General features: G+C 68.4%; 96 protein-coding genes (1 of these 96 running past the window's edge). 53 read left to right on the forward strand and 43 right to left on the reverse strand.

The features are described 5' to 3' along the window. Window positions 1-563: 563 nt before the first annotated feature. From ACIBG5_RS24565 to ACIBG5_RS24575, 3 genes are read right to left on the reverse strand one after another with little or no spacing between them, the layout of a single operon-like run. Window positions 564-1,868, reverse strand: coding sequence for a four-carbon acid sugar kinase family protein (locus tag ACIBG5_RS24565; RefSeq protein ID WP_396393802.1), 1,305 nt, complete (start codon window positions 1,866-1,868; stop codon window positions 564-566). Further along, complete coding sequence (locus ACIBG5_RS24570) at window positions 1,861-3,144, reverse strand: RuBisCO large subunit C-terminal-like domain-containing protein (protein ID WP_396393803.1); 1,284 nt, start codon at window positions 3,142-3,144, stop codon at window positions 1,861-1,863. The genes ACIBG5_RS24565 and ACIBG5_RS24570 overlap by 8 nt, the downstream gene beginning before the upstream one ends. After that, the gene (locus tag ACIBG5_RS24575; RefSeq protein ID WP_396393804.1) at window positions 3,141-4,142 is read right to left on the reverse strand and encodes a zinc-binding dehydrogenase; all 1,002 of its coding nucleotides are present in this window, start codon (window positions 4,140-4,142) and stop codon (window positions 3,141-3,143) included. Before ACIBG5_RS24575 ends, ACIBG5_RS24570 begins: the two co-directional genes overlap by 4 nt. A 123-nt stretch (window positions 4,143-4,265) precedes the next feature. On the opposite strand from ACIBG5_RS24575, the gene ACIBG5_RS24580 reads away from it, so the two are divergent. Then, complete coding sequence (locus tag ACIBG5_RS24580) at window positions 4,266-6,014, forward strand: hypothetical protein (RefSeq protein WP_396393805.1); 1,749 nt, start codon at window positions 4,266-4,268, stop codon at window positions 6,012-6,014. Next, the gene (locus ACIBG5_RS24585) at window positions 6,011-8,680 is read left to right on the forward strand and encodes a glycoside hydrolase family 78 protein (protein ID WP_396393806.1); all 2,670 of its coding nucleotides are present in this window, start codon (window positions 6,011-6,013) and stop codon (window positions 8,678-8,680) included. Before ACIBG5_RS24580 ends, ACIBG5_RS24585 begins: the two co-directional genes overlap by 4 nt. Here the strand turns inward: ACIBG5_RS24585 and ACIBG5_RS24590 are convergent. Continuing rightward, window positions 8,664-9,683 (reverse strand): LacI family DNA-binding transcriptional regulator, encoded by a 1,020-nt coding sequence (locus tag ACIBG5_RS24590; RefSeq protein ID WP_396393807.1) that lies wholly within the window; start codon window positions 9,681-9,683, stop codon window positions 8,664-8,666. The genes ACIBG5_RS24585 and ACIBG5_RS24590 overlap by 17 nt on opposite strands. A 190-nt stretch (window positions 9,684-9,873) precedes the next feature. On the opposite strand from ACIBG5_RS24590, the gene ACIBG5_RS24595 reads away from it, so the two are divergent. Together ACIBG5_RS24595 and ACIBG5_RS24600 are read left to right on the forward strand one after the other, a co-directional pair. Next, entirely contained in the window at window positions 9,874-12,324 is a 2,451-nt protein-coding gene (locus ACIBG5_RS24595; protein WP_396393808.1) for a pectinesterase family protein, read from the forward strand. Window positions 12,325-12,330: 6 nt separating this feature from the next. Then, window positions 12,331-13,557 carry a hypothetical protein gene (locus ACIBG5_RS24600; protein WP_396393809.1) on the forward strand — a complete coding sequence of 409 codons (1,227 nt, stop codon included), beginning with the start codon at window positions 12,331-12,333 and terminating at the stop codon, window positions 13,555-13,557. A 108-nt stretch (window positions 13,558-13,665) separates the two neighbouring features. Here ACIBG5_RS24600 and ACIBG5_RS24605 read toward each other — a convergent pair whose 3' ends face one another. The 3 genes from ACIBG5_RS24605 to ACIBG5_RS24615 are packed head-to-tail and all read right to left on the reverse strand — an operon-like array spanning window position 13,666 to window position 17,767. Then, window positions 13,666-14,952: a glycoside hydrolase family 28 protein gene (locus ACIBG5_RS24605; RefSeq protein ID WP_396393810.1), complete on the reverse strand. Its 1,287-nt coding sequence runs from the start codon at window positions 14,950-14,952 to the stop codon at window positions 13,666-13,668. Then, entirely contained in the window at window positions 14,949-16,364 is a 1,416-nt protein-coding gene (locus ACIBG5_RS24610) for a glycoside hydrolase family 28 protein (RefSeq protein WP_396393811.1), read from the reverse strand. The genes ACIBG5_RS24605 and ACIBG5_RS24610 overlap by 4 nt, the downstream gene beginning before the upstream one ends. Before the next feature lie 11 nt (window positions 16,365-16,375). Beyond that, complete coding sequence (locus ACIBG5_RS24615) at window positions 16,376-17,767, reverse strand: glycoside hydrolase family 28 protein (RefSeq protein ID WP_396393812.1); 1,392 nt, start codon at window positions 17,765-17,767, stop codon at window positions 16,376-16,378. A 185-nt stretch (window positions 17,768-17,952) separates the two neighbouring features. On the opposite strand from ACIBG5_RS24615, the gene ACIBG5_RS24620 reads away from it, so the two are divergent. From ACIBG5_RS24620 to ACIBG5_RS24640, 5 genes are all read left to right on the forward strand, one after another. Beyond that, window positions 17,953-19,353: a glycoside hydrolase family 28 protein gene (locus tag ACIBG5_RS24620; protein ID WP_396393813.1), complete on the forward strand. Its 1,401-nt coding sequence runs from the start codon at window positions 17,953-17,955 to the stop codon at window positions 19,351-19,353. Between the two features lie 34 nt (window positions 19,354-19,387). After that, window positions 19,388-20,395 carry a LacI family DNA-binding transcriptional regulator gene (locus tag ACIBG5_RS24625; protein ID WP_396393814.1) on the forward strand — a complete coding sequence of 336 codons (1,008 nt, stop codon included), beginning with the start codon at window positions 19,388-19,390 and terminating at the stop codon, window positions 20,393-20,395. 99 nt (window positions 20,396-20,494) lie between these two features. Next, window positions 20,495-22,618: a beta-galactosidase gene (locus ACIBG5_RS24630; RefSeq protein ID WP_396393815.1), complete on the forward strand. Its 2,124-nt coding sequence runs from the start codon at window positions 20,495-20,497 to the stop codon at window positions 22,616-22,618. Between the two features lie 77 nt (window positions 22,619-22,695). Then, the gene (locus tag ACIBG5_RS24635) at window positions 22,696-25,671 is read left to right on the forward strand and encodes a glycoside hydrolase family 2 TIM barrel-domain containing protein (protein WP_396393816.1); all 2,976 of its coding nucleotides are present in this window, start codon (window positions 22,696-22,698) and stop codon (window positions 25,669-25,671) included. Window positions 25,672-25,812: 141 nt separating this feature from the next. Next, window positions 25,813-26,862 (forward strand): TRM11 family SAM-dependent methyltransferase, encoded by a 1,050-nt coding sequence (locus tag ACIBG5_RS24640; protein ID WP_396393817.1) that lies wholly within the window; start codon window positions 25,813-25,815, stop codon window positions 26,860-26,862. On the opposite strand, the gene ACIBG5_RS24645 is transcribed toward ACIBG5_RS24640, so the two are convergent. The 4 genes from ACIBG5_RS24645 to ACIBG5_RS24660 are packed head-to-tail and all read right to left on the reverse strand — an operon-like array spanning window position 26,849 to window position 33,994. Next, window positions 26,849-29,605 carry a glycosyl hydrolase family 95 catalytic domain-containing protein gene (locus ACIBG5_RS24645; protein ID WP_396393818.1) on the reverse strand — a complete coding sequence of 919 codons (2,757 nt, stop codon included), beginning with the start codon at window positions 29,603-29,605 and terminating at the stop codon, window positions 26,849-26,851. The genes ACIBG5_RS24640 and ACIBG5_RS24645 overlap by 14 nt on opposite strands. A 30-nt stretch (window positions 29,606-29,635) precedes the next feature. Continuing rightward, window positions 29,636-32,065: a glycosyl hydrolase family 95 catalytic domain-containing protein gene (locus tag ACIBG5_RS24650; RefSeq protein WP_396393819.1), complete on the reverse strand. Its 2,430-nt coding sequence runs from the start codon at window positions 32,063-32,065 to the stop codon at window positions 29,636-29,638. After that, window positions 32,062-32,883 (reverse strand): amidohydrolase family protein, encoded by an 822-nt coding sequence (locus tag ACIBG5_RS24655; protein ID WP_396393820.1) that lies wholly within the window; start codon window positions 32,881-32,883, stop codon window positions 32,062-32,064. Before ACIBG5_RS24655 ends, ACIBG5_RS24650 begins: the two co-directional genes overlap by 4 nt. After that, window positions 32,876-33,994, reverse strand: coding sequence for an FCD domain-containing protein (locus tag ACIBG5_RS24660; RefSeq protein WP_396393821.1), 1,119 nt, complete (start codon window positions 33,992-33,994; stop codon window positions 32,876-32,878). Before ACIBG5_RS24660 ends, ACIBG5_RS24655 begins: the two co-directional genes overlap by 8 nt. A 178-nt stretch (window positions 33,995-34,172) precedes the next feature. On the opposite strand from ACIBG5_RS24660, the gene ACIBG5_RS24665 reads away from it, so the two are divergent. From ACIBG5_RS24665 to ACIBG5_RS24740, 16 genes are all read left to right on the forward strand, one after another. Continuing rightward, complete coding sequence (locus ACIBG5_RS24665) at window positions 34,173-35,441, forward strand: ABC transporter substrate-binding protein (RefSeq protein WP_396393822.1); 1,269 nt, start codon at window positions 34,173-34,175, stop codon at window positions 35,439-35,441. Continuing rightward, window positions 35,438-36,307, forward strand: coding sequence for a carbohydrate ABC transporter permease (locus tag ACIBG5_RS24670; protein WP_396393823.1), 870 nt, complete (start codon window positions 35,438-35,440; stop codon window positions 36,305-36,307). The genes ACIBG5_RS24665 and ACIBG5_RS24670 overlap by 4 nt, the downstream gene beginning before the upstream one ends. Next, window positions 36,304-37,182, forward strand: coding sequence for a carbohydrate ABC transporter permease (locus ACIBG5_RS24675; RefSeq protein ID WP_396393824.1), 879 nt, complete (start codon window positions 36,304-36,306; stop codon window positions 37,180-37,182). The genes ACIBG5_RS24670 and ACIBG5_RS24675 overlap by 4 nt, the downstream gene beginning before the upstream one ends. Continuing rightward, window positions 37,179-39,095 (forward strand): hypothetical protein, encoded by a 1,917-nt coding sequence (locus tag ACIBG5_RS24680; protein ID WP_396393825.1) that lies wholly within the window; start codon window positions 37,179-37,181, stop codon window positions 39,093-39,095. The genes ACIBG5_RS24675 and ACIBG5_RS24680 overlap by 4 nt, the downstream gene beginning before the upstream one ends. Before the next feature lie 8 nt (window positions 39,096-39,103). Next, window positions 39,104-39,898 (forward strand): hypothetical protein, encoded by a 795-nt coding sequence (locus tag ACIBG5_RS24685; RefSeq protein WP_360440206.1) that lies wholly within the window; start codon window positions 39,104-39,106, stop codon window positions 39,896-39,898. Window positions 39,899-39,924: 26 nt separating this feature from the next. Next, window positions 39,925-41,784 carry a right-handed parallel beta-helix repeat-containing protein gene (locus ACIBG5_RS24690; RefSeq protein ID WP_396393826.1) on the forward strand — a complete coding sequence of 620 codons (1,860 nt, stop codon included), beginning with the start codon at window positions 39,925-39,927 and terminating at the stop codon, window positions 41,782-41,784. A 6-nt stretch (window positions 41,785-41,790) separates the two neighbouring features. Next, window positions 41,791-43,656, forward strand: a complete 1,866-nt coding sequence (locus tag ACIBG5_RS24695) for a right-handed parallel beta-helix repeat-containing protein (RefSeq protein ID WP_396393827.1) — start codon at window positions 41,791-41,793, stop codon at window positions 43,654-43,656. A 5-nt stretch (window positions 43,657-43,661) separates the two neighbouring features. Then, a complete protein-coding gene (locus ACIBG5_RS24700) occupies window positions 43,662-45,488 on the forward strand; it encodes a right-handed parallel beta-helix repeat-containing protein (protein WP_396393828.1) in 1,827 nt (608 codons plus the stop codon). A 16-nt stretch (window positions 45,489-45,504) separates the two neighbouring features. Next, window positions 45,505-46,251, forward strand: a complete 747-nt coding sequence (locus tag ACIBG5_RS24705; RefSeq protein WP_396393829.1) for an SDR family NAD(P)-dependent oxidoreductase — start codon at window positions 45,505-45,507, stop codon at window positions 46,249-46,251. Next, window positions 46,248-47,435: a CaiB/BaiF CoA transferase family protein gene (locus ACIBG5_RS24710; RefSeq protein ID WP_396393830.1), complete on the forward strand. Its 1,188-nt coding sequence runs from the start codon at window positions 46,248-46,250 to the stop codon at window positions 47,433-47,435. Before ACIBG5_RS24705 ends, ACIBG5_RS24710 begins: the two co-directional genes overlap by 4 nt. Further along, window positions 47,432-48,526 carry a hypothetical protein gene (locus ACIBG5_RS24715; protein WP_396393831.1) on the forward strand — a complete coding sequence of 365 codons (1,095 nt, stop codon included), beginning with the start codon at window positions 47,432-47,434 and terminating at the stop codon, window positions 48,524-48,526. Before ACIBG5_RS24710 ends, ACIBG5_RS24715 begins: the two co-directional genes overlap by 4 nt. After that, window positions 48,519-49,292, forward strand: a complete 774-nt coding sequence (locus ACIBG5_RS24720) for an enoyl-CoA hydratase/isomerase family protein (protein ID WP_396393832.1) — start codon at window positions 48,519-48,521, stop codon at window positions 49,290-49,292. Before ACIBG5_RS24715 ends, ACIBG5_RS24720 begins: the two co-directional genes overlap by 8 nt. Before the next feature lie 3 nt (window positions 49,293-49,295). Then, window positions 49,296-50,234 carry an MBL fold metallo-hydrolase gene (locus tag ACIBG5_RS24725; RefSeq protein ID WP_396393833.1) on the forward strand — a complete coding sequence of 313 codons (939 nt, stop codon included), beginning with the start codon at window positions 49,296-49,298 and terminating at the stop codon, window positions 50,232-50,234. Between the two features lie 227 nt (window positions 50,235-50,461). Next, a complete protein-coding gene (locus ACIBG5_RS24730) occupies window positions 50,462-51,463 on the forward strand; it encodes an ABC transporter permease subunit (protein WP_360440233.1) in 1,002 nt (333 codons plus the stop codon). Further along, a complete protein-coding gene (locus tag ACIBG5_RS24735; protein ID WP_360440236.1) occupies window positions 51,460-52,386 on the forward strand; it encodes a carbohydrate ABC transporter permease in 927 nt (308 codons plus the stop codon). Before ACIBG5_RS24730 ends, ACIBG5_RS24735 begins: the two co-directional genes overlap by 4 nt. 2 nt (window positions 52,387-52,388) lie before the next feature. Beyond that, window positions 52,389-54,020 carry an extracellular solute-binding protein gene (locus tag ACIBG5_RS24740; protein ID WP_396393834.1) on the forward strand — a complete coding sequence of 544 codons (1,632 nt, stop codon included), beginning with the start codon at window positions 52,389-52,391 and terminating at the stop codon, window positions 54,018-54,020. Between the two features lie 47 nt (window positions 54,021-54,067). Here ACIBG5_RS24740 and ACIBG5_RS24745 read toward each other — a convergent pair whose 3' ends face one another. Beyond that, window positions 54,068-55,294, reverse strand: coding sequence for an SGNH/GDSL hydrolase family protein (locus ACIBG5_RS24745; protein ID WP_396393835.1), 1,227 nt, complete (start codon window positions 55,292-55,294; stop codon window positions 54,068-54,070). Between the two features lie 113 nt (window positions 55,295-55,407). Here ACIBG5_RS24745 and ACIBG5_RS24750 point away from each other — a divergent pair, with 113 nt between their 5' ends. Next, on the forward strand, window positions 55,408-57,909 hold the full coding sequence (locus tag ACIBG5_RS24750; protein WP_396393836.1) for a DEAD/DEAH box helicase: 2,502 nt from the start codon (window positions 55,408-55,410) through the stop codon (window positions 57,907-57,909). On the opposite strand, the gene ACIBG5_RS24755 is transcribed toward ACIBG5_RS24750, so the two are convergent. After that, the gene (locus tag ACIBG5_RS24755; RefSeq protein WP_396393837.1) at window positions 57,896-59,161 is read right to left on the reverse strand and encodes an MFS transporter; all 1,266 of its coding nucleotides are present in this window, start codon (window positions 59,159-59,161) and stop codon (window positions 57,896-57,898) included. The genes ACIBG5_RS24750 and ACIBG5_RS24755 overlap by 14 nt on opposite strands. A 19-nt stretch (window positions 59,162-59,180) precedes the next feature. On the opposite strand from ACIBG5_RS24755, the gene ACIBG5_RS24760 reads away from it, so the two are divergent. Then, complete coding sequence (locus ACIBG5_RS24760) at window positions 59,181-59,732, forward strand: CGNR zinc finger domain-containing protein (RefSeq protein ID WP_396393838.1); 552 nt, start codon at window positions 59,181-59,183, stop codon at window positions 59,730-59,732. A 259-nt stretch (window positions 59,733-59,991) separates the two neighbouring features. Here ACIBG5_RS24760 and fabV read toward each other — a convergent pair whose 3' ends face one another. Together fabV and murA are read right to left on the reverse strand one after the other, a co-directional pair. Beyond that, on the reverse strand, window positions 59,992-61,161 hold the full coding sequence (gene fabV / locus ACIBG5_RS24765) for an enoyl-[acyl-carrier-protein] reductase FabV (RefSeq protein WP_396393839.1): 1,170 nt from the start codon (window positions 61,159-61,161) through the stop codon (window positions 59,992-59,994). Between the two features lie 70 nt (window positions 61,162-61,231). Further along, window positions 61,232-62,518, reverse strand: coding sequence for a UDP-N-acetylglucosamine 1-carboxyvinyltransferase (murA, locus tag ACIBG5_RS24770; RefSeq protein ID WP_396393840.1), 1,287 nt, complete (start codon window positions 62,516-62,518; stop codon window positions 61,232-61,234). Window positions 62,519-62,567: 49 nt separating this feature from the next. Here murA and ACIBG5_RS24775 point away from each other — a divergent pair, with 49 nt between their 5' ends. Next, a complete protein-coding gene (locus ACIBG5_RS24775; protein WP_396393841.1) occupies window positions 62,568-63,152 on the forward strand; it encodes a cob(I)yrinic acid a,c-diamide adenosyltransferase in 585 nt (194 codons plus the stop codon). A gap of 3 nt (window positions 63,153-63,155) precedes the next feature. Here ACIBG5_RS24775 and sppA read toward each other — a convergent pair whose 3' ends face one another. The 4 genes from sppA to ACIBG5_RS24795 form a co-directional block, all read right to left on the reverse strand. Then, a complete protein-coding gene (gene sppA / locus ACIBG5_RS24780) occupies window positions 63,156-64,808 on the reverse strand; it encodes a signal peptide peptidase SppA (RefSeq protein WP_396393842.1) in 1,653 nt (550 codons plus the stop codon). 204 nt (window positions 64,809-65,012) lie between these two features. Continuing rightward, window positions 65,013-66,125 (reverse strand): CU044_5270 family protein, encoded by a 1,113-nt coding sequence (locus tag ACIBG5_RS24785; RefSeq protein ID WP_396393843.1) that lies wholly within the window; start codon window positions 66,123-66,125, stop codon window positions 65,013-65,015. Further along, window positions 66,125-66,754 (reverse strand): RNA polymerase sigma factor, encoded by a 630-nt coding sequence (locus ACIBG5_RS24790; protein WP_396393844.1) that lies wholly within the window; start codon window positions 66,752-66,754, stop codon window positions 66,125-66,127. Before ACIBG5_RS24790 ends, ACIBG5_RS24785 begins: the two co-directional genes overlap by 1 nt. 152 nt (window positions 66,755-66,906) lie before the next feature. Further along, window positions 66,907-67,239, reverse strand: coding sequence for a hypothetical protein (locus ACIBG5_RS24795; protein ID WP_396393845.1), 333 nt, complete (start codon window positions 67,237-67,239; stop codon window positions 66,907-66,909). Between the two features lie 133 nt (window positions 67,240-67,372). On the opposite strand from ACIBG5_RS24795, the gene ACIBG5_RS24800 reads away from it, so the two are divergent. From ACIBG5_RS24800 to ACIBG5_RS24815, 4 genes are all read left to right on the forward strand, one after another. Further along, window positions 67,373-67,687, forward strand: a complete 315-nt coding sequence (locus ACIBG5_RS24800) for an STAS domain-containing protein (RefSeq protein ID WP_360440276.1) — start codon at window positions 67,373-67,375, stop codon at window positions 67,685-67,687. Window positions 67,688-67,762: 75 nt separating this feature from the next. After that, complete coding sequence (locus ACIBG5_RS24805; RefSeq protein WP_396393846.1) at window positions 67,763-69,742, forward strand: protein meaA; 1,980 nt, start codon at window positions 67,763-67,765, stop codon at window positions 69,740-69,742. 18 nt (window positions 69,743-69,760) lie between these two features. Next, window positions 69,761-70,585 (forward strand): aldo/keto reductase, encoded by an 825-nt coding sequence (locus tag ACIBG5_RS24810; RefSeq protein ID WP_396393847.1) that lies wholly within the window; start codon window positions 69,761-69,763, stop codon window positions 70,583-70,585. Window positions 70,586-70,594: 9 nt separating this feature from the next. Then, complete coding sequence (locus ACIBG5_RS24815) at window positions 70,595-71,413, forward strand: M55 family metallopeptidase (protein ID WP_396394164.1); 819 nt, start codon at window positions 70,595-70,597, stop codon at window positions 71,411-71,413. A gap of 242 nt (window positions 71,414-71,655) precedes the next feature. Here the strand turns inward: ACIBG5_RS24815 and ACIBG5_RS24820 are convergent, their stop codons facing one another. Further along, window positions 71,656-72,144, reverse strand: a complete 489-nt coding sequence (locus ACIBG5_RS24820) for a pyridoxamine 5'-phosphate oxidase family protein (RefSeq protein WP_396393848.1) — start codon at window positions 72,142-72,144, stop codon at window positions 71,656-71,658. Between the two features lie 85 nt (window positions 72,145-72,229). Here ACIBG5_RS24820 and ACIBG5_RS24825 point away from each other — a divergent pair, with 85 nt between their 5' ends. Beyond that, window positions 72,230-74,113 carry a hypothetical protein gene (locus tag ACIBG5_RS24825; RefSeq protein WP_396393849.1) on the forward strand — a complete coding sequence of 628 codons (1,884 nt, stop codon included), beginning with the start codon at window positions 72,230-72,232 and terminating at the stop codon, window positions 74,111-74,113. Here ACIBG5_RS24825 and ACIBG5_RS24830 read toward each other — a convergent pair. Further along, window positions 74,102-74,809, reverse strand: a complete 708-nt coding sequence (locus tag ACIBG5_RS24830; RefSeq protein WP_396393850.1) for an isocitrate lyase/phosphoenolpyruvate mutase family protein — start codon at window positions 74,807-74,809, stop codon at window positions 74,102-74,104. The two genes, ACIBG5_RS24825 and ACIBG5_RS24830, sit on opposite strands and share 12 nt — an antisense overlap. An 8-nt stretch (window positions 74,810-74,817) precedes the next feature. Beyond that, window positions 74,818-75,279 (reverse strand): carboxymuconolactone decarboxylase family protein, encoded by a 462-nt coding sequence (locus tag ACIBG5_RS24835; RefSeq protein WP_360440300.1) that lies wholly within the window; start codon window positions 75,277-75,279, stop codon window positions 74,818-74,820. 223 nt (window positions 75,280-75,502) lie between these two features. Between ACIBG5_RS24835 and ACIBG5_RS24840 the strand changes: the two genes are divergently transcribed. The 3 genes from ACIBG5_RS24840 to ACIBG5_RS24850 all read left to right on the forward strand — a co-directional run bounded on the left by ACIBG5_RS24840 (window position 75,503) and on the right by ACIBG5_RS24850 (window position 79,348). Next, a complete protein-coding gene (locus ACIBG5_RS24840; protein WP_396393851.1) occupies window positions 75,503-75,877 on the forward strand; it encodes a hypothetical protein in 375 nt (124 codons plus the stop codon). A gap of 37 nt (window positions 75,878-75,914) precedes the next feature. Continuing rightward, window positions 75,915-76,271, forward strand: a complete 357-nt coding sequence (locus ACIBG5_RS24845) for a hypothetical protein (RefSeq protein ID WP_396393852.1) — start codon at window positions 75,915-75,917, stop codon at window positions 76,269-76,271. A gap of 89 nt (window positions 76,272-76,360) precedes the next feature. Further along, window positions 76,361-79,348, forward strand: coding sequence for an AAA family ATPase (locus tag ACIBG5_RS24850; RefSeq protein ID WP_396393853.1), 2,988 nt, complete (start codon window positions 76,361-76,363; stop codon window positions 79,346-79,348). On the opposite strand, the gene ACIBG5_RS24855 is transcribed toward ACIBG5_RS24850, so the two are convergent. The 3 genes from ACIBG5_RS24855 to ACIBG5_RS24865 are packed head-to-tail and all read right to left on the reverse strand — an operon-like array spanning window position 79,345 to window position 82,717. Then, entirely contained in the window at window positions 79,345-80,130 is a 786-nt protein-coding gene (locus ACIBG5_RS24855; RefSeq protein ID WP_396393854.1) for a SagB/ThcOx family dehydrogenase, read from the reverse strand. The genes ACIBG5_RS24850 and ACIBG5_RS24855 overlap by 4 nt on opposite strands. A gap of 11 nt (window positions 80,131-80,141) precedes the next feature. After that, window positions 80,142-82,397: a TOMM precursor leader peptide-binding protein gene (locus ACIBG5_RS24860; protein WP_396393855.1), complete on the reverse strand. Its 2,256-nt coding sequence runs from the start codon at window positions 82,395-82,397 to the stop codon at window positions 80,142-80,144. Continuing rightward, window positions 82,394-82,717, reverse strand: coding sequence for a hypothetical protein (locus ACIBG5_RS24865; protein WP_396393856.1), 324 nt, complete (start codon window positions 82,715-82,717; stop codon window positions 82,394-82,396). Before ACIBG5_RS24865 ends, ACIBG5_RS24860 begins: the two co-directional genes overlap by 4 nt. A 141-nt stretch (window positions 82,718-82,858) precedes the next feature. On the opposite strand from ACIBG5_RS24865, the gene ACIBG5_RS24870 reads away from it, so the two are divergent. Continuing rightward, window positions 82,859-84,235, forward strand: coding sequence for a PLP-dependent aminotransferase family protein (locus tag ACIBG5_RS24870; RefSeq protein ID WP_396393857.1), 1,377 nt, complete (start codon window positions 82,859-82,861; stop codon window positions 84,233-84,235). On the opposite strand, the gene mmuM is transcribed toward ACIBG5_RS24870, so the two are convergent. From mmuM to nucS, 12 genes are all read right to left on the reverse strand, one after another. Then, complete coding sequence (gene mmuM, locus ACIBG5_RS24875; RefSeq protein ID WP_396393858.1) at window positions 84,224-85,102, reverse strand: homocysteine S-methyltransferase; 879 nt, start codon at window positions 85,100-85,102, stop codon at window positions 84,224-84,226. The genes ACIBG5_RS24870 and mmuM overlap by 12 nt on opposite strands. Then, complete coding sequence (locus tag ACIBG5_RS24880) at window positions 85,086-86,009, reverse strand: FAD-dependent oxidoreductase (RefSeq protein WP_396393859.1); 924 nt, start codon at window positions 86,007-86,009, stop codon at window positions 85,086-85,088. The genes mmuM and ACIBG5_RS24880 overlap by 17 nt, the downstream gene beginning before the upstream one ends. A gap of 52 nt (window positions 86,010-86,061) precedes the next feature. Then, window positions 86,062-87,156 (reverse strand): esterase-like activity of phytase family protein, encoded by a 1,095-nt coding sequence (locus ACIBG5_RS24885; RefSeq protein WP_396393860.1) that lies wholly within the window; start codon window positions 87,154-87,156, stop codon window positions 86,062-86,064. Window positions 87,157-87,221: 65 nt separating this feature from the next. Continuing rightward, window positions 87,222-88,541 (reverse strand): enolase C-terminal domain-like protein, encoded by a 1,320-nt coding sequence (locus tag ACIBG5_RS24890; protein ID WP_396393861.1) that lies wholly within the window; start codon window positions 88,539-88,541, stop codon window positions 87,222-87,224. After that, window positions 88,538-89,443 carry a 5-dehydro-4-deoxyglucarate dehydratase gene (gene kdgD, locus ACIBG5_RS24895; protein ID WP_396393862.1) on the reverse strand — a complete coding sequence of 302 codons (906 nt, stop codon included), beginning with the start codon at window positions 89,441-89,443 and terminating at the stop codon, window positions 88,538-88,540. The genes ACIBG5_RS24890 and kdgD overlap by 4 nt, the downstream gene beginning before the upstream one ends. Window positions 89,444-89,495: 52 nt before the next feature. Further along, a complete protein-coding gene (locus ACIBG5_RS24900) occupies window positions 89,496-90,374 on the reverse strand; it encodes a LysR family transcriptional regulator (RefSeq protein WP_396393863.1) in 879 nt (292 codons plus the stop codon). A gap of 68 nt (window positions 90,375-90,442) precedes the next feature. Then, window positions 90,443-91,570, reverse strand: coding sequence for a mandelate racemase/muconate lactonizing enzyme family protein (locus tag ACIBG5_RS24905; RefSeq protein WP_396393864.1), 1,128 nt, complete (start codon window positions 91,568-91,570; stop codon window positions 90,443-90,445). Window positions 91,571-91,682: 112 nt separating this feature from the next. Beyond that, the gene (glmS, locus tag ACIBG5_RS24910) at window positions 91,683-93,503 is read right to left on the reverse strand and encodes a glutamine--fructose-6-phosphate transaminase (isomerizing) (RefSeq protein ID WP_396393865.1); all 1,821 of its coding nucleotides are present in this window, start codon (window positions 93,501-93,503) and stop codon (window positions 91,683-91,685) included. A gap of 35 nt (window positions 93,504-93,538) precedes the next feature. Then, on the reverse strand, window positions 93,539-93,817 hold the full coding sequence (locus ACIBG5_RS24915) for a hypothetical protein (RefSeq protein ID WP_396394165.1): 279 nt from the start codon (window positions 93,815-93,817) through the stop codon (window positions 93,539-93,541). A gap of 74 nt (window positions 93,818-93,891) precedes the next feature. Next, window positions 93,892-94,200 (reverse strand): metalloregulator ArsR/SmtB family transcription factor, encoded by a 309-nt coding sequence (locus ACIBG5_RS24920; RefSeq protein WP_396393866.1) that lies wholly within the window; start codon window positions 94,198-94,200, stop codon window positions 93,892-93,894. Further along, entirely contained in the window at window positions 94,197-94,526 is a 330-nt protein-coding gene (locus ACIBG5_RS24925; RefSeq protein ID WP_396393867.1) for a hypothetical protein, read from the reverse strand. Before ACIBG5_RS24925 ends, ACIBG5_RS24920 begins: the two co-directional genes overlap by 4 nt. 50 nt (window positions 94,527-94,576) lie before the next feature. Continuing rightward, window positions 94,577-95,236, reverse strand: coding sequence for an endonuclease NucS (gene nucS, locus ACIBG5_RS24930; RefSeq protein ID WP_396393868.1), 660 nt, complete (start codon window positions 95,234-95,236; stop codon window positions 94,577-94,579). A 73-nt stretch (window positions 95,237-95,309) separates the two neighbouring features. On the opposite strand from nucS, the gene ACIBG5_RS24935 reads away from it, so the two are divergent. From ACIBG5_RS24935 to ACIBG5_RS24955, 5 genes are all read left to right on the forward strand, one after another. Then, window positions 95,310-95,633, forward strand: coding sequence for a hypothetical protein (locus ACIBG5_RS24935; RefSeq protein WP_396393869.1), 324 nt, complete (start codon window positions 95,310-95,312; stop codon window positions 95,631-95,633). 41 nt (window positions 95,634-95,674) lie between these two features. Next, on the forward strand, window positions 95,675-96,511 hold the full coding sequence (locus ACIBG5_RS24940; protein ID WP_396393870.1) for a class I SAM-dependent methyltransferase: 837 nt from the start codon (window positions 95,675-95,677) through the stop codon (window positions 96,509-96,511). Beyond that, window positions 96,508-96,960 carry an NUDIX domain-containing protein gene (locus tag ACIBG5_RS24945; RefSeq protein WP_396393871.1) on the forward strand — a complete coding sequence of 151 codons (453 nt, stop codon included), beginning with the start codon at window positions 96,508-96,510 and terminating at the stop codon, window positions 96,958-96,960. The genes ACIBG5_RS24940 and ACIBG5_RS24945 overlap by 4 nt, the downstream gene beginning before the upstream one ends. Window positions 96,961-97,024: 64 nt before the next feature. Next, window positions 97,025-98,803 (forward strand): 3-hydroxyacyl-CoA dehydrogenase family protein, encoded by a 1,779-nt coding sequence (locus ACIBG5_RS24950; RefSeq protein ID WP_396393872.1) that lies wholly within the window; start codon window positions 97,025-97,027, stop codon window positions 98,801-98,803. A 46-nt stretch (window positions 98,804-98,849) separates the two neighbouring features. Beyond that, window positions 98,850-99,179, forward strand: coding sequence for a hypothetical protein (locus tag ACIBG5_RS24955; RefSeq protein ID WP_396393873.1), 330 nt, complete (start codon window positions 98,850-98,852; stop codon window positions 99,177-99,179). A 117-nt stretch (window positions 99,180-99,296) separates the two neighbouring features. Here ACIBG5_RS24955 and ACIBG5_RS24960 read toward each other — a convergent pair whose 3' ends face one another. From ACIBG5_RS24960 to ACIBG5_RS24970, 3 genes are all read right to left on the reverse strand, one after another. Then, on the reverse strand, window positions 99,297-100,193 hold the full coding sequence (locus ACIBG5_RS24960) for an RNA polymerase sigma-70 factor (protein WP_396393874.1): 897 nt from the start codon (window positions 100,191-100,193) through the stop codon (window positions 99,297-99,299). 14 nt (window positions 100,194-100,207) lie between these two features. Then, window positions 100,208-101,410: an NAD(P)/FAD-dependent oxidoreductase gene (locus ACIBG5_RS24965; RefSeq protein ID WP_396393875.1), complete on the reverse strand. Its 1,203-nt coding sequence runs from the start codon at window positions 101,408-101,410 to the stop codon at window positions 100,208-100,210. Between the two features lie 76 nt (window positions 101,411-101,486). Continuing rightward, the gene (locus ACIBG5_RS24970; protein WP_396393876.1) at window positions 101,487-102,275 is read right to left on the reverse strand and encodes a phytanoyl-CoA dioxygenase family protein; all 789 of its coding nucleotides are present in this window, start codon (window positions 102,273-102,275) and stop codon (window positions 101,487-101,489) included. A gap of 50 nt (window positions 102,276-102,325) precedes the next feature. Here ACIBG5_RS24970 and ACIBG5_RS24975 point away from each other — a divergent pair, with 50 nt between their 5' ends. Then, window positions 102,326-103,147, forward strand: coding sequence for a helix-turn-helix domain-containing protein (locus tag ACIBG5_RS24975; protein WP_396393877.1), 822 nt, complete (start codon window positions 102,326-102,328; stop codon window positions 103,145-103,147). Here the strand turns inward: ACIBG5_RS24975 and ACIBG5_RS24980 are convergent. After that, window positions 103,129-103,776 (reverse strand): response regulator transcription factor, encoded by a 648-nt coding sequence (locus ACIBG5_RS24980; protein ID WP_131355762.1) that lies wholly within the window; start codon window positions 103,774-103,776, stop codon window positions 103,129-103,131. The genes ACIBG5_RS24975 and ACIBG5_RS24980 overlap by 19 nt on opposite strands. Further along, window positions 103,728-105,023, reverse strand: a complete 1,296-nt coding sequence (locus ACIBG5_RS24985) for a sensor histidine kinase (RefSeq protein ID WP_396393878.1) — start codon at window positions 105,021-105,023, stop codon at window positions 103,728-103,730. Before ACIBG5_RS24985 ends, ACIBG5_RS24980 begins: the two co-directional genes overlap by 49 nt. Window positions 105,024-105,212: 189 nt before the next feature. Between ACIBG5_RS24985 and ACIBG5_RS24990 the strand changes: the two genes are divergently transcribed. The 10 genes from ACIBG5_RS24990 (at window position 105,213) to ACIBG5_RS25035 (ending at window position 114,989) form a co-directional block, all read left to right on the forward strand. After that, entirely contained in the window at window positions 105,213-106,244 is a 1,032-nt protein-coding gene (locus ACIBG5_RS24990; protein ID WP_396393879.1) for a fatty acid desaturase family protein, read from the forward strand. A 113-nt stretch (window positions 106,245-106,357) separates the two neighbouring features. Continuing rightward, a complete protein-coding gene (locus tag ACIBG5_RS24995) occupies window positions 106,358-107,749 on the forward strand; it encodes a M28 family metallopeptidase (protein WP_396393880.1) in 1,392 nt (463 codons plus the stop codon). A 50-nt stretch (window positions 107,750-107,799) separates the two neighbouring features. Further along, window positions 107,800-108,099, forward strand: coding sequence for a hypothetical protein (locus ACIBG5_RS25000; protein WP_360440391.1), 300 nt, complete (start codon window positions 107,800-107,802; stop codon window positions 108,097-108,099). A gap of 11 nt (window positions 108,100-108,110) precedes the next feature. Further along, a complete protein-coding gene (locus ACIBG5_RS25005) occupies window positions 108,111-108,878 on the forward strand; it encodes an alpha/beta fold hydrolase (protein ID WP_396393881.1) in 768 nt (255 codons plus the stop codon). 96 nt (window positions 108,879-108,974) lie between these two features. Next, entirely contained in the window at window positions 108,975-110,102 is a 1,128-nt protein-coding gene (locus ACIBG5_RS25010; RefSeq protein ID WP_396393882.1) for an exo-beta-N-acetylmuramidase NamZ domain-containing protein, read from the forward strand. A 75-nt stretch (window positions 110,103-110,177) separates the two neighbouring features. Beyond that, window positions 110,178-111,164 (forward strand): GNAT family N-acetyltransferase, encoded by a 987-nt coding sequence (locus ACIBG5_RS25015; protein WP_396393883.1) that lies wholly within the window; start codon window positions 110,178-110,180, stop codon window positions 111,162-111,164. A gap of 1 nt (window position 111,165) precedes the next feature. After that, entirely contained in the window at window positions 111,166-112,446 is a 1,281-nt protein-coding gene (locus ACIBG5_RS25020) for an extracellular solute-binding protein (protein WP_396393884.1), read from the forward strand. After that, window positions 112,443-113,378: a carbohydrate ABC transporter permease gene (locus ACIBG5_RS25025; RefSeq protein WP_396393885.1), complete on the forward strand. Its 936-nt coding sequence runs from the start codon at window positions 112,443-112,445 to the stop codon at window positions 113,376-113,378. The genes ACIBG5_RS25020 and ACIBG5_RS25025 overlap by 4 nt, the downstream gene beginning before the upstream one ends. Then, window positions 113,375-114,247, forward strand: a complete 873-nt coding sequence (locus ACIBG5_RS25030; protein ID WP_396393886.1) for a carbohydrate ABC transporter permease — start codon at window positions 113,375-113,377, stop codon at window positions 114,245-114,247. Before ACIBG5_RS25025 ends, ACIBG5_RS25030 begins: the two co-directional genes overlap by 4 nt. A gap of 10 nt (window positions 114,248-114,257) precedes the next feature. Continuing rightward, window positions 114,258-114,989, forward strand: coding sequence for a PIG-L deacetylase family protein (locus ACIBG5_RS25035; RefSeq protein ID WP_396393887.1), 732 nt, complete (start codon window positions 114,258-114,260; stop codon window positions 114,987-114,989). A gap of 3 nt (window positions 114,990-114,992) precedes the next feature. On the opposite strand, the gene ACIBG5_RS25040 is transcribed toward ACIBG5_RS25035, so the two are convergent. After that, a protein-coding gene (locus tag ACIBG5_RS25040; RefSeq protein ID WP_396393888.1) for an ABC transporter permease crosses the window boundary here: on the reverse strand, window positions 114,993-115,343 show its 3' end. The gene runs 1,398 nt beyond the window's last position; only the last 351 of its 1,749 coding nucleotides appear in the window; the start codon falls outside the window, past its right edge; the stop codon is at window positions 114,993-114,995.

Genomic DNA, 115,343 nt, shown 5'->3' on the forward strand with positions numbered 1-115,343 from the left:
AAGGTCTGCACGGATCCACCTGGCGCTCTGCTTCCCGCCGCGTCACGTCCGTCTGTGCGGGTGTGAAGGTCTGCACGGATCCGTCTGCCGTTCTGCTTCCCGCCGCGTCACGTCCGTCTGTGCGGGTGTGAAGGTCTGCACGGATCCACCTGGCACTCTGCTTCCGTCGCGCTACGTCCGTCCGGGGAGGAGCATGAAGCTCTGTGCGGACCCAGCTCGCGTTCTGCTTTCCGTCGCGTCGCGTTGGTCTGTGCGGGGGTGTGTGAGGGTGTGCATGGACCCGCCTCGCGTTCTGATTCCGCCGCGTCGCGTCGGTCTGTGCGGGGGTGCGTGGGAGTGTGTGCATGGGACCGCGAGGCGTTCTGTTCTGCCGCCTCGCGTCCGTACGTGCAGGAGTGACGTGCAGGCGGAGCCGCTTCGCAGTCTGCGTTTCGGCGTATCGCAGCCGGGAGCGTCGGCTCTTGGGGACTGCCGCCGGGACGCCGGTCTCGCCGTCTGGCGCAGTGTCCGGCTTCAGCCGTCCGGGGGTGCTGTTGGGGCGCAGCATGCTGGCGTGGGGGCGGTCAGGCCTGGCGTAGGGCTTCGAAGAGGTTTGGGTCGCCGAGTTGGCCGGGTTTGAGGAGGAACTGGGTGCCGTTGAGTTGAGGCTCTGCGGTGATCGCGGTGCAGAGTGTGAGGCCTTGGCCTAGGTGGCTCGGGGTGGTGGGCGATGGTTCGAGTGCGGTGACTCTGAGATCGCGGAGTACACGGCCGGATGTGTCGCCGCCGGCGACCACAACTCTTCGCACCTGTGTGTTGCGAACGACTTCCCGCACGACTGCGGCCAGTTCCTTGCTGAAGGCACCGAGCAGCTCGCCCGTGGCTCGGCCAGTTGCCTCGCCCGTGTGCACCACGACCCCAGGTGCACCAGCCTTCAGTGCGCGAACTGCTTCGGGGGCGACCGCGGGTGAGCCGTCGGGGTCCGCGGTCGGTGGGTAGGTGAGCGGCAATGAATGCCAGCCGGACGCAACCGCGCGGGCGATCTGTTCGGCGGTCCGAGGCGACTGGCTGCCGGACACCACCAGCACCTGCCCAGCGACACGGCCCACCCGTGCTTGGCCATCCCGACCAAGCATCGCGTGGTTCGTCTGCTGCGTGGTCGGGGTGGTGAGGGCTGTGGCTAGGGCTTTGGAGAGGCCGCCGGAGCCTATGGCGAAGGTGGGGGTGGTGGGTGGGGTGAGGATTGTGCGGGCGATGGTTTGGAGGTCGCCATCTGTGAGGGCGTCCAGGATGAGGGCGTCGTACGTCGACTTGGTGTAGTGGTCGGGGAGGTCGGCGTAGGACGTTAGGTGGATGGCGCCGATGCGGAGGTTGGTTTGGTTCGCCAGGTGCAGGCGGAGGTCGGATTCGTGCATGGGGGTGGCGGGATGGGACGACATGGTGGGTTGGCGGTCGAGGCGGTGGATGGTGCCTGCTTCCGCGGCGAAGTGGTGGCTGAAGACTGTGTAGCGGCCCAGGTCTGGTTGTGCGATGAGGATTGGTACGACGGCTGGGCCGAAGATGGAGCGGCCGACTTCCAGGGCGCGGCCGAGGCTGCCGAGGGTGGGGGAGGAGTCGGCGGTCGAGCAGACCTTGTACTGGACGAAGCGCGGATCGAGGTCGCGCAAGGCCTGGAGGATCGGGCGGATCTCGGCTTCCTGCTCGTCGGGTGGCAATGAGCGCGCGATCCCGGCCACCCCGATCACGTCGTACTGCCGGGCCAACACCTGCAGCTCGTCCCACGCAGGCATCGTCACCAGCAGGACACCACTGAGCCCCACCCGGGTGAACTGGGCCAGCGCATCAGTCGACCCGGTGAAGTCGTCCCCGTAGAACGCAACCTCAACCACGCCCGCCTCCGTTCGCTCCGGATGTGCTGGTGGGGCCGAAGGTTTCCAGGGCTCGTTGGAGGGCGGGGACCTGCTGGGCGGTTTCGGTGAGGTTGCGGCCGGAGGTGGTGGATTGCCAGGCGGCTCGCAGGGCGGTGACGCCGGCGGCGGGGCCGTCAGGGTGGCCGTGGATGCCGCCGCCGGCGAGGACCAGGAGGTCTGTGGTGCCGGTTCGGCGGTAGGTTTCCGGGGCCAGGCCGGGGGTCTGGCCTGACGAGAGGACGGGGAGGGTTTGGTAGCCGCCCAGGAGCGGTTCGCGGACTGCGGTGATTGAGCGGAGTACCTCGTCGTCTGTTTCGTAGAACTTGTTGGACAGGCCGTTGGTGTGAAGGTGGTCGGCACCGGCCAGGCGCGCCAGCTTGGACCAGGCGACGAAGTCGATGCCGAGTTGTGGTGCTCGCGTGAAGACGCCGGTCATGGCGCGGTGGCCGTGGATGGGGAGGGCGCAGCGCTCGCGCAGCCACGCGAGGCCGGCTAGGCCGATGAGGTTGATGCAGACCATGACGCAGGTTCCGCCGGCAGCGTGGACCAGGTCGTGGTTGGCGGCCATTCGGTCCAGGTCGTCGGTGATGTTGAAGGCGTACATCGGGCGTCGTCCGGTGCGGGCCGCGACTTTGTCCAGTTCCTCGGATACCACCCTGACTCGGTCGGCGAGTGGTGAGTGTGGTGGGTTGCCCATCAGTTCGTCGTCTTTGATGAAGTCGATGCCGGCCTCGGCCAGTTCGCGGACGAGGATCCGCAACTCTTCGGCTGGCAGGCCGATGCTTGGCTTCACGATGGTGCCTAGCAGGACGCCGTCTGGTCGGTTGAGCAGACGCCGGGTGCCGGTTACGCCGTACTGCGGACCTGGGTAGCGATCGGCGAACGCGTCAGGCAAGGACAGGTCCACCAGTCGGATGCCGGCGAGTTGGCGGAGTTCGAAGAGGTTTCCGGCGACCGCGGCCAGAAGGTTCGGCAGGGACGGGCCGAAGTTGTCCAATCCGAAGGCGATCCGCACCAGCCCGCTCCGCCGCCGCGCCCCCGCCGGCCGAATCGCACCAGGAAGATCAGCACCCGAGGACGCGGCGGGCTCGATCCCGACGACTCGGGCTGCGAAGCGGTCGCGTAGTTCGGGTGTCTCGCGGGCGACCGCTACGAACGTGCCTGTTGACTGTTCGCCTGCGATCACCTCCGCGGCCTGCTCCAGCGGGAGGTAGCTCTCCACCAGGTACGTCGCGACGACCTCCGACCGGCTCATCGGGTCGGGTCGATCTGGGTCTTGACGTGGTCTGAGCCGGCATCGATCGCCTCCAGTACACCGGGCACCTCGCCCAACCCGACGACCGACGTGATGTAGGGCCGGACGTCCAGCACACGATGGTTCACCAACCGAGCCGCAGCAGCGAAATCCGCCGGCGTGTAGATCGTCGACCCCTGGATCGTCACCTCCTTCAGCACCACAGGATTCAGATCCACCGTCAGCGCCGCACCGAACATCGGCAGCAGCACCACCTGCCCCCGCGGCCGGCACAGCGCCAACGCCTCCGCCAGACAACTCGGATGCCCGGACGCCACCACGACCACGTCGAACCCGTCACCACCACTGACCTCAGCCCCGGCAACCTCCAAGTCAGACGGATCCACCACCGCATCAACGCCCTGCGACGCAAGGAAGTCCCGATTGTGCTGCTTGATGTCGCTCACCAGCACCGCACGAGCCCCACGCTGTCGCGAAACAGCAGCGGCCAGCGCCCCGATCGCCCCACCACCGAGCACAGCGACCGCATCACCCGCCCGCACCCCGGACGTCGAGTGCCAGGCCACCGCGACCGGCTCGATCATCGCGCCCTCGTCGTACCCGATCTCGTCGCTCAACGGCACCAGCACTCGCGCCGGCGCGACGAAGTACTCACTGAGCATCCCGGGCCAGCCGCTGCCCGGGACCCGTTTGTGCACGCACAGATGAGGATTCCCGGCCTCGCAGCGCGTGCACTCCCAGCACGACAACGCAGGCAGTACGGCGACTCGATCGCCGATGCCGAAGCGCGAGTCGCCCGACGCCACCACCTCACCGGCACCCTCATGTCCGAGCACGACAGGCGGCTTCCGGAACGGGTGGTGCCCGAGCCAGGTATGCAGGTCGGACCCACACAACCCGACCGCACGCATCCGAAGCAGCACGTCTCCACCAACGTCCGGATCCGGCACCTCACTCACCGAGACCTGTCGCGGTGCCTCCAGCACAGCTGCCCTCATCAGCATTCTCCTTCGATCGGGTCCCGCCAGTCTCCGCCGGGAAACCTCAAGAAAACAAGGCCGATCAGCCAATCTGTGGATAGCCCGTTGACATCGCCCCGGCTGGGGGTAAAGGTTTTCCTCATGGCGACGATCCCGGCGACCCTGCTGCTCGAGGAGCGGGCCGCGCTGGCGATGAACGCGGTGACCGGCCTGGCCGACGAGGACCTGGACGGCATCCCGTTCTTCAGCGCGAACCTGCTGTCCCGTCCGGCCCGGCTGGACCACGGCGACTGGGACTACGGCTCCAGCCACGGCCGGCTGACCGATGCGATCCTGCTGGCCCGCCAGATGACCGGCGGCAAGGACAGCAACCCCCACAGCGAGCCAGACAGCAACCCGCACTGGGACCCACACTGGGACGCCGTTGCCGACCGCTACCGGCAGACCCTGTTCGCACTGCTCGGCGACGACGGTCTGACGTACCGCCGCGTCCACCCGCGCGGTCACTGGCTGCCGCACGCCAATCTGATCGACCAGCGCGCCACTCTGCTCGCCCTGACGACCACGGTCGTTGCCACCGGCGATCCGGAAGCACAGAAGGCAGCAGACGCACAAGTCGCGGCACTGAAGCGGATCGCCATCAAGGAACGCGACGTCTGGTTCTACCCGGCCTCGGAGTACACCACCGAAGGCTGGCCCTCGTCGAACGCCATCGACCTCCACCTCGCGCCCGACCCCGCGTCCTTCTCCGGCCGCCTGATCATGCCGCTGCTGCGGTACCACCAGGCGACCGGCAACAGCGAAGCTCTCGAGCTGTGCGAGTGGTTCGCGCGTCTCATCATCGACAAGAGCGGCGTGTTCCTCCCCGACGGCAGCTTCAACCCGGCCCGCGCGTACCGCAGCGGCCACTTCCACACCCGCGTCGGCACGCTGGAGGGACTCGCCAGACTCGCCAGACACACCGGCGACCACGGTCTGACCGAGTTCACCAGACGCAGCTACGACTGGGTGCTCACCCAGGCCACCAGGTACGGCTGGACGCCAGGTGACCTGGCCGACCAGCGCTACGAGCATGAGACCTGCTCACTCGTCGACCTCATCGGACTGGGTACGACGCTTGCCGGCAACGGACTGACGTCGTACTGGTCAGTGGTGGAGCGATTCGTCCGCAACCACCTCGCAGCGTCGCAGTTGCGCGACGTGAGCTGGGTGGAGTCCGCTCCGGACCGGTCGGGTGACGAGCCGGGCTGGCGGACGTACGTCGACGTGGGCGAGCGGGTCCTGGGCGCGTTCTGCGGGTACGGCGCTCCGAACGACTACGTCTCCGACGTACCCCTGGGCCGCGGCCACACCAACGACGTACAGGCGTGCTGCGTCGGTTCCGGCGTTCGCGGACTCTTCTGGGCGTGGAACAGCATCGTCACCGGCGACGCCGAGGTCACCCGCGTCAACCTGCTCCTCACCCGCGCGCATCACGCAGTCGATGTCCTGAGCCACCTGCCGGTCGAGGGCAAGGTCGAGCTCCACATCAACGAGCCGGTGGAGGAACTGCGTGTCCGGATCCCGGAGTGGGCGGGGTACGCGCGGCTGACGCTCAAGCGAGGCGATGAGACACGCACCGGCGCCGAGCGCATCTGGGCGCCGGACGGCTACCTCGCGATCCCGCAGCCGCGGCCCGGGGAGCGGATCACGGTGACCTTCCCGATGGTCAAGCAGACCACGACCGAGTTTGCCGCCGGCAACGAATTCCGGACCAGCTGGCGTGGCGACGACGTGGTCGCGATCGATCCGCCCGGCCGGTCCCGGCCGATGTACGGCGATCGGCCGGAACACGCCGGCGGTCTGCGCGACTACGAACTCCACCGACCCGAGACGGAGTGGTCCTGGTGACAACTGGCTGGCTGCTGACCGATCCACCGACAGTCGAAGCACTGACGCCGTACGACCTGCGCTGCGAGCACCGGATCACACCGCTGGGCATCGGGTCCAACCGTCCCCGGCTGAGCTGGCGGCTGGCGTCACCGGTGCGTGGCGACCGCCAGGACGCGTTCCGGGTCCGTCTGCTGCGTGACGGCGTACAGGTCTGGGACTCCGGTTGGCGGACCGACGACCGGACGTACGTCGACCACGGTGGCGCACCGCTCACGTCGCAGACCGACTACGTATGGACGCTGGAGGTCCGGGACGCCGCCGGCAACCAGGCCGAGGCATCGGCAACGTTTGCCACCGGTCTCCTCAACCAAAACGAGTGGGAGGCGCACTGGCTCGAACACGACTACGACACCGATCCGAAGTTCGAGCCCCCGGTCGACCGTGCAGAGCCGCGGTCGGTGCGCCAGGCCACCATCGCACCGCCGCGCTACTACCGCCGCTCCTTCGAGCTGCAGCAGCCGGTCGCGAGAGCCCGCGTCTACGCCACAGCGCACGGCCTCTACCAACTCAGCGCCAACGGTGAGCGCGTTGGTGCCGACGAGCTGACACCGGGCTGGACGGACTACCGCGAGCGCCTCGCCTACCAGACGTACGACGTCACGCACCTCCTGCGTGAGGGCGAGAACGTCATCGGTGCGGTGCTCGGTGAGGGCTGGTGGTCCGGGTACGTCGGCTGGGACACCCGCAGTCACGCGCACCACTACGGCAAGAAGCCGCAACTGCTCGCGCAACTGGTCGTCGACCACCCGGACGGCTCCCGCACTGTCGTCGCGACGGACGCGAGCTGGGTCGAACGCCCCGGTCCGATCCGTTTCGCCGACCTGCTGATGGGCGAGTCGTACGACGCCCGACTCGAGCTCGGCGACTGGTCGAGCCCCGGGTACGACGCCACCGGCTGGGCGCCCGTGGGCGACCTGGGCGCCGACCCGTCCACCCTGATCGCCGCCACCACCGAACCAGTGCGCGTCACCGAGGACCTGCCGGCCACCGAGGTCACAGCGCGTGGCCCCGGCCGCTTCATCGTCGACCTCGGTCAGAACATCGCCGGTCGCATCCGCCTGCGCATCCGCGGCGCACAAGCCGGCGACCGCATCCGCCTGAGGCATGGCGAGATGCTCGAGTCCGACGGAGAGCTCTACACCGCCAACCTCCGCACCGCCGACGCCACCGACTACTTCGTCAGCGCCGGCGCCGCAGAGGAGTCCTTCGAACCGATCTTCACCGTCCACGGCTTCCGGTACGTCGAGATCGACGGCTACCCGGGCGAGCTCACCACGGATGACGTGACCGGTCGGGCGCTCCACTCCGACACTCCGGTCGCCGGGCGCTTCGAGTGCTCCGATCCGGGCGTCAACCAACTGCTGAGCAACATCCGCTGGGGCCAGCGCGGCAACTTCGTCAGCGTCCCGACCGACTGCCCGCAGCGCGACGAGCGACTCGGCTGGACCGCGGATGCGCAGATCTTCCTGCCCACAGCGGCGTACCAGGCCGATGTCCTCACCTTCTTCGACAACTGGCTCGCCGACCTCGCCACGGCGCAGACCGATGAAGGCGCGATCCCCGACGTGATCCCGCATGTCATCCTCGGACGGCACGGCACACCGGCCTGGGCCGACGCGGCGACCATCGTGCCGTGGACGCTCTACCGCATGTACGGCGACGACCGCGTACTGCGGAAGGCCTGGCCGTCGATGCGGCGCTGGGTCGACTACGTTCACCGCGCCAACCCGGACCTGATCTGGCGCAACCGCACCAGCGGGCACTACGGCGACTGGCTGCAGGTCGGCGTCCGCACTGACCGGGACGTCCTCGCGACCGCCTACTTCGCCCGCAGTGTCGAGTTCACCGCCGCGGCCGCTCGGGTGCTCGGTCTCGAGGAGGAAGCCTCCGCGTACGGCGAGCTGTGGGAGCAGATCGGGCGAGCATTCCGGAAGGAGTTCGTGGATGCCGAGGGCAAGGTCCGTGGTGACACCCAGACCGGCTATCTGCTGCCACTGGCCTTCGGACTGATTCCCGAAGAGGACGCGGCGGTCAAGCACCTCGTCGCTGATCTGGAGCGGAGGGACCGTTCGCTGACGACCGGGTTCGCCGGAGTCGCGCTGCTGTGCCCGATCCTGACGAGGTACGGGCATTCCGACCTCGCGTACGACCTGCTGCACGACGACCGGTATCCGTCCTGGGGTTACTCGATCAAGCACGGCGCGACGACGATCTGGGAGCGCTGGGACGGCTGGACCGAGGAGGACGGCTTCGGCCCGGTCGCGATGAACTCCTTCAACCACTACTCACTCGGCTCGGTCGGCGAATGGCTGTACGCCGACGTCGCCGGGATCAGCCAGTCACCGGAGTCGGTGGGCTTCCGGGACCTGGTGATCAGGCCGCGCCCGGGCGGCCGCCTGACCTGGGCGCAGGGCTCCTACGACACACCGGCGGGCAGAGTCTCCACTCGCTGGGAGATCACCGACGGCGTACTCCGTCTGGACGTCGTCGTGCCACCAGGAGCGACCGCGACGGTCCACGTCCCGACCCCGGACCCCGACTCGGTCCGCGAGTCCGGACAACCACTGGGTCAGCAGGTTTGCACAGTCAGCTCGGGCACCTACAGCTTCACCGCGACGGCTTGACCGTACGACGCCGTCGCGGCCGGGCCGTCGACCCCCGAACCACCAGCTCACCCGACAGGTGAGTAGTCGCCGTCGAGGCGGTTGGACTGAAGTGCTGCCACGCCTGGCGGCCCAGCTCCACCGTCGAGACGGCGTATGTCGTGAGTCCGGGGTCGGTGTGGGCGCTCATCGGAGCGTCGTCGATACCGACCACGGACAGGTCGTCCGGCACCGTGACACCCAGCTCTCGCAGCCGGCTCAGCACTCCCACAGCAACGTGATCGTTGAAGGCGATCAGTGCGGTCGGTTCGTGGGTCAGCGCCTCGTCGACCGCCGCATACCCGTCGCGGAGGGACGAGCCGCACGCCACCCGGGTCACCGGCAGACCGGCCGCGCGGAAGCCACGCTGCCGTTGCTGATCGGACCAGGCAGCCGCCGGCCCTTCCAGGTACACGATCCGCTCGTGCCCGAGCGACGCCAGGTGGGCACACAGCTCCCGGACTCCGTGGTGATAGTCGACGACCACGGCTCCAACTGACGGATGGCGCAGGACCCGGTTGATCAGCACCAGCCGGCGGCTGGCCTCGGCGACCTCCTTGAGCTGTGGAGCGCTCATCCGCGGCGCACACAGCAACAGGCCGTCGACCCAGCGGGCCAGCTCGATCGCAGACCGGTACTCCTGCTCCGGATCCTCCTCGGTCCCGGCGACCAGCGTGTGATGCCCGTCGCCGGCGGCTTCGGCCGCGATGCCCTTGAGGATCTCGGCGAAGTACGGGTTGCCCAGGTCGGGCACCACCACGCCGATGGTCTGGCTGCTGCCGCGCAACAGCGTCTGCGCCGCGGGGTTGGGCCGGTACCCGACCTCCTGCGCGGCGGCGCGCACCCGGTCGGCCACCTGCGGCGAGACCGGCTTGCCGCCGCTGAGCACCCGGGACACGGTCGCCGTCGACACCTCCGCGAGCCGGGCCACGTCGTGGATCGTGGCCCGGCCGGCGGAGGTACGGTCGCTGGTCGGCTTTCTCACCGGATCATTGGACCATGTCCGCGCCACGATCGCTGCCACCACAGCGATGTAAACCTTTTCCCGTTTCCGGCCGATTCTGCCTTCCGAGGTCTTGACGCAGCCCCGCAGCGCTGCGACGGTAGCCGAGGAAAAGGATTACCCGCCCACCGCCCCGGGCATCTGCCACGGCGGTCCGCGCGAGGAGACCACCGTGAGAAACCGCCTGTTCAGCCTGTGCCTGGCCGTCCTGCTGGGCCTCGCGACCCTGACCGTGCCGGCCGGTACGGCGATCGCCGCCGACAACCCCGCGACGTTCGGACCGTTCGATCCGCGGATCGAGCTGGACGGTCACTGGGGCCGCGACGACGACGTGGCGATCACGGTGAACTCCGGCTCGTCGCTGAGGTTCCGCTTCACCGGTGACCGGCTCGGCGCCTGGTTCGACACCGAGGCGATCACGAACCCGGCCCAGCTGTACGTCGCGATCGACGGCGGCGATCCGGTGCTGGTGAAGGTCGACGAGGACCACAAGGTCTTCGCCGAAGGACTCGATCCGGCCTTCGCGCACTCGGCCGAGATCGTGGTCAAGGACGTGGACGAGTACGCGAACCGCTGGACGGTGCCACTGCAGTCCGGCGTCGTCCTGGAGAAGATCGAACTGGCCCCTTTGGCACACCTGGTCCCGCTGCCGACGACGGCCGAGCATCGCATCGAGTTCTACGGCGACTCGATCACCCAGGGCGTGATGGCCTTGTGCGCGGAGCTCGGCAGTGACTGTGCCGATGGGAGCAAGAGCTACCCGCATCTGGTCGGTGAAGCGTTCGGCGCGGACACGAACCAGGTCGGCTTCGGCAAGCAGGGCATCCTCCAGCCTGGTCACGGCAATGTCGGCACGGCGGCAGACTCGTTCGGCTGGAACCTGGCCGGCTTCCCGGCCGAGCCGGCCGACCCCGGCGTCGTCGTCGTCAACTTCGGCACGAATGACGGCGCCTACGACAGCGCCGAGTTCACCCCGGCGTACCTCGCCTATCTCCGCAAGATCCGCGTCGCCGATCCGCACACCCTGATCGTTGCTCTGCGCCCCTTCAACGGCACGCACGCGGCCGGCATCGCCGCCGCGGTCCGCGCCGCGAAGGACCGAAGGATCGTGTACGTCGACACGACCGGCTGGCTCGGGCCGGACGACTACAACGGCAGCACCCACCCCAACGTCCAGGGCCACCAGGTCGCGGCCGCCAAGCTGACCACGGTGCTCGAACGCCTCACCGGCTGGCAGCCGAGCCACTCCGGTGACACCGCCAAGCTGTCACCAAGGGGTACGGCGAATGCCACCTGCTCTGACACCCCGCTGACGATGACCTTCCGCGGACCGGTCCGACTCGGTGTCCGCGGCCGACTCCAGATCCACAAGGCCGGCGGCGAGGTCGTCGACACCATCGACCTCGCGGATCTCGCCTCGTACCAGCGCTCGGTCGGTGACGCGCGGACCGACTTCGGTGAGCTGCACACGTGGACGTACCAGCCGGTGGTCGTCGACGGCCGCACCGTCTCGATCCGTCCGCATCGGCGGCTCGCGCCCGGGCAGGTGTACTACGTGACGCTTGATCCAGGGTTCGTCGTCGGCCACCCCGGGATCACGAAGCCCAGTGACTGGACGTTCCGGAGCCGGCAGGACCCGCGGACCGACAGCCGGTTGAGTGTCAACGGCAACGGTCACGCGGACTTCTGCACAGTGCAGGCTGCGATCGACTTCGTGACCGAGGGCGACAAGGCGACGATCAACGTCGCGCCGGGCCTCTACCGTGAGCTGGTCTGGGTTCCGCCGACCAAACCCGGGATCACCATCGTGGGCGCGGGCGCCGGCCGGACGGTGATCGGCTACCCGAACAACAACCTGCTGAACGGCGACTCCGCGATGGCGAACGTGCCGATCGAGCAGGCGTACTGTCAGCGCCGCGTCATCCCGCAGTCGGATCGTTTCAACTGCTGGCGCGCTGCGATGGGCGTGTTCGCCGACGACTTCACGATGACGGACGTGACCGTGCAGAACCTCACGCCGTACCGCGGGTCCCAGGCCGAGGCGTTCTTCGGCAACGGCAGCCGGATGGTGCTCGCCCGGGTCCGGATCCTCGGGTACCAGGACAGCCTGCGGCTGCAGGGACAGGCCTTCGTGACCGACAGCTATGTCGAGGGCGATGTGGACTTCGTCTGGGGGACCGGCGGTGTCTTCCTGCAGGACTCGGAGCTGAAGGCGCTGCACGAGGGCTACTACAACCAGGTCCGCAACACCGACAACGGTCCCGGCAACATCTTCGTCCGGGTCCGGCTGACCCGTGGTCCCGAGGTGCTCGACGACAGCGTGTTCCTCGCGCGGGCCGAGCTCAGCCGGTTCCCGACCAGCCAGGTCGTCTTCATCGACTCCGCAATGGACAGCCACGTGAAGACGACCGGCTTCCAGATCACCAGCCCCAACGACTGCGCGGCCGCCGGTCAGATCCGGTTCTGGGAGTACCACAGCACCGACCTCGCCGGCCGCCCACTCGACACCAGTGCACGACTGGCGTGCTCCCGGCAGCTCGGCGACGACGAGGCGGCGCAGCTGCGCGACCCGTCGTACGTCTTCGGCGGCTGGCACCCGGTCGTTCCCCGCCCCGAAAGGTGAACCAGAATGAGCATCGTCAATCGCAGATCCGTGCTCGGAGGAGCTCTCGCCGTGACCGCCACCACCGCAACCGGCTGGCCGGCCGTGGCGTCCGCTGACACACCCACCGCACCGGCGGGCGGATCGGCACCGCGCCCCGTCGCACCGGTGAACGTCGAGGTCGCCGCCGCCCACGCTGCGGTGTACAAGACTCTGCCTGAGGTGGTCGTCGGGGTCGACGTCGAGGACCTGATGAAGATCCACACCGCCGCGGACGCCGACGCGCTTCGTCCGCAGCTGGTCGCCCAGGTCTGGAAGGACACCGGTGTCATGCCGACCGGTCTTCCGACGGTACGACGGGACGTCGGTGTGCCGGCCGAGTTGCCCGCGTTCACCGGCGTACGTCGCTACGACCGGCTCGAAGTGGCGATGCCGTTCGGGTACGTCGCAACCGTCTTCGTCCTGGCGCCGACGCGGAGCGAGCATCGCCGGGTCGCGTTCTACCACAACGGGCACGGCGAGCCGCTCGACACGATGCAGCGGGTGGCGCAGGGGCTGCTCGACCACGGCTACACAGTGCTGCTGTTCGCGATGCCCTTCTACCACTGGAACCCGAAGACCATCCAGGACCCGGCCGACCCGTCGGTGCAGCTGCAGCCGTCACACAACGATCTCCCGCAGTGGGAATCCGCGTCGTACTCACCGCTCGCGCTGTTCCTCGAGCCGCTCGCGGTGTCGGCGAACTACGTCCAGAAGTCCTACCGGCCGTCGTCGGTGCAGATGGTCGGACTGTCCGGCGGTGGCTGGGCGACGACCATCTACCCGGCGCTCGATCCGCGAATCACCCGGTCCTACCCGACAGCCGGATCGTTGCCGTTCTTCGTCCGGCCGGGCTCACCGAAGCCCAGCCCGACGCGCGGGGACTGGGAGCAGCGGCAGGACATGCAGCCGGGATTCTACGGACTGGCCGACTTCCCGGACCTCTACGCGCTCGCGGCGGTCGGGAGGCACCGCCGGCAGATCCAGATCCTCAATCGCTTTGACGAGTGCTGCTTCAACGGCGTCGGTCACCGCTCCTACGAGGCAGCTGTCCGGCAGCGGATCGCCGTCATCGGCACCGATGCCGTCAGCAACGAGTCGAACGGCCACTGGGAGCTGCTCGAGGACGCCACCCACGGCGATCACACGATCAGCCCGTACGCCCTGTCCGTCATCCTCTGGGACCTGGACGTCCACTGCGCCCACCTCCCGTGAGCGATGTACCGAAGAACGGGTAGTGGTCCGACAGAGCCGAGCCGTGCGCCGGGCGTCGAGCGGGCGGACGCCGGCCGGGGATGACTACTACCCGTTCTTCGGTACGGGTCAGCGAAGCTGGTGCACGTCGCTGATCGGCCGGCCGTTGACGGTCACGTTGTCGAAGGTCAGCACGGCGTGCTGGACCGTGCTGGGGGAGTCCACGGTGAAGCTGCAATCGATCAGCCGGAAGTCCTCGATTGGGGAACGGCGGTAGCCGCGCAGCATCAGCGCGTTGCGCGCGTGCTGGACGGTGACACCGCGCAATTCGACGTTCCGGACGTACGGCGTGAGCGGCCCGGAGTCACCTTCCCCGCGGAAGAAGTTGCACTGGACAACTTCCTTCAGCAGGTTCGAGATGGTGACGTCCTTCAGATAGATGTTCTCCGCGAAGCCGCCCCGGGTCGCGTTGGTCTTGATGTAGAGACCGAAGTACAGGCTCTGGCCGCCGATTGTGCAGTCGCGGACGAACACGTTGCGGATCCCGCCGGTCAGGTCCGACCCGAGGGTGATCGCGCCGTACTTGACCCGCAGCACGCACTGCTCGATCAGCACGTCCTCCGTCGGTACGTTCACCAGCAGCCCGTCCGCCTCCCGGCCGGACTTGAGCGCGACACAGTCGTCGCCGGCGTCGATCGTGCAGCCGCGGATGATCACCGAACGGCATGACTCGAGGTCGACGCCATCGTTGTTCGGACCCCAGCTGTCGATGACGACGTCCTGCACGGTCACGTTCCGGCACAGCACCGGATGGACCTGCCAGAACGGCGACCGGACGATCGTCACGCCTTCGATCAGCACGTTCGTGCATTCGTACGGCTGGATGAAGCTCGACCGCAGGTGGTGCCCGCTGCCGTACAGCCGCTCCGTCACGGAGATGCCGAACGCCGCCTGCTGGCGGAGCTGTCCGAAGTCCTCGTCACAGGTGTGGAACCATCCCCACCAGTTGTCCCAGCCGGCCTGGCCGTCGAGCGTGCCCGTGCCGGTGATCGCGATGTCGGTGCACCCGTTGGCATAGATCAGCGGCGAATAGTTGTAGACCTCGAGCCCTTCGTACCGCGTCTTGACGACCGGCAGGTACTGCGTCGGATCGGTGCTGAACAACAACGTCGCGCCGTCGGACACGTGCAGGTTCACCCCGGACCGCAGGTGGATCGCGCCGGTATGCCAGCTCCCAGGAGGTACGACGACCCGGCCGCCGCCGGCCTCGTGACACGCGCGAATGGCGTGGGCGAGGCCGGCGGTCGCGTTCTGCGGCGTCGCGCCGTACTCCGTGATCGGGAAGTCGCGGTCTGGGAAGACAGGCGGTCGGACGTCGGCCAGGATACGGTCGGCGTCCGACCAGCCGTCCGTCACAGCAGTTGCGCCGGGTCGGTGATCTTCTGGCCGTTGACGGTGAAGTTGCGGAACGACATGTCGACGTCCTGGATCTCGCTGACGTCGTCGATGCTGGTGAACGTGCAGTCGATCAACCGGAAGTCCTGGATCGGCGAGCGCGGGTAGCCGAACATCGAGAACGCGTTCCGGGCGTGGCCGACGGTGATGTTGCGCAGTTCGACGTTGCGTACCCGTGGCGTCAGCGGACCGGTGTCGCCCTCGCTGCGGTAGAAGTTGCAGGAGACCACCTCTTTGGTGAGGTTGGAGATCTGCAGGTTGTCGAGGTAGATGTTCTCGGCGTAACCGCCGCGGACCGAGTTGGTCTTGATGTACAGACCGAAGTACAGGTTCGGGCTGCCGACCGTGCAGTTGCGGACGAACACGTTGCGCACTCCACCGGTCATCTCGCTGCCGATGGTGATCGCGCCGTACCGGATGTTCAGCGTGCAGTTCTCGATCAGGATGTTCTCCGACGGCACGTTCACCCGCAGGCCGTCGGCGCCGCGGCCGGACTTGATCGCGATGCAGTCGTCGCCGCAGTCCAGGACGCAGTCACGGATCACGACGTACTGCGAGGACTCGGGGTCGATGCCGTCGTTGTTCGGGCCACGGCTGTCGATGTGGACGCCGCGCACTGTGATGTTGCGCGACAGCACCGGGTGGATCTCCCAGAACGGTGACCGCAGGATCGTCACGTCCTCGATCAGCACGTTCCGGCAGGACTGGGTCTCGATGAACGCCGCGCGCAGGAAGTGGCCGGCGCCGAACACACGATCCTTCACCGGTACGCCGTCCTCGGCCATCTGCTGCAGCGCCTGCGCGTCCGGGCTCGACGGACCGACCCAGGACCACCAGTCGTCCCAGGTCGCGCCGCCGTCGAGCGTGCCGGTGCCGGTGACGGCGATGTTCTCGCAGTCGCGGGCGTAGATGAGCGGCGAGTAGTTCATGCACTCCGCGCCCTCGAAGCGGGTCAGCACGACTGGCAGGTACTGCGCCGGATCGGTGCTGAACAGGAGCGTCGCGCCGTCCGACACGTGCAGGTCGACGTTGGACTGCAGGTGGATCGCGCCGGTGCTGAAGGTTCCAGGCGGAACGACGACCCGTCCGCCACCCGAGCGGTGACACGCGTCGATCGCCTTCGCGATGGCAGCGGTCGCATCGGTCGTGCCGTCTGCGATCGCGCCGAAGGCCGTGATCAGGAAGTCGCGGGGGCGGAAGCGCGGAGGGCGGGTGTTGCGCAGGATGTCACCCACGTGACCCCAGCCGGGCCCGGTGTCCGGCCCAGGAGTCCCGGCCCCGGCCCAGGCTGTCGAGGCAGAGCCCAGCGCGGTGGCGAGGGCGGCACCGGTGCCTAGGCGGAGGAAGTTCTTCCGGCTGAACTTGTCGTGCATGCGGGGCTCCTTCAGTTGTCCACGCGGGTGCCGTTGATCCAGACCTGGTCGAGTCGCAGCCCTTCGACGTTCTGGATCACGTTCTCCTCGCTCATCGCGTCGAAGCGGCAGTCGTGCAGCCGGATGTCGCGGAGCGGGTCGTCGGGCAGGCCGAGCAGGTTCAGCGCCCGCGGCGCCGCGGCGGCGGTGAGTTGGCTGATGCTGATGCCGTGCACGTCCGGCGGGTAGGCGCCGGTGGTGACGTTGGCGTAGTTGAGCACGATCTCGATCACCGAGTCCGCGGCCTGCCCGACCGTCACCCGGCGTACGTCGATGTTCGCGATCGTGCCGCCGCGATCGGGGTTGCTCTTGATCCGGATCGCGCGTTCCAGCCGCGGGCTGCTCATCGTGCAGTCGCGGACGAAGATGTCCATGATGCCGCCGCTGGTCTCGCTGCCCGCCGTCACGCCGCCGTTCCCGTCGGCCATCTCGCAGTCGCGGACGACGGCGTACCGCGTCGGCACATTCACCCGCCGGCCGTCAGCGTCCTTGCCGGACTTGAAGGCGATGCAGTCGTCGCCGGTGGAGATCGTGCAGCCCTCGATCAGGACGTCGGTGCACGACTCGGGATCGATGCCGTCGTTGTTCGGCCCGTTCGGGCTGTCGACGACCACGTCCCGGATGGTCACGTTGCGGCACAGCACCGGGTGGATGTTCCACATCGGTGAGTCCTTGACGGTGATGCCGTCGAGCAGCACGTTCTCGCAGCGGTTGAACTGGAGCAGGTTCGGCCGGAGATAGTGCCCGGCGCCGAACACCCGCTCCTTCACGGGTACGCCGGCCGCCGCCAGCTGGATGAGCAGCGTCTTGTCCGGCGACTCGTTCGGCGGCGGCCCACCGGTCCAGTCCCACCAGTGCGTGTCGTCTGCCCGGCCATCGAGGACACCGCTGCCGGTGACTGCGATGTCGCGCTGTCCGTACGCGTAGACGAAGGGGGAGTAGTTGTAGCACTCCGTCCCTTCGTAGCGCGTCGCGACCACAGGCAGGTACGCCGCCGGGTCCTGGCTGAACGCCAGCCGCGACCCAGCAGCCAGGTGCAGGTCGACCCGACTGAGCAGGTGGACGGCGCCGGTCCGGAAGTTGCCGGCCGGTACGACGACGTGGCCGCCGCCGTGCCGGTGACACGTCTCGATGGCGGCCCGGATCGCCGCCGTACAGTCGGTCGAATCGTCGCCGACCGCGCCGAAGTCGGTCACGTCGTACCACCGATCACGAAAGCGCGGTGGACGGATCCGGCGCAGGATCGCGTCGACCTGGGGATCCAGGGACGGACGGCCGGCGGCGGCCGGGGCGGTGCCTCCGCTGACGATCGCAAGGGCTCCGCCGGCCAACAGGAGAGTACGGCGACGAACTGGGGCGGACATGCTCGGCCTCCTCGAAAGGCAATGCCTCGAAAGGCAATGCGGAATGCAAACGATTGCAACCGATCGTGCCGTCGCCGGCCCGTGGTGTCAACGGCTGGCGCGGACGAACTCTTGACCGGCCCGGAATCTCTTGGATACTTGCGGGCAAAGGTTTGCCTGCCCAGCTCGAACGGAAGGTGCCGCCCATGCATCCCACTCGCCGTCAGATCCTCGGCGCCGGCCTCGGTGGAGTAGTTGCTGCAGGCATCGGAGTTCCCGCCCTCGCCTCTGATGCCGGTCATGAGCAGGCCGTCCGGGCGCGGATCCGGCCGCCGCGGTTCCGCGACGCGTGGTTCCCGATCACGTCGTACGGCGCGACGCCGGCGGATGCGACCGCCGGGATCAACGCGGCGATCCGGGCCTGTCACGAGTCCGGCGGCGGCCATGTCGTCGTACCTCCGGGGGTCTGGCACACCGGAGCGATCCAGTTGCTGAGCCGGGTGGACCTGCATCTGCAGCGCGGTTCGACGCTCCGGTTCAGCACCGACCCGGCCGCCTATCTCCCCGTCGTCCGGACCCGGTGGCAGAGCGTGGAGGTTTACAACTACTCGTCGCTGATCCGGGCGGAGGGCCAGACCGACATCGGCATCACCGGTGCGGGTGTCCTCGACGGCGCCGGCGACAACGAACACTGGTGGTACCTGATCGGCAGTGGTCAGTACGGCTGGCACACCGGCCTGCCGAACCAGCGCGCGGACTGGGGCGAGCTGGAGCGGATGAACAACGAGCAGGTCCCGGTCGAGCAGCGCGTCTTCGGTGCCGGCCACTACCTCCGGCCGAGCTTCATCCAGCCCTTCCGGTGCACGAACGTGCTGATCGAGGGCGTGACCGTGCTCAACTCGCCGATGTGGACGATCCATCCACTGGAGTGCCACAACGTCACCGTGCAGGGCGTGACAGTGCGCAACCTCGGCCCGAACGGCGACGGCTGTGATCCGGAGTCGTGCACCGACGTCCTCATCCGCGACTGCACGTTCGAGACGCACGACGACTGCATCGCGATCAAGTCCGGCCGGGACGCGGACGGCCGGCGGCTCGGTCTGCCCTCGCGCGGAATCCTGATCGAGGACTGCACCGTCGTCAGCGGCGGTGCCGCGGTCGCGATCGGCAGCGAGATGAGCGGCGGGGTCGAGGACGTCTGGGTACGCCGCCTGCACATGCCGGCGGACCCCGCCGCGGAGGAGGCGTACGTCCAGTGGGTGCTGTGCGTGAAGTCGACCTCGACGCGCGGCGGGTACGTACGCAACGTGGACTTGTCCGACGTCGACTCCCGCGCGTGGATGTATCGTCCCCTCGAGATCACCTTCAGCTACCAGGGTGGTGGCGACCAGTCGCTGTTCCCCGACGTCCGCGACATCCGGTTCGACCGGGTCCGGGTGGCCCGGGCCGAACGGGCGTATCGCATGGTAGGAGCAGAGACGCAGCGGATTCGTTCGGTGGCGGTCACGAACAGCACGTTCGACCAGGTCGCTGCGGAAGCTGTCGTACAGTACGCCGACGATGTGACGATCCGGAACGTCTGGATCGCGGGCACGAGGGTGGGGTGACGAAACCCCGCCCCGCAGACGTGAGAGGTGAGTGGTGGCGGAGCGGGTTCGGCTGATCGACGTGGCGCGCGAGGCGGGCACGTCGGTGTCGACGGTGTCGCGGGCGCTGAACGGTTCCGACCTGATCTCTCCCGAGGTGGTCGCGCACGTGCGTGCGGTGGCCGGGGAACTGGGCTATCGCGCGGACAAGCGGGCGCAGGAGTTCAAGCTGGGTCGGCCGTTGACGGTCGGCGTGACCGTGCCGGACCTGACGAACCCGTTCTTCTCCGAGGTGCTCAAGGGCCTGGCGGCGTCGGCGCGGGCCGGCGGCTACCGGTTGCTGATCGGGGAGAGCGGTGAGGATCCGGCCGAGGAGCTGCGGCTGGTCGAGGAACTCGTCGACCACTCCGGTGCGCTCGTGCTCTGCAGTTCGCGCCTGACCCGCGCCGGCCTGGAGAAGGCGCTGGCCCTGCCGGTGCCGGTGGTGTGCATCAACCGGACCGTGAAGAACGCGGGCGCGGTCGCGATCGACTACCGGGCGGCGAGCCGGCTGCTGCTCGAACACCTCACCGGTCTAGGCCACCGCAGAGTCCTGTACGTCGGCGGTCCGGCGTCCTCGTGGTCCGACGGTGAACGCCGCCGGACATTGCGTCGTACTGCGCGATCCCTCGATGTCACGTTGGACGAGATCGACGGCGGCTGGGCCGGCAACCACGGGTACGACGCCGGGCCGACCGTGCTGAGCAGTCGCGCGACCGCGGTGATCACGTTCAACGACCTGGTCGGCGTCGGGCTGCTCAGCTGGATGCACGACAACGACGTCGACGTTCCGGCTGAGTTGTCGGTCGCGTCGTACGACGACATCCCGATCGCCGCGTACGCACGGCCGCCGCTCACGTCGTTGCGGAATGAGCGGGCTCGGCTGGGGGAGCTGGCCTGGGAGCAACTCGCCACGCGCCTCGCCGGGAACGACTGGCCTCGGCCGGACCTGCTCACGCCGGAGCTGGTGGTCCGGGCCAGCACCGGTCCGGCACGTCGCCGGGCCCGCATCCGAACCAGCTGAACTCCCTGCATCAGATTCCCTGTCTGGGATTCGCTGTGTTTGGGATTCCTCGTGTGCAAACGATTGCACGCGGATCGCGGCATGAGTTAGCGTCTACTCATGCTGCCGCCACGTGTTGTGCTCGGGACGGCCTACTACCCGGAATACCTGCCGCGGGAAGCCGGCGATCGGATCGGCACCGATCTGGATCTGATGGCGGCGGCCGGTATCACCGCCATCCGGGTCGGTGAGTCGGTCTGGTCGACCTGGGAACCACGCGATGGCGTGTTCGACCTCGAGTGGATCCTGCCTGTGCTCGACGCGGCCGGTGAGCGCGGGATCGATGTCGTACTCGGGACTCCGACGTACGCCGTACCGCCGTGGCTGCAGCGTGCCCATCCGGAGATCGCGGCTGAGCGCCGTACCGGGGAGCGGGTGCCGTGGGGTATCCGTCAGGAGGTGGACTTCGGGCAGCCGGCGTTCCGGTTCCACGCGGAGCGGGTGATCCGGCGGATCGTCGGGCGGTATCGCGACCATCCGGCCGTGATCGGCTACCAGGTCGACAACGAGCCCGGGGTGTTGCTCGCGCACAACTCGGCGGCGTTCTCCACGTTCGTTGCTCACTTGCGGGCGACCTATGGCGAGGTCGAGGCGTTGAACGCGGCCTGGGGACTGACGTACTGGTCGCATCGGCTGAGCGACTGGTCCGAGCTGTGGCGGCCGGACGGGAACAGCACGCCGTCGTACGACCTGGCGTGGCGACGGTTCCAGGCGGAGCGGACGACCGAGTTCATCGGGTGGCAGGCGGAGTTGGTTCGGGAACTGCGGCGGCCGGAGCAGTTCGTGACGACCTGCCTGGCCTACGATCGGCCGGCGGTGGCCGACGTACCGCTGACGTCGCGGCTGGACGTTGCGGCGGGCAACATCTATGTCGACGTGCAGGATGGTCTGGAGCGGCCGGCGCGACCGTCGCCACTCGAGGTCGGGTGGATCGGGCGGAGTGTCGCGGAGCTGTTTCTGGCGGCGGATCGCGTGCACGGGTCGCGTGGCGAGCCGTTCCTGGTCACCGAGACGAATGCGACGTCGATCGGTGGTTCGCATCAGAACCGGCCGCCGTACGACGGTCAGCTGCGGCAGCTCGCCTGGGCGTTCGTGTCGCGTGGCGCGCGAATGGTCGAGTACTGGCATTGGCACTCGATCCACCACGGTGCGGAGACGTTCTGGGGCGGAATCCTCGGCCACGATCTGCAACCGGGCCGGGTGTACGACGAGATCGCGGTGATCGGGGACGAGTTGGCGCGAGCCGGATCGTCGGTCGTCGGGCTGCGGCCCGACGTGGATGTGGCTGTCGTGTGGTCGGTCGAGAGCGATTGGGCGCTCCAATTCCAGCCGCCGCTCGCGGATCCGGCTGGCGCGCCGGACAAGTCGTCGTACCGGACGATCGTCAGCGCGTTCTACACCGGCATCCTGGACGCCGGCCTACGCCCGGGCGTCCTACCCATCGAGCACCTTGGCGACGATCCCGCGGCCCTGGTCGCGCAGTACCCGACCCTGGTGGTCGCCGCCCTCTCCATCGCGTCGGATCAACAACTGGAGTTCTTGCGCGAGTACGCCCGAGCCGGCGGCCACCTGATCATCGGCCCACGCACAGGCTACGCAGATTTCGAGGCTCGCCCCCGCCCCGAGCCCGCCCCACCCCGCCTGTCCGAGCCGGCTGGCCTCCGTTACCAGGCATACGAAAACCTCGCCGAAGACCTACCGGTAAGCGGCCTCGAAGGACACGCCACGCGCTGGGCGGAGACACTGCTCGTCGACAACGCCGATCCGGTCGCGTGGTTCACCCATCCCGCCGGAGCCCAACGACCGATCGTCACCACCAAACGCTGGGGAGAGGGTCGCGTGACCTACGTCGGCACCGTCCCAGACCCGGCACTTGCCAGAGCGATCGCGGCCCTGCCCGCCCGCTCCCGTCCCGCCGATGGCGATGCCTCCCCTGTGCCCGCCACCTCCACCGACCGCGCCGCGGGTGCGGGCTCGCCGTGGAGTGGGGTGCCGGAGGCTGTGACTGCTCTGTCTGCGGTCAATCGGGTGGGGGAGCGGTTGTGGTTTGTGCACAACTGGTCGGGGGACGCGGTGGTTGTTGAGGCACCGGGGGAGATGGTTGATGTGTTGGGTGGGGGCTTGGTGGGGCGGGTCGAGTTGGGGGCTTGGGATGTTCGGGTGTTGCGGGAGGGGCCGGCATGACTCCGTACTACGAGGATTTGGCGCCGGGGAGTGGATGCCGGGAGCCACGGGCTTGGTTGAGGTCTTCGCGGCCGCGGGTGAGTCTCAACGGGCGGTGGGAGTTCAAGTTGTGGAGTGGTCCGGCTGAGGCGCCGGCGGATGTGATGCGGCGCGACGTGGACGTGGACTGGGACGAGTTGGAAGTCCCGGGGCATTGGGTGCTGCGAGGGCACGATCGGCCTCGGTACACGAACACCGCGTTCCCGTTTCCGATCGACCCGCCGCGGACGCCGGACGCGAACCCGACCGGCGATCACCGCCGCTGGTTCGACCTCCCGGACGACTGGCCGCGAGATGGTGCCGTACTCCGCTTCGAAGGCGTCGACTCCTGCTTCAAGGTCTGGCTCAACGGGACCGAGGTCGGAACGGCGAAGGGCAGCCGGCTGCCGAGTGAGTTCGACGTCGGCGACCTGCTGCAGCCCGGGCGGAATCTGCTGGTGGTGAGAGTGCATCAGTGGTCGTCGGGCAGCTACCTCGAGGACCAGGACATGTGGTGGCTGCCGGGAATCTTCCGCGACGTGACGCTGCTCAGCCGGCCGCTCATCGGCGACGTGTTCGTCCACGCCGACTACGACCATCTGACCGGCGCCGGCACGGTGCGAGTCGACGTCGAACCGTCGTCCGCGCAGATCACGATCCCGGAGCTCGGGCTCGAACTGCGACCAGCCGAGACCGTCACGATCCCACGCGTCGAGCCATGGACGGCCGAAGTACCGCGTCTGTACGACACCCAGGTCGCAGTCGACGGCGAGACCGTGGAACTGCGGATCGGCTTCCGGACCGTCGCAATGACCGACGGGCTGCTCACAGTCAACGGGCACCCGCTGTTCTTCCGCGGAGTGAACCGTCACGAGCACGACGAACGCCGCGGCCGGGCGATCACGGTCGAGGCGATGCGGCAGGACCTGGTGCTGATGAAGCAGCACAACCTCAACGCCGTCCGTACGGCGCACTATCCGCCGCATCCCGCCTTCCTCGACCTGTGCGACGAACTTGGGCTGTGGGTCATCGACGAGTGCGACATCGAGACCCACGGCTTCATCTACACCGACTGGCGCGGCAACCCGGCCGACGATCCGGACTGGGCGCCGATGATGCTGGACCGGATGCGCCGGATGGTGGAGCGCGACAAGAACCACCCGAGCGTGGTCGTCTGGTCGCTGGCCAACGAGAGCCACCGCGGACGGAACTTCGGCACGCTCGCCGAGTGGACGCGCGAGCGCGATCCCGGGCGCGCGGTGTTCTACGAGCGGGACCGCAGCTATGAGTTCTCCGACTTCTACAGCCTGATGTACACGCCGCTCGAGGATCTCGAAGCGATCGGCACCCGGACCGAGGACGTGCCGCCGGAGACCGAGGACGACCCCGAGCTGGAGACCCGCCGCCGAGGGTTGCCCTTCCTGCTCGCGGAGTACGCCCATGCCATGGGCAACGGTCCTGGTGGGCTGGCCGACTACCAGCGCATCCTCGAGCGGTACCCGCGGCTCCAGGGCGGGTTCGTCTGGGAGTGGATCGACCACGGTCTGCTGTTGCCCGGAGCAACCGACCACGTGTACGGCGGAGACTTCGGCGAGCGGGTCCACGGCGCCAACTTCTGCATCGACGGTCTCCTGTTCCCCGACCGCACTCCGTCACCCGGGCTCGCCGAATACAAGAAGGTCATCGAGCCAGTTCGGATCACCGGCCCCGATCCGCTCACGATCCACAACCTCCGCACCTTCGCGTCCCTCGACGACCTGGAGTTCGTGTGGTCGGAGGAGGTGGACGGTGAGGAGGTAGACGCCGGCCGTCTGGAGGTCCCCGAGGTCCAGGCAGGATCCACCGCCGACCTACGGTCACCGGTCGAGATGCATGCCCCGGTTCGGCGCCGTGTGGACGGGGTGCCGGGGGTGGCGCCGGATGGCGAGCGGTGGTTGACGGTGCGGGCGGTGCTGGCGAAGGACGAGGCGTGGGCCGCCGCCGGACACGAGGTGGCTTGGGCGCAGTTCCGCCTGGACGGCGGAAGTGCGGGGGCGTCGAGCCCGGCCCAGCCGGAGCGGGTCGTGCCGGGCGGGGTGCAGCCGGAGCGGGCTGTGGCGAGAGTGGTGCAGGAGCAGGTCGTGCCAGGCGGGGGTAGGGAGCGGATCGTGTCAGGCGGGGGTGGGGAGCGGATCGTCCTCGGGGTGGGGGAGTTCGAGCGGAGTACCGGTCGGCTGGTTCGGCTCGGCGGGATCGAGGTCGACGGGCCAGAGCTGGACTTGTGGCGGGCCCCGACGGACAACGACTGCGGGCAGGGCGGGCGAAACGGCGTTGTGGGGGACTGGCGGGCGGCGGGGTTGGATCGGTTGCTGCATCGGGTCGATCGGGTGGACGTGGGCGAGAGGGAGCTCCTCGTCCAGACGCGGGTGGCGCCTGATGGGCTTGGGGTGGGTGTGCGTGCGACGTACCGGTGGACTCTCCACGATGCGTTGCGGCTGACGGTCGACGTGGAGCCTGAGGGCGAGTGGAGCGGTACGGCGGTGACGCCGCGGTGCGGGAGTTGGCCGCGGGTCGGAGTACGGATGGTGGTCCCGAGCAATCTGGACACAGTCCGATGGTTCGGAGGCGGGCCGGGAGAGGCGTACGCCGACAGTCGCGAGGCTGCCCGAGTCGGGCGGTACACAAGCACGGTCGACGACTTGCAGACGCCGTACGTCGTACCGCAGGAGAACGGATCGCGGATCGACGTGCGCTGGGCAGAACTGACCGATGCCCAGGGCAACGGCCTGCGTGTTGAGGGGGCGCCGCACTTCCAGCTCACCGCCCGCCGGTGGACCACCGAGGATCTCGAACGCGCCCGCCACCGCTCCGACCTGACCCCGCGCGACCACGTCTACCTCAACCTCGACCTGGCCCAGAACGGCCTGGGCTCTGCGTCCTGCGGCCCACCCGCGACCCCGCAGCACACCCTCGAGCCAGGCCCTTACACCTTCACCCTGACGTTCGATCAATTCGGTCGCAGCCCCGAACACGCTGTGGGACGATCGGACGCATGATCATGAACTTCTTCCGACTGAGCTAGCTCCCCGCTGGCCAGTCCGAGGCTGTAGCGGTCGTGTTCGACACGACCCGCCCGAGGCCGGCGATGCGGGAGCGGACCACCTGGCCGCTCCCGACCGCTGACCGGGAGACCTTTCATGCGATCTGCGCGCAGAGTCGCGGCAGAATCGATCACCCAAGCCCTCCGCACCGGTTCGCAGCCGGTGGTACTCGTGCGAACCGTCACGGGCTTGGAGCAACTGGCGGCCGAGGAGCTGACCGCGACGAGCCACCGGGTGATCGACCTGTCCAAACGACAACTCATCGTCGAGCCCATCGCGGCGACGATCATCACCAGCCCACCACGCCTGGCCGACGACCTGTTCGTCGTGCAGGCCGCCGTTCCCGACCCGGGGCGCACCAAGCAGGATCTGGCAGCGGCCGTCACCGAAGCCTGCGTACAGCTGACTCACGATGCCGGGGACTTCGCGGTGACCGCATCGTCGCTGGGCCGGCGCAACTACAACCGGTTCGACATCGAGGACCTGGCCGGCGGCCGCATCCAGGACCTGTCGGGCGCGAGGTACCACTCGCGCCGTACCGGCGAGGCTCCGCCGGTCGAGCGGACGGAGTGGCGGGTCATCCTCGACGGCAAGACGCTGTGGATCGGCGTCCGGCCGTACGACGTCCCGTTGCACCGCCGCGTCTGGCGCCGGCAGACGGTCACCGGCAGCCTGCATCCGCCGGTGGCCGCCGCGATGGCCCGGCTGGCACGCATCATCCCGGGGCACAGGGTCCTTGATCCGTTCTGCGGTGCGGGGACGCTGCTTCTCGAAGCACAGGCCATCGAGCCAGGAGCGACGTACCGCGGGATCGATCGGGAGGTGATCGCCGTCGCGGCCGCGCGGACGAACTCGCCGCGCGACTCGTCCATCCTCTGGCGCACCGGCGACGCGGCCCGACTCGACGGTCCGGTGGATCGCATCCTCACGAATCCACCCTGGGACGTCCGGTTGGGGATCGGAAGCTTCGCGCCGTACCTGGCGCAATGGCGTGAGATCCTCGCGCCGGACGGGCTCGTGGTCGCGATCCTGAACCACCAGCAGGCGGCCAGGATGATCGGGGATGCTGCCTGGCGGGTCATCGACGTGTACGACGTCGCTGTCGCCGGGCAGCATCCCCGGATCGTGGTGGCTACCGCGGCGTGACGAAGGTGATGTAGGTCGAGTTGCCCTTGTCAACGATGCCGGAGTTGGCCCCGAGCGCCAGCTGCCCGGCCGGTACGTCGTGCTTGAACAGGATGAGCCGTTGATCGGTCGTGCCAACGGTCTCGCCGGTCCGAGTGAAGGAGCTGAGCCATCCCGGCCACCAGTTGCCCTCGCCCCGTGGGTCGAAGGCGACGTACACAGTGGCCGGCCGGCTCAGATCCAGCGTGAGGTAGTCCATGGGACCGGTCGCCTTCGAGTCATCGTTGGCGCCCGGTACCAGCGCCTGCCCGGTCAGCTGCGCCGGCAGATCGGTGATCGTGTAGCTGCGATCCACATAGATCGGCGCGCCCGTCTGAGCCTTCACGAGGTTCGACAGCTTCTCCGGCGTCCGCACACTGACCAGATCGCTGAGCAGCGGCGGCTCACTCGCAGGCACACCGAGTATCCGGTTGCCAACCGTTTTCACCGCGTCGGCCGGCGCACCGGTCAACGGCACGAACCGGTACGACGACAACGGCACAGCCACCCGCTCCACGACGTACGACGCGTGTGCAGCCACCGGGACCGTCAAGACGTCAGCAGTCGTCGGAGCCACGACATCCCGGCCGTGATCATCAGCCACACGCACCTGCTGACCCGGCCAAGGGTTGCGCACCCGAAGCGTGTCTTTGCTTCCCGCTTCGATCCCGACCAGGTTCGGTACGCCGCCGTGCACCTCGGTGCTGATCCGGTGACCGCCCTCGATCTGCACCGACCCGGACACATCCCAGTCGCTTGGCCACGCCGGCGCGACGTCGACCACACCGTCGTACGACTGGACGAGCGCCTCCTGCAGACCGGTGGACACGACCCCGCCCCACTCGTTGTAGAAGCTGTGGTTCCGGACCGCCTCCTGGCCCGGGCGGTGGACGGTGAACCCGTTCGGGTAGATCTGGAAGTCCGCAATCCCCTTCAGCAGAAGGCGTTTCACCTCATCCGACTGCCCCAGACGCGCGGCCCACGTGGCATCCATCCCCCAGTCCTTGTCCTGCGGGTAGACCCGTTGCCGGTACGTCGCCTGCATCAGACCAGAGGTCTCGTCGAACAGACCCCACGGCCACAGTGCCTCCATCTCCGGGTTCTGCGTGTTGTGCGCTTCTTCATCGGTACCGGACCACGCGAGGACCTCCTCGCCACCACGCTGCACGGTCCGGAACGGCGGCAGCTTCCCGACCGCGTCACGCAACTGACCGGCGAACGCGTCATCACCTCGCGCCGAGGCGAGGTCGGCGACGATCGGGAAGATCACCCGCATCCCGGCGAGGTCAGGTGTGGGGTCGTTGGTGTCCCATTGCACCTCGAGTGCGTTGACGTGCTCGAGATGCAGGTAACCGTCCTCACCAGGTGTCAGCGCCGACAGGTAGAAGTCCGCGACCTCCCGCATCAACGGGTAGCTGCGGTTGAGCAGTGCCCGGTCACCGGTGTAGCGGTACTGCTGCCAGATGTTGTTCACCAGTTCGGCCCCGCTGCTGAGGATCCGGGTCGTGTAGTTCGGCTCGGACGTGTTGTCACAGCCGTCCGCGGTCCCGTCGTACCGCAGGAACTCGGGCACGCAGATCCCGCGCGCGCCGGTCCAGTGCGTGCGGGTCCACTCCTTCATCGCCGGCGCCTGGTCGAGATAGAAGTCGAAGTACGGCGCATTGAGATCGCCGACGCCCGCACCGAGATTCGCCGAGACGAGCATGCGCAGGTTGAAGTGCCAGTACGCATCCTGATCCCAGTCGGCCTGGTCCTGGGACGACGAGAACATCCGGACCACGGCGCCATGGGTGCTCGGAACCGGGCCACGCATCGACGCGGCCATCGTGTAGAGCTGCAGCGTACGGAGGTTCTCGACGTACTCGCCGGTGCCGTCGGCGGACGTGATCCGCATCGGCGCCGCCTTGGCCCAGTAGTCATGCCACCAGGCGAGATGGTTGCTGTGCGACTCGACCACCGCGTGGCGGGCGGCCGCCTTCACATCGCCTCCTTTGTACGACGGTACGCCGACGACGAGCCGGAAGCTGCCGTCACGATTGGGCCGGAAGGTGAGCCGGACCGTCAGCGGGTCGACCACGGTCGCGGACACGTCCCGGGCCCGCGCGGTCAGTGCGGCGACCGCACCGGTGACACCTCCGGATGCCTCGTCCTTGAAGGTCTCTGCCAGCGCTGCGACCGCACCGGACGCGCTCGTGGTCGGCGTGCGACCCGCCCAGAGCTTGAGATCAGCGGTCTGTGTTTTGCCGGGATCGGCACCGGTGACCTCGAGCACGAACTGGTCGGCGTCGGCCCGCACGTACGAGCGGGCCGACATTCCGCCACCACTCTGGACGAGTTGGCCGTCGTACAACGCCAATCGGCCCTTGTAGTCGGACGCGCGCATCAGCGGATCGAGACCGGGTACGACGAGCCGGCCGGCGGACTTCAGATCGGGGAAGGTGTCGACCCGGTTGAGCTGGGCGCTGAAGCCCTTCTCGGCCCAGACCGCGGCGCCGAGGACGCCGTTGCCGAGTGGCATGGCCTGGTACGCACGCCAGGGCGGTCCTTCCTGGACGAGATCGGATCGTGCGACGAGGCCGGCCGGATCGGTGCGCAGAGCACCGTCGTGCCAGGCGGTGGTCGGGCGGGATTCGGACTGGGGGATCGGGCCGGCCGCGGCGAGCGAACCGGCGCTGGTGGCAAGCAGCGTGACGAGTATGGGCAGGGTCCATCGACCAACAGGCATGCTGGAACCTTTCGGGGCGGTTGCGACAGGTCAGGGGCGCGGCTCGACGAAGTAGTCGACGCCCCGCCGGGTGCGGAACTCGACGACGCCGTCCTCGGGTCGCGCGAAGGCGACCGGACCGGCGCTGGACTTCACGTCGACCTGTACGCCGGTGCGCAGCCGCAGCCGGTTGCCCAGCAGCGAATGAATGCGAGCCTGGGTGAGCTTGCCCTGGGACCAGGACAGATCCAGGTCGAAGCCGCCGCGGGCTCGCAGACCCCGGATCCGTCCATCCGCAAAGGCGGCGGGCAGGCAGGGCAGGAGGGCGACCTCACCAGAGTGGCTTTGCATGAGCATCTCGGTGATACCGGAGATGCCGCCGAAGTTGCCGTCGATCTGGAACGGCGGGTGCAGGTCGAACAGGTTCGGCGCGGTGCGTCCGGGAGCGAGGAGCTGCGTGAGGTGCTTGTACGCGTTGTCCGCTTCGAGCAACCGGGCACGCAGGTTCAGCTTCCAGGCCAGCGACCAGCCGGCCGTGACCGCAGGACCGCGCAGTTCCAGCGACTTCCGGGCCGCGTCGGCGAGTTCCGGCGTACGGCGTGGGGTGACCTGGTCGCTCGGGAACACGGCCCACAGGTGTGAGACATGTCGACTCGTCTCCATCGCGGCCTCCTCCCAGTCGATCAGCCACTCCTGGATCTGGCCGAGGTAGCCGATCTGGATCGGTGCCAGCCGGGACCGTGCCTCGGCCACCTGCGCGGCCATCGCCGAGTCCTTGCCGAGCAGTGCGGCGGCCTGGCCGAACACCTTGAACAGGTCGTGCAGGATCTCGGTGTCCATCGTCGGGCCCGCACACATGCTCACGCCGACGTTGTCGTAATCGTGGTGCTTCAACTCGGGTGAGTGCGACGGACTGGTCACCAGCCAGCCCGTCTTCGCGTCGGTCTGCAATTGGTCCAGGAAGAACTCCACCGACCCGCGCAGCACCGGGTAGTACTGCCGCAGCATCTCCAGGTCGCCGGTGTACTCGTATCGCTCCCAGAACAGCAGCGACAGCCATGCGCCACCGGTCGGCCAGACACCGTAGAACGCGAAGTCGACCGGGGCCGTGCCTCGCCAGCCATCGGTGTTGTGGTGCGCGACCCACCCCGGAGCGTCGTACATCGCCGCGGCCGTCCGGGCGCCTGACTCGGCGAGCTCGGAGATCATCTGGAACAGCGGATCCCAGCATTCCGCGAGGTTGGCCGGACCGGCCGGCCAGTAGTTCATCTCGCAGTTGATGTTCAGCGTGAACTTCGACTGCCACTCCGGCAGCATCTTGTAGCTCCAGATGCCTTGCAGGTTGGCCGGTTGCCCGGGGCTGCGTGAGCTGGAGATCAGCAGATACCGGCCGAACTGGTAGTACAACGCGGCCAGTTGCGGGTCACCGCCGTCGCGGAACGTCTGCACCCGTTGGTCGGTCGGCAGCGCGACCGCGTCCGACGTACCGAGATCGATGTCCAGGCGCCCGAACAGCCGGCGGTAGTCCTCGACGTGGTCGTGCCGCAGCCGCCCGTACGCCGGACGCTCGTTGGGCAACGGCGCTGCGGCACGCGCCACCTGGTCGGCGCTGACGTCCTGGTAGTTGCGGTAGCTGGTGCCGACCGAGAAGGCCAGTGTGACCGCGTCCGCGCCGACGACCGAGAGGTTGCCGTCGGCAACAATCGTCGAACCGCCCTCGGCGAAGGCGCGGAGGAGCGCGCAGAACTTGACCGAGCCGGTCAGGCCCTCGGCGTCGCCGCTGATCCCGTTGAGTGCCAGCGTGCGGTCGTCGAAGCGGTCCGCGGTTGCGGCCTGTTCGGTGCTGAAGGTTGCGTCGAAGGTGAGCGTGGCGCGCGTGTCCGCCGTCAAACGCATCACCAAGAGTTGCGCCGGATGACTGACGAAGACCTCGCGCGTGTAGCGGACGCCGGCGTGGACGTAGGTGACGGAGGTGATCGCGGTGGTCAGGTCAAGGTCGCGTGAATAGGAGGAGACACCGGTGTCGGTGATGCCGGGGAAGGTCAGCGTCAGGTTGCCGACCGGCTGGTACTGCATCTGCTCGGTCGGGCGGCCCATGAAGTGCTCGTCCGCGAGGTTCTGCGCGTCGAGGTACTTCTCCTCGGCGATCAACCGGCGGATCTCCGGTAGTACCTCGCGCCCGGCCGGGTCGTCGTACTGGTGCGGGCCGCCGGCCCAGATCGAGTCCTCGTTGAGTTGCAGTTGCTCGGTCGCGGTCCCGCCGTACACCATGGCCCCGAGCCGGCCGTTGCCGATGGCAAGTGCTTGGAGCCATTCGATGGCGGGCTGGGTGTACCAGAGCTTCAGTGGATTGGTGTCGCTGCCAGGAGTCGGCGAGGCGGCAGCGGCGGTGAGCGGATCGGTGAGTGCGCCGGCGACGACAGCGGTGCCGGCCGCGGCGCCGGCGGTCCGCAGGACCTGGCGTCGGGTGTATTCGGTCATGGGGCGGTCTCCCTGGGGCGGTAGGTGCGCTGGGCGGTGCCGCGGAACACGTCGTTGTGTGTGGCGGAGGGGAGCAAGTCAGCGGTACGGCGGACAACCTCGGAACGGCCGGCCGACAGTGTGCACACGGGCCAGTCCGAACCGAACATCAACCGGTCGCTGCCGAAGAGGTCGAGGGCCACGTCGACGAGCTCGGCGAGGTCGTCGGGCGGCAGGTGGGCGGTGCCGGAGAGCTTCACGGTCACGTTCGGGCACTCGGCGAGAGCCTGGAGGCCGGTGCGCCAGGTGGCGTCGGCGGTCGTGGGGTTGCCGAGGTGGTCGAGCACCAGGCGTGCCTCGGGTACGACGGAAGCGAGTCGGGCGGCGCCGATCAGGGCGGGTGGGCGGAGGAGGAGGTCGATGACGAGACCGGCGTCGGTGGCGGCTCCCACCCCGCGGACGTGCGCGGGATCGGTCAGGGCGTCGGGATCAGTCTGGTCGGCCGGTGGGCTCCGGATGCCGACCAGCCGGGGGTCGCCCGGCAGATCGGCCGGCAGGTTGCGGAGGTCGAACCACCCGACGACGCCGGCGACCGAAGGTGTGGTGGCCGCGAGATCGAGCAGGTCGACGACCTCGGCCGGGTCGGCGTCGGCCTGGACGAGTACCAGGCCGGGAAGCCGGCCGTCGGACTGGCCGGGAGGCCAGTCGGCGGACAGGTCGGGAGGCCGGTCGGCGGACAGGTCGGCGAGAGTGAAGTCGCGACGGAGGGGATGACCAGCGGGCAGCCACGGGAGGGCGCGCCGTGCGGTGTCCCACACGTGCACGTGGGCATCAATCATGGCGGCCCGCGGGTCTGGTGATGGAGCTCTCGCCGCGGGCGTGGGCGGAGAAGAGGCGGGCGGAGTCCTCGGGGTCGGTGCCGGACAGCACCTCGATCAGGTCGAGGTGCCGCCGCGCCATCAGGCCCCAGTCGCCGGCGTACATGGCGTTGGAGACCACCTGCAGGTTCCACAGGGCGGGCTCGAGGGTGCGCCAGACGCGGAGCAGCATCGAGTTGCCGCTGGTCGCCAGGACCTGCCGATGGAAGCGCAGGTCGGCTTCCCGGAACGCGCCGATGTCGTGGTGGTCGGCGGCGTCGGTCATCCGCTGCACCTCGATCCGCAGCAGGTCCAGTTCCGCGTGCGGGACGTTCCCGGTCGCACGCCGGGCCGCCGCACTCTCCAGCAGCACCCGGACCTCGCGCGCCTCGCGGGCCTCGACCTGCGAGATCTCGGTGACGAAGTTCCCCAGCCGCGGCCGGTACGTCACCAGTCCGTCGTGGGCGAGGCGCCGTACGGCCTCCCGGGCGGGTGTCTGGCTGGTTCCGAGGACTCGGGCGATCTCGGACTCGACCACGCGCATGCCAGGGGCCAGTTCGCCGGACAGGATCCAGCCGCGGATCGCCTCGTAGACACGATCGGACAGCAGTTCGTTCTCACTCGACGGCGGGGGAGCCGGTTGCGTCGCGTGCAACGCCAGCCCGCCGCCGCCGGTGCGATGCCGGTGCAACTCCTCGCGGCGACGGCGTGAGACCGTCGACTGCGAGACGCCGTGCGTCGCCGCGATTTCGCGCGTCGAGGGCAGGTGTCCGGAATCGGCCATCGATGTTGTCGCCACCGCACCGAGTTGGATCCGGTCGACCATCCGGGGCCGGCCGCTGCGCATGCCGTCGTCGAGACCGGCCATCCCCATCCGCAGGAACCGCCGCCGCCACTTGCCGACCGTGCCCGGAGTGACCGCGAGCAGGTCCGCGACGTCCTTGTTCGACTCGCCCTCCGCGCAGGCGAGCACGATCCGGCTGCGCAGGCGCATCGCTGCGCTGGTCCGGGGACCGGAGGCAAGATGGGTCAGCGCGGCCCGCTCGGCCGACGACAGGGTCAGCGGCGACTTGGGTCTTCCGGCATCGGGCATGGCTGCATGGTGACCCCGCTCACGTCGTTCTGTCGACCCCATATGGCATGGACTTCTGACTCAGAACGTCCAGTTTGCCGTTTATACGTTGACACTTGAGCGCGGTCCTCTGCATCGTCACTCGATAACGACGCCCCGGCCGCCCCCGATGCCGGGTTGATCTGAGGAGGACCCGGAAATGGCTCGTTCGGTTCAGCGGAAGCTCGGTTTGCTGACGTCTGTCGTGATCCTGGTGGGCGCGGCAGGCTGCGGTGGTGGCGGGTTCGATGACGAGGGTTCGGCCGGTGCCGCCACCGGTGAGGTGCGGATGCTGGTGAACATCACCCCCAACCTGACCAAGGGGTACTGGGAGGGACTGGTCAAGCCGTTCGAGGACGCCAACCCCGGCGTCGACGTGAAGATCGAGGCGCCGACCGGCTCGGGCGTGAAGGATTCGCTGCCGCAGCTGCTCGCGGCCGGAAACGCTCCGGACGTGGTCGAGACGCTGATGGCCGACAAGGTGCTCGCGCCGCAGATGCTCGAGCTGACCGACCAGGCCTGGACCAAGGACACACCGCTGGCGCAGCAGGCAGCGCTGGACGGCAAGGTCTACACCGTCGGCGTCGGCCAGCAGGCGCAGTCGCTGGTCTTCTACAACAAGGACGCGTTCACCAAGGCCGGCATCGCCTCGCCGCCCAAGGACCTCGACGAGCTGACCGCCGCGATGGGCAAGCTGAAGGCCGCGGGCTACCTGCCGCTGCAGACGGCCGGCGACTACGTGACCGGGTTGCAGCTGCTGCAGCTCAGCGACCCGTCGATCGCCACCAAGCACCCGGACTGGTACCAGCAGGTCGGCTCCAAGCAGCTCGGCGTCGGCCAGAGCATGCTCCCACTGCTGCAGCGCTACGAGTCCTGGATCAAGAGCGGGTACGTCGACAAGAACGCGCTCGGCCTCGACGACGTGAACGCGCAGACCAACTTCCTCACCGGCAAGTCCGCGATGTACATCATGGGCAGCTGGTTCGTCCGTACCGCGGAGAGCCAGAAGCCCACCTTCGACCTGGGCGTGTTCGCCGCTCCGACCGAAGCCGGCCAGCCGTACCCGGGTCCGCAGGGCGTGACGATGGCCGCGCCGTACATGGTGCTGAAGTCGACCAAGCAGCGTGACCTCTCGGTGAAGCTCGTCCAGTTCCTGGTCACCGATCAGGCCGCCGTACAGAGTCAGTTGGCGCAGGACGGCAACTTCCGGAAGGGCTTCACCGACAAGCTGACTCCGCTCGGCCAGCGGGTCCAGGACATCCTCGACCAGGCGCCCAAGAGCGTCGCGCAGGGCGAGGGGTACGGCGCCAACACCCTGCCGTCAGGCTTCAACGGCGAATGGAACAAGGCGGTCCAGAGCCTCTACACCGGCAAGAGCGCCAAGGACGTGGCCACCCGCATCGACAGCTGGATGGGGTCGAAGTCGTGAGAGCGCGACTGACCACGATGAGTATGGTCGGTCCCGCCCTGGTGCTGTTCGTCGTCATGCTCGTCGTCCCGGTCTGTCTCTCGGTCTACCTGAGCCTGACCGACTGGAACGGGTACAGCGCGAACCCGGTGGTGGTCGGCCTGCGCAACTACCTCGACCTCGCGCAGAGCGAGGAGGCGCTCCGGGCCGGTTGGGTCACGCTGGTGATCGCCGCGGTCGGCACCGTCCTCCTGAGCGTGCTCGGTCTCGGGTTCGCCCTGCTGGTGAACGGCGCGTCCCGGCTCAACTCGTTCTTCCGCGTGATCCTCTTCTATCCCCACGTGCTCAGTGCTTTGGTCGTCGGGTTCTTGTGGAGCGCGGTCCTCGGTACGTCGGGTGTCGTGAACGGCTGGCTCACCACCAAGGGCGCTGAGGTGCTGCCGTTCCTGTCCAACCCGATCTGGGCGCTCGCGAGTCTCATCGGCGTACTGGTGTGGGCTGGGTTCGGAGTGAACGTCGTGCTCTACCTCGCGGGACTGCAGACGGTGTCGAAGGATCTGCTCGAGTCGGCCCGGATCGATGGTGCGTCGGCGCGGCAGACGTTCCGCAACGTCACGCTGCCGGCGCTCGCGCCGGTGGTCACCGTGAACCTCGTGCTGTCGCTGGTCACGCTGCTGAAGACGTACGACCTCGTCGTGTCGCTGACCGGTGGTGGTCCGGCCGGTTCGACGCAGACGGCGGCGTACCTGATCCTGTGGGATTCGTTCCACAACAACGCGCTCGGGTTCGGGTCGGCGCAGAGCGTCGTGCTGATGATCGTCACCGCCGGTCTCGCCCTGACGGTCGCGCGGCTGCGATCCAGAGCCGATCAAGGGGTGAAGGGATGAGCGCCATCCGCATGCCTCGGGTGGCGACGCTGCAGTTCAAGCCGATGCGCACCAAGGGTGCCGGCCGGATCGCGTTCCTGATCGTGACCAGCGTGCTGATGCTGGTGCCGATGTACCTGCTCGTGGTCAGCGCGTTCAAGTCGCAGCAGGACATCCTGGCCCACCCCTTCTCGTTGTCGCCCGACCAACTGACGACGCAGTACCTGCAGAAGGCGTGGACGAACCCGGACTTCAACATCCTCAAGGGGTACGCCGTCACCGCGCTGTTCGTGGTCTCGGTGAACGTCCTGTCCGTCGCGCTGGCCGGCCCGGTCTCGTACGTCATCGCGCGCCGCAGTGAACGCCGCTACCGCATGCTCCTGCTGCTGTTCGTGGCCGGCACGTTCATCCCGAGCCAGGTGCTGGTCATCCCGGTCGTCTACACGCTGAAGTTCCTCGGGCTGATGGGGACCATCCCGGGGTTCGTGCTGTTCGAGACGACGCTGACCCTGCCGTTCTCGATCTTCCTGTACGCCGGCTACATCACGACGATCCCCGCCAGCCTGGATGAAGCGGCTGCGGTGGACGGAGCCGGCAAGCACCGGATCTTCTGGTCGATCGTGTTCCCGCTGATGAAGCCGGCGGTCGTGACGATGGTCATCCTGAACACCTTCTCGGTGTGGAACGACTTCGTGAACCCGCAGATCATCCTCGGCCCCGGCAGCGGTCTCTACACCGTCACCACCGGTGTGTACGCCGCGGTGAGCCAGTACTCGACCGACTACACAGTCGTGTTCCCGACGCTGCTGCTCGCGGTAGCTCCGTTGCTGGTGGTCTTCGTGCTGCTGCAGCGGCACGTGATCAGCGGCCTGACTGCGGGGGCGACCAAGGGATGACCGAACCGATTGTTGCCGAGACCCCCATCGGCGCCCCGCCCGCGTGGGCGATCATGCAGCGCCGCCTGTTCGACGTGATGGACGAGGGCTGGTGGCTGTTCCGCGAGCGGTACTGCCTGCCCGACGGCAGCCTGCGCTACGCCGGACCGGTGCAGAGCCGCGACGGCGCGGACGACTTCTACGAGGCGTTCGTGAACTGGCCCGTGCTCTACCAGCTCGGCGGTGCGGACGACCTGATCGACGTGGCCAAGTGGCACTGGGAAGGCGTCACCCGCCAACTCACCGACCTGGGCTTCCTGGTCGACGAGTTCGAGCGCGGTTACGACTGGTTCCACATCGGTGAGTCGATGATCTTCTTCTACGCCTTGTGTGCGGCCGATCCGGGCGACGAGGTGTTCCGCGAGCGGGCGTACCGGTTCGCGGAGCTCTACCTGCCCGGCTCACCGGCGGGCAACTACGACCCGGCGACGCGCACGATCCGCGCACCGCACAACGGCGGTGGTGGTCCGCGCTGGGGCATCAACGACGAGTGGCGTTCGTACGGCGCCGACCTGACGAACATGCGCATCTTCGGGCTGCCGCTGTCCGGCGTACCGGGGATCTCCAGTTGGGACGACCTGAAGGATCCGGCGAACGCGGACCTGATGGGTGCGGAGATGATCCGCCGCCAAGGTGCGGGCGACACAGCGGTCAACCTGGCCGCCACAACCCTGACCGCGAACGCGTGGCTCTACGACCACAACGACCGGTTCGCCGCGTGGACACTGGAGTACCTCGACGCCTGGCAGGAAAGGGCTGCAGCCAACGACGGACTCGTCCCGGACAACGTCGGGCCCAGCGGGATCGTCGGCGAGTTGCACGACGGCCGCTGGTACGGCGGCAACTACGGCTGGAACTGGCCGCACGGTGTCTACAGCGTCGGCTCGGCCGCCTGCATCGCAGCACTGAACGGCGCGGTGCTGACCGGTGACTCCAAGCGGCTCGACATCGCCAGGCACCTGCTTGACCACCTCTACGAGCGCGGCGTCACGGGCGCGGTCGACGAGACCGAGCTGAGTATCCGGGACCGCTGGCAGGCCGAGCTCGGCGACGACTGCGCGAAGCCGACCCTGCTGATCCCGAATCGGCACGGAGACGACGGCTGGTTCGACTACCAGCCGCCGCAGCTGGGGTTGCCGATCTGGTTGTGGCAGGCAGCGTTCGAGTCCTCGGATCGCGATCGGCTGCGGCAGCTCAGGGAGCGCAGCGGCTACGACTGGCGAACCGTCCGCGACTTCCGGAACAAGGAGGACGCCGGGCACGAAGCACCCTGGCTGGCGTACCTCGACGGGGACAACCCTGGGTACCCGGAGGCGATGCTGGGCGTCGCGCTGTCGCAGGTACAGCGCCGGATGGATCTGATGGCCGTCGACACTACCGATCCGGCCGACCTGAACATCCATCACTGGCAGCGGCACAACCCGGTCGCGACCGAAGCCCTGTTGCAGTTGACCACAGGCACACCGCAACTCCTGTACAACGGTGGTCTGCTGCCGCTCCGGGTCCTGTACCTCGACCCCGATCGCGGGCGTCCCGGCCTACCGGCCGACGTCGCCGCACTGGTCGACACGGTCGAGCCGGACCGGACCTGTCTGCAGTTGGTCAACCTGTCCGCGACCCAGACCCGCCGCGTGATCGTCCAGGCCGGCAGCTTCGGCACCGACCGGATCGACGAGGCCACCGTGTCCACCGCGACGGGGGAGTACCCCGGACCGTCCCCGGCGTACACCTCCCCGCCACCGACTCCGGGCACCCGCACGGTCGTTGTCGGCAGCAACAGACTCGAAGTGACGATGCCGCCGGGCCGGACCATCAGGCTCGAGCTCCGGCTGACCAGAAACACCTACCGCGCCGCACACCTGGCGCTTTCCTGAGGAGACATATGAGCAGCACGGAACAAGCCCCGGTGGTACCGGTCTGGGACCTGCCGGTGCGCGGCGACACCCCGCCGCCATCGGATCCCGGGCTGGTGTCCCGGCTGGCCGAGATCGGGTCGGCGACCGCCTGCGCCCGGTTGCACGGCCAGGGCATCCGCCGGACCTTCGTCGACGGACCGACCAGCATGTTCCCCGGCAAGAAGGTGGTCGGCCGGGCGCTGACCCTGCAGTTCATGCCGCAGCGGGAGGACATCGCCGACGGCCAGACCCAGGAGTACATCGAGCGCAGTACGGCGCTGTGGGCCGTGCTCGACGAGGTACAGCCCGGCGACGTGCTGGTGGTCCAGGCCTACGGCAGCCACACCACCGGCTGCTTCGGCGACATGCTGGTCCGCTACTTCAAGCTCCGTGGTGGCGCCGGCATCGTGATCGACGGCAGGATCCGCGACGTTCCCAGGGTGTCGCAGCTCGACGTACCGATCTGGTCCACCGGAGCCACCCCGCACTACGCGTCCCAGGCCGAGCTGTTCCCGTGGGCCTACAACGTCCCGGTCGCGGTCGGCGGCGTCCTCACGCTGCCCGGTGACCTGGTGCTCGCCGACGACGACGGTGCGGTCGTCGTACCCCGGCGCCGCGCGGAGGCGGTCGTCGAGGCAGCCGCCGAGCACGACGCGTGGGAGAAGTTCAGCCGGGCCCGGATCGACGAGGGCGCCCCGCTGCGCGACTACTACCCCCTGACCGAGAAGACCCGCCTCGAGTACGAGCGCTGGCGAAGCCAGAACGGCAACGCCGGCGACTGACCCTCCGAGAGAGGACCCCGCCCAACATGTCCAAGAGAACCAGGCGTACGGCGCTCAGCGTCGGCGCCGGGGTGGTCGCGGCTGCCCTGGTGACCGTCGCGGCCGTCCAACTCAACGCCCAGCCCGCCGGTGCGGCCAGGTGCGACAGCTTCTACGTCGCACCCAACGGCAACGACGCCGCCAAGGGGACCGAGAAGAACCCGTGGAAGACGATCACCCGGGCTCGCGACGAGATCCGGGACGAGCACCTCAACGACCGGATGAACTGTGACATCACCGTCAACCTGAAGGCCGGCGAGTACCCGGTCGCGTCCACGATCGGCTTCGACCAGCGCGACTCCGGCAAGAACGGGCACCGGGTGATCTACCGCAGTGCCGACGGTCCGGGCAAGGCGACGCTGCAAGGTGCCGAGGAGATCACGGGCTGGGAGCCGTACAAGGACGGCATCTACAAGGCGAAGGTGGATGCGTCCAAGCCGTTCTACACGCTCTTCGAGGACGGGAAGCGGGCGACCAACGCGCGCTATCCGAACCGCGGCAGCGACGAGCAGTGGTCGCCGTACCTGCGATCGATCCTCTACGAAGAGGACAAGATGGACGTGCACAACTGGCTGTGGGGCACGCCGGGCGACTGGGACCCGACCTGGGATATGAGCCAGGCGTCGGTGACGATCTGGTCGGGCGGCTCGTGGTCGTGGTTCACCGACACGATCCCGTTGCTCGACACGAACTTCAAGAAGACCCAGACGACGCTGAAATACTGGACCCGGTACGCGATGGTCAACAGCAACGGCGGATCGCGGTACTTCTTCCAGAACTCGCTGAGCTTCCTGGACCAGCCGGGGGAGTACTACCTCGACGCCAAGGCCGGTGAGGTCTACTACAAGCCGCGCGGCGGAACGTTGGACGGCATCAAGGTGCTCCGGCCGACCGTGAAGACGGTCCTGAACCTCGCGGGATCGTCGCCGCAGGACCGGCTGCACGACGTGAGCTTCGACGGACTCGGGGTGCAGTACTCCGACTTCGTCAGCTGGTACCGCAACGGCTGGGTGGCCGGTGGCGACGCCGGGGTCGAGCACAAGTACCCGGAGTACGACCGGCAGATCGAGATGCCGCGGAACCGGTTCGGCGCGATCACGCTGACCAACACGAGCAACATCGACCTGTCCCGGCTGCAGCTGTCCGACACGGGCTTCACGGGCGTCTACCTGTTGTTCGCCAACGATCACACCAAGATCACCGACAGCCTGCTGGAGAACATCGGTGCCGACGGCATCAAGGTCGAGGGCGGCTGGCCGGGAGAAGGTGACCTGAGCAACCACCACACGATCTCCAACACGTTCATCGACCACATCGGCGAGTTGGTCCCGGGCGACGCGGCCGGCATCGAGTTGATGGACACCGGCAACAACACCATCTCGAACATCGAGGTGAAGCACAGCGCCCGCTACGGCATCAGCCTGGAGTCCCGGCCGGAGGTCACCGACGGCGACCAGTACGCCTCTGGCAACAGCTTCAAGTACATCCGGCTGGAGGAGACCGGCCTGGACAGCGGCGACATGGGCTCGTTCTACACGTACGGCGTGGACAACCAGGAACCGCATCCGGTCACGAACACCGTCGACCAGTTGGTGATCGGGGATGTGATCCCGGATCCGTCGATGCCGGACGCGGGTGGCACTCGCGGCGTCCACATGGACGCCGGTGGTTGCGGGTTCGCGTTCAGCAACGTCCAGGTCGGGAAGGTGACCGACCAGAAATACCAGTCCTACCAGTGCAACGAGGTGACCAACGCCGACTGGGTCGACGGGTTCGATGCCACGAAGATGGAGTACGACAAGATCGGCGTCCTGCCCACCTTCCCGTACGACGTGTCGGGCCGGTGAGCTGAGATGCGTGGATTCATCGGTGGAGTGATCGCTGGGCTCGCCCTTCCGGCGCTCGTCCTCGGCGGCGGGGTGGCGGCGCGAGCCGCTGCCCCGGCGGCCGGGCAGGACAAGTGCGACGCGTTCTGGGTTTCGTCGACCGGCGACGACGCGGCTCCGGGAACCGAACGCAAGCCGTGGCGGACGATCGAGCATGCTCGCGACACCATCCGGGCCCGCGGGCTGAACCAGCGGATGTCGTGTGACCTGGTGGTCAACCTGAAGGCGGGCACCTACCCGGTGGCCAAGACGATCGGCTTCGACGACCGTGACTCCGGGTCGAACGGGCACAAGGTCGTGTACCGGAGCGTGGACGGTCCGGGGAAGGCGGAGCTCGAGGCGGCGCAGGAGGTCACCGGCTGGACGCCGTACCGGGACGGAATCTTCAAGGCCGGGGTCGACATCGACCAGCCGTTCTACACGCTGTACGTCGACGGCGAGCGGGCCACCACGGCCCGGTACCCGAACCGGCAGTCGGACGACGAATGGGCGCCGTACCTGAAGTCGGTCCTGATCGAGCCGGAGAAGGAGGCCCTGCGCGACCAGGTCGGCTACACCGAGGGCGACTGGAACGAGACCTGGAACCTGAACAGCTACACCGACTGGCCGGCCCAGCTGATGATCTGGTCGGGCGGGTCGTGGAGCTGGTTCACCGACACGGTGCCGATCAAGAACGCGGACTGGAAGGACAACAAGGTCATCCTGGACTACTGGACCCGGTACGCGATGATGAACTCCCGGTCCGGTTCCCGGTACTTCGTCCAGAACTCCCTCGACCTCCTCGACGCCGAGGACGAGTACTACCTGGACTGGGCGAACAAAGAGCTGTACTACAAGCCGCGCGGCGGCACGATGGACGGCAAGCGGGTCCTCCGCCCGACGCAGACCCAGGTGCTGTCGCTGGCCGGGGTCTCGCCCGCGCGCCGGCTGCACGACATCGCGTTCGACGGACTCGGGATCGCGGCCACCGACTTCATGCAGTGGTACCGCTCGGGCTGGATCAGCGCCGGGGACTCCGGTCAGCAGCACAAGTACCCGGAGTACGACCGCCAGATCGAGATGACCCGCAACCGGTACGGCGCGGTCACGCTGACCAACACCCGCAACGTCGACCTGACCGGGCTGCACGTGCACGACACCGGCTACCACGGTGTCTACCTGCTGTCGGCCAACGACCACGTGAGGATCGCTGACAATCTGCTGGAGAACATCGGTGGTGACGGCATCAAGGTCGAAGGCCCGTACCCGGGCGAGGGCGACGTCGCGAACCACAACACGTTCACCAACCTCTACATCGACCACGTCGGCGAGCTGGTCCCGGGCGACGCGGCAGGGATCGAGCTGATGGACACCGGCAACAACGAGGTTTCGCACGTTGTCGTGAAGCACAGCGCCCGGTACGGCATCAGCCTGGAGTCGCGTCCGGAGGTGACCGACGGCGAGCAGTACGCGTCCGGCAACAACTTCTCCTACATCCGGCTGGAGGAGACCGGTCTGGACAGCGGTGACATGGGCGCGTTCTACACCTACGGCGTCGACAACCAGGAGCCGCATCCAGTGCAGAACACGGTCAAGCAGATGGTCATCACCGACGTGATCCCGGATGCGTCGATGCCGGACAGCGGAACCCGGGGCGTGCACATGGACGCCGGTGGGTGCGGCTTCAGCTTCAGCGACATCGAGGTCGGCCAGGTGACCGACGACAAGTACCAGTCGTACCAGTGCAACCAGGTCGCCAACGCGAACTGGGCGGAGGGTTTCGACGCCTCGAAGATGGAGTACGACAAGATCGGCGTCCTCCCCGGCTTCCCGTACGACGTGACGGGGCGGTGAGCGACATGCGACTGATTGGCGGGGTGGTCATAGGTGTTGCGCTTGCTGTCGTCGGCGCAGGTTCGGCGCTTGGTGCGGGCCTGAAGGACGCTCCCGAGTGTGAGTCGTTCTGGGTGTCGCCGGCCGGGAACGATGCCGGTCCGGGGACGCAGCGCAAGCCCTGGAAGACGGTCGAGCATGCTCGCGACACTCTGCGGTTCACGAAGCCTGCGTGTGCGCCGGTCGTGAACCTGAGGGCCGGGACCTATCAGGTCGACAAGACGATCAGCTTCGACGATCGCGACTCCGGGGTGACGTACCGGAGTGTGGACGGGCCGGGGAAGGCGGTGTTCGAGGCGGCGCGGGAGGTCACCGGGTGGACGGCGTACCAGGACGGGATCTTCAAGGCGCCGGTCGACATCGACCAGCCGTTCTACAGCCTGTACGTCGACGGGAAGCCTGCGACCACAGCGCGGTACCCGAACCGGCAGTCTGACGACGCGTGGGCGCCGTACCTGCGGTCGATCCTGTTCGACTCGACCAAGGAAGCGGTCCGCGACCAGCTCGGATTCAACGCTGGTGACATCGACCCGTCGTGGGACCTGCGTCTGGGTACGTCGTGGCCGGCGCAGGTGACGGTGTGGTCGGGCGGGTCGTGGTCGTGGTTCACCGACACGATCCCGATGCTCGACATCAACTTCACCAAGAAGCGGACGACGCTGGTCTACCCGGCGCGCTACGGCTTCATCAACTCCGGCGGCGGCTCGCGCTACTTCGTGCAGAACTCGTTGAGCCTGCTCGACCAGGCCGGCGAGTACTACCTGGACTACCCCGCGAAGACGCTCTACTACAAGCCGGCCGGCGGCACGATGGACGGCGTACACGTGATGCGCCCGACGCAGACACAGGTGTTCTCGATCGCCGGCGCATCCGCGAACCGGCGGGTGGAGAACCTGACCCTCGACGGGCTGACGATCCAGCACACCGACTTCATGGAGTGGTACCGGTACGGCTGGAACCAGACCGGTGACTCGGGGTTCAAGCGCAAGTACCCGAAGTACGACACCCAGATCGAGCTGCCGCGGAACCGGTGGGGCGCGATCACGCTCACCAACACCCGGGGCGTCAAGCTGACCCGAATGCACCTGCAGCAGACCGGGTTCACCGCGATCGAACTGCTCTTCGCGAACGAGAAGACCACGGTGTCGGACAGTCTGCTCGAGCACCTCGGCAACGACGGCATCAAGGTCGAGGGCGGTTGGCCGGGTGAGGGCGATGTTGCCCACGGCAACACGTTCACCAACAACTACATCCATCACATCGGCGAACTGGTCCCGGGCGACTCCGCCGGCGTGGAGATCATGAACAGCGGCGGCAACGAGATCAGTCACACCGTCGTCGAGCACGGCGCCCGGTACGGCATCAGCATCGAGTCCCGGCCGGAGATCCCGAACGCGGACAACTACGCCAGTGGCAACACCGTCCACCACGTGCGGCTGTCGCACCTCGCCCAGGACAGCGGTGACACCGGTCCGTTCTACGCGTACGGCGTACGCAACCAGCCGCCGTACACCCCGGACGCGGCCGTGTCCCAGCTGATCATCGACGACGCGAACGCGGATCCGTCGATGCCGGACAGCAAGCCGTACGGCGTACACATGGACTTCGGCGGCTGTGCCTTCGCGTTCTCCGACATCAAGGTGACCAACACCGAGAGCGACCCGTACCACGGGCCGTCGGCGGGACCGTGCGACACGTTCGCCAACGTCAGCTGGGAGCCCGGGTTCGACGACTCCCGGATGCAGTACGACCAGATCGGCGTACTGCCGTCCTTCCCTTACGAGAAGCCCTGAGGTACGCGGATCACTTATGGACAAGGAACGGTATGTAGGCAAGGTCGCGCTGATCACCGGAGGTGCCTCCGGGATCGGCGCGGCCACCGCCCGCCGGATCGCCGCCGAGGGCGGCACCGTGATCGTGTGTGACAGAAACGGCGATTCCGCGGCGAAGGTCGCCGCGGAGGTCGGCGGGCGGGGGTACGAACTGGACGTGACGGACCTCGCTGGGACTGCTCAGCTCGTCGCATCGCTTGACGCCGTTGACGTCCTGGTCAGTGCAGCCGGGGTCGACGTGTGCGACACCGTACCGAACACCTCGCCCGACGAATGGCAGACGATCCTCGATGTCGATCTGACCGGCGTCTACAACTCCTGCCGCGCCGTACTGCCTCGGTTCGTCGAGCAGGGCGGCGGGGCGATCGTGACGATCTCCTCGGCGATCGGCACGGTGGGGGAGCGCAACCGGTCGGCCTACTGCGCGGCGAAGGCCGGCGTGGAGAACCTGACCCGCGCGATGGCGCTCGATCACGGCCGGGCCGGCGTCCGCGCGAACTGCGTCGCGCCCGGTCTGATCGACACACCGCTGATCCGCAACGGCAAGGTCGGCGGCGCGGATGATCCGGGCGCGATGCAAGTGATGGTCGACCGGCATCACGCGCTCGGCCGGATCGGACAGCCGTCGGAGGTCGCGGCCGCGATCGCGTTCCTCGCCAGCGACGACGCGTCGTTCATCACGGGGACCGTCCTGCCGGTGGACGCGGGATGGACCGCCCAATGAGCATTCTCGACGGCTACCGCGTCCTCGACGTGTCGGTGGCGATGGCCGGGCCGCTGGCCGCGATGCGGCTCGGCGACCTGGGCGCGGACGTGGTCAAGGTCGAACCGGTGACCGGCGAATGGCAACGGCACACGGCGGCCGGTGGCGCCACCGGGAACGAGGTGAACGCGTCGTTCCTGTCGCTGAACCGGAACAAACGCAGCCTCGCAGTCGACCTGAAGTCTGCCGAGGGTCGCGAGGTGGTCCATGAGCTGGTGAAGTCGGCCGACGTGTTCCTGCAGAACTACCGGCCCGGTGTCGCCGCCCGGCTCGGCCTGGACCACGACACCTTGCGCGCACTGAAGCCCGACCTGATCTATGTGTCGATCTCCGGGTACGGCGAGACCGGTCCGTACGCCGACTGGCCGGGACAGGACCTGCTGGTCCAGGCGATGAGCGGTGCGTTGTTCAGCGCCGGTCGTCCGGACGAGCCGCCGGTCGCCGCGCCGTACTTCCTTGCCGACGCGGTCACGGCGTACAGCGCCTTCGAAGGGGTGCTGGCCGCGTTGCTGCATCGCGAACGCACTGGCGAGGGGCAGCTCGTGCAGGTCAACATGCTGGACGCCGTGATCGCGCTGCAGATGCAGGAGTTGTCGGTGCACACGGTCGGTGGCATTCCACAGACGAGGTCCGAGGAGGTGCACGCGCACAGCTACATCCGCGCGCCGTACGGCATCTTCACGACCGCCGACGGCTATCTCTCGCTGGCGTTCGCCAACCTGCCGGTGCTGGCCGAGGTGCTGGACGCACCTCAGCTGGCAGGGCTGGATGCGGAACGGGACGGCTTCACCCGGCGCGATGAGATCGCCGCGGCGGTGTCGAACGCGTTGCGGCGGGAGTCGACCGACCACTGGTTGCACAAGCTGCGCGAGCGCGGTGTCTGGTGTGGGCCGGTGCTGTCGTACGCCGACGTGCGCACGGATCCGCAGGTGCTGCACAACGGCTCGTTCGTCACGTACGAGCACCCGACCGAGGGCGCAGTGACGACACCGGGGTTCCCGTATCGGTTCAGCCGGACGCCTGCGGAGGTACGGCGGCCTGCACCGCTCGTCGGCGAGCACACCGATGAGCTGCTCGCCGAGCTGGGACTGTCGTCGGAGCAGCGGCAGGCGTTGCTCCAGCAAGGCGCGGTGGTTTCGCCGTGACCGGGCAACTGCGCGGGCTGACCTGGGATCACCCCCGTGGCTACCGGCCGTTGGAGGCGTTCAACGAGTCCGGCGTACAGGTGGTGTGGGATCGACAGCCGTTGTCCAGGTTCGAGTCCACGCCGTTGGCGGAGCTGGCCGAGGAGTACGACCTGCTCGTGGTCGATCATCCCGGGCTCGGGGCGGCCGTCGAGGCGGGCGCGATCCTGCCGGTGGAGGACGTGTTCGCGGCGCGGGATCTGAAGGTGTGGCGGTCGCGGGCGGTCGAGCCGACGTGGGACAGCTATCGGTTGCACGGGTACGGCTGGGCGCTGCCGATCGATGCGGCGACGCAGACGTGTCTGTATCGGCCGGACCGGCTCACCACGCCGCCCGCAACCTGGTGTGACGTACTGGAGACGCCGGGCGTCGTACTGTGTGTCGCTGGGCCGCATGCCGGGTTGATGTTGCTCGGACTCGCCGGCGACCGGACTGGGGCTCGGTTGCTCGATCGGGATCGAGCGGTCGAGGCGATCCGGGTGCTACGCGCGGTGTGGCAGCGAAGTGATCGGAGTGTGGCGGAGCTCGATCCGATCGGGATCCACGAGCTGCTTGCTGAGAGCAACGAGCGGGTGTGCTGTCCGCTGGTGTACAGCTATGCGTACTACGGTGCCGTGGGGGAGGACCGGCAGCCGCTGGCCTGGTCGGCAGCGCCGCGGTTGCGGCCGGCGGACCGACTGGCCAACAGCACGCTGGGCGGGACTGGACTGGCTGTGACTCCGCGGGCCTACCGACACGTCCTGGCGGTGACGAAGTACGTGCGCGGGTTGCTGGACGTCAGCACTCAGTTGGATGTCGTGTCGACGGTCGGCGGGCAGTCGGCGACCGCGGTCGTGTGGGCGTCCGACGTGGTGGACAAGGCGTGGAACGGGCACTACTCGGCCACGCTCAGCACGCTCACGACGTCGTACATCCGGCCACGGTTCGACGGGTGGATCGCGTTCCAGGGCGAACTGTCGGAGCGGGTGCGGGAGCTGCTGGACGACGCCAGTGATCCTGGGGCCGCGGTCGACCGGATCGAGGACGACTACCGGAGCGTGAGTCATGGATGACGGCCGGATCGCCTTCGAGCAGGACGGGTACGTCGGGCTGCTCACGCTCGACCGGCCGGCCAAACTGAACGCGGCGACCCGTTCGATGAGCGCGGAACTGCTCGAGCTGATCCCGAAGATCGACGAGGACGCTTCGATTCGGGCAGTCGTCGTGACCGGTGCGGGCGACCGGGCCTTCTCCGTCGGCAGCGACATCGGCGAACTCGACCGCTACGACGGCCCCTGGCACTTCCGGAACCGCCGCGACTACTGCGACGCCTTACGCGCCCTGCGTACGCCGGTGATCGCGGCGATCAACGGCTACGCGTACGGCGGTGGGCTCGAGCTGGCGCTGTCGTGCGACATCCGGCTGGCGTCGTCGTCGGCGAGTTTCGCCGCGGCCGAGATCAAGCTCGGGTGGATCGGTGGTGGCGGCGTGACCGCACTGCTCGCGGCGTCGGTGCCGGCCAGCGATGCGGCGATGATGCTGCTGACCGGTGATCCGATCGACGCGGCGGAAGCCTTGCGGATCGGGCTGGTCAGCCAGGTGCTGCCGCCTTCCGAGGTGTTGCCTGCTGCAACCGAGTTGGCGCACCGGATCGCTGCCCGGCCACCGATCGCCGCGCAGGCGGCCAAGGCGAACCTGCGGGCCGCGTGGTCGATGGGACTCGAACAGGCCATCCAGTACGAGCGTGAGCTGCAGGCCGTTGCTCTCGGTACCCGCGACGCAGCCGAAGGCCGTGCAGCCTTCGCGGAGCGTCGTACCGGCGACTTCGAAGGACGGTGAGCTGTGCCCGTTGAGATCGCACCGGGAATCCATCGGTTGGCAACGGACTACCCGCATGTGTGCGGGCTGCCGTTGTGGCTGCACGTGATCGACGCGGGCTCCGAGCTCGTGCTGCTCGACGCGGGGATCGCCTCCACCCCGGAGGTTGCGACGGCACCCGAGTTGGCTGGGCTGGGCCTCGGGCTGGCCGACCTGACCCTCGTCGTGAACAGTCATGCGCATCCGGATCACATGGGTGGGAACGCCGTACTGAAGAGGGCGAGTGGTGCGCGGGTGGCCGCTCCAGCGGCGGAGGTGGGCTGGTTGGAGGACAACGAGCTGTTGCTGACCGAGCTGTGGGGCTCGGATCCGGCCGCCATGGACCTGTCGTCGGCCGAACGCTCGGAGCTGCTCGAGATGCTCGACGAGCGCGTTCGGGTCGACGTACTGCTCCGCGACGGCGATTACCTTCCGCTCGATCGCTCACTGCGTGTCATGACGACGAGCGGCCACAGTCCTGGCCATATCGCCGTACTGGACGAGTCGTCCCGAACCCTGTTCTCCTTCGACGATGTGCAAGGCCGCGGTCAGCCTTACCTGGACAGCTCCACCTGGTTGGCTCCGCTCTACACCGACGTCGACCGGTACGTCGGCGGACTGAATCGCCTGCTGGAGTTGGACTTCGACGCCCTCGTTCCGTCGCATGGCGACGTGCTGGACTCGGTTGCCGGTCGCAAACGCATCACCGAGAGCCTGGAGTGGGTGGCTGAGGTCGAAGCGCTGACGGTGAAACTCCTGCGGACGAAGGGTTCGCTCATGGTCCGTGAACTGGCCACGGTCATCGGCACCGACCTGGGCAACTACGGAGGCATCAACCTCCAGACGGTCCGGATGGCCCGCGCACACCTGGAACACCTGGCCCGGCAGGGCGACGTCGAACCCCGCTGGCACCACCGGCCCTGAACCGCCGCTCATTTCTGAGCCGCTGACGCGCTGCCGATTCGCATCGGGTCGAGCCGATTCGCGGATGACTCTCCGGCTGGAGCTGCGCCACTCCCCAAAACACGACAGCATCGAACAGGGGGGAACGGAAAGCGCTCTCCCGCTGGGAGAGCGATGTTCACCGACGACGCAGGGAGTGTCGCGTGGCTCGAGCCGACGAAATCCTCAGCCCCGAAACGAAACAAACCATGGTGATCGATCAAGCGCGGCCGACCGACTCGGGACCCCCGGGCACCTCGACCGCCGGGAGATCCGCACCGCCCGCCGGCGGCCAGCAGCTGTCCTGGTGGGCGCGAGCTCGCCGGGACAAGGTCCTGCTGCTGATGGCGATCCCCGGTCTGGCCTTGATGCTCGCCTTCCACTATCTGCCGTTGCTCGGCAACCTGATCGCGTTCCAGGAGTACCTGCCGTTCGTTCCGTTCGGACGCAGCGCCTGGGTCGGGCTGGACAACTTCGCGGTGATCTTCAACGGTGACGCAGAGTTCCTGAACGCCTTGAAGAACACGCTGCTGATCACGCTGGTCCAGGTGATCTTCGTCTTTCCGGCGCCGATCGCGCTGGCCCTGTTGCTGAACAGCCTGCTGTCGGAGCGGATCAAGCGCGTCGTGCAGTCGGTGCTGTACCTGCCGCACTTCCTGTCCTGGGTGATCGTGATCGCGATCTTCCAGCAGATCCTCGGCGGCAGCGGCCTGATCAACAACACGTTGCGGGCCCGAGGCATCGACACGATCGACTTCCTCGGCAATCCCGACAGCTTCATCGCGCTGCTCACCAGCCAGGTGATCTGGAAGGACTCGGGGTGGGGGACGATCTTGTTCCTGGCCGCGCTGACGCAGATCGATCAGGGGCTGTACGAGGCGGCCCGGGTCGACGGAGCGTCGCGTTTGCGGCAGTTGTGGCACATCACCGTGCCCGGGATCCGCGGGTTGATCATCCTGCTGCTGATCCTGCGGCTCGGCGACTCGCTCACCGTCGGCTTCGAGCAGATCATCCTGCAGCAGAACCTGGTCGGCAGACCGGCCAGCGAAGTCCTGGACACCTACGTCTACAACAACGGCGTACTGGCCGGCCAATGGGGAGTCTCGGCCGCGGTGGGTCTGGTCAAGGGTCTGTTCGGCGTCGCCCTGGTGATCGGCGCCAACAAGGTCGCACACATCTTCGGCGAGGCGGGGGTGTACCAGAAAGCATGAGTACCCAGACGAATCTCATCCGGCCGCCCGGTACCCGGCGGTCGACGATCGACGAGGTGCCGACGATCCCGACTCGGGCACTCAAAGGCATCGTGCTGGTGCTGTGCTGCGCGGTGGTGATCATCCCCTTCATCGGAGTGATCTCGACCAGCATCGCCAGCCAGGCGCATGTCACCAACTCCGGCGGCTTCGTGCTCTGGCCGGACGGCATCAACTGGGGCTCCTACCGGGCGATCTTCAACGGCGGTGTGGTGCAACGGGCACTGCTGGTCAGCTTCGTGATCACCCTCGGCGGCACCCTGGTCAGTCTGGCCGGATCCACCATGCTGGCGTACGCGCTCAGCCGGCCCGGCTCGTTCGGCCAGCGGCCGATCCTGATGATCGTGCTGTTCAGCATCCTGTTCAGCCCGGGGATGATCCCCAACTACCTGGTGGTGAAGGAGTTCGGCCTGCTCGACTCGCTGCTGGCGCTGGTCCTGCCGACCGCGATCAACGGCTTCAACGTGATCGTGCTCCGCTCGTTCTTCATGAGTATCCCGGCGTCGGTGATCGACTCGGCCCGGGTCGACGGTGCCGGTGACTTCCGGATCTTCTGGTCGATCGTCCTCCCGCTGTCGCGGGCAGTCCTCGCGGTGATCGGCCTGTTCTACGCGGTCGGGTACTGGAACGCGTTCTTCAACGCGATGCTCTACATCAACGACACGGCCAAGTGGCCGCTGCAGCTGGTACTGCGGACCTACGTCATCAACAACACCGAGCTCAGCAGTGGCGATCTCGGTGGAGCGTCGGCCGACCAGCTTCCGCCTCAGGAGTCGATCCAGATGGCGATCCTGGTGGTCTCCCTGGTTCCGATCCTGATCGTCTATCCGTTCCTCCAGCGGCACTTCACCAAGGGCATGCTGACCGGGGCGGTGAAGGGATGACCATGAGCAGCAAACGGATCAGCAGACGAACGCTGCTCGGTGGATCGCTGGCCGCGGCCGCCACTGCCGGAGGCCTGAGCGGTTGTGCCACGGTGACGCGATCGACCGACATCGCGGCCTTGAACAGGCCGGTCGCGTTGCCGACGTACAAGCCGTTCGACGGACCGAAGCCGGACCTGCCCCGGAGCCATCCGTTGATGCCGGACTGCTTCTACCAGTTCCCGGCCGATCCGACCCGGGTCACCGAGGGCGCGCCCGCAGACGGCGAAGGCATCTCCGGAAGCGTCCCGACGTCGAACCCGATTCCGCCGACCGCCGATCGCAATCCGTACTGGCAGGAGCTGAACCGCAGGATCGGTTCACCGCTGGACCTGACCATCACGTCGGCCACCGGCTCCGACTACACCAACAAGTTCGCGACCTCCGTGGCAGGAGACACGCTGGGTGATCTGTTCAACGTCGACGGCAAGTTCTCCTACCTGCCACAGTTCCTCGAGGCTCGGGCCCAGGACCTGACCGAATACCTGTCCGGTGACGCGATCCTGGAGTACCCGTTCCTGGCCAACCTGTCGGCCGACTCGTGGCGTGGATGCGTGTTCTCGGGCGGCATCCGGGCGGTCCCGATCCAGCGCGGCGTAATGTCGTCCAACCTGCTGCTGGCCCGCCAGGACCTGCTCGACCAGTTCGGTGTCGAGCTCGGCTCGCCCACCGTGGACGAGTTGAACAAGGTCGCCAAGGCGGTGACGGACGGGAAGAAGAATCGCTGGGCGTTCGCGGTCCCACCCGCGGCGGCGCTGAGCGCGATGCTGGGGCTGCCGAACGGCTGGGAGGTTCGCGACGGCCGCCTGGTGCACAGCCGGGAGCTCCCGGAGCAGAAGGAAATGCTCGCGATCTCCACGAAGATGCAGGCCGACGGGCTGATCCATCCCGACGGGGTGGCGAAGAACAACCAGAAGGTCTGGTTCAGTCAGGGCTCGGCGGTGATGACGCAGGACACCTACTCGTCCATCCAGAGCTTCTACCGCCGCGCCGTGGCGAAGAACTTCGCCATCGCGCTGCCGGTCGTGCGTGACAGCGCCGGGAAGGTCGGGCGGTTCCTGCTGGGGTCGCCGAACAACTCGATCGCGGCGATGCGGCCCAGCTCGCCGGAGCGGACCAAGATGCTGTTGCGGGTGCTGAACTGGATGGCCGCGCCGTTCGGGACCGAGGAGTATCTGTTCCGCAAGTTCGGCCTGCCCGGGCGGCACTACACGCTGAAGGGCACCGACCCGGTCCTGACCGAGGCCGGCGGCAGCGAGGTCTGCCTGGGCGAGTTCCCGATCCAGTACCTGGCCGACGGTGGATATCCGGTCTACTTCCCGGGCCACCCCGAGGCGGTCGATGTTGCCTACAGCCACCTCAAGACGATCCTGCCCACGGCGATCCTGCAGCCGACGTACGGGCTCTACTCACCGACCGACTCGACCAAGGGCAAGGTCGCCGACAAGGACTTCGAGGCGCTCACCAAGGAGATCCAGCTCGGCCGCTCCGATCTCTCGGACTGGGACAAGGCCGTCGCCAACTGGCGCAAGTCAAGCGGCGACGCAATCCGCCACGAGTACGAACAAGCGATGTCCATCCAGGGCCGAAAGTAACGACCAGCCGCACGCACCGCCCGCGGGGCGGTGCGTGCGGCCCTCTCTCACTGACAGCGGAGGGTGTCCAGGTCGGGTGCCTGACCCATCGCGTGGTTGCCCGCGTCGTTGGGGTGGAGGCCGTCGCCACCGTCGTACGCGGCTTGGAGGCGACTGGGATCGGCGGGATCCCGGGTGGCGGCGTCGAAGTCGACCACGCCGTCGAACTCGCCGCTCGTACGGATGAACGTGTTCACAGCCTGCCGCGCAGCCTCCTTCTCAGGCGAGTACACGAATGAACCGCCAACAGGCGTGAGCGTCCCACCGACGATGCACCGCCCACTGGCGTGAACCCGCGCGATCAGCTGCCGATACCCATCGATCAACTCGTCACCAGTAGCACCCGCATAGATGTCGTTGATCCCTTCCAGCAACAACACCGTGCGTACGCCGGGCTTCGTCAGCACGTCCTTGTCGAGCCGCGCCAACGCACTCGCCCCGGCACTGCCCGCCTTCGCGATCCCACCGAGCACGCGGTTCCCCGAGATGCCCTCGTTGGAGATCCCCAGCCGCCGGTGCTCCGGCAGTTGCCCGTACCGATCCGCCAGCACGTCCGGCCACCGGCGGTTCGTGTCGATCGTCGTACCGACCGACGACGTGATCGAATCGCCCAGCGTCGCCACCGTCTCCACCTGCTGCGGCGCCGTCACGATCGCCGCGTTGACGAAGTACCACGCCGACGACTCGGTCTGGTACGTCGTCGCCGACTCGTCCGCCGAGTGATCACCGGAGGTCGACTTGTAGCTGTGCTGCATGGCCCGGTTGTGCGCCGTGATCACACCCGTCGTACCGACCACATGCAGACTCACGGTCAGACTCGTTTGCGCCGGCACCGGTCCCGCCAGCGGATCACTGATCGCCATCGCCCCCGGCGGAATCGTCACCGATGTCTTCCCGCCGAACGTCAACCGCCGGCTCGACCCCGGTACGACGCTCGCCCCGGCGTCCTGCCGCCCGACGTACACCGAGTCCGTCACCAACGGCTGATCGCCGTTCGCGTTCGACACCCGGATCCGCAGATCCTTCCCGCCGACGCTCGTCCGCACGATGTTCCGCACCGTGACCTCGTTCAGCGTCCCACCCGCGATGTCGTCACTCGCACCCCATGTCGTCACCACCTCCGTCCCACCCGGGCCCGGGCCATCATCAGGTGTCGCGGCCGCCACCAGGCCCGCCGCACCCACCGCCGTCACCAGCAAACTCGCGCCCATCCGGCGCCACGAAAGAGAAACCATTTCCCGAGTCAAGCCTGAATAGACATGCCGTGCAATCGTTTGCGTGGCAACGAGCGCCGGGCGGTCGCAACCGGCGGCCGAACGGTTCCGGTCGTCAGGGACAATGGGTGGTGATGACGCTGACTGAGCAACTGCCGGGGACGACCGAGCCTGACGACCTGTACGACGCGTTCGCGCGGTGGGTGGGGGAGCAGGGGATCTCGTTGTACCCGGCGCAGGAAGAGGCGTTGATCGAGGTGATGACGGGATCGAACGTGATCCTGTCGACCCCGACCGGGTCAGGGAAGAGCCTGGTCGCCACGGGCGCGCACTTCGCGGCGTTGGCGGACGGTCGGCGGACCTTCTACACGGCGCCGATCAAGGCTCTGGTGTCGGAGAAGTTCTTCGCGCTCTGCGACGTGTTCGGCGCCGACAAGGTCGGCATGCTGACCGGAGACGCATCGGTGAACGCCGGGGCCCCGATCATCTGCTGCACCGCCGAGGTGCTGGCGAACGTCTCGCTGCGCGAGGGCTCGGCCGCGGACGTCGGCCAGGTGGTGATGGACGAGTTCCACTTCTACTCCGAGCCGGACCGCGGCTGGGCCTGGCAGGTGCCGCTGCTGGAACTGCCCGACGCCCAGTTCATCCTGATGTCGGCGACCCTCGGCGACGTCGAGCGGTTCAAGATCGACCTGTCCCGCCGTACCGGCCGCCCGACCGCGATCGTGTCCTCGGCCGAGCGTCCGGTCCCGCTGATCTACAAGTACGTCACCACCGCGTTGCACGAGACGCTCGAGGAACTCCTCACCACCCACCAAGCGCCGGTGTACGTCGTCCACTTCACCCAGGCCGCCGCGCTGGAACGTGCCCAGGCGCTGATGAGCATCAACGTCTCCTCGAAGGAGGAGAAGGAGAAGATCAACGAGCTGATCGGGAACTTCCGGTTCAGCAAGGGCTTCGGCCGGACTCTGCAGCGTCTGGTCAAGCACGGCATCGGCGTCCACCACGCCGGCATGCTGCCGAAGTACCGCCGTCTGGTCGAGCAGCTCGCCCAGGCCGGTCTGCTCAAGGTCATCTGCGGCACCGACACCCTCGGCGTCGGCATCAACGTCCCGATCCGGACCGTCGTACTCACCGCCCTGAGCAAGTACGACGGACGCCGGCAGCGGATCCTGAAGGCGCGCGAGTTCCACCAGATCGCGGGTCGCGCCGGCCGGGCCGGCTACGACACGTCGGGCACAGTCGTCGTCCAGGCGCCGGATCACGTGGTGGAGAACGTGAAGGCGCTGGCCAAGGCCGGCGACGACCCGAAGAAGCAGCGCAAGGTGCAGCGCAAGAAGCCGCCGGAGGGTTTCGTCACCTGGGGAGAGGACACCTTCGACCGCCTGGTTGCGGCCGAGCCCGAGGCGCTGCAGTCCCGGATGCGGGTCAGCCACGCGATGCTGCTGAACGTGATCGCCCGCGACGGCAACGCGTTCGAGAGCATGCGGCACCTGCTTCGCGACAACCACGAGGACTCGAAGATCCAGGTCCGGCTGATCCGCCGCGCGATCCAGATCTACCGCACGCTGCTCACCGCCGGTGTGGTCGAGCGGCTGGACGAACCCGACGAGAACGGCCGCACGCTGCGCCTGACCGTGGACCTGCAGAAGGACTTCAGCCTGAACCAGCCGCTGTCGACCTTCGCACTGGCCGCGCTGGATCTGCTCGACCCGGAGGATCCGTCCTACGCGCTGGACGTGGTGTCGGTGGTCGAGGCGACGCTGGAGGACCCGCGGGCGGTGCTCTGGGCGCAGGAGCACCACGCCCGCGGCGAGGCCGTGAACGCGATGAAGGCCGAGGGCATCGAGTACGACGAGCGGATGGAACTGCTCGAGGACGTGACCTGGCCGAAGCCGCTCAACGAGTTGCTCGAGGCAACGTTCGAGATGTACCGGCAGACGCACCCGTGGATCGCGGACTCCGGCCTGTCGCCGAAGTCGGTGGTCCGGGACATGTTCGAGCGGGCGATGACGTTCGGCGAGTTCATCGGGTTCTACGGACTCGCGCGGTCGGAGGGCGTCGTACTGCGGTATCTGAGCGACGCGTACAAGGCGCTGCGGCAGACGGTGCCGCCGGACAAGGTGAACGAGGACCTCACCGACCTGATCGAGTGGCTCGGCGAAGTGGTCCGGCAGACCGACTCCAGCCTGCTCGACGAGTGGGAGGAGCTGACCAACCCGACCACCGAGGAGGTGACGGAGGTGGTCCCCGCCGGACCGCGCCGGATCACGTTGAACACGAGGGCTTTCCGGGTCCTGGTCCGCAACGCCATGTTCCGCCGCGTCGAGCTGGTCGCCCTGCACCGCTGGGCCGAGCTCGGCCAGCTCGACTCCGAGTCGGGCTGGGACGCCGGCCGCTGGGCCGAGGCAGGTACGGCGTACTACGCGGAGCACGAGGTGGTGGGCACCGGCCCGGCGGCCCGTGGTCCTGCGCTGTTCATGATCGAGGAGCACCCGGGCTACTGGGAGGTCCAGCAGATCATCGACGACCCCGAGGGCAACCACGACTGGCGTATCACCGCCAGCGTCGACCTCGCCGCCTCCGACGAGGCCGAGGACCTGGTCCTGGAAATGGCGTCGTTCAAGCCGCTGTAGTCACCGGGGTCTCGAGGGTTCGGACTTCGCGGACGAACATCGGGAGGGCGGACAGGGCGATGCCGATGGATCCGACGGCGACGGCCGCGGTGGAGCCGAAGGTGCTGCCGAGTACGCCGCCGAGCGCGGCGCCGATCGGGAGGACGCCGAAGGTGAAGGTGCGGTACGCGCCGTTGCTGCGGGCCAGTGCGGTGCGGGGGATGAGCAGTTGGCGGATCGTCACGGACAGGACGTTGGCGCTGCCGAGACCGATGCCGGACAGGAACTGCAGTACGCCGAGGAGGACGCCGTACTGGATGCCTCGGCCCGGGAGGAACGCCAGCAGGAGCGGCAGGCCGGTCGACAGGATGAGTGAGGCACCGAAGGCTCGGCCGTAGCCGAGGCGTTTGGCCAGACGGAGACCGAGCATGGCGCCGACGAAGGCGCCGGCCCCGCCGGCACTGAGGGCGATGCCGTACCCGCCCGCGGACAGGCCACGCTCCTTGACCGCGAGGACGACGAGGTTGACGACCAGGATCTGCGCGGACGCGTTGTAGAGCGCGGCGTGGGCGGTCAGCGAGCGCAGGAACGGGCTGACCTTGATCTGTCGAACGCCTTCCCACAGACCTGGTCGATCGTCAGTGGCGTGCGGTGCGGCCTCCGGTCGTCGCGCCGATCCGACGCCCACGGCGCTGGCCAGGTAGGAGACGGCGTCGACGAGGAGGGCGACGGCTGGTCCGAGCACCTGGACCAGGATTCCGGACAGGCCCGGGCCACCGACCTGTGCGGCGGTGGACGAGCCCTGGAGTGCGCGGTTGGCGGACGGTAGATCGGCCTCGGCGACGAAGTCCGGGAGATAGGCGAACGACGCGATGTCGAACACCACACTCGCCGCCCCGACCAGGAAGGCGACCGCGACCAGCAGCAGCAGGCTGAGCTGGTCCATCGCCCAGGCGAGCGGGATCACGATTAGCGCCGCGGCGCGGATGATGTCGGCGGCGATCATCACCCCGCGCTTGCGCCGCCCTTCGAGCCAGTGCCCGGTGAGCAATGGCAGCGCCGCGCTGGGCAGGTAGGTCGCCGTCGCGATGGCGCTCACGCCTGCCGCTCCCGCGTCGAGGGTCAGCGCAGCGGTCAGCGGAAGCGCGACCGCGGTCACGTGAGTGCCGACCGCGGAGACCGTCTGTCCCGCCCAGAAGCGCTTGAAGTCGCCGTCCACCGTTACCAGTACCTCCGCCTCATCCAGTAACTTCGTTACCGGATCATGCCCCATGGCCGGTAACGTGGCAACTGTGATTCAGCCCGGCGAGCGCACCCCTGCCCCTGAGCCGCTGACGCTTGTGCAGGACCTGGTGAACACCGTCGACCTGGAGATGGAGCAGGACGCGCTGACGAAACCCGCGGACCTGCGCGCGTTCTGCGCCGACCACGGCCTGCCCGGTCTCCGGTTCGATCGGGCTGACCTCGCGGACGTGCTGATCCTGCGCGAGGCGGTGCGGGATGTCTGCCAGGCGCACGCCGGCATCGACGTACCGGCGGAATCCCTCACCGTGCTCGATCGGCTGCTCGCCGACGCGCCGCTGACGCTGGCGCTGTCAGCCGACGGAGGCGCGACGGTCCGTCCGGCAGACGGCCTGACCGGCGTTCAGGCGCTGGTCTCCCGTCTCGCGGCGGACATCGCCACCTCGGTTGCTGTCGGCAACTGGCCGCGGCTCAAGGCGTGCGCCGCCGACACCTGCCGCTGGGTGTACTACGACCGCAGCCCGGCCGGTCGCAGCCGCTGGTGCACGATGTCCCTCTGCGGCTCCCGCAACAAGATGCGCACCTACCGCGCCCGCGCCTGACCCCGGATCCGTAGACCGCTCGGAACCATCAACATCTCCATCTGGGGAGGCGAACAGGCCGGATTGGGGTAGGTACCCTCCCCGAACGGCACTCCGCGGGAGTAGGCCCGGTCAGAATCCCAGCAACCTGCCGCCGCGCCCGGGGGTGGCGGCACCGGTCACTGTCATCCGGCAGCAGGTACGAATCGCGCCACCGGTGCCCTCGGCAACGAACTGTGGTTGTCCACGGATTCAGGCTTAGCCTTCCCGAGAGGCCAGACTAGGGCCAGGTGACGTCGACCTCGGTGGGGGCCTCGTAGTCAACGCCTGGTACGTCGAAGCCGTACAGGCGCCGTACCTCCGCGAGGAACCAGGTGGTGTCGGCGACGTCCGCGATGTTGTCCTGCGTCGCGGACTCCCACTGCGCGCGAACGGCCGCCTGCACGTCGTCGGCCAGCTCCCAGCGGTCGAGTCGAATGCGGCCCTCGTCGTCGAGATCCAGCGGTGTCTCGCCGGTCAGCTGATCCCACAGGGCGACCGACTGCTGCACGGGAGTCTGCAGTCCATTCCCAAGCACCTTGTGCAGCAGGCTCACGTACAGACCGATGCCCGGGATCGCCGACGACGCCTGGGTCACCGCGGCACCGTTGACCGACGTCATCGCCTTCACGCCGTCCTTGGCGAGCGTGACCGCGGTCTGCTCCAGGTCAGCCTTTGCGGCGCCGATCGAACCCTGCCGGTAGATCGGCCCGGTCAGCTCGGACCCGATGTAGGTGAGCGCGACCGTGGTGAAGCCGGGCTTCAGCAGCCCACGCTCGTCGAGCGCCGAGATCCAGCGAGCCCAGTCCTCGCCGCCCATCACCTTCACCGTCTGGGCGATCTCGTCCTCTGTCGCGACCTCGATCCCGACCTCCTGCAGAACCGGCTGCCCGTCCTCGTAGGCCAGGCTCTTGGTGGTGTGCGGTGCGCCGATCGCCTTGATCGCCGACTGGAACGTCTCCTCGGTCCTCGGATCGACCCGCCGCGGCGCGGCGACGCTGTAGATCAGGTGGTCGACCCCGCCGAACCGCTCGGCGATCAGCCCGAGCACCTCGTCCTTGGTGGTGTCCGCGAACGCGTCGGCGTTGATGAAGCGGAAGTCTCGACCGAACTCGGCCGCGAGCACAGCCGTCTCCGCTGTGCGGTACCAACCCGCGGTCGCCGTACGCCGAGCCGTCGGTGCCTTCTCGAAGGACACACCGATCCCGTCGATCCCATAGCGTGCGAGGCCCGCGATGGTCGCGGCCAGACCGTAGCCGGAACTGGAGCCGATGACGAGCGCGGTACGGCGCTCTGGTGCACGGCGCTCGACTTGGCCGGCCAGGTCCCGGACGACCCGGGCACAGCCGGCCGGATGCGAGTCTAGGAAGAGGAATCCACGGCCCAGGGGCTTGATCACGCGCTCACTCATGCCAGGACCCTAACCCGGCCCAGAGCGTCGACGGGGCAGAGTGCCACAAGAGTGCGCAGGAAAGTCCGGTTCAGTTCCAGTACAGTTCCGCGTCGTCGGGCTCGACTGTGACGTCGGCGCCGAGGCGGCGGAGGTTGCCGGCGAAGTCTGTGTAGCCGCGGTGAACGTGGTGAGCGGCGGAGACGAGCGTCTCGCCCTCGGCCGCGAGCCCGGCCAGCACGAGCGCGGCGCCGGCCCGGATGTCGCTCGCCACGACGGGAGCCCCTGACAGCCGCGGTACGCCGCGGACCACGGCGTGGTGCCCGTCGGTCTGGATCTGCGCACCCAGGCGGGTCAGCTCCTGCGCGAAGGTGAACCGGCCCTCGAACAGGTTCTCCGTCACCATCGCCGCGCCGTCACTCAGCGCGTTGAGCGCGATCACGAAGGCCTGCAGGTCGGTCGCGAAGCCCGGGTACGGCAGCGTCACCACGTCCACCGGCTTCGGCCGGTCGTCCATCCGGACCCGGAAGCCCGGGTTCAGCACCGTGATCTCGGCGCCGGCCTTGTGGAGCTTGTCCAGCGGCAGTTCGAGATGGTGGGCGTGCCCGTTGGTGATCGTCACGTCACCCTTGGTGATCGCGGCCGCGAACGCCCAGCTCCCGGACACGATCCGGTCCGCGACGACGGTGTGGTCGACCGGGTTGAGCGGACCGGCCACACCGCTCACCTCGATCCGCGGTGTGCCGGCGCCGTCGATCTGGGCGCCCATCGCGACCAGCATCGCGGCGATGTCCTGGATCTCCGGCTCGCGGGCCGCGTTCTCGATCACCGTGGTGCCCTTGGCCAGCACGGCGGCCATCATGATCGTCTCGGTCGCGCCGACGCTGGGGAAGTCCAGCCAGACCTCGGTGCCGTGCAGGCCCTGCGGTGCTTCGGCGATCACGAAACCGTGCTCGATGTGCACCTTCGCGCCCATCGCCTCCAGGCCGGCGACGTGCATGTTCAGTCCGCGCGAACCGATGTTGTCGCCACCCGGCAGCGCCACCTCCGCCTTGCCGCAGCGGGCCAGCAGCGGTCCGAGGACCGAGATCGACGCCCGCAGCTTGCGCACCAGCTCGTAGTCGCACTGGTACCGGACCTCATGCGGTACGGCGATCGTCGCCAGCTGCGCGTCCGCGTCGACCGTGACCTCACAGCCGAGCGTCTCCAGCAACTGGGCCATGAAGGCCACGTCCAGGATGCCCGGTACCTGCCGCAGCGTCGTCGTACCTTCTGCCAGCAGGGCGGCCGCCATCAGCTTGAGCACACTGTTCTTCGCTCCAGCGACCTGCACGGCTCCCTCGAGCCGTGCCTCACCCGCGATCCGAAACCGTTCCACCCGCTGACTGTAGCGAACCGGTGTCCCCGGACATGCGTAGAGTCCTTCCATGGCTGTGAACTTGACGCGGATCTACACCCGGACCGGTGATGCCGGTGAGACCCGCCTGGGCGACAACTCGACGACCTCGAAGACCGATCCGCGGCTGGCGGCGTACGGCGAGGTGGACGAGGCGAACTCCGCCATCGGCGTGGCCATCGCGGCCGGTCACCTGAACAGCACGCTGGTCGTGTTGCTGACCAGAGTCCAGAACGACCTGTTCGACGTCGGCGCCGACCTGTGCAACCCGATCACGCCGAACCCGGAGTACCCGCCGCTGCGGATCACCCAGGAGTACGTCGACCGCCTGGAAGGCTGGTGTGACGAGTACAACAACCGCCTCACCAAGCTCCGCTCGTTCATCCTCCCCGGAGGTACGCCGGGCGCCGCGTACCTGAACGTCGCCCGCACTGTGGTCCGCCGGGCCGAACGCGCCGGTTGGGTCGCGGTCCAAGCCCACGGACCGTCGGTCAACCTGCTCGCCCTGCAGTACCTGAACCGTCTCTCCGACCTGCTGTTCATCCTCGGCCGCGTCGCCAACCTGTCCTCCGGCGGCGACGTCCTGTGGGTCCCCGGAGGCGAGCGCAAGTCCTGAGACTTACCCCAGCTGCCAGTTGAGCGGCATCCGCAGCAGACCGGCGGGCGGCAGGCCCAGAGCGCTGTAGAGACTGGTGGTCAGCCCGTCGAGAGTCAGCGGTTGCGCGGTCACAGCGAGGTCGTCCGTGGTTGTCGGCGGGCGTAGGCGTTCCAGCAGGTTGCGATGGGGGACGGTCGCCAGGGCGACCTCGTCGCGGTCCAGACCGGCGCGGTCGCAGGCCAGAGTGAGCGCGTGCTGGAAGCCACCGAGCTCGTCGACCAGTTTGCGGTCGTGAGCGTCGGCGCCGGTCCAGACCCGACCCCGAGCCAGGGACTCCAACTGCTCCTCGGGGAGACCACGGTCCAGGGCGGCCTTGGCGACGAAGTCCTTGTAGATGCGGTCGAGCGTCTCCTCCAACCGGGCCCACTGCTCGTCGGTGAACTCCTCCTGCGCCGAGTACATCCGCGCGTTCTCACCCTCCGACACGGCCTCCTGCGTGATCCCGATCCGGCCCAGCGCGTCCCGTACGACGCCTTTGCCGGTCAGTACGCCGATCGATCCGGTGATCGTGCCGGGTTGCGCGACGATCACGTCGGCCGGCATTGCGACGAAGTACCCGCCGGACGCGGCCACCGTGCCCATCGAGGCGATCACGGGCTTCCCGGTGGACCGCAGCCGCAGTACCTCGTTGCGGATCGCGTCCGAGGCGACGTACGAGCCGCCCGGGCTGTCGACCCGCAGGATGACGGCCCTCACCTTGTCCTCTTCGGCCACGGCACGCAGCGCGGCGCCGACCGTGTCGGAGCCGGAGCTGGGACCGCCGAGCGGGCTGCCGGAGTTGCGGCCGACGTTGATGCCGCCGGAGACGCGGACGACAGCGACCATCGGCTTCTGCGGCCAGGGGAGGACCTTGCGGAGCTCCTCCAGCGTGCGGGGGCCGCGGCGGATGTACCGCTCGGCGAGCAGTCTGGTGGTTTCGCCGAGCCCCTTCTCCAAAGCGTCGTACACGTCGGACCGGTAGCCGAGGCGGTCCACCAGTCCGGCGTCCAGTCCGGCCTGTCCGGACAGCGGTGCGGTGTTCACGAGCTCCCGCACTCGAGCCGTGTCCAGCCGTCGTCGTACGGCGATGCCCTCGACGATCTGCTCGAACGCGGACTCGGCCAGCCGGGACGCCATCTCCCGCGCCGGAGCGGTCATCTCCTTCTCGGTGAAGGTGTCGGCGGCGGTCTTGTACTCACGCCGCTTGCCGAACTGCGGGATCACTCCGGCCTTGTCCAGCGCCCCGCGGACGAAGACCGCCTGCACGGAGACGCCGGTGATGCCGAGGTCACCGGACGGCTGCACCCAGATCTCGTCGAACGCGGTCGCCAGGTAGTACGGGACGGTGCCGCCGCCGACCTCGCCGAACGACTCCGTCCAGGCCAGGGCGGTCTTGCCCGACGTCCGGAAGTCGGCGACCGCCTCGCGCAGGTCCTGCACCTGGGCGAGCGACAACCGATGCCCGCCCAGGTGCGCGACCAGGCCGACGACTTCGTCGTCTCGCGCGCCCTTCCGCAACGCCGCCACCAGCTCGCGCAGTGTCGGCAGATGCCGCGCGCGGAACGCGGCCACCGGCGAAGCAGGCGGCGTCTCGAGTACACCCCGGGTCAGATCCAGCTCCAGCAGAATCCCCATACCCCGACATTAGACGCCGCCCGCAACCCCCTACTTCACTCGCCGACCGTGTACCGGTACAGGGAGCCGTTGGAGTGCAGCCCGTACAGGAACGAGTGCGGCGCGGCCCCTGGACGTTGAAGAGCTTGAAGGTCTCCAGTGGCAGCACTCGGCGTTACGACGAATGCGTTCCGTCACCGCGCAGTGGCCGGCGGTACAGACCGGTCAGCGCACGACCGGGGACGGCGGTTCGGGCTTCTGATCAGTCCAGCCGGACTCGAGGACGACGGTGGACCCGACCTTCAGGCCTTCCATGCTCGAGCTGAGCAGCCGGCCGGTGGTGGTGTCGATGATGTACGCCGTACGCCCGCGCGCCATGATCGTCGCGCTGCCGCTCGGTTGCCCCTTCACGTCGATGGTGATCTCCGTGCCGGTGCGACCGATCGGGTCCTTGACGCCGATGCGGATCCGGGTGCCGGGCAGGGTGGCCAGCACCCGAAGTGCCGCGCCGCGGAGCTTCGGCGGTGACGGGGTCTCGAACAGGAGCTGTCCGGCCGCGGCGAACACGGTGTAGTTCCGCTCCGCCGGACTCGATCGCCGGTCGGCGCCACTGGCGAGCAGTGCGCGCAGCTTGACCGGATCGGTCGGCAGCGCCGCGATCTGTTGAGCGCTGAGCGGCTCGGTACCGGTCAGGTAGTAGCCCTGGGGGACGTCCTGGAACGACCTCTCGTCGACCACCGGTGCCATCGCGTGCATCTCGACGGTGTCGCCGCCCGGCAGCTGCCAGGTCGTCGGTGATCCCTGCGCGCGCCACTTGGCCGTGTCGGTCGCGGTGACCGGGCGATAGCCGAGTCCAGCCCATCCGAACCAAGACTCGGTCCTGGGCTTCATCGGCATCCAGCCTTCGATGATCGACCGCCCCTGCACCGTGTACTTCGGGTTCCCCACCCGTACGGGCGGCCCGATCTGCAGGCTGCGTACCCGGTAGAACCGGCCCGACAGCTTCTCGTCCTTCTCCTGCTGCACCGCCGCCGCCAGCAGCGCCTGGCTGGCACTCGCCAACCGGGGCGGTGTCGGAATGATCGTCGCCGGCGCCACTCCGGCGTCGTCCCCGGTGCCACGGACCAGCGGCATACCCAGTGCGACGACAGCGACGACCGCGGTCGCAGCGGTGAGGGCAGTTCCCACCCAGCCGGCCCGAGCGGCCAGCAGCCACCGCTTGGGCCTCGGCTCCTCGCGGATCAGGCCTTCGAGCTGCTGTCGTGCGGCGCCGGTGGCTTCCGGGGACGGCGCATCAGCCGAGGGGAACGCCTTGCGGACCGATTCGAGCTCGTTCATCAGGCGTCACCTCCGGTGGGGTTGTGGCCGAGTGAGTCCCGGACGATGCGGCGGGCCCGGGACAGGCGTGAGCAGACCGTGCCGTACGCGATCCCGAGCGCCGCGGCCACCTCGTGGTACGTGAGCTGGCCCAGGGCGACGAGCAGCAGCACCTCGCGGTCCTTGGCCGAGACCTTCGCCAGCGCGGCGGCCAGTTCGCGCCTCGTGCCTTGGGCGGTGACCTGCGCAGCGATCCGCTCCTCAGCTCCTGTCACTGGAAGCGGCGGTGGGAGTTTCGCCAGCGCCCGCCACGCGCGGACCTCGTCGCGCCGGTGCCGGCGGATCAGGTTGGTCGCGATGCCGTACAACCACGCCCGCACCACCCCGCTGCCACGGTCGAACCGGTCCCGCTGCCGGAACGCGATCAGGAACGTCTCCGCCGCCAGGTCGTCCGCGACATCGGGGCCGAGCCGGCGGGCGACGTACCCGTGCACCTGCGGGAAGTACTTGTCGAAGATCAGCGTGAACCGGTCCGGCTCCTGCACCGACGCCTCCAGCAGCCACCCGTCCTCGTCCGCTTCCGCAGGTACGACGGCAGCCGGCAGCCGACTGGGGAACGCAAGGGTGGCCAGGGCCACGTCGGGCGTCATCGAACTCCTCGCGTCTGATGTGTCTCCGGTCGGTTCACCCACTTCTTGCCCGATGTCCCCAGACCCCTTCTCGCGACCCCGCCTCGATCTCCTGACCCCCGCGGATAGACGCGCGAGAGCGCTCTCCGGAGGACACGCGTGCGGGAGAAAGGTCAGTGGGTGTCGAGCAGCCCGCGGGCGGCGGCCTCGTCGTTCGGCCACACGTAGACGGTCCAGCCGTCCTTGGTCCGGGCCGCGGTCGCCTTGATGCCGAAGTCCTTCAGCATGGAGACCTTGACCCGCGCCTCGTTGTAGGTCCGCACGGTCCGGACGTCGATCAGCAACCCGAACGCGTCGCGCTCGGCGGGACGGGAATCGACCCGCCGAACCAGCGACCCGCCCTTGGCCTTCGAGAAAGCCCAGCGGCAAAGCAGTACCATCAGCCCGGCCAGGGCCATGGCCACGACCGGAAACACGAAGTACTCCTCACCGAACACGGACACCATTGTCTCCCGAAATAAAAGGTCGCGAGGTCTTGGCAACCTTCCGTGTCCCCAGGGAGTCTTTACGATCACAAGCTGGACACGCTGCCACGCGGCCGATGACTCGGGGGCCGCCGGAAGAGCGGAGGGCACGGACATGCTCGCACCGACCCCGAACAACGTCGTACAACTGACCGGCATCCTGGACGTCCGCACCGTCGGCGACGTCCGTCAGACCCTGAACACCGTCATCGACACCTCGGTGGGCGACGTCATCGTCGACCTCGAACGGGTGGACGCGGTCGACGCCACCGGTCTCGGCCTGCTCGTCGCCACCCACCGACGGACGCAGTCGCTCGGGCGGCAGCTGGTCCTGTGGCACCCGATGCCCTCGGTCATCCGGATCCTCGCGGTCACCCGGCTGCACCGGGTCCTGCGGGTCGAGCGGAGTCCGCTTCCCATCGGCGCGTGAATGTGACCTAACCCCCTGGTGACACCGGTCACGAGGTCGCGACTCACAAGGGAACAGAGTCCTACTCTCGGGTACATGGCGACCGAGAAGGATCGACCGTGGGTGATGCGGACGTACGCGGGCCACTCGTCCGCCGCTGAGTCGAACGCGTTGTTCCGGCGGAACCTGGCCAAGGGCCAGACCGGTCTGTCGGTCGCGTTCGACCTCCCGACCCAGACCGGGTACGACGCCGATCATCCGCTGGCCAAGGGGGAGGTGGGCAAGGTCGGCGTACCGATCGCGCACCTGGGCGACGTACGGGCGTTGTTCGACCAGATCCCGCTCGCGCAGATGAACACCTCGATGACGATCAACGCGCCGGCGATGTGGTTGCTCGCGCTGTACCAGGTGGCTGCCCAGGAGCAGGGCGCGTTGCCCGATGAGCTGACCGGGACGACGCAGAACGACATCGTCAAGGAGTACCTGTCCCGTGGCACGTACGCGTTCCCGCCGGAGGCGTCGCTGCGGCTGACCACCGACGTGATCGCCTACACGGTCGCCAGCATCCCGAAGTGGAATCCGATCAACATCTGCAGCTATCACCTGCAGGAGGCCGGCGCGACGCCGGTGCAGGAGCTCGCGTTCGCGTTGTCGACCGCGATCGCCGTACTGGATCGGGTCCGGGACGCGGGCCAGGTGCCGCCGGAGCGGTTCGGCGACGTGGTCCAGCGGATCTCGTTCTTCGTGAACGCCGGGGTGCGGTTCATCGAGGAGACCTGCAAGATGCGCGCGTTCGTCCGGCTCTGGGACGACCTGACGCTGCACCGGTACGGCGTGACGGACGCGAAGGCCCGGCGGTTGCGGTACGGCGTCCAGGTGAACTCGCTCGGCCTGACCGAGGCGCAGCCGGAGAACAACGTCCAGCGGATCGTGCTCGAGATGCTCGGCGTCACGCTGTCGAAGAACGCCCGCGCCCGCGCGGTCCAGTTGCCGGCCTGGAACGAGGCGCTCGGTCTGCCGCGGCCGTGGGACCAGCAGTGGTCGCTGCGGATGCAGCAGGTACTGGCGTACGAGTCCGACCTGCTGGAGTACGACGACATCTTCGACGGATCGCACGTGATCGAGGCGAAGGTCGCCGAGCTGGTCGACGGTGCTCGCGAGGAGATCGATCGCGTGCAGGCGATGGGTGGTGCGGTCGCCGCGGTCGAGAGCGGCTACCTGAAGCAGGCGCTGGTCGCATCGCACGCCGAACGCTGGCAGCGGATCGAGTCGGGTGAACAGGTCGTCGTCGGGGTGAACAAGTTCGAGAACACCGAACCGTCACCGCTCACTGCGGACCTGGACACCGCGATCCAGACAGTTGATCCCGCCGCTGAGAGCGCAGCGCTGTCGTCCTTGCGCGAGTGGCGCGCCAACCGCGACGCGGCTGCAGTCGAGTCTGCGCTGACCAAGCTGCGCGCGGTCGCGAAGACCACGGACAACCTCATGCCCGTCACGCTCGAGTGCGCTCGCGCGGGCGTGACCACGGGGGAGTGGGCCGGGGTCCTGCGGGAGATGTACGGCGAGTACCGCGCTCCGACCGGGGTCACGGGATCGGTCGGCGTCTCCGGTAGCGGTGAAGCGATCGCCGCCGTACGCGCGAAGGTCGCCGCCACGTCGGGGGAGCTCGGCGGCCGCCTGCGCTTCCTGGTCGGGAAGCCCGGCCTGGACGGTCACTCGAACGGCGCCGAACAGGTCGCCGTCCGCGCCCGCGACGTCGGCTTCGAGGTCATCTACCAGGGCATCCGGCTGACGCCCGAACAGATCGTCGCCGCCGCGGTCGCCGAGGACGTCCACTGCGTCGGTCTCTCGATCCTGTCCGGCTCACACATGGAACTCGTCCCGGCGATCGTGTCCGGCCTGCGCGCGGCCGGCCTGGACGACGTACCGGTCGTTGTCGGTGGCATCGTCCCCGACGCCGACGCACGGGAACTCCGGTCCGCCGGCGTAGCCGCCGTCTACACCCCCAAGGACTACGACCTCACCGGCATGATGGCCGATGTCGTCGAGGTGATCCGGCACGCCCACAAACTGTAGGCGTGGTAGAAGGAGTACATGACGGCGAACAGTGCTCAGGCGACTCTCACGCTCTCCAACGGTACGGCGATTCCGGTGTTCGGGCTGGGGGTTTGGCAGGCGGCGGACGGGCCCGAGACGGAGCGGGCGGTCGAGTGGGCCCTCGAGATGGGCTACCGGCTGATCGACACGGCTCAGGCGTACCGGAACGAAGCGAGTGTGGGGCGGGCGATCCGCAGCAGCGGGATCCCGCGGGAGGACATCTTCCTCACCACGAAGTTCTACCCGGGCAGCAAGGACCCGCGCGCCGAGGCGGAGAAGAGCCTGGAGCGGCTCGGCACCGACTACCTCGACCTCTACCTGATCCACTGGCCGCAGAGCGGGCCGACGTGGGCCTGGCCCGGGATGGAAGCGGCCGTGGAGGCCGGCCTGACCAAGGGCATCGGGATCTCGAACTTCAGCGCCGCGGAGATCCAGGAGCTCCTGAAGACGAGCCAGATCCAGCCGGCCGTGAACCAGATCCAGTTCAGCCCGTTCGAGTACCGCGCTGCCCTGCTTGCGGCGTGCGAGGACGCAGGTATCGTCGCCCAGGCGTACAGCCCGCTGGGAACCGGCCGCCACCTCGGCGACCCGGTGGTCGCGCGGATCGCGGCTGCCACCGGCCACACACCGGCACAGGTCCTGATCAGGTGGGCAGTCCAGAAGGGCCTGTCGGTCATCCCCAAGTCCACCCATCGGGAGCGCATCGAGGAGAACTTCGCCGTCTTCGACTTCGAACTCGACGACGAGGCCGTCTCCGCGCTGGACGCCCTCGACACCACCGGCCGGACCGACGAGGCGCTGGGCCAGAAGTGGTGGTCCTGACCCTTGAAGGTGTTCCTTTCCACTGACATGGAAGGTACCGCCGGGGTCGTCGACTGGGGTCAGGTCCGCGGTCCTGCTCAGGAGTACGAGTACTACCGCGGACAGCTTCAGGCGGAGGTCAACGCCGCGATCGACGGCGCCCTGGTCGCCGGCGCGACCGAGTTCCTGGTCAACGACTCACATTCGACGATGCAGAATCTCCGCCCGGACGAGCTCCACGGCCGGGCCGGCTACCTGTCCGGGCGGCACAAGCCGCTGTACATGATGGAAGGCCTCGACGACTCCTTCGACGCGGCCTTGTTCATCTCGTACCACGGGTCGGCGAGCTCGACGTCCTCGGTGCTGTTCCACACCTACAACCCGCGGGCGATCGCCGAAGTACGGCTGAACGGCACGCTCACCGGCGAGGCCGGGGTCAACGCTCTGGTGGCGCTGGCGTACGGGGTTCCGGTCGTACTCATCTCGGGCGACCGGGTGACGATCGACGAGGCGCAACCGTTCTGCCCCGGTATCGAGTCGGTCGTCGTCAAGGAGTCGGTCTCGCACAACGCCGCCCTGTCCTTGCACCCGGAGACGGCCCGGGAGCTGATCCGGGACGGCGCACAGCGCGCACTGCGCCGGTTGGCCGGTTTCACGCTGCCGACCATCACGCTGCCGGCCGAGCTGACCATCCGCTTCCACAACCAGGCCTTCGCAGACCTGGCCTGTGCCCTCCGTGACGTGGAGAAGGTGGACGAGCGAGTCGTTGCCATCCGCAACGACAACCCGCTCCACCTCTTCCGCACCTTCATCGCCACGGTCTTCCTCAGCCGCGCAGTCACCGACTAGCCGCCGGCCCACCCCGGCCACCGGCCCAGCGGCCCGGCGCGCACGCGTCTGCGGGATTGGTCACTTTGTGCACGAGATCCGTACGGCGGCGGCTTCGGCGTACGGATCTGGTGCAGAAAGTCGGGTCCGATGATCGCGTGCTTGCGCGATCGGTGTGGCGGGGCGTGCTCGTCGTTCTGGTGGTTCTGGCACTGACCTACGATCATGAAGGCGACGGCGTCGAGGCTGCAGCTGTCACGTCGCTAGCTCTTCGACTTTTCCTTGATGAGGTCTTCCACTGCCTTGGGGATGGTGGTCTCGAAGTCGAGGAGCTTGGCCCAGGTCGGGGTGACGGTGATGACGACCATCTCGTCGTACAGAGCCTTCACTCCGGCCTCCCAGTCCGGGTACTGCTCGTCGGTCGTCACCTTGTGCCCGGCCAGCAGGTAGCCCTCCGGGACGCCGGGCACCAGCTCGACCTCGGCGCTGCCGCGGATCAGCAGGACCTTCGGCGGGAAGGCTCCGGTGTCGATGGTGAGCGCGACCTTGGGATTCTTCCGCAGGGCAGCGACCTTCGCCGACTTCGGCACGGTGGCCATCAGGATCTTGTCGCCCTCGACCCAGAAGCCGATCGGAATCACTCGGGGGTCGCCGTCGAGTCCGTCGTACGCGAACCGGGCCGGCTCGGGGCCGCTGATCAGTTCCTGCGCGTAGGGCTTGGCCAGAATCGCGGCGATCTCGTCCTTGGTCATGATGGTGATCCTTCCACTGAGGAGGTGCTGTCATCAGGGGGACGAAGCCGCCGGACGCTTCTCGACATCGGTAGCGTGGCGAATCGTGGAAATCTTCGGATTCGGTGCGGGCATGGTCCAGGTCGGCGACGACGGGGCGGTCGAGCAGGTCGTCCACCCGGACGGACGGCGGGTCCTGCTCGATCCCGGACCCCTGCACGACACGCTGCACGCGTGGGGCAAAGGCTTCGTGATCACGGACCGTGGCAGCCACCGCTTCGACAACCCGGCGCTCGTGCGCTGGCGGCAGACCGGGCTCGACCTGCTCTACCAGTTGGGTGAGCTGGAACTGCGCGTCGGCCGCCGCTTCGGTGACCAGTGGACGGAGACCTACGAGCTCCGCAACGCCGGGGCCGAGCCGGCGACGGTCGGGTCGATCGCGATCAGTACGCCGTACCGCGACATCTATCGCTCGAGCCAGGAAAGCCTGACAGGGGCTGTGCATGCGCATGTGTGGACCGGTGGCGCCGATGCGTGGGTGTGGGCGGTGCCGATGGACGGCAGCGGTCCCGGGCTCGGTCTGCAGCTGAAGGAGGGCGAGCTGTGGGCGTACTCGGTGGAGTCACGCGAGCCGGGGACCAGCAGCAACGTTCGCGGCCACATCTACCTCCACCCGACCGACCATGCTCGCGCGCCGCACGCGATGGGCGGTCAGCCGCCGATCACGCTCGCCCCGGGAGCGTCGTACCGGTGGACCTGGCAGCTGGGCTGGTACGACGACCTGCCCGGATTCCATGCGGATCGGCAGCCGCTCATCGGCGCGGACCGGCTGGCCGCCGAGGTGGGGGAGACGATCCAACTCACCGGAGACGGCCCGAGTGAGGTCACGAGCGACGAGCCCGGTCTGGTGCATGTCGAGGCGACGGACGGCAAGCGGACTGCGCGGATCGCCGTACTGTTCCATCAGCCGCTGCGCGAGATCGCCGAGCGGCGGGTCCGGTTCGTCCTCGAGCGGCAGCGTCGGCCGGAGCTGGCGGACAGTCGGCAGTACGCCTTCGTACCGTACGACAACGACAGTGGGCTCACTGTGTTGTCAGGTGCGTGGGCGGACTGGTCCGATGCGCGCGAACGGATCGGGATGGCACTCCTGCTGCAGGAGGTCCGTGATCGCGGTTGGGGTGATCGGGCCGAGTTGGACGACGCATTGGCGGGGTACGAGCGCTTTGTCCGCGAGCATGTGGTGGACGAGAACGGTACGGTCCAGGACGACAGCTTCCACCAGGATCGCGTGCGGCTGTACAACTTCCCGTGGTTCGCGAGGTTCCTGCTCGGGCAGGGTGATCGGACCGGTGCCGCGCGCATTCTCGACCGGTACTACGAACTCGGCGGGGATCATTTCCTCGCCTTCGACCTGGGTCCGCTGCTGAGCGAACTCGGGATGCGGGATCACCTCATCCGGCATGCACGGCAGTTCGTCGAGTACGGCGATGAGCTGCCGCCGCACGAGGTCAACTATGAGCAGTCGATGGTCGCGCCCTTGCTCGAGCTGCTCGTGGCGGCGTACCGGATGGCGCCGGACGAGATCGACGGCGCGGAGCTGAATCGCCGGTTGCCCTGGCTGACCGCGTTCGCCGCCGATCAGCCCGACGTACGCCTGCGGCAGGTGGCGATCCGGCACTGGGACGGGTACTGGTTCGGCCGGCTGCGGTTGTGGGGCGACGTCTTCCCGCACTACTGGTCGGTGCTCAGTGCGGCCGTGTACGCCGCTTGGCCGCGGGAACTGGTCGAGCCGTCGACGGCGGCCTGGCTGGACGCCGCGACGGACTCGATCCTGCGCGCGAACCTGGTCAACTTCTCAGCGGACGGTTCGGCGACCTGCGCCTTCGTGTACCCGAGCTGCGTCAACGGACAGCCCGCCCATGTCGCGGACCCCTTGGCCAACGACCAGGACTGGGCCTTGGTCTACGCACTCAGGGCCCTACATGAGTGAGGGGAGCAGTTCGCGCAGGCTGTTCATCAGGTGGGTATGGATGCTGGTGCCGTAGGAGATGCGGTGCGCGCCGGCGGCGATCAACTCGGCAGGAGTGGGCCCGCCGACGGCGGCGTGGGCGTTGATCGGGCCGCCGATGCCCTCGACGACCTCGGCCAGGACGTCGGTCGGCGCCATGATCGGGTAGACGCAGTCGGCGCCGGCGCGGCGGTACGCCCGGCCGCGGGCGATGCCGTCGGCCACTCCACCGCCACGGATGAACACGTCGACCCGTGCGTTGATCACCAGGTCCGCTCCCGCGGCGGCGCGGACCTCGGCCAGGTAGTTCGCGTGCCGGGCCGGGTCGGTGAGCACGCGGTCCACCGAGTCCTCCAGGTTGCAGCCGACCGCACCGGTGTCGAGCACGCGCTCGGCGAACTCCTTCGGCGCCAGGCCGTAGCCGGCCTCCAGATCAGCAGTCACCGGTACGTCGACCGCCCGCGCGATCCGGGCGACCGCGGTGAACATCTCCGCCGGTGGGGTCAGCTGACCATCGTCGTACCCGAGGACGCGAGCGACCGCGCCGCTACTGGTCGCGACCGCGGGGAAGCCTGCCTCGGCCATGATCCTGGCACTGACCGGATCCCAGGCGTTCGGCAGGATCAGCGGCGTACCGCCGTGATGCAAGGCCCGGAACCTCTCCGCTCCCGATGTCATCTCGCGGCTCAGCTCGGCTTGTAGTGGCCGGGTTCCATCCTTCCGGTCACCCCGACCCGGGTCCACATGTTGATCGTGATGATCAAGGCGATCAACTGTGCCAAGTCCTTCTCGCCGAACACGTTCGCTGCCAGGTCGTAGACCTCGTCCGGGACGTGGTCCACGCTGATCAGCGTGATCGCCTCGGTCAACGCCAGCGCGGCCTGCTCCTCCTCGGTGTAGAACTTGCGCGCCTCCCGCCAGACCGGCAGCAGCGAGATCCGCTGCTGGTCGTCACCGAGGTGCAGGAGGTCGAGCGAGTGCATATCGGTGCAGTAGGAGCACCCGTTCAGCTGGGAGGCACGGATCCGGATCAGGTTCGCCAGCTTCGGATCGATGCCGGCGTCGGAGACCGCGTCCAGCGCGATCATCGCCTGGTAGAAGTCCGGGACCAGGTTGGCGAGCTTCACCCGCCGCGTCGTTGTGCTCATGTCACCAACCTAGGCGCGGATCGGCCCGGGTCGCTGGTCCACTTCCACACCGGATCCAGGAGCCACTTCTGCCGATCCTCAGAACAGCGGTCCGCGGCTTGGCCGAATCTGAGGGGTAGCACTGCATTTCTGAGGGGTTACCCCCGATGTGGCCGGGGGCTGCTGAGGCCGACTGTGAAGGAAGAGCGGCGATCCCCGCCGCCGCCGAATTCACGGAGGAATCATGAACCGCAAGTACACCGTCCTCGCACTGTCCGCAGTCGCGATGGGCGCAGTCGTTCTCACCACGCCTCAGGCATCCGCCCTGCCGAAGGAGCCCGCCGCCGCGTCGGTGTCTCAGGCCGGCCCAGGGGCACCGCCCGACTGGCCGGACGAAGGCACCGGCTACCCGGGAACCGAGACCACTGTTCCGGAGTACAACTACCCGAACTACGACCCGGCCTACGAAGTGCCTGCCGTGAAGACCGTGGCGGCCCAGAGTCTGTCGGACGACAACGGTGTCGAGGCCCTGCAGTCTGGTGCCTCCGCACTCGGTGGTGCGGCCGTCGCCTTCGGTGGCATGTGGCTGTACCGGCGTCGCCACGCACTGGCCGGCTGACCAGGCCGTCCGGATTCCGCGGGACGAGGCACAGTCGATGTGGACGATCGCAGTGCTGACAAGCGTCGGGCTGGTTGTGGGGGCAGGGCTTCTGGCCCTGATCAGCCAGCCCGACCCCGGGCTCGACGACCTCGAACTCGAGTCCGCGAACTGGCGCCAGGTGGACGCCGAGGTGCTTTCGGTACTGCGGGCCGGCCACCGCACGTTCTTGCTGGTCCGCTTCCCGGTGGGAACCTCACTGATTCGCAACGATGTTCGGTACCCGCTGCCGGGCCAGGTCCCGTACGCCGGTCAGCGGGTCCCGATCAAGTACGACCCGGTGGCACCGGCGCGGGTGGTCTTCGACCTGCATCCGGAGACCCGGAGAACGCCGAACGCGGCCGGGCAGTCGTAGTGATCGTGTGCACACATATTGATCCACGTTGATCGTGCGCACAGGTATATACAGCGACAGCCCGGCGTCGCGGGCGCAGACTGGGGGTTGTGGGAGGGGCGGGGGTCTTACGCTCACCCCGAATCGCCGGTCGGGCCGAGGAACGAAGGATGCTCGGAACGGCGATCCGGGCGGCTGCCGAAGGACGGCCGTGTGCGGTGTTCGTACACGGAGAGGCGGGCGTGGGCAAGACTCGCCTGGTCCGAGTCGCCGCTGACGAGGCCGCGGCCCGCGGCATGGCGGTCCTCTGGGGCCGGTGCGTTCGCTTCGGCGCGGTGGACTCGCCGTACGGTCCGCTGATCAGCGCACTGGAAGGCTGGGCGGAGTCGGCCGATCCCCGCGAGCTGGCCGACGTACTCGCCGATGTCCCAGCTGCAGGCGGGCTCGTGCCATCACTGAACGCGTACACCTCCAGCAGTGCGATCCGGCTCCTGTCCGTGGTCGATGCACTCGTGATGGCGATCGCTTCGCATCGACCGACGGTTCTCGTCATCGACGACGTGCAGTGGGCCGACCTTGCGTCCCGCGATGCGCTCTCGTATCTGATCGCCGGGTTCCGTGGCCAACAGCTCGCGATTCTGACCACCTACCGGGATGAGGAGCTCGGCACCGGTGATCCGATCCACAGCTGGCTGGCGGACCTCCGGCGGATGCCGTCGGTGACCGGCCTGCGGCTGGACCGGATGACCTGGGACGAGACCGAGCAGCAGCTCGCGCTGTTGCTGGGCGATCACCCGCACCATCGCCTGGTGGACGACGTCGTACTACGGTCCGACGGCAATCCGTATCTCAGTGAACTGCTCCTGGAGGGGATCACCGTGGGCGACGAGGAGTTGCCCGCCGATCTGCCGGCGGAGCTGAGGGCGGCCCTGCTTGCTGCCTGGCATCGGCTGTCGGCGCCGGGTCGTGAAGTCATGCGGGCGCTCGCGGTGGCCGGACGGCCGACATCGATCGACAACCTGCGGGAGGTCGCGGCGACGCGAGGGATCGGCCCCGAGGCCCTGACGAACGCGCTGGTCGAGGCAGTCGACACCGGGATCAGCGTGGCGCAGGGTACGGACATGTGCTGGTTCCGGCATCCGCTGCTGGCGGAGGTGCTGTACGCGACCTTCGTGCCGGGCGAGGCGGAATCCGTGCACGCCGCCTGGGCCAAGACGCTCGAGTCCCGCACCGCCACCGGTCCCGACGAGGTCCAGCGGCAAGGCGACCTGGCTCTGCACTACGAGGGCGCGCACGACCTGGAATCCTGTCTCGAGGCGTCGCTGCGTGCGGCCGACCTCGCGAACGGCATCGTTTCGCGACGCGAGGAGGCGATCCATCTCCGCCGCGCGGCCCGCCTGTGGTCGACGGTGCACGGCCCCGACTCAGCCGGCCGGGCGGATGAAGGCGACCTGCTGGAGCGCGTCGCGCGAGCCAACGAACTGGTCGGCGAAGGCGAGGCGAGCTTCGCGGCGTGGAGCCGCGCACTCGAACTCGTGGACGAGCGGACCGACCCGCTTCGCGCCAGCAGGCTGCGGCGGCGATGGGCCGACTCGGCCTGGGCAACCGGCAGGCTGAGCGATGAGGCGATCGCCGAGGCCAGTCGAGCGGTCGAGCTGAGCCGGCCGTATCCCGACAGCGCGGAGTACGCCGAAGCCCTGGCCGGCCTCAGTTGGCGACAGGCTTGGAACAACGAGGCCGAGCCGGCGCGGAAACATGCCGAGGAGGCGGTCCTGGCTGCGGAGCGCGTCGGATCCAGTGCGGCACTCAGCCTCGCCTACGCGGCCCGCGGATGCGCGGATCTGCGCAACGAGCGTTCCGATGCGGACACTGCGACGGCGTTGCGCTCGGCCTGGAAGACCGGCGATCCGGATGTGCTGTGGCGGACCCTCGTGGCCCGACGCAACTACTTGCTCCAACGCGGTGGTGTCGCGGAATGCGTCGAGCCGGCAACGGAGTTCCTCCGGTTCGCGCTCGACGTCGGGGCGCTGTCGTCGGCGGTCTTCGCGGCCGGAGTCCTGGCGAAGGACCTGTTGATCCTCGGACGCTTCGCCGAGAGCAGCGACGTCACCCGGCAGGGGCTTGCCTTGGCTTGTCTGCCGAGCCCCAGCGCGATGGTTCGGCTGAGCGCGGCGTCGTTGTCGATCCGCCAGGGGAACCTGGACGTAGCCGGCATGCACCTGCAGCGGGCCAACGAGCTGATCCCGGCACTGGAGGAGCGTCTCGGGCTGGTTGCGCCGCCCGTCCTGGCCGAGTACCTGCTCGCGACGGGTCACGCGGAGGCGGCTCTCGACCTGCTGTCGCGCACGCTGATCACCCACATCGCCGATCCCCGCGACGCGGACGAGATGCTGATGTGGGGTGCACGCGCGGCCGCCGATCTGGCGGAGTCCGCTCGAGACCGGCGTGACGGCAGAAGCCTCCGGAAGACGCGCGCACAGCTCGATGACCTTGTGGCCTTGCGCGCACGGCTGTCGCCGCCGCCGTTCGAGGTCATCACCTCCGAGGATCTGATCCAACCGGCGATGCGGGCGCTGTTCACCGCGGAGGTGGCACGATGCACGGCGAAGACGCCGACCTCAGGTGCCTGGGAGGACGCTGCACGCCGCTGCGGTGCCGCGGGACTTCGGTGGGAGGAAGCCGTCGCGTCCTGGCGGTGGGCGCAGGCCTTGCTCGCCGAGAGAGCTGCCCGGGCCGTCGTCGCCGTACCGCTGAGGTCGGCGCACCGCTTCGCCGTCGAAGTCGGCGCGATTCCCCTGCGGCAGCAGGTGGAGACGCTGGCCGGCCTCGGCAAGATCCAGCTCGGCGAGCCATCGGCGCCGACGGACGACGAACCTGCGGCACCCTTCCGATCCCTGACCAAGCGGGAGCAGGAGGTGCTCGCCCACCTGGTGGCGAACCGGACGTACGCCGAGATCGCGCAATCGCTGTTCATCAGCGAGAAGACGGTCAGCGTGCATGTGTCGAACCTGCTGCACAAGACCGGAACGACGTCGCGTCGCGAGGTGGCTGCCCTCGCCATCCGGCTTCGCGAGTCGTCGACCGACGCCGACGACTAGCCCGTTAGCCGGTCGAGGCCTCGGCGGGCGTTGCGGTTGCCGGGCGCTGGGTGGCCGACGGCCGCTCCGTACAAGACGATCTCGGACTCGACGTCGAGACGCAGTAGTCCGGACAGTTCGTCGTCGAAGAAGCCGCCGAGGTTGACCGAGCCGAGTCCGAGCCCGGTCGCCGTGAGTACGACGTTCTGCGCCGCGTGCCCTGCCTCCAGCAACAGGTAGCGGTAGCCGCGGTCGCCGTACTTGCCCAGGCTGCGTCGGCAGACGGCCGAGAACACAAGGACGACGGCGGCCTCAGCCGCCCACGGCTGGCCCAGGAACAGGTAGCGGATCAGCGGGGCGGGGACCGCTTCACCGCGTACCCGCTCCAGACCGTCCGCGAGAGGAACGTAGTGGTAGATCCCAGCCGGTAGGCCGTCCACCGACCGCACCAGCAGGCTCACCTCCAGCGGATAGAGCCCACCGCCGGACGGCACCGCCCGGTCAAGCAGGGTGCTGTCGTCGGTCGCGCCAGTGACGCCGTACCCGGACCGCAGCAGGGTGGCCAGTTCCGCGAAGCCGATCGGCTCGTCGCGGAACACGCGGCACGACACCCGTCCGCGCACCAGGTCGGTCAGCGGCGCGGCGACCCGCAGGCTTGGCGGCAACCGGATCCACGGAGCCGACGGGTCCTCACGCCCCGGCTCCGGCCGCGGCTGGAGCACCTGCGGGTTGTCGGATCGTCGGCGGGCAGTTCCGCGGTGGAAGGCCCAGGCCAGCGGCTGAGCGGTGCGGAAAGCAGTCATCGCCTTCGTCCTCACGCCATCGGATGCGGGTCGAGGTTCAGTTCGTCCAGCCGCGCCGGACGCAGCCCGATCCGCCCCGGCATCTCCAGCAGTCGCCGCCCACCGAGCCGCTCCTGGTTGGCACCGAACCAGATCGGCACGAACCCCGGCACCAGCCCACGCACCACCCGCACCCCGAGTGCGGCGACGTCCGGCGTCGTGACATCCACGGCGAGTACGTCGCCCGCGACCTTGGCCAGCGACTCGATCAGCACCGCGAGGTCGGCAGGCTCGGGTGACGCGGCGTCCGGCCAAGGCTGACGCGGAGCCTCGCGAAGGAAGCGCATCCCACCACAGGCCACGTCGGCGTACAGCAGGCTGTGGTCGCCCAGACTCGCGACCTTCGCCGGCGTGGCAACCAACTCGGCCATCCGCGCCCGGACCTCCGGTTGGCGGAGGCGGGCGCGCAGTAGCGGTCGCGCCTGCCCGACTTCGAGCACCGCGGACCGGGCAGCGGCGACCGGTTCCATCCCTGCTCCGAGTCCGACAACCGCGACCGGAGTCCGCTCCGACCATGCGACCGCAAGGGCGACGGCCGCCACCGTGTCGGTCGGCAACAGGTGCACCACGATCTCGATCCCACGCCGCGCGTGCGTCGCGGCGATCCCACGGGTCTGTTCGTCCGGTACGTCGGCTGCGGCTACGCAGCGCCCGGGCAGCCGATGCGACCACGCGATCATGAACGCGTCCCGCTCGATCACCTCGAGCAACGCGCGCAGCGTGGCGCCGTCCCGGTCCGGCCCGGCCGCGAAGCCGTTCGACGTGGTCGGGAACAGCCCGGCCTCGGGCGGCGGCAGATAGCCCAGATGCGTTGCCAGCAAGGGAATCCAGACCTCATCGCCGGTCACCATCGACTGTGCCGGCACCCACTCGAGTTCGGTCTCCGGCCGCCACGGCTGGAACGGCACTGTCTCGTACTGATGATCCGCGAACAGCACCAGGTCCCGCGGATGCAGGCCCCGCCGGTCCAACCCGTCGTACGTCGAAGTGATCGTGCGCTCAGGTCGCCATGTCATGGCGGCGTGCCGTTCGAGAGCCTCACCGAGAGCGCTGTCGCGCGCCTGCCGCCGGGTCCAGCCCTTGCCGGAGCAGACGACGAACGGATCGCGGTCGCTGCGGAAGCGAGCGTTCGCCAGTTCGGCCTGGACGACGTACGGCCGCTCCGGCTCATCGACGTCCTTCGGGAAGGGAACGAGCCTGCGGACCACACCGCAGAGCGAGTCGACCACGCGCGCGGCGATGCCCTCGAAGTCCGTTGTCTCAGCCTCCGCCGGCCGACGTCCCTTCTTTGCGCAGGCCGGGCAATCCGGGTGCGGCACGACTGGATGCAACTCCTCGCCGCCAGCGAGCGCATCGAGTGTGAGCACGTTGGCAGTCAGCCGCGGTGCCGCGATCGACAGCGTCAACGCGAACACCTCGGTCATCAGCGCTCCGGTGACCATGGGCAGAAGTGCCGGGAGCACTGGCCTCGCCGCAGCCTCCACGAACCGGCGACCATCGAGCGCCTCCTCGAGTGCCATCGCCGCACCGAAGTCGTCCACACAGGACAGCGCCCGCATCCGCCAGCACATGTAGCAAGGCCCGCCGTCGGGCAGCACCAGAGGACCGACCGTCGCCCGGGCGCCCTGCGATTCCGCATGCAACGTCGGTACGCCGAGCTCCAGGCCGACCGCGTTGATCCACTGATGCAGCACCGGCAGCGAGCCATCACCAGCCGCGACGACCAGATCCGCACCTGCCATCAAGCCGGGCAATTCGTCGCGCCGCGACGGGTACGGCGCTCGAATCAGGCCTGGGATCCCGGCTCCCGCAAGAACCTCCACCTGCCCGACCACAACAACTCGCACCGTGGCCAACCGCCTGGCGAGCAGTTCGTGGTCGGACGAAGGCACCGCGTACAGCCAGTCCAGCACCGCGGCCTTCTCCTCCACCAAGACGCCGGAATCGAGCAGCGAGCCGATCAGTCGATCGACCTCGAGTGCCGGCAGATCGGACAACTCGTCGAGCAGGTCCGCACGGCCGAGTGGCAGCGCCGGCAGGATCCTGTCCCGCACCACCCGCGCGACCCCGCCCTCGAGGCGCAACGTCGCAGACGGCGTCCTGAGTACGACGTCGCCACCGGTACCGCGACCGTCCTCGCGCGTCCCGCTCGAGGAGTCGACGTCGACGACGTCCAGGCCGGGGACCGACATGATGAACGGTTCCGGGCCTGGCCGCCTCGAGGTCATCCGCCGAGGTCTCCGAATCGCCCGACGGCACCGGCGCCGAACCCGCCCGGGGCGCAACCGCTGCCGCCGGTGTCGTCGCCGGGGCTGATCGCGCCCGGGGCGCAGCCGCTGCCGCCGGTGTCGTCGCCGCGGCCGAACCCGCCCGGCGCGCAGCCGGTGCCAGGGCCGATCATCTGCTGCAAGATGTCGCGGACCTTGATATAGGTGCGGAACTCCTCCGCGGTGATGTCCTCGATCTTCGGCACGGACCTCGTCGCCAGCCGCTGCTCCAGCTGGACGACCCTGCCCATGAGCTCCTCGTACTCGTCCTGACCCGGCATCGCTTCCCCCTCCATGGATGGCGAGGTGACGCCATGTGATCCCCCTGCGCCCCGTTGTGTCTGCGGCGCCCCCCACCACGAATCGGCCGGTCACAGCCGATGTTTGGAGTATCGTCCCGGCGGCAGCATAAGGTCCAGTGCATGGAGGATCGAGGGGCTGCCGGTGCTGACCTGCACCTGGACCTGGCGGCGTCACGGGGCCGGAACGATCTGGTTCAAGCGTTGCATGCATCGATCCGGAGCGGGCGGTTGCCGGCCGGCACGCGGCTGCCGTCGTCGCGGTCGTTGGCGAAGGATCTCGGCATTGCCCGCAACACCGTTGCGGACGCCTACGGTCAACTCGTCGCCGAGGGCTGGCTGACCGCTCGTCAAGGCTCCGGCACAGTTGTCGCCAACCGTGCCACCACTCCGCCGGCTCCCGACGTGTCGTTGCCCTCGGCAAAGGCATACCGCTACGACCTGACTCCCGGTGCACCTGATGTCTCGACGTTCCCGCGCGGTGAGTGGCTGACCGCCGCGCGGAAGGCGTTGACCGCGGCACCCAACGAGGCTTTCGGCCTCGGCGATCCGCGCGGCCGGATCGAACTGCGCCGGATGCTCGCCGACTACCTGGCCCGGGCCCGTGGCGTCCGCGCCGATCCCGAACGGGTCCTGATCTGCTCCGGCTACGTGCAGGGCGTGAGCCTGCTCAGCGAAGTACTGCGGAACCTCGGCGGGACGACCGTGTCCGTGGAGGAGTTCGGGTACGCCCTGCACCTGGACGTGATCCGGTCGCGGGGCCTCACGCCTGTGCCGGTCTCGGTCGACGAGCTTGGTGCGCAGGTCTCACAGCTGACTGGTGACGGTGCTTTGCTGACACCGGCGCACCAGATGCCGACGGGCGTGCCGCTTGCGCCTGAGCGTCGTACTGCGGCAGTCGAGTGGGCCAGAGACACCGGGGGAGTGCTGATCGAGGACGACTACGACGGTGAGTTCCGGTACGACCGGCAGGCCGTGGGGGCGCTGCAGGCGCTGGACCCCGAGCGGGTCGTGTACACGGGGACGGCGAGCAAGAGCCTCGCACCGGGACTGCGGCTCGCGTGGATGGTGTTGCCGCATCGGTTGATCGAGCCGGTGGTCGCGGCCAAGCGGACGGCCGACTTCCAGACCGCGACCCTGGAGCAGCTCACCCTCGCGGAATTCATTGCCTCCGGCCACTACGACCGGCACGTCCGGCGGTCCCGGCTGCACTATCGCCGGCGCAGGGACCGCCTGGTCGAGTTGCTCGCCGTCCGCGCCCCGAACGTCAAGGTCGCCGGCATCTCGGCCGGTATGCACGTCCTCCTCGAGGTCCCCGGCGACGCGGAAGACGTGGTCGCCCGAGCCGCGCGCCAGGGCCTGGGTCTCACCACCCTGAGCAGCTACCACTTCAACCCGACCCCGGCCACCCGCCAAGCGGTCATCGTCGGCTACGGCACCCCACCCGACCACGCCTACCCCGGCGCCCTGGACCTCCTCTGCCAGGTCCTAGGTGTCTAGGGCGTCCACCAGCGCACGGATGTCGTCGGGTCCGACCCGGCAGCAGCCACCGACGTACGCCGCCCCGGCGGCAAACCATGCTGAGGCAAGAGGGGTTGTCCGGTGGCCCGTCCAGTGGCGGGCGGTCGCGTCCCAGGACTCGCCGGAGTTGGGGTAGGCGACGGCCGGCTTGCCGGTGACCGCGACGGCTGTCTCGACCGCGGGCCGGACCTCATCGGGCGCACAGCAGTTGATGCCGACGGCAATCACTTGGTCGATCGCGGCGATCGCGAAGGCGTCCGTGAGAGGTTGGCCGGCGCGCGTGTGTCTCCCGGAGATCGAGTAGGAGAACCACGCCGGAAAGTCCAGCTCGGCCAGCAGCCCGACGAGTACCTCGGCTTCGTCCGCGTCCGGGATGGTCTCTACCGCCATCAGGTCAGGCTCAGCACTGATCAGCAGCTCCATCCGCGGCCCGTGGAAGTCACGGAGCGTCGCCGCACTCACGCCGTACCGGCCGCGGTACTCCGATCCGTCCGCGAGCATCGCACCGTACGGCCCGACCGACGCGGCAACCAGCCGGCGCCGTCCGTCGGTGAACGAGTCGCGCACATCGCGGGCGATCCGCACACTGCTCGTAATCAGTCGCTCGGCCTCGGATCGCGGCACCCCGGCGCGCTCGAACCCGACCACGCTGGCCTGATAGCTGGCCGTCGTAGCCACCATCGCCCCGGCGTCGTAGTACGCCCGATGCACCGCCGCGATCTCAGCCGGCGCGTCCTTCAACAGCCGCGCCGACCACAACGCGTCCGACAGGTCGTGGCCACGATCTTCCAGGGCGTTCGACAGACCGCCGTCGAGGATGATCGGCCGGTCAGATTCCCTGGACAAGCTCGAAGACCTCGTCCGCGCAACCCCAGGACAGCGTGACCCCGGAACCACCATGTCCGTAGCAGTGGATCACCGGCTCACCCGTCCGCGTCCGGACCAGCTCACACCGGATCGCCGGCCGGGCCGGGCGCAGTCCGACCCGATGCCGGATGATCTTTGCCTTGCGCAACTGTGGGACCAGCTCGGCCGCCCGCTCCAGCATCTGATCCGCGGTCGCCTGATCGACCGCGAGGTTCCAGTCGTTCGGTTGGCTGGTCCCGCCGACCACCACGTCATGCTCCCGCGGTACGACGTACGTCAACTCCGAAGGCGACCGATCGGCCACGAGCCACTCGGTCAGGCCGCACTGCTCGACCGTCATCACCTGCCCCCGCACAGGCGTCACGGCCGGGTCGCTCGCGGTCAGCCGGGCACCGAGGCCGGCACAGTTGATGACCACATCGGCCGTCGTCGGCAAGGCCGGCAACGCAGCGCGGGTGAGCGTCCCGCCGGCCAGGTCCAGCCGCTTGACGAGCGACTGCAGGTACGCCGGCATCTCGATCACCGCCGTCGTGAACGACCAGCCGTCCTCGAATCCGGCCGGCGGCGACACCCGGGTCAGGTCAGGCAGGACGTCGGCCCAGCGCGGATCCGGCTTCTGCTCCACCAGGAACTCGCGCCCGCGCCGCATTCGCACCGACGGCTCGAGCTCCGCCAGCTTGGAGAATTCCTCGTACGCCGTCCTGGACCAGGCGGCGACGCGGTCCTCGGGAGCCGACAGGTACGGGTACCAGATCGCCGCAGCCACCGCCGACGTCGTCTCCAGCGGCAGGTCGCGGGCGAACACGGCCACGTCGTACCCACCCTCGGCGAGCCGGACGGCACAGGTCAGCCCGATCACGCCCGCACCCACCACGATCACGCGCATTCACACATTGTGACCCGCGCCTAAGCATCACGCCATGTCATGCAGGGTGACGTCAGCGCAGATCGACGGCCAGTGAGTAGAACCGGGTGATCTGGGTGGCGCCGTTGTTGTCGTCGGACAGCAGGTACAGCTGCCGCTTGCCGCCGGGCAGGTAGCCGCCGAGGGCGAGCGCCTCGACGTTGTCCAGCAGCGGGTTCGGCTGCGGCTGCTTGGCGACCGCGCCGGACGGCGGGCAGTTCACCAGGTCGAACAGCAGCTTCTTCTGCAGGAAGACCTTCTCCGGCGCATCCGCCAGCGACGCCTGCTGCGACACGTCGACGGCCCGGCGCAACGACACGGTGAACACCCGGATCGTGTTGCCCACACCCGGCGTGAACGTGCGCTCCATCGACACCAGTTCGTCCCGGTTCACCCAGGCGAGCTCGACCAGCGAGAGACCCGGGTCGGGCTTGTAGGCGTACTGCGCGGCGACCCGGTAGTCATGGCCCGGGAACCCGGCGTACCGAAGGATGCGGTTGCGCGTGCGGCCGTCGGCGTCGGTGCCGTCGGACGCGAGCGGGCCTTCCATGCCGGCGAACAGCGACAGCCCGTCACGGCTGACCGCGAGCGACTCGAACGTCGCGTTGCTCGTCGCCTCGCCGGCCGGCGCGACCTGGAAGCGCGACGGCACCGGCAGCGACGCGGTCTCCTTGCCGTCGGACAGCCGGAAGCGGCGGATCGACGGTTCGCGCTCGGAGGTGGCCAGGATGGTCCGATCGCCCCGCTCGACCACCAGGCCCTCGCCGTCGAAGTCCGCGCCCGTGTACGGCGTACCGTCCGGGCGGCGCAGGATCGTCATCCCGTCGACGCTGACCGCCGTCGGCTTGCTGTTGGTCTCGAGCTGGAACACCCGGGCCGGTGTGGTCCCGACGTTGTCCACCAGAGCGGTCGCGCTGTGCGGGCCGGTCACGTTCAGCGCCGACAGGCCTGCGACCGGCTGGCCGTCGAACGTCGTCTTGTCCAGCGCATCACTGAAGCCGAGGAACTGCGCGTCCGGTGAGCAGGAACCACCACCGCTGGGATGCTTGCCCGGCGTCGCCGACGCCGTCAGCGTCGTGGTCAGGGCGGTCAGGACTATTGCTGCGGCGAGCGGCTTCTGCCAGCGCATTCAAGGCTCCTTGATCGGGACGTCAGCACCGATCGAAACCTATCGCGCACAACATCAGGTGAACATCACCGCACCAGACAGGGGCGCTTCGGATCGAACACCCAGTCCTCGACCAGGTACTGCATGGCGATCGCGTCGTCGCGTGCACCGAGCCCATGCTGTTGATACAACTCGTGCGCGGCGGCAAGCGCATCGCGGTCCAACTCGACGCCGAGCCCAGGCTTCGTCGGTACGGCGATCGACCCGTTCTCGATCCGCAACGGTTCCCTGGTCAGCGCCTGCCCGTCCTGCCAGATCCAATGCGTGTCCAGGGCGGTGATGTCGCCCGGTGCCGCAGCGCCGACCTGGGTGAACATCGCCAGCGAGATGTCGAAGTGGTTGTTCGAGTGCGACCCCCAGGTCAGCCCGAAGTCCGTGCACAACTGCGCGACGCGCACCGACCCGGCCATCGTCCAGAAGTGCGGATCGGCCAGCGGAATGTCGACCGCATCGACCCGGATGGCGTGCGCGAGCTCGCGCCAGTCGGTCGCGATCATGTTCGTTGCCGTCGGCAGCCCGGTCGCGCGCCTGAACTCCGCCATCGTCTCGCGCCCCGAGAACCCCGGCTCCGCGCCGACCGGGTCCTCGACATACGCCAGTACGTCGTCCAGGCCCGAACACCACGCGATCGCGTCCCGCACCGGCCAAGCTCCGTTCGGGTCGATCGTGATCCGGGCCGACGGGAACCGTGCGGCCAACGCCCGCACAGCCTCGAGCTCGACAGGCCCGTCGAACACGCCACCCTTCAGCTTGAAGTCCGCGAACCCGTACCGCTCCTGCGCCGCCTCGGCCAACGCCACCACCGCATCGGGTGTCAACGCCGACTGCCGCCGCAGCTTCGACCACCGATCCTCGCCGGCGTCGGTCAGGTACGGAAGCTCGGTTCGTCCGGCGTCGCCGACATAGAAGAGATAACCAAGCACCGGCACAGCAGAGCGCTGCTGCCCGTCACCCAGCAACTCGGCCACAGGCACGCCGAGATGCTGCCCGAACAGATCGAGCAGCGCCGATTCGAGGCCGGTCACCGCGTGGACCGTCGTCCGGAGATCGAAGGTCTGTTGCCCCCGGCCACCAGCATCTCGGTCGGCGAAGGTCCGCGCGACGCGCCGGAGGAGTTGGCGATACTGCGCGAGTTCCTGACCGACTGCGAACTCGGCGGCCGCATGGATCGTCGACGCGATCTTGTCGCCCCCCGGAACCTCGCCGAGGCCGATGTTGCCCGAGCTGTCGGTCACGATCACGACGTTCCGGGTGAAGAACGGTCCGTGCGCACCGCTCAGGTTCAGCAGCATGCTGTCGTACCCGGCGACCGGAACGACCTCGACCGAGGCGATGGTCGGCGTCACTTGATCCTGCCGATCAATGCGGTGAGCTGAGTCAGCTCGTCCTCGCTCAGGTCCTGGAGCGGTGGACGCACCGGCCCCGCAGATCGGCCGATCGCGGTCACGCCGGCCTTGACGATCGAGACGGCGTACCCCTTCATCCGGTCCCGGATGTCCAGGTAGGGGAGGACGAACTCGTCCAGCTTGCGGTAGACGCTCTCGCGGTCCTGCGCCAGTACGTCGGCGTAGAAGCCGAGTGCGAACTCGGGCACGAAGTTGAAGATCGCCGAGGAGTACGTGCTGACCCCGAGCTGCAGCAGCGGCAGCGCGAACGTCTCGGCCGTCGGCAGACCGCCGATGTAGGTGAGCCGGTCGCCGACCCGGGCGTACGTGCGGGTCATCATCTCGATGTTGCCGACGCCGTCCTTCAGGCAGACGAGGTTTTCGTTGCGGTCGGCAAGCTCCGCGACGGAGACGTCGGTGAGGATCGCGTTCGCCCGGCTGTAGACGGTGACGCCGAGCCTCGTACTGCGGCAGACAGCCGACACATGGTCGATCAGCCCACGCTGACCCGCCTCGGTCAGGTACGGCGGCAGCAGCAGGACCCCATCGGCACCGGCGGCCTCCGCGGCCTGGGCTTGTGCGATCGCGGTCGCCGTACCGCCGGTCGCGGGCGCGATCACCGGGAGCTTCCCGTTCACCTCTGACACCGCCGCGCGGACGACCGTGTCGATCTCGGCGGGCGTCAGCGAGAAGCCCTCACCGGTGCCGCCGGCGGCGAACAACCCGGCGACGTCGTACTGACTGAGCCAGGACAGGTGCTCGCGATAGCCGGACTCGTTGAAGCTCAGATCCGGGTTGAAGTGCGTCACCGGGAAGGACAGCAGCCCGGTCTTGAGCTGAGCCGCGAGTTCGGCAGGGTTCATGCCGGTCAGCCTAGGAACCAGTGTGGATACCTGTCCAAGATCGATGTTGGATCTATCGATGCTCTGGAAGCATCGTGAGCACTCGCTGCAGCACGGGACTGGTGGAGTCGCGGTTCCAGATCGCGTGCAGTTCGACCGGCTCACCCGGCACGCCGACCTCGCAGTACGTCACGCCCTCGACCCCGAGGCTGCGCGCCGAAGCGGGAACCAGGGCAACGCCGCGACCGGCCGCGGCCAGGAGGACGACGGTGAGGATCTGCTGGACCCGCTGCTCGATCCGGGGATGGGAGTCGGCGAGGAATCGGACCGTCAGTTCGTGGAAGTAGCGCGCCTGGGTGGGGGAGTAGCTGATCACCGGCTCGTCGGCGAAGTCGGCCGGGGTCAGCGGGCGGTCGAGGGACGCGAGCCGATGGTTGCTCGGTACAACGGCACACAGTGGTTCGCGGAACACGACTCGGGAGTCGAGCAGGCGTGTGTCGAACGGCGGCCGACCGAGGCCGAGATCCAGCTCGCCGCGCAGCAGGCCGTCGATCTGCGCCGGAGTGACGCGCTCGTGCAGGATCACGTCCACGTCCGGCAGTTCCTCCGACATCCGGCGCAGGAACGGGCCGAGCGTGCGGATCGCCGAGACCGCGGTGAAACCGAGGCGCAGCGTGCCGGCCGCACCCTGATCGACCCGACGGGCCAGATCGCCGGCGGTCTCGACCAGCGCCAGCAGCCGGCGAGCCTCGGTCAGGAACGCCTGCCCGGCCTCGGTGAGCTCCACCCGGCGGTTGTCCCGCTCGAGCAGCCGCACCCCGACGGCACGCTCGAGTTTCTGGACCTGACGGCTCAGCGGCGGCTGGGTCATGTTCAGCCGCTCGGCGGCGCGGCCGAAGTGGAGTTCCTCGGCGACGGCGACGAAGGCGCTCAGCTGGTCGAGCGAGAACATGATTCCCGGAAGGTATCACTCGGCGCCGGATCAGGTCCGAGAGGGCATCGCCAACCAGTGCCGCCCGCTCATCGCGTGCCGAACTCGCAACTGTCGACGGTCCACGCGGCGCATTGCTCGCTGGTGGTGAAGCCGAGCCCGGGGCGATCCGGGACGAGCATGCGGCCGTCCAATGTCTCGAGACGCTCGTTGAACAACGGGTTCAGCCACTCGAAGTGCTCGACCCACGGCTCGCGCGGATAGGCGGCAGCCAGGTGGAGGTGGATTTCCATCGCGAAGTGCGGCGCCAGTTGGAGGCCGTGGTGATCCGCAAGCGTGGCCAGCTTCAGGAACGGTGTGATGCCGCCGATCCGCGGCGCGTCCGGCTGGATGATGTCGGCGGCCCGGGCCTCGATCAGCCGGACGTGTTCGCCCACGCTCGACAGCATCTCCCCGGTCGCGATCGGCGTGTCCAGCGCTGCGGCCAACTCAGCGTGTCCCTCGGCGTCGTACGCGTCGAGCGGCTCCTCGATCCAGACCAGGTCGAACTGCTCGAGCACCCGCCCGAACCGCAGCCCCGTCGGCCGGTCCCACTGCTGGTTCGCGTCCACCATCAGCGGTACGCCGTCGCCCAGGTGCTCGCGGACGGCGCGGACCCGCTCCAGGTCGATCCGGGTGTCCGGCTGCCCGACCTTGATCTTGATCCCGCCGATCCCGTCCGCCAGCGACTTCGACGCGCGCTCCGTGACCTCCTCGATCGGCGCGTGCAGGAACCCGCCGGAGGTGTTGTACGCGCGCACCGAGTCCCGATGGGCGCCCAGCAGCTTGGCCAGCGGAAGCCCGGCCCGCTTCGCCTTCAGGTCCCACAGCGCGATGTCGATCGCCGCGATCGCCTGCGTCGCCACCCCGGACCGCCCGACCGACGCGCCGGCCCAGAGCAACTTGTCGTACACCTTGCCGATGTCCGACGGGTCCTCACCGATCAGGTTCGCCGCGATCTCCTTGGCATGCGCGTACTGCGCGGGACCGCCGGCCCGCTTGGAGTAGCTGAACCCGATCCCGTGCTGGTCCTGCGCGGTCGCGATCTCCGCGAACAGGAACACGATCTCGGTCATCGGCCGCTGCCGCCCGGTGAGCACCTTGGCGTCGCTGATCGGCTGGTCGAGGGGGAGGACCACGGAGGACAGGCGAACGTGGCGGATCTGGTCGCTCGGCATCGACTCATCGTAGGGGGCCGGACCGCCAGGCCATCACAACGCAGCGGCCTCCGCCACGCTGAGCGCGGCGGAGGCTGCAGTGGTGCGATTGTGATGGCCTGGCGGTCCGTGCCTACTCGACCGTGACGGACTTGGCCAGGTTGCGCGGCTTGTCGACGTCGTGGCCGAGCGCGACCGCCGCGTAGTACGCGAGGATCTGCAGCGGGATGGTGAGCAGGATCGGGTCGAGTTCCGGCTCGTTCTTCGGTACGACAATCTTCGCCGCGACACCGTCCGGTACGTCGACGCCCGGGTGCGTGACGACGTACAGCGGGCCGGACCGGGCAGCGATCTCGTGCAGCGCGCCGATGTTGCGGTCGACCAGTTCGTCGTCCGGCACGATCGCGACGCTCGGGACGTCCGGCGAGATCAGCGCGAGCGGGCCGTGCTTCAGCTCCGACGTCTGATAGGCCTCGGCGTGCCGGTAGGAGATCTCCTTCAGCTTCTGCGCACCCTCGCGGGCGACCGGGTAGCCGCGGGTCCGGCCGACGAAGAACAGGCTCTCGTGCTGGGCGAGCCGGCCGGCGATCTTGGCCAGCTCCTCCTCCTGGGCCACGATCGACTGGATGTGCTCGGGCAGCTTCTTCAGGCCCTCGATCAGCCGGCGGCCGTCAGCGGGGGAGACGTCGCGGATCCGGCCCAGGTGGATGCCGAGCATCGCGAACGCGACCGCCATGTTGGTCAGCGCCTTGGTCGAGGCGACCGAGACCTCCGGGCCGGCGTGCAGGTAGACACCGCCGTCGACCTCACGGGCGATGCTGGAGCCGACCGCGTTGACCAGGCCGATCACGCGGCCGCCCTTGCGCTTCAGCTCCTGCACGGCGACCAGGGTGTCCAGCGTCTCGCCGGACTGGCTGACCGCGATGTAGAGGGTGTCGCGCTCGACCACCGGGTTGCGGTAGCGGAACTCCGAGGCCGGCTCGGCGTCGGCGGGGATCCGGGCGACCTCTTCGATGAACTGCGCGCCCATCTGGCCGGCGTAGTACGCCGATCCGCAGCCGAGGATCTTGACCCGCTTGATCTCCCGGGCCTCGCGGGCGTCCATGTTCAGGCCGCCGAGGTGGACGGTGTGGAAGCGCTCGTCGAGACGGCCCCGGATGGCCCGGCCGACCGCGTCCGGCTGCTCGTGGATCTCCTTCATCATGAAGTGCTCGTGCAGGCCGCGCTCGTACTCGTCGGCCTCCCACTCGACCGTCTTGGCGGTCTTGGTGGTGGGCGCGGCGTCCTGGGTGAAGGTGCGGTAGCCGTCGGCGCGGACGGTGGCCAGCTCGCCGTCGTCCAAGTAGACGACCTGACGGGTGTAGCGGATCAGGGCGGCCGCGTCGGAGGCGACATGCATCTCGCCGTCGCCGATGCCGAGGATCAGCGGGCTGCCGTTACGGGCGACCACGATCCGGTCCGGGAAGTCCAGGTCGATGACAGCGATGCCGTAGGTGCCCTCGATCCGGCGCAGGGCGGCCATCACCTTGTCCTCGAGGGTGGCGCCCTCGGACTGCTCGATCAGGTGCGCGAGCACCTCGGTGTCGGTCTCCGAGCGCAGCTTGACGCCGGCTTCCTCCAGCTGGGCCCGCAGCGCGCCGGCGTTGTCGAAGATGCCGTTGTGGACGACGGCGATCCGCTCGTTGCCGCTGGCGTGCGGGTGCGCGTTGTCCTTGCTCGGGCCGCCGTGCGTGGCCCACCGGGTGTGGCCGATGCCGAGCTTGCCGCCGAACCGCTTCGGCAGCGACGCCTCCAGCTCACGGACGCGGCCGGCGTCCTTGTGCACCTTCAGCTCGCTGGCCCCCAGGACCGCGACACCTGCCGAGTCGTAGCCGCGGTACTCCAGCCGCGCCAGTCCGTCCACCAGGATGGGCGCGGCCGGCTTGGTGCCGACGTACCCGACGATTCCGCACATGTGTTGGTGCCTTTCGAAGGTTGGTTGCTCACCGCTCAGCCGTAGACGATCCGTCGCAGCTGCCGGGCTGAGAGTTCGGGGGAGCGCACCGGCCAGTGCCGGAGCTCGGTACCGAGCCGGGCGAAGATCTCGTCGTTGCGGGCGCCGTAGGTCTGCAGCTCCCGGTGCCGGCGCCGGACGTAGTCCTCGGTGGTCTCGGTGAAATAGGCCAGTACGTCCGCGACGACGCGCCGCGCGTCGTCCGCCGACAGCCCGGTGGTCCGGCTGACCTGCTCGGCCAGCTCGTCCACGGGCCCCACCGCCGCCTCACTGATCACGCGTCCACCTTGCAGCGTTTTCGAGGTCAGCGCAAAGGATCTGCCCGAAATCGGGCAAATTTCCTGACTTGTCAGGATGAAGTCTCGAACCGGTGCAGCCAGGGAACGCCGACGGCGAACAGTGGGCCGGTGTCCAGGCGATAGACGCGCTCGCGGCCCCTCAGGGTGACATGTACGAGTCCGGCCTGCTCCAGGACCCCCAGGTGTCGGGTGATCGTCGGCCAGGAGTGGTCGAAGCGTCCCGCGATCTCGCCTGAGGTCATCTCGCCGCCGCGCAGGTGCAGGACCAGCAGGATGGTACGGCGGGAGTGGTGCGCGAGGGCGGTGAACACCCGGTCGAGGTCGTCCAGGTCCCGCCCGCCGCGAGAGCCGGCGGTCAAGCCGGCAGATCCTGTGCCAGATCCTGGGGCAGGTAGTGCGGGAAGTCCCACTTCGGCAGCCCGTCCCGCTCCTCGAGCAGCGGGTCCATCCGCTCCCAGAGCGTCAGCACGTCAGGGTGCTCGTGCGCCCGCGCGAATCCACCGTCCACCCAGGTGAAGATCTCGACGTACGTCGGCTCGTCCACCGACCGGAACACCGTCGCCCGCTCCTCGGTCACGAACCCGAGCCCCCGCAACGTCGCCCAATGCCCGCCGAGCACCTCCCGGAACCGATCCTCATCCGCCGCCCGGACCCGATAAGTACAGATCACCGTTTCCTTAGCCATATCGCTAAGTAAGTGCCCGCGGCCGACGTCCTGTCAACACCTCGGTGAGCTCAGAACAACCGCAGTACGTCGGATTCCATGCCTCGGAGGGCGTCGTAGTCGACGGTGAGGCATTCGAGGCCCCGGTCGGTGGCGAGGACCTTGGCCTGGGGCTTGATGAGCTGGGCGGCGAAGATGCCGCGGACCGGGGCCAGCATCGGGTCGCGGTTGAGGAGTTCGACGTACCGCGTGAGCTGCTCGACGCCGTCGATCTCGCCGCGGCGCTTGATCTCGACGGCGACGTGCTTGCCGTCGGCATCCCGGCAGAGGAGGTCGACCGGGCCGATCGCGGTCGGGTACTCGCGCCGTACCAGGGACCAGCCCTCGCCGAAGGTGTGCACGTGCTCGGCCAGCAGTTCCTGCAGGTGCGCCTCGACGCCGTCCTTGATCAGACCGGGGTCGACGCCGAGCTCGTAGGCGGTGTCGCTGTGCACCTCCTCGATGGTGATCCGCAGCTCCTCGCCGGCCTTGTTGGTGACGCTCCACACGTCACCGTCCTCAGTCAGCTTGCACGGCGGCGACATCCAGTTGAGCGGCTTGTACGAGCCGCCGTCGGCGTGGATCAGTACCGACCCGTCCGCCTTCACCATCAGCAACCGCGGCGCCATCGGCAGATGAGCCGTCAGCCGGCCGGAGTAGTCCACAGAACACGTAGCAATCACCAAGCGCACGAGAAAGCACCGTAGTCCACGAGCGGCCGGGAACCCATGTCGCCTGGCCGTCCGGAGTGGCAGGGTGGTGAACATGATGCCGAAGGTCAGCGAACAGGCGATCGCCGAGTACGACGCGGTCGCGGCCGGACTGGAGTCGGCCGGCGTGGTCCGGGGAAGCATGTTCGGCATGCCCTGTCTCAAGATCGGCAAGAAGGTGCTCGCCGGGATGTTCGGCGATGCCATGACGTTCAAGCTCCCGCCGGAGCCGCGGGAGAAGGCGCTCGCTGTGCCGGGCGCCGAGGCGTTCGACCCGGGCATGGGCCGGCCGATGAAGGAGTGGGTGGTGATCCCGCTGGCACAGTCGGAGGTCTGGCCGGACTACGCCGCCGAGGCACTGGAGTACGTCGCCGGATGAATCTCATGTGTCCCGCGCGGATTCTGCTGTTGCCTGGGGATGTGCAGGATCCGGTGGTCGGGGACAGGATCGCCCAGGTGTACGCCGGCCCGTTCGAGGCGGCAGCCGGCACCCGGTTGGCCGACCACCTCGGCGTCCGGCTGACCGTCGTACCCGAGCTCGCGCAGCGACCTGACGAGGAGCTGCAGGCGATCGCCGACCTGCATCGCGGCGAGACCGTGGTCGTGCTCGGCGTCGACCTCGGGCTGAGGCTCCCGGCGATCGTCGAGCACACCGGCGACGGGTGGACCCGGGTGCAGACGGACAACGAGGTGACGCTGGCGACGTACGAGCAGGCGTCGGCGAAGTTCCGGGAATCGATCCCCAAGGAGCCCAACGAGCTGCTCATCGACCTGCTCGCCGAGGGGGTCGCGCCCGGCGCCCGCATTCTGGAGCTCGGCAGCGGGACCGGCCGCGACGCGATCGAGTTGGAGCGCCGCGGTTTCGTCGTACGGCGTACCGACGCGACCCAGGCCTTCCTCGAGATGATGCGTGCCGGCGGGTACGACGCCGATCGGCTGAACGCGATCACGGACGACTTCGGCGGCCCGTACGACGCTGTGTTCGCCGACGCGGTGTTCCTGCACTTCGACCGTGCCCAGCTGGCCGGAGTACTCCGGAAGGCGGCGCGGGCCGCGCCGGTGCTCGCGTTCGCGACGCGGGAGGGCAAGGGCGAGGAGTGGTCCAACCGGAACCTCGACCTGCCCCGGCATTTCGTCATGTGGCAGGAGGAACCGTTGCGCGAACTGCTCACCGCGAACGGCTGGAACGTCGAGCAGGTCAGACGCAGCGAGTCGCGGATCGGGTTCTGGTTCAGCGTCCTGGCGAGCCGCGCATGATCCGCGCGGGGATCGTCCTGCTCTCCCGGCACGGAGTGGCCGCGATCGAGCGGGTGCGCGACGGACGGACGTACCACGTCCTGCCGGGCGGCCAGGTCGAGGAGGGCGAGAGCCTGGCGGAGGCGGCCCGGCGCGAGACCCACGAGGAACTGGGTGTGCTGGTGAAGATCCGCGGGCTGGTCGCCGTGGTGAACTTCGGCACGAGCACCCAGCACTACTTCCTGGCCGAGTCGATCGGTGGCGAGTTCGGCGCCGGCGAAGGGCCGGAGATGGGAAGTACCGCGGAGTCGGAAGCCGGGAGCTATCGGGCGGTGTGGCTGCCGGTCGGGGACCTTCTCGGGCGCGAGCTCAAGCCGAAACCGGTCGCGTCCATGCTCGACAGCGCCCCGGATCCGGCCTGGCTGCTGGACGCGTGGCTGGAGTCGCCGGTGGTGTTCGACGAGGTGTGAGGTTGGCCTCCCGGGTGACTCAGCTCATGGGCGGACCAGTAGTGGGACTGGCATAGTTCGGGCCATGGCTCGGGAACTGAAGACGGTGGGTGTGGTCGGTCTGGGCACGATGGGTGCCGGGATCGCCGAGGTGTTCGCGCGCAACGGCCTGACCGTGGTCGGCGTCGAGCGTGACGGGGAGGCGGCCGAGCGCGGCCGCGGGCACATCCAGCACTCCACCGACCGGGCGGTGAAGCGCGGCAAGCTGTCGGTCGAGGACCAGCAGGCGCTGTTCGACCGGGTCACCTTCGCCACCACGCTCGAGGCGCTCGCGGACTGCGACCTGGTGATCGAGGCCGTGATCGAGCGGCTCGAGCTCAAGCGCGAGATCTTCTCGGCGCTGGACAAGGTCGTCCGCGACGACGCCATCCTGGCCACCAACACCTCGTCCCTGTCGGTCACCGAGATCTCGGTCGCCACCCAGCGCCCGCGCCGCGTCGTCGGCATGCACTTCTTCAACCCCGCGCCGGTGCAGGAGTTCGTCGAGGTGATCCGGACAGTGGTCACCGAGCCGGACGTGGTCGAGGACGTGCTCGCGCTGGCCCGCCGCCTCGACAAGGTCCCGGTGGTGGCTGCCGACCGGGCCGGCTTCATCGCGAACGCCCTGCTGTTCGGCTACCTGAATCACGCGGTCTCGATGGTGGAGTCGCGGTACGCGACCCGCGAGGACGTGGACGCGGCGATGCGGCTCGGCTGCGGCTACCCGATGGGTCCGCTCGCGCTGCTCGATCTGATCGGCCTCGACACGGCGTACGAGATCCTCGACACGATGTACAAGCAGGGCCGCAACCGGCTGCATGCGCCGGCCCCGATCCTCAAGCAGATGGTCACCGCCGGACTGCTCGGCCGCAAGACCGGCCGCGGTTTCTACACCTACGAGGCGCCGGACTCCCCGGTCGTGGTCGACGACGAGCACACGCCGGCGTCGGACGGCGCGGAGATCGCCGTACGCCCGATCAAGCAGGTCGGCGTGGTCGGCTCCGGGACGATGGCCGTCGGCATCATCGAGGTCTGCGCCAGGGCCGGGTACGACGTCCTGTACGTCGCCCGCGGTACTGAGAAGGTGGACCGGGTCCGGGCCGGCCTCGAACGCTCGCTGGAGAAGGGCGTTCAGCGCGGCAAGCTGTCCTCGGAGGAGCGGGACGCGACGCTGCGCCGGATCACCGGAACGGCCAAGCTCGACGACCTCGCGAGTGTTGACCTGGTGGTCGAGGCCGTGGTCGAGGAGCTGAGCGTCAAGCAGGCGCTGTTCGAGACCTTCGACGAGATCTGCAAGCCGGGTGCGATCCTCGCAACGACCACCTCGAGTCTGCCGGTGATCGACCTGGCGATGGCGACCAAGCGGCCGGCCGACGTGGTCGGTGTGCACTTCTTCAACCCGGCGCCAGTGATGAAGCTGGTCGAGGTCGTGAGCACGGTCAGCACGTCCCCGGATGTGGCCGACACGGTCGCGGCGCTGGCTGTTGCCGCCGGCAAGCACCCGGTCCGGTGCGGCGACCGGGCCGGCTTCATCGTGAACGCGCTGCTGTTCCCGTACCTGAACGACTCGGTCCGGATGCTCGAGGCGCACTACGCCGGGGTCGAAGACATCGACGCCGCGATGAAGCTCGGCTGCCGGCTGCCGATGGGTCCGTTCGAGCTGCTGGACGTGGTCGGCCTGGACGTCTCGCTGGCCATCCAGCGGACCCTCTACCTCGAGTTCCGCGAGCCCGGATTCGCCCCGGCCCCGCTGCTCGAGCACCTGGTCACCGCCGGCTACCTGGGCCGCAAGACCGGCCGGGGATTCCGCGACTACAGCAACTGACGTGCCCTAAGCCTTTGCGCAGGAGATCTCGTGCGGTGACGGCGGTTTGCTCGACGAGATCACCTCGGCTCTCGACCCCGAGTTGGTCGGTGAGGTTCTCGATCTGCTCCGCGACCTGCGGTCGGAGGGGATGACGATGCTGATCTGCACCCACGAGATGGCGTTCGCCCGCGAGATCGCCGACCAGGTCTGCTTCCTGCACCACGGCGGCCTGCTCGAAAGCGGGCCACCCGCGGACGTCCTGGACAACCCAGCCAGCCCCGCACCCAGGAGTTCCTCCGCCGCATCCGGAACTAGATGGCGGACGCCCAGGCCATCACAACCGACGACTCCGCTGCGGGCCCCGCCTGCCGACGCCGGAGCGCCGCGATTGTGATGGCGTGGCGGTCCGGACCTGCGCCACTCACCAACCCTCGCGGCCGCCGGGGCCCAGCGACCGACCGAGCGTGATCCGCCTCGGTGGTGCGCAGTTGGTGAGTGCCTGGTGTCCGCCTCAACGCAAGGTGAGTGCGGTTTCCGACTCGAGGCGGGACAGCTTCTCGGGGTTGCGGACGTAGTAGATGCCGGTGACGTGGGCGTCCTCGATCCGCAGCGCGACGACGCCGTCGAGCTTCCCGTCGAAGCGGAACAGCAGCGCCGGGTTGCCGTTGATCACGGTCGGCTCGGTGGTGAGCGTGCCGCCGACCCTCTGCACGCTGCCGACGAACATGCGGATCGCCTTCTCCGCGCCGATGATCGGACGCAGTGCGGTGAGTTTGAGGCCGCCACCGTCGCTGACGAGGACCACGTCGGGCGCGAGGACGTCCAGCAGGGCCTTCAGGTCGCTGGCCTCGACCGCGCGCTGGAAGGCCTCGAAGGCCGCCCGTCCTTCGTTCGGGGAGACCACACTGCGGGGGCGGCGGGCTTCGACGTGCTGCCGGGCGCGGTGCGCGATCTGGCGGACGGCCGCCGGGTTCTTGTCGACGGCCGCCGCGATGTCGTCGTAGCTGACACCGAACGCCTCGCGCAGGACGAAGACGGCCCGCTCGGTCGGAGTCAGCGTTTCCAGGACCAGCATCATCGCCATCGACACACTCTCGGCCAACTCGACGTCCTCGGCCGCGTCCGGAGCGGTGAGCAGCGGTTCGGGCAGCCAGGGACCGACGTACGCCTCTCGGCGCCGCTGCATCGTGCGCAGGCGGTTGAGCGACTGGCGGGTGGTGATCCGGATCAGGTAGGCGCGCTGATCGCGGACCTGATCCAGACCGACCTTGCTCCACCGCAGCCAGGTCTCCTGCAGCACGTCCTCCGCGTCGACCGCCGATCCGAGGATCTCGTAGGCGACGGTGAACAGCAGGTTCCGGTGGGCGACGAAGGCGTCGGTCGCGGGGTCACCGGACTGGTCGCTCATCAAGGCAGCTCTCCTCAGGCCGGGCGGCCTGCGTTCGCGGGTGCCTTTGCGGCCTTGGCCTGCAGTACCTTCCGGCGTCGGCGATCCTTGAACCAGAGATCGAGCTTGCCGGGTCGGCGCGCCTCCTGCCTGAGCTGCCAGATGGTGCTCTTGCAGACACCTTCCTTGAGCATCGCCATGGATCGGTTGCCCAGATGGAACACGCCGGTCGGGGTGTCGTCCCGCTTCGCGTACTGGACCACACCGGCGCGACGTCCCAGGCTGATGCACTCGCCGAAGAACCCAACCTCGAAGCCCGCGGGCTCCCGGCCGGCGATCCGGTTCAGCACCGTCTCGGCGGCCTGCGGGCCCAGCTGCATCGCGGACTGGCAACTCATCCGCACCGGCAGGTCCGAGGGTGCTCCCGAGTCCCCGGCCGCGATGATGCGTACGTCGTCCACGCTGGTGAGGGTCTCGTCGGTGAGCAGCCGCCCGAGGGAGTCCGTGCTCAGCCCGCTGCGGGTGGCCAGATCCGGCACGCTGAACCCCGCGGTCCAGATCGTCACGTCGCTGTGCAGCTCGCGGCCGTCGCTGAGCTGGACGGCGTCAGCTGTCACGCCCGTCACCGTCGCGCCGTCGCCTTCGAGCACGGTCACACCGAGCTTGGCGAGCCGCCGGGCGACCGAGCGCCGGGCCCGCGGATGCAGGTACGGCCCGAGCACCTTTCCGCAGACCAGAGTCACTGTACGGCCCTGCTCCGCCAGTTCGGACGCAGTTTCCAGGCCGGTCGGTCCGGCGCCCACCACCGTCAGCGCGGCCGATGCCGGCGCGGCGTCGACGACCGGCTGGAGTCGCCGTGCCTGTTCCAGGGTGGAGATCGGGTAGGCGTACTCCGCCGCGCCGCTCACGCTGGGGTCCCCGCTGCCGCTGCCCACCGCGTAGATCAGGTAGTCGTAGTCGAGGGCGCCGCCGTTCGCCAGCATCACCCGACGTCCGGCCGCGTCGATCTGGGTGACAGTGTCGACCGCGAGTTCGACGCCGCCGGCCAGGATGCTCTGGTAGTCCACCAGCGCGTCGTCCGACCCGCCGACGAGCTGGTGCAGCCGGATCCGTTCGACAAAGGCCGGACGTGGGTTGATCAGGGTCACGTGTACGTCGTCACGCTGCGTCAGGCGGTTGGCAGCCATCACGCCGGCGTATCCGCCGCCGATCACGATGACATCGGTCTTCTCGGTCATGGCCACTCCTTCGTCTCAGAGATGGCCTTAAAGACACCGCACCCCCGGCGGATGTGACACCAGTGAGTCAGATCACTCAGGGCTCGGCGTCGGCGTAGTCGCCGCAGGGACCGCCTCCGATGGCTTCGGGCAGGACCGCCGTACGCCGGTCCGGCCGGACCAGCGGGTTGTAGAAGGCAGCGATCTCCCTGCTTTCCTCCGGGATGTAGTGGAAGATCAGTGCGCGCCGGAAGCGGTCCGCGCTCGAGTTCGGGCGGGAGCCGTGGACGACGCTGCCGTGGAAGAACAGCACGTCACCGGCCCTCATCTTCGTCTGCACCTTCCGCAGACCTTCCGGGATCGGGACCTCCGCGTTGGTGAACGACTCCGCCAGGTCGGCCGGCTCGGGACAGACCAACTCGGTCTTGTGCGAACCGGGGACCACCGCGAGCCCGCCGTTGTCCGCGTCCACGTCGTCGATCGCGATCCAGGCCGCCAGGCAGGTCTCCGGATCGGCCCGCAGGAACGTGTTGTCCTGGTGCATCGCCTGGCCGCGCGCACCCGGCGGCTTGAAGTAGAACATCGACTGGGCGCCAAGCGCGGGCCCGATCAGAGTGGTCACGACATCGAGGATCCGGCTGTCCAGCATCAGCTCCAGCGAGATCTTGCCGGCTTCGGCATCCGGTCGCCGGTGCGGATGCACGAACCGCGGATACCGCGCCAGCGGATCGTCGTCCGGTACGCCGTCGTCGATCGCGAGCGAGTGGTCGGCGGCAACCTGCTCCATGAACACGGTCCTGATCCGCTCGACCTCGGCGGTGGTGAGCACCTGCGGGACCTGGACGATCCCCTCGTCGCGATAGATCTCGGCCAGTACATCGGTCATGCATCCAGGATCGGCTGCGACGGGCAGCCGGGACGATAGCCTATCGAGCTGTGAACCTTCGAGATCCTGCTATCCGGGATTCGCCGACCCCTGTCGTCCGGCGACTGCTCACCGGTGAGTTCGACGAAGATTCCGACTACGCGACCTTCCGCAGGCGTGGCACGACAGACTGGCTGTTGGTGCACACGCTGGACGGCCGGGGCCGCTTCGGCGCGCCGACCGGCGACGTGGCGGCCGACCCTGGCACGGTGACTCTCGTCCGCCCGGGCACACTGCACGACTACGGCACCGTGGGGGAGCGGTGGCACTTCCTCTACGCCCACCTCAACCCGAAACCCGACTGGCTCCCACTGCTGGACTGGCCGGAAGTTGCCCCGGGCATCGTTCAGCTCCGCCCCGCCGGGCCGACCGCCGACCGGATCGCGGACCACCTGCGTGACGCCGTCCGGCACCAGAGCAGCGTCCTTCCACAGGCCGAACAGCTGAGCGCCAACTCGCTCGAGGCCGCCCTGCTGTGGTGCGACACCCAGAACCCGAGGGCGGTGCAGATCGACGACCGTCTCCTGCGCGCCATCGAGCTGATCGACCAGGATCTGACCGCGAACCTCGACGTACCCCGGCTGGCCCGTGCGGCGAATCTCTCGGTGTCCCGCTTCGCGCACCTGTTCCGCGCGCAACTCGGCGTCAGCCCGCAGCAGTTCGTCGAACACCGCCGCCTCGACGCGGCCCGCAACCTCCTCGAGCTGACCAGCCGCTCAGTTGCCTCGGTGGCCGCGCAGGTCGGCTATCTCGATCCCCTGTACTTCTCCACCCGCTTCCGCCACCACACCGGCAGCAGCCCCACGACGTACCGTCAGCGCGACGACAGGTAGGTGAGGACTGCCATCACTCGGCGGTTGTCGTCCTCCGAGGGTGGGAGGTCGAGCTTGGAGAAGATGTTGTTCGTGTGCTTGCTGACGGCCTTCTCGGTGACGAAGAGGGCGCCGGCGATGGCGGCGTTCGAGCGGCCCTCCGCCATCAGGCCGAGCACCTCGGCCTCGCGTGGCGTCAGCCGGCCGATCGGTTCGTCGCGCGTGTTGCGGGCCAGCAGCTGCCCGATCACGTCCGGGTCCATCGCGGTCCCGCCGGCGGCCACCCGTCGTACCGAATCGAGGAACTCGGCCACGTTCGAGACCCGGTCCTTGAGCAGGTAGCCGACCGCGCCTCCGCCGCCGGTCAACAGCTCCCGCGCGTACAGCTGCTCGACGTACTGCGACAGGACCAGGATCGGCAAGCCGGGGACCTGGCGGCGGGCCTCGATCGCGGCCTTCAGGCCCTCGTCGGTGAAGGTCGGTGGGAGTCGTACGTCGACAACGGCCACATCCGGCCGGTGCTCCACCAGGGCGGGCACCAGCCGGGGACCGTTGTCGACTGCCTCGACGACCTCGAAATCGTGCGCCTCCAGCAGGCGGATCAGGCCGTCCCGGAGGAGGGCGTGGTCTTCAGCGATGAGGACTCGCAAGGCAGCTCCATGATCACGGTGGTCGGCCCGGCGCTCGGGCTCACCACGGTCAACGTACCGTCGAAGGCGGCCAGCCGCCGTTCGATACCGTACAGACCGCCTCCGGGCCGGATCACCGCACCTCCGACGCCGTCGTCACCGACGATCATGTGCAGCTTCTCGTCCTCATGCGTGATCTGGATCCAGGCCGTCGTCGCGGCCGAGTACTTGACCGCGTTCGCGAGGCATTCGGCCACCGCGAAGTACGCCGCCGACTCGACCGGCGCGGCCGGCCGGCCGGGGACGTCGAAGGTGACGTCCACCTTGAACGGGCAGGACATGGCGAGTGCCTTGACCGCGCCGTCCAGGCCGCGGTCGGCCAGCACCGGCGGGTGGATCCCGCGGACCAGGTCGCGCAGCTCGGACAGCGCCGTACTGGCGGATTCCCGGGCCTCGGTGAGCAGCGCCGCCGCCTGGGCCGGGTCGCGGGCGACCATCTCCTCGGCCATGCCCAGGTTCATGCTGAGCGCGGCCAACCGGGCCTGGGCGCCGTCGTGCAGGTCCCGCTCGATCCGGCGCAGCTCGGCCGCCTGGGTGTCGACGGTCTCGGCCCGGGACTCGGCCAGCTCGCGGACCCGAAGGGCCAGCTTGGCGCTCTCGGTCGGGCCGAGCAGGGAACGGGCCATGAACGCGTTCGCCTTCAGCAGCCGCTCGCCGGCGGCGTACCAGATCATGAAGGCGACCAGGGCGGCCGGCGTCACCAGGAAGCTGGTCCAGAAGTTGACCGTGACCAGGCCGCCGAACGGCTCGGTGAAGACGCCCTCGGGGGTGACGCCGACGAGCAGCGGGTAGACCAGGTAGAACAGCGACGCCAGGAACAGAACGGCGCTGAGCAGACACAGAGTGAAACCGATCACCGCGTTCACCAGCAGCCAGATGATGTCGCGCCAGGTGGCCGGGTCGGTCAGCGTGGTCCGCAGCCACATCAGGATTCCGGGCATCGAGGGCTTCTTGTACGGGCGGGGGATGCGCTCACCGAGGAAGCCCGCCAGCATCGTGCGGTGGCAGTTCGCGAACCACCGCGTGGCCGGCACGAACGCAAGTAGCAGCGGGATCCCGACCCAGACCGCGATCAGCGGCACGGCCACCACGTTGAGCACGAACAACGCGATCCCGAGCTCGGCCAGGATCGACAGGGCCAGCGCGATCCACGGCTGGGCGATCTTGGGGTACCGCATCGGCGGTGCCTGGGTGGCGATGGTGGTCATGCACCCATCATGACTGAGCGTGCGGGCCCGCTCAGGGGTGTTAGGTCCACTTCCGCGCTGGCGCTGCCTCCCCCGGGCATCCGGGTCGTAGCACTCGTGTGCTCGGCCGTTAGGGCGATGAGGCTTGATGACGTACGCTGGCCGCGGCTGTACGCCTAGGCCTCCCCCCGCTTCTGAGACGAGGACCTAATGGCTCAGCCAACCGCGTTGTCCCCTGCTACCCGCGGCAGTGAATTCTCCCCGCTGCTCCGCGAGATCAAGTCGGCCGGCCTGCTCGAACGCCGGACCGCGGCGTACGCGATGGCGATCGGGATCAACGTGGTGCTGATGGGCCTGATCTGGGCGGGAGCCGCATTTCTCGGTAGCACCTGGTGGGTGCTGCTGCTCGCGATTCCGCTGGGCATCGTGACCACCCGGGCGGCGTTCTTCGGGCACGACGCCGGGCATCAGCAGATCGCCGGATCCCGCCGGCTGCACGACTGGATCGGCCTCGTGCACGGCAACCTGCTGCTCGGGATGAGCTACGGCTGGTGGAACGACAAGCACAACCGGCACCACGCGAATCCCAACCACACCGACAAGGACCCCGATGTCGGCGAGGGCGTACTGGTCTGGACGCTCGAGCAGGCCGAGGGCCGCACCGGCCTGCACGGCTGGCTGTCCCGCAACCAGGCGCTGATCTTCTTCCCGCTGCTGACCCTGGAGGGCTTCAACCTCAAGGTCTCCAGCATCCGCTTCCTGCTCGGCCGCCCGCGCCGCGAGGCCCGGCTGGAGCTCGGCCTGATGGCCGCGCACCTGGTGCTGTACTTCGGCGCGCTGTTCCTGATCATGTCGCCCGGCCAGGCGGTGCTGTTCGCGCTGATCCACCACATGGTGTTCGGTCTGCACCTCGGCAGCGTGTTCGCGCCGAACCACAAGGGCATGGAGATGCCTGACGGCGACACCCAGTGGGGCCACCTGGAGAAGCAGGTACTGACGTCCCGCAATGTCAACGGCGGTCTGGTGACCGACTGGATGATGGGCGGCCTGAACTACCAGATCGAGCACCACCTGTTCCCGAGCATGCCGCGCGCCAACCTCCGCTTCGCCCAGCCGATCGTGCGGGAGTACTGCGAACGCATCGGGATGCCGTACGTGAGCACGGGCCTGATCGATTCGTACCGGATGGGGTTGCGCCATCTGCACGAAGTGGGCCGCGAACTCCGCGAACAGCACGCCTGACCCGCGGGATTTCCCTGTCCTGCAAGAAAATCCGTCACGAGGGGGAGCGACCCAGTCGCAGATCGGTTACGGTCACTGGTCTCGGGGCCGCCCACCTTGTGAGGAGACCTTGTATGACCGAATCGTCCGGTTTGAGTCGTCGCGGCCTGCTCGGCGCCGTCGCCGGAGTCACCGCCGCCACGGCTCTTCCCGCCGCCCCCGCCTGGGCTGCGGACGACCAGCGACCCGGTGCGGTGAACCGCCCGACGCTGGACAAGTACGACCGTCAGATCGTGTCCGGCCTGTCCTCGGAGCGTGCGCTGCGCCACCTGCAGGTGTTGTCCGAACACATCGGCCCGCGGATCGGCGGGACCACGAGCGAGAAGCGCGCGGCCGACTACATCGCGGGCCAACTCGACGACTTCGGCTACCAGACCCGGCTCGAGCCGTTCCCGGTCGCCGACAAGTTCACCGCCCAGGTCTTCGATGTCCGGGGCATCCTGCCTGATGACCTGAGCTGGCAGGCCGGTGCAGCGCCCGGCGGCAAGTTGGACGTCACGGTCGAAGGACCGGTCCGCGACGTCGGCGCCGCGACGGCTCCGGTCTGGCCGGCCGACGTTGCGGGGTCGATCGTGATCGCGGATGACACCACGGCCGCGCGTCCGGCTCTCGTTGCGGAGGCGGCGGCACGCGGAGCAGTGGGTGTCATCCTGCTGCCCGCCGACCAGGTGTTCCCGCGTCGCGCGTCGGCGTTCTCACCGAGCGGTCTGACCGACGCGCCGATCCCGGTGCTCGGGGTGGCTCAGGTGCAGAAGCGGCTGATCCGGGAAGCACTCGCGGTGGTGAACTCGCTGCCGCTGCGGATCAGTACGACCTCCCATCGTGGCTTGGTGTCGAACAACGTGATCGGTGAACGCCGTGGTCGCGGCGGCGCGAACTCGCCGATCGTGATGGTCTGCGGTCACTACGACTCCGTGATCGGTGCGCCGGGAGCCAACGACGACGGCTCCGGGACCGTGCTCACGATGGAGCTGGCCAAGGTGTTCAGCCGGATCTCCACCAACGCGACGCTGCGGTTCGCGCTGTGGGGGTCGGAGGAGCAAGGGCTGATCGGGTCGCGGTACCACGTCGCGCAGCTGGCGCAGGATCAGCGCGACCGGCATCGGGCGGTGTTCCAGAACGACATGGTCGCGACCAGTTGGGACCCGGCGATCACCTACTGGCTGCTGTCCTTCACCGGCCTGGCGAACACCGCGACGGACGCGGTCCGGGCGGCCGGTCAGCGGCTCGGGTACGACCCGCAGCTGGTCGGGCCGGTGCAACGTGGTGCGTCCGACCACCAGTCGTTCCAGGAGGTCGGGATCGCGGCCGCGAACTTCTCCTGGCGTGGTGAGATCTCACCGGCGTTCCTCGAGCCGCCGTACCACTCGCCCGAGGACACCATCGCGAAGAACGTCAGCCTCGAGCGTCTCCAGGTCTCGATGGAGCTGATCGGCTGCGCGGCGTACGCCGTCGCCCGGAGCTGAGCCTGCCTGGGCCGGGGTGACGTGGCTCATACGGATAGCCTTGCAGGGCTATGTCACCCCGGAACAGGAAACCGTCGAAGTGGCAGCGGCCCGTCAGCGACCGGCCGTTGCTCGGTGGCAGCCAGCTCCGGGAGGAGCGCGCCGACGGCGGGTGGATCGTCCGCCGGGTGTCCGGTTCCGCGTCCGGGAAGTCCTACCGCTGCCCGGGGTGCGACCAGCAGATCGCGCCCGGCACGCCGCACGTCGTGGTGTGGCCGGAGAACCCCAGCCTGCTCGCCGCGATCGGCGGCGCCCAGTCCCTCGACGAACGCCGCCACTGGCACACCGCCTGCTGGCAGCGCCATCGCTGAAAGGCTCCTGCATGAAACTTCCGGTTGCGTCGTACGGCGACTCCGGTACGCCGGTCGTGGTCATGCACGGACTGTTCGGGTCCGGCCGGAACTGGATGACCGCGGCTCGGCGCCTCGCGAGTGCGCACCGGGTGTTCGCGTTCGACCTGCGCAACCACGGCACCTCGCCGCACACCGACACGATGAGCTACCCGGAGATGGCCGACGACGTCCGGGAGACGATCGAGTCCCTCGGGGCCGGGCCGGTCGCGCTGGTCGGGCACTCGATGGGTGGCAAGACCGCGATGCTCACCGCGCTGCGGTTCCCCCAGGTCGTCGAGCGCCTGGTCGTGGTCGACGCCGCGCCGGTCGCCTATCCGCCGGCCTTCGTCGAGTACGCCCAGGCGATGCGCAACGCCGATCTCTCGTCCGTCCAGCGCCGGGCTGACGTCGACGCCCAGTTGGTGGACGCCGTACCGACTCCTGGGACCCGCGCGTTCCTGCTGCAGAACCTGATCCTCGACGACGCCGGTGCCCGCTGGCGGCCGAACCTCCCAGTGATCGAGGTGGCGCTGCCGGCCATCTCCGGCTGGCCGTCCGACGTCGAGGGCCTGCACTACGACGGCCCGACGCTGTTCATCTACGGCGGCAAGTCGGAGTACGCCCAGCACGACCACCGCGCGACGATCGCGTCGTACTTCCCCCAGGTCCAGTACGCCGAGGTTCCCGAGGCCGGTCACTGGGTCCATGCCGAGCGCCTGGACGACTTCCTAGCGGCGCTGACACCCTTCCTGCCCTGAGGAGTCCGCTTGCTCGGTAGTGTTCAGGCAAACGATTGTCCGTAATCTATTGACCTTCACCTGAAGGCATCGGTAAGTTTTCCACCCAGTTCCTGCATGATCCACGATCTGGGTTGGTGGTTGGCGATGGCGGTCCGGACCGGCGCGGAGCGTCTGGCCGGGGAACCGGGGCTGGTGGACGACGGCCGCCTCGGATTGATCACGAATTTCACCGGCGTACTGCCGGATCTGCGACCGACCTCGGTCGCGCTGCTGGAGGCCGGTCTTCCCCTGACCGCGCTCTTCGGTCCCGAGCACGGCCTGCGCGGTACGGCGCAAGCCGGCGAGAGCGAGGCGGAAGGCGTCGACCCGGACACCGGGCTGCCCGTCTTCGACACCTACCGCCGGCACGGTCGTTCCTTGGACGATCTCTTCTCCGGCGTCGACGTGCTCCTGTTCGACATCCAGGACATCGGCACCCGGTTCTACACCTACATCTGGACGATGTACGACTGCCTGAAGGCGGCCGAACGCCTGGGGACGCCGTTCGTCGTCCTCGACCGGCCGAACCCGCTCGGCGGCGTGCAGGTGGAGGGCCCGGCGCTCCAGCCGGGCTTCGAGAGCTTCGTCGGCCGCGCCCCGATCCCGCTCCGGCACGGCCTGACCGTCGGCGAGCTGGCCCGTCAGTTGGGTCAGGCAACAGTCATCACGATGGACGGCTGGAGCCGCGACTTGTGGGGGACCGGGATGACCTGGGTGCCGCCGTCGCCGAACATGCCGACCCTCGACACCGCCCTCGTCTACCCCGGCACCGGGCTCTTCGAGGGCACCAACCTCAGCGAGGGCCGCGGCACCACGCGGCCGTTCGAGACCATCGGCGCGCCCTTCGTCGACGCCCGGTTCGTCCCGGCGTTGCGCGAGTGCGAGCTGCCGGGCGTCGTGTTCCGCCGTACCTGGTTCGAACCGGTCTTCAGCAAGTACGCCGGTCAGGCGGTGCCTGGGGTCCAGTTGCATGTCGTGGACCGGGCGGCGTACCAGCCGGTGCGGACCGCGCTGGTCATGCTCCGGGTCTTGAACGAGCTCTACCCCACCGACTTCGGTCTGCTGCCCTCGCTCGACAAGCTCTGGGGCTCCGACTCGCTGCGCAAGTCGCTCGAGGCGGGAGAGGACCCGGTAGCCCTGTTGCCCTCGACAACTCTGAGCTGGGCGCGGCCGGATGCGCTGCTCTACGAAGGGACGACCTGATGATCGCTCGTTGGAAGTCGGTGACGGCCTGATGATCCGCGCGCTCGAAGTCGGTGACGGCCTGATGATCGCTCGTTGGAAGTCGGTGACGGCCTGATGATCCGCTCGTTCGAAGTCGGTGACGGTCCGGCGCTCGCCTCTGTGTGGACCGCCGCGGCGCCGGCAGACCCGATCGGCTACCCGCGGTTCCTCGACCAGTTCCTGCTGGACCGCAACTTCGACCCGGCCGGCCTCAAGGTTGCCGTGCACAACGACCAGGTGGTCGGCGCGGCCTACGCCGTACGGCGGCTGATCGCGGCGGCAGGTGACAACCTCGAACCGGCGAGCGGATGGATCCCGTTCTTCTTCGTGCACCCGGACCATCGGGGCCGGGGTCTCGGCCGGGAGCTGCTGACGGCGGCCATGGACTGGCTGCGCGACCAGGGGCGGTCGGAGGTCTTCTTCTCGTCGTACACCCCGAACTACTTCCTGCCCGGCCTCGACGTGTCCCGCTATCCAGCCGCTCAGCGGCTGACCGCGGCGCTCGGGTTCGAGCGGCAGTACGACGCGGTGGCGATGGACCGGAGCCTGGTCGGGTACGAGATCCCCGCCGAGGTCCGCGACCGGATCAACATGTTGATCAATGATGGATACACGTTCGGAACGCCGACCGGTGATGAGTTGACCACATTGATCAACATTGCCGGGGTTGATTTCAATCCGGACTGGGCGCGAGCGATCCGTGAGGCCGTGGTGGCGGGCATGCCGCTGGACCGGATCGTGGTCGCGCGCGATCCCGGTCGCGGGATCCTCGGCTGGGCGATGCACGGCACCTACGAAGGTGTGATCGATCGCTTCGGGCCGTTCGGCGTACTCCCGGACAGCCGTGGCACCGGGCTCGGCAAGGTGCTCCTGCATCTGACGCTGGAGCGGATGGCCGGCCTCGGCGCGCACAGCGCGTGGTTCCTGTGGACCGGCGAGAAGTCCGCGGCCGGGCAGCTCTATCTGAAGACCGGCTTCACCATCACCCGCACGTTCACCATTCTCCGGGCTTGTCTGGTCCGGTCCGACGGGAAGGACTGATATGCGTATCAGAAAGGGCATCCCGGCCCTGATCGCGGCACTCGGACTCATGGCCACCGGCGCTGCCTGCGGCGGCGGGGACGGATCGGGCGGTGGTGGCGGCAAGGTGCAGCTCACGCTGCTCAGCCACTACGCATCGGATCCGGCCAAGAGTGGGCTGGACAAGATGATCGCACAGTGGAACAAGGAGAATCCGGACATCCAGGTGAAGTCCGAGGTGGTCAAGTTCGACGACCTCCTGACCACGCTCACGGTCCGGCAGACCGGCGGCCGCGGTGCGGACATCGTCAGCGCCTACGGGCTGTGGGGCGGCCAGTTGGAGAAGGCGAACGTGGTGGCGAAGGTGCCCGACGAGATCGCCCAGAAGATCAAGGCGAGCTACAGCCCGGCTGCCCTCGGCGCGGTCACGACCGGGGACACGCTTCTGGGGTACCCGACCGAGTTCAACACGTACGCGCTGTTCTACAACAAGAAGGTCCTCGCCGCGGCCGGCGTCAGCAAGCCGCCGGCGACCTGGGCCGAGCTCGAGGACGTGGCGAAGAAGGTCGTCAAGCGCGATGCCAACGGCAACGTCCAGGTCGAGGGTCTCAGCCTGATCCAGGACGGCGACAACAAGTCGGCGCACCCGTTCCTGTCCCTGCTCGACTCGGCCGGCGGAACGTTCCTCGGCAAGGACGGCTCACCGCAGTTCAACGACGACGCCGGCAAGTCCGCACTGCAGCTCGAGGCGGACCTGGCCGCGGCGAAGGCGACCAACCCGTCGATCTCGCCGACCAAGCAGTTCCGCAGCGGTGGCGTCGCGATGGCGATCCAGGCCGGCTGGTGGCTGGGCAGCCTGAAGACCCAGATGAAGGACAAGTACTCCGACGTCGGCGTCGCCCCGATCCCGGGACCGACCGCGGGCAGCAAAGGATCACTCGCCTACGGCTTCTTCATGGGCGTGAACCAGCGCAGCAAGCACTCCGACGAGGCGTGGAAGTTCCTCAGCTGGCTGAACGAGCACCAGACCGAGGGCGGCGTCACCGAGATGGGCAAGTGGCTGGCCGACCAGGGTCTGATCCCGCCGCGCGCCGCGGACGCCGCGACGTACCAGAAGACTCTGACCGACCCGAACTTCAAGCCGATCTACGCGGCGGCGGAGTACGCGCTGCCGGAGCCGAACCAGGCGGGTGCCTACGAGGCGAAGACCGCTTTGCACAATGCGATCATGACCGTGCTTGCCAATGGCAAGAGTCCTGACGAGGCGCTGGCGCAGGCGGCCAAGGCAGTCAAGCCGCAATGACAACCGCTGTTCAGGTCCGCGCGGCCCCGGTGACCGTGGCCAAGCGACCTGCCCTGCATCGCGAGGGACGGGCGGCGTACCTGTTCCTCGCGCCGTCGCTGCTGTTCTTCTGTGTGTTCCTGATCCTGCCGTTCATCTTCGCCGTCGTGCTCGCGTTCTCCGACTGGGGCGGGTTCGACCTCGGCACGATCAAGTTCGCCGGGATCAAGAACTTCTCCGACGTGCTGAGCTTCGACGGCACGTTCGTGAAGCCGATCCTGGTGAACACGCTGCTATTCGCCTTCGGGTCCGTGGTGATGGCCACGGTCGGCTCGGTGCTGGTTGCCTACTGCATCGACCGGCTCAGCTTCCAGGGGTTCTGGCGCGTGCTGTACTTCCTGCCGGTCGTTGCGACGGTGGTGGCCATCGGCAATGTGTGGAAGATGATGTACCAGCCGGCCGGTCTGATCAACGGCATCCTGAACAAGTTCGGCGTCAACAGCATCGGCTTCCTGTCAGACGCGTCGTACGCGTTGCCGTCGGTGACGGTCGTCCACGCCTGGGCCTCGATCGGGGGCGCCGTACTGATCCTCACCGCGGGGCTGAAGGCGATCCCGGGCATGTACTACGAGGCCGCCGAGGTGGACGGGGCCAACAGTTGGCACATGTTCTGGCAGATCACGCTGCCGTTGCTGCGGCCCTCACTGTTGTTCGTGTTGATCACACAGTTCATTGCCGGCCTGCAGTCGTTCGCATTGATCATTGTCATGACGGGTGATGGTGGACCGGTCAATGCGACCAACGTGGCGGCGTTCGAGATGTACCAGCAGGCGTTCAAGTTCGGCGCCTGGGGGACGGCGAGCGCGATGGCGATGGTGCTGTTCGTGGTGATCTTCGTGATCACGCTGGTGCAGCTGTGGATCGCCCGGCGGCGCGGGGAGGAGACGTCATGAGGCGCCGGCGGTTCCCGTGGTTCTCGTACCTGGTGGTGATCCTGGGCGGCGTCGCGATGGTGATGCCGTTCCTCGACATGCTGATGAGCTCGTTCAAGGGTGCGGGGGAGTACGGCGTGATCCCGTACCAGTTCCTGCCCAAATCCTTCGGGCTGGAGAACTACCAAGCGGCGTTCGACCAGCTCGAGCTCGGGCGGCTGTTCCGCAACAGCGTGATCGTCACGGTCAGCGTGACCGTGAGCGTCCTGGTCACGTCGTCGATGGCGGGCTACGCACTGGCCAAGTTGCGATTCCGCGGCCGCGCGGTGATCTTCCGGTTCATCCTGGCCACGATGATGCTGCCGCCGTTCCTGCTGCTGATCCCGACGTTCCTGATCATGCTGAACTGGCCGTTGGCCGGCGGCAACGACCTCCTCGGTCGCGGCGGTGACGGCGGTCTGACCACCAGCCTGATCGCGCTGATTTTGCCGTTCACGGTGAGCGGGTTCGGCATCTTCCTGATGCGCCAGTTCATGGTGTCGCTGCCGGACGAGATGCTCGAGGCGGCCAAGATCGACGGGGCGAACCAGTGGCAGACCTGGCGCCTGATCGTGCTGCCGCAGACCAAGCCGGTCGCGATCACGCTCGGCCTGATCACGTTCATCGGCCAGTGGAACGAGTACATCTGGACGCTGTTGATCTCGTCGTCCGACCCGTCCCTGCAGACCCTCCCGGTCGGGATCCAGTTGCTGCAGAGCTTCCTCGACCCCGACCGCACGATGCCGATCGTGATGGCCGGCCTGGTGCTCAGCACCCTGCCGGTGCTCGTCGTGTTCCTGCTGTTCCAGAAGTACTACGTGCGAGGCGTCGTACTGAGTGGCCTGAAGTGAGGAGACCCTTGTGACCAAAACAGTGCTCGCCGTCGGGGCGCACATCGGCGACATGGACCTGACCGCCGGTCCGACCCTGGCGAAGCTGGTCCTGGAGGGCGCGAGCGCCACCATCGTCGCGCTCACCCCGGGGGAGCGCGGACACCCGCGGATGACCCCGTCGGAGTACAAGAAGCAGAAGATCGCCGAGGGCGAGGCCTTCGCCGCCGCGATCGGCGCCGACTTCCTGGTCCTCGACCACAGCGACGGCTTCCTCCCCGACTCCGACGACGTCGCGCTCGAACTCGCCACGATCATCCGCGACAGGCAGCCAGACACGCTCATCGCGCACTGGAAGCACAGCATCCACCGCGACCACGAACATGCGTCGAGCCTGGCCGAACGGGCCCGGTTCCTGGCCGGCCTCCCGTCGGACCAGGAGCTCGACGGCATGGAAGGCGCCGTGGGCAAGCTCGCCGCGCTCCCGCGGCACGGCGTCCGCTCGGTCCTGCACGCAGAGAACTGGGAGGACATGGAGGGCTTCCAGCCGTCGATGTACGTCCCCATCCCCGACGAGGCCTTCTACCTCTGGGTCTCCGCCATCCGCCATCAGGCCTTCGCCCGCGGCGAAACCTACGGCTTCCGCTACATCGACTACTACACCGCGCTCATGACCACCCGAGGCTGCCTGGCCGGCTACCCCCGAGCCTGCGCCTTCCACACCAATCCCACTCCGGAGATCACCAAACTCGCCGGCCCGTAGACGTCACTCGTAGCGGAGGGCCTCGGCGGCGGGGATGCGGGTGGCGAGGCGGGCGGGGAGGCTGGTGGCGAGGACGACCAGGAGGATGGTTCCGATCGGGACGAGGGCGAGTGACCACCAGGAGGCGATCACCCGGTCCTCGCTGCTTCCGCCGGCGATTCCGTACACGGTGATGTAGAGCGCGATGCCCACCGGGATCGACACGATGACCGCGACGACGGCGAGCGCGACGTGGGCGCTGATCAGGCTCGACGCGATCTGCCGGGGTGTCAGGCCGACGGACTTCAGTACGCCGTACTCGCGGACGCGCTCGCGCACCGAGAGGAGGGCGACCGCGATCAGCGTCGTGACGGT

It is taken from the genome of Kribbella sp. NPDC050241, from assembly GCF_044459685.1.
GTDB lineage: Bacteria > Actinomycetota > Actinomycetes > Propionibacteriales > Kribbellaceae > Kribbella.

Coding starts and splice junctions, on each gene's coding strand:
- ACIBG5_RS24570 (WP_396393803.1), bottom strand. CDS start 3,144: ATGAGCCGGTCGGAGGTCGTCGCGACGTACCTGGTGGAGAGCTACCTC.
- ACIBG5_RS24575 (WP_396393804.1), bottom strand. CDS start 4,142: ATGAGGGCAGCTGTGCTGGAGGCACCGCGACAGGTCTCGGTGAGTGAG.
- ACIBG5_RS24580 (WP_396393805.1), top strand. CDS start 4,266: ATGGCGACGATCCCGGCGACCCTGCTGCTCGAGGAGCGGGCCGCGCTG.
- ACIBG5_RS24600 (WP_396393809.1), top strand. CDS start 12,331: ATGAGCATCGTCAATCGCAGATCCGTGCTCGGAGGAGCTCTCGCCGTG.
- ACIBG5_RS24610 (WP_396393811.1), bottom strand. CDS start 16,364: ATGCACGACAAGTTCAGCCGGAAGAACTTCCTCCGCCTAGGCACCGGT.
- ACIBG5_RS24615 (WP_396393812.1), bottom strand. CDS start 17,767: ATGTCCGCCCCAGTTCGTCGCCGTACTCTCCTGTTGGCCGGCGGAGCC.
- ACIBG5_RS24620 (WP_396393813.1), top strand. CDS start 17,953: ATGCATCCCACTCGCCGTCAGATCCTCGGCGCCGGCCTCGGTGGAGTA.
- ACIBG5_RS24630 (WP_396393815.1), top strand. CDS start 20,495: ATGCTGCCGCCACGTGTTGTGCTCGGGACGGCCTACTACCCGGAATAC.
- ACIBG5_RS24640 (WP_396393817.1), top strand. CDS start 25,813: ATGCGATCTGCGCGCAGAGTCGCGGCAGAATCGATCACCCAAGCCCTC.
- ACIBG5_RS24645 (WP_396393818.1), bottom strand. CDS start 29,605: ATGCCTGTTGGTCGATGGACCCTGCCCATACTCGTCACGCTGCTTGCC.
- ACIBG5_RS24650 (WP_396393819.1), bottom strand. CDS start 32,065: ATGACCGAATACACCCGACGCCAGGTCCTGCGGACCGCCGGCGCCGCG.
- ACIBG5_RS24655 (WP_396393820.1), bottom strand. CDS start 32,883: ATGATTGATGCCCACGTGCACGTGTGGGACACCGCACGGCGCGCCCTC.
- ACIBG5_RS24660 (WP_396393821.1), bottom strand. CDS start 33,994: ATGCCCGATGCCGGAAGACCCAAGTCGCCGCTGACCCTGTCGTCGGCC.
- ACIBG5_RS24665 (WP_396393822.1), top strand. CDS start 34,173: ATGGCTCGTTCGGTTCAGCGGAAGCTCGGTTTGCTGACGTCTGTCGTG.
- ACIBG5_RS24675 (WP_396393824.1), top strand. CDS start 36,304: ATGAGCGCCATCCGCATGCCTCGGGTGGCGACGCTGCAGTTCAAGCCG.
- ACIBG5_RS24680 (WP_396393825.1), top strand. CDS start 37,179: ATGACCGAACCGATTGTTGCCGAGACCCCCATCGGCGCCCCGCCCGCG.
- ACIBG5_RS24685 (WP_360440206.1), top strand. CDS start 39,104: ATGAGCAGCACGGAACAAGCCCCGGTGGTACCGGTCTGGGACCTGCCG.
- ACIBG5_RS24690 (WP_396393826.1), top strand. CDS start 39,925: ATGTCCAAGAGAACCAGGCGTACGGCGCTCAGCGTCGGCGCCGGGGTG.
- ACIBG5_RS24695 (WP_396393827.1), top strand. CDS start 41,791: ATGCGTGGATTCATCGGTGGAGTGATCGCTGGGCTCGCCCTTCCGGCG.
- ACIBG5_RS24700 (WP_396393828.1), top strand. CDS start 43,662: ATGCGACTGATTGGCGGGGTGGTCATAGGTGTTGCGCTTGCTGTCGTC.
- ACIBG5_RS24705 (WP_396393829.1), top strand. CDS start 45,505: ATGGACAAGGAACGGTATGTAGGCAAGGTCGCGCTGATCACCGGAGGT.
- ACIBG5_RS24710 (WP_396393830.1), top strand. CDS start 46,248: ATGAGCATTCTCGACGGCTACCGCGTCCTCGACGTGTCGGTGGCGATG.
- ACIBG5_RS24720 (WP_396393832.1), top strand. CDS start 48,519: ATGGATGACGGCCGGATCGCCTTCGAGCAGGACGGGTACGTCGGGCTG.
- ACIBG5_RS24730 (WP_360440233.1), top strand. CDS start 50,462: ATGGTGATCGATCAAGCGCGGCCGACCGACTCGGGACCCCCGGGCACC.
- ACIBG5_RS24735 (WP_360440236.1), top strand. CDS start 51,460: ATGAGTACCCAGACGAATCTCATCCGGCCGCCCGGTACCCGGCGGTCG.
- ACIBG5_RS24740 (WP_396393834.1), top strand. CDS start 52,389: ATGAGCAGCAAACGGATCAGCAGACGAACGCTGCTCGGTGGATCGCTG.
- ACIBG5_RS24745 (WP_396393835.1), bottom strand. CDS start 55,294: ATGGTTTCTCTTTCGTGGCGCCGGATGGGCGCGAGTTTGCTGGTGACG.
- ACIBG5_RS24750 (WP_396393836.1), top strand. CDS start 55,408: ATGACGCTGACTGAGCAACTGCCGGGGACGACCGAGCCTGACGACCTG.
- ACIBG5_RS24755 (WP_396393837.1), bottom strand. CDS start 59,161: ATGGGGCATGATCCGGTAACGAAGTTACTGGATGAGGCGGAGGTACTG.
- fabV (WP_396393839.1), bottom strand. CDS start 61,161: ATGAGTGAGCGCGTGATCAAGCCCCTGGGCCGTGGATTCCTCTTCCTA.
- ACIBG5_RS24775 (WP_396393841.1), top strand. CDS start 62,568: ATGGCTGTGAACTTGACGCGGATCTACACCCGGACCGGTGATGCCGGT.
- sppA (WP_396393842.1), bottom strand. CDS start 64,808: ATGGGGATTCTGCTGGAGCTGGATCTGACCCGGGGTGTACTCGAGACG.
- ACIBG5_RS24785 (WP_396393843.1), bottom strand. CDS start 66,125: ATGAACGAGCTCGAATCGGTCCGCAAGGCGTTCCCCTCGGCTGATGCG.
- ACIBG5_RS24790 (WP_396393844.1), bottom strand. CDS start 66,754: ATGACGCCCGACGTGGCCCTGGCCACCCTTGCGTTCCCCAGTCGGCTG.
- ACIBG5_RS24795 (WP_396393845.1), bottom strand. CDS start 67,239: ATGGTGTCCGTGTTCGGTGAGGAGTACTTCGTGTTTCCGGTCGTGGCC.
- ACIBG5_RS24800 (WP_360440276.1), top strand. CDS start 67,373: ATGCTCGCACCGACCCCGAACAACGTCGTACAACTGACCGGCATCCTG.
- ACIBG5_RS24805 (WP_396393846.1), top strand. CDS start 67,763: ATGGCGACCGAGAAGGATCGACCGTGGGTGATGCGGACGTACGCGGGC.
- ACIBG5_RS24810 (WP_396393847.1), top strand. CDS start 69,761: ATGACGGCGAACAGTGCTCAGGCGACTCTCACGCTCTCCAACGGTACG.
- ACIBG5_RS24820 (WP_396393848.1), bottom strand. CDS start 72,144: ATGACCAAGGACGAGATCGCCGCGATTCTGGCCAAGCCCTACGCGCAG.
- ACIBG5_RS24830 (WP_396393850.1), bottom strand. CDS start 74,809: ATGACATCGGGAGCGGAGAGGTTCCGGGCCTTGCATCACGGCGGTACG.
- ACIBG5_RS24835 (WP_360440300.1), bottom strand. CDS start 75,279: ATGAGCACAACGACGCGGCGGGTGAAGCTCGCCAACCTGGTCCCGGAC.
- ACIBG5_RS24840 (WP_396393851.1), top strand. CDS start 75,503: ATGAACCGCAAGTACACCGTCCTCGCACTGTCCGCAGTCGCGATGGGC.
- ACIBG5_RS24845 (WP_396393852.1), top strand. CDS start 75,915: ATGTGGACGATCGCAGTGCTGACAAGCGTCGGGCTGGTTGTGGGGGCA.
- ACIBG5_RS24855 (WP_396393854.1), bottom strand. CDS start 80,130: ATGACTGCTTTCCGCACCGCTCAGCCGCTGGCCTGGGCCTTCCACCGC.
- ACIBG5_RS24860 (WP_396393855.1), bottom strand. CDS start 82,397: ATGACCTCGAGGCGGCCAGGCCCGGAACCGTTCATCATGTCGGTCCCC.
- ACIBG5_RS24865 (WP_396393856.1), bottom strand. CDS start 82,717: ATGCCGGGTCAGGACGAGTACGAGGAGCTCATGGGCAGGGTCGTCCAG.
- ACIBG5_RS24870 (WP_396393857.1), top strand. CDS start 82,859: ATGGAGGATCGAGGGGCTGCCGGTGCTGACCTGCACCTGGACCTGGCG.
- ACIBG5_RS24880 (WP_396393859.1), bottom strand. CDS start 86,009: ATGCGCGTGATCGTGGTGGGTGCGGGCGTGATCGGGCTGACCTGTGCC.
- ACIBG5_RS24885 (WP_396393860.1), bottom strand. CDS start 87,156: ATGCGCTGGCAGAAGCCGCTCGCCGCAGCAATAGTCCTGACCGCCCTG.
- kdgD (WP_396393862.1), bottom strand. CDS start 89,443: ATGAACCCTGCCGAACTCGCGGCTCAGCTCAAGACCGGGCTGCTGTCC.
- ACIBG5_RS24900 (WP_396393863.1), bottom strand. CDS start 90,374: ATGTTCTCGCTCGACCAGCTGAGCGCCTTCGTCGCCGTCGCCGAGGAA.
- ACIBG5_RS24905 (WP_396393864.1), bottom strand. CDS start 91,570: ATGCCGAGCGACCAGATCCGCCACGTTCGCCTGTCCTCCGTGGTCCTC.
- glmS (WP_396393865.1), bottom strand. CDS start 93,503: ATGTGCGGAATCGTCGGGTACGTCGGCACCAAGCCGGCCGCGCCCATC.
- ACIBG5_RS24925 (WP_396393867.1), bottom strand. CDS start 94,526: ATGGCTAAGGAAACGGTGATCTGTACTTATCGGGTCCGGGCGGCGGAT.
- ACIBG5_RS24935 (WP_396393869.1), top strand. CDS start 95,310: ATGATGCCGAAGGTCAGCGAACAGGCGATCGCCGAGTACGACGCGGTC.
- ACIBG5_RS24945 (WP_396393871.1), top strand. CDS start 96,508: ATGATCCGCGCGGGGATCGTCCTGCTCTCCCGGCACGGAGTGGCCGCG.
- ACIBG5_RS24950 (WP_396393872.1), top strand. CDS start 97,025: ATGGCTCGGGAACTGAAGACGGTGGGTGTGGTCGGTCTGGGCACGATG.
- ACIBG5_RS24960 (WP_396393874.1), bottom strand. CDS start 100,193: ATGAGCGACCAGTCCGGTGACCCCGCGACCGACGCCTTCGTCGCCCAC.
- ACIBG5_RS24965 (WP_396393875.1), bottom strand. CDS start 101,410: ATGACCGAGAAGACCGATGTCATCGTGATCGGCGGCGGATACGCCGGC.
- ACIBG5_RS24970 (WP_396393876.1), bottom strand. CDS start 102,275: ATGACCGATGTACTGGCCGAGATCTATCGCGACGAGGGGATCGTCCAG.
- ACIBG5_RS24985 (WP_396393878.1), bottom strand. CDS start 105,023: ATGACCACCATCGCCACCCAGGCACCGCCGATGCGGTACCCCAAGATC.
- ACIBG5_RS24990 (WP_396393879.1), top strand. CDS start 105,213: ATGGCTCAGCCAACCGCGTTGTCCCCTGCTACCCGCGGCAGTGAATTC.
- ACIBG5_RS24995 (WP_396393880.1), top strand. CDS start 106,358: ATGACCGAATCGTCCGGTTTGAGTCGTCGCGGCCTGCTCGGCGCCGTC.
- ACIBG5_RS25000 (WP_360440391.1), top strand. CDS start 107,800: ATGTCACCCCGGAACAGGAAACCGTCGAAGTGGCAGCGGCCCGTCAGC.
- ACIBG5_RS25005 (WP_396393881.1), top strand. CDS start 108,111: ATGAAACTTCCGGTTGCGTCGTACGGCGACTCCGGTACGCCGGTCGTG.
- ACIBG5_RS25010 (WP_396393882.1), top strand. CDS start 108,975: ATGATCCACGATCTGGGTTGGTGGTTGGCGATGGCGGTCCGGACCGGC.
- ACIBG5_RS25020 (WP_396393884.1), top strand. CDS start 111,166: ATGCGTATCAGAAAGGGCATCCCGGCCCTGATCGCGGCACTCGGACTC.
- ACIBG5_RS25025 (WP_396393885.1), top strand. CDS start 112,443: ATGACAACCGCTGTTCAGGTCCGCGCGGCCCCGGTGACCGTGGCCAAG.
- ACIBG5_RS25030 (WP_396393886.1), top strand. CDS start 113,375: ATGAGGCGCCGGCGGTTCCCGTGGTTCTCGTACCTGGTGGTGATCCTG.